This is a genomic window from Streptomyces sp. NBC_00210 (assembly GCF_045160975.1).
Classification (GTDB): domain Bacteria; phylum Actinomycetota; class Actinomycetes; order Streptomycetales; family Streptomycetaceae; genus Streptomyces.
This window is the reverse complement of record NZ_CP108120.1, coordinates 8447371-8562713: the sequence shown is the minus strand read 5'-3', so window position 1 is coordinate 8562713 and position 115343 is coordinate 8447371. Positions and strand designations below refer to the sequence as shown.

General features: G+C 68.8%; 87 protein-coding genes and 9 pseudogenes (2 of these 96 only partly in view). 52 read left to right on the top strand and 44 right to left on the bottom strand.

Annotated features, from left to right (window positions below):
- A protein-coding gene (locus OG729_RS38405; RefSeq protein ID WP_405810746.1) for a serine/threonine-protein kinase crosses the window boundary here: on the top strand, positions 1-337 show its 3' end. Its footprint begins 1217 nt before the window's first position; only the last 337 of its 1554 coding nucleotides appear in the window; its start codon lies beyond the left edge, outside the window; its stop codon occupies positions 335-337.
- Between the two features lie 519 nt (positions 338-856).
- Here the strand turns inward: OG729_RS38405 and OG729_RS38400 are convergent.
- Positions 857-1105, bottom strand: a pseudogene (locus OG729_RS38400) (transposase domain-containing protein); the annotation flags it as partial.
- A gap of 149 nt (positions 1106-1254) precedes the next feature.
- Here OG729_RS38400 and OG729_RS38395 point away from each other — a divergent pair.
- Positions 1255-1464 (top strand): annotated as a pseudogene (locus OG729_RS38395) (ATP-binding protein); the annotation flags it as partial.
- A 412-nt stretch (positions 1465-1876) separates the two neighbouring features.
- On the opposite strand, the gene OG729_RS38390 reads toward OG729_RS38395, so the two are convergent.
- Both OG729_RS38390 and OG729_RS38385 read right to left on the bottom strand, forming a co-directional pair.
- Positions 1877-2341 (bottom strand): IS3 family transposase, encoded by a 465-nt coding sequence (locus tag OG729_RS38390; RefSeq protein ID WP_405810744.1) that lies wholly within the window; start codon positions 2339-2341, stop codon positions 1877-1879.
- Between the two features lie 401 nt (positions 2342-2742).
- Positions 2743-3996, bottom strand: a complete 1254-nt coding sequence (locus tag OG729_RS38385) for an RICIN domain-containing protein (RefSeq protein WP_405810743.1) — start codon at positions 3994-3996, stop codon at positions 2743-2745.
- Between the two features lie 335 nt (positions 3997-4331).
- Between OG729_RS38385 and OG729_RS38380 the strand changes: the two genes are divergently transcribed.
- On the top strand, positions 4332-4520 hold the full coding sequence (locus OG729_RS38380; RefSeq protein ID WP_405811474.1) for a hypothetical protein: 189 nt from the start codon (positions 4332-4334) through the stop codon (positions 4518-4520).
- 102 nt (positions 4521-4622) lie between these two features.
- Here OG729_RS38380 and OG729_RS38375 read toward each other — a convergent pair.
- The 3 genes and pseudogenes from OG729_RS38375 to OG729_RS38365 form a co-directional block, all read right to left on the bottom strand.
- Positions 4623-4754: pseudogene (locus OG729_RS38375) on the bottom strand (carbohydrate-binding protein); the annotation flags it as partial.
- 147 nt (positions 4755-4901) lie between these two features.
- Positions 4902-5588: a hypothetical protein gene (locus OG729_RS38370; RefSeq protein ID WP_405810741.1), complete on the bottom strand. Its 687-nt coding sequence runs from the start codon at positions 5586-5588 to the stop codon at positions 4902-4904.
- Positions 5589-5653: 65 nt separating this feature from the next.
- Complete coding sequence (locus OG729_RS38365; protein WP_405810739.1) at positions 5654-6247, bottom strand: hypothetical protein; 594 nt, start codon at positions 6245-6247, stop codon at positions 5654-5656.
- Positions 6248-6528: 281 nt separating this feature from the next.
- Here OG729_RS38365 and OG729_RS38360 point away from each other — a divergent pair.
- Positions 6529-7294: pseudogene (locus tag OG729_RS38360) on the top strand (IS5 family transposase).
- An 11-nt stretch (positions 7295-7305) separates the two neighbouring features.
- On the opposite strand, the gene pip reads toward OG729_RS38360, so the two are convergent.
- Both pip and OG729_RS38350 read right to left on the bottom strand, forming a co-directional pair.
- On the bottom strand, positions 7306-8265 hold the full coding sequence (gene pip, locus OG729_RS38355) for a prolyl aminopeptidase (RefSeq protein WP_405810737.1): 960 nt from the start codon (positions 8263-8265) through the stop codon (positions 7306-7308).
- Positions 8266-8347: 82 nt separating this feature from the next.
- Complete coding sequence (locus tag OG729_RS38350; RefSeq protein WP_360874998.1) at positions 8348-8491, bottom strand: transposase; 144 nt, start codon at positions 8489-8491, stop codon at positions 8348-8350.
- A gap of 649 nt (positions 8492-9140) precedes the next feature.
- On the opposite strand from OG729_RS38350, the gene OG729_RS38345 reads away from it, so the two are divergent.
- The gene (locus OG729_RS38345; RefSeq protein WP_405810735.1) at positions 9141-10739 is read left to right on the top strand and encodes a helix-turn-helix domain-containing protein; all 1599 of its coding nucleotides are present in this window, start codon (positions 9141-9143) and stop codon (positions 10737-10739) included.
- On the opposite strand, the gene OG729_RS38340 is transcribed toward OG729_RS38345, so the two are convergent.
- Both OG729_RS38340 and OG729_RS38335 read right to left on the bottom strand, forming a co-directional pair.
- Positions 10715-12205, bottom strand: coding sequence for a serine/threonine protein kinase (locus OG729_RS38340; RefSeq protein ID WP_405810733.1), 1491 nt, complete (start codon positions 12203-12205; stop codon positions 10715-10717). The two genes, OG729_RS38345 and OG729_RS38340, sit on opposite strands and share 25 nt — an antisense overlap.
- Complete coding sequence (locus tag OG729_RS38335) at positions 12198-13067, bottom strand: FHA domain-containing protein (RefSeq protein WP_405810732.1); 870 nt, start codon at positions 13065-13067, stop codon at positions 12198-12200. The genes OG729_RS38340 and OG729_RS38335 overlap by 8 nt, the downstream gene beginning before the upstream one ends.
- Positions 13068-13512: 445 nt before the next feature.
- Here OG729_RS38335 and OG729_RS38330 point away from each other — a divergent pair.
- Positions 13513-13611 (top strand): annotated as a pseudogene (locus OG729_RS38330) (AAA family ATPase); the annotation flags it as partial.
- Between the two features lie 330 nt (positions 13612-13941).
- Here OG729_RS38330 and OG729_RS38325 read toward each other — a convergent pair.
- The 3 genes from OG729_RS38325 to OG729_RS38315 form a co-directional block, all read right to left on the bottom strand.
- The gene (locus OG729_RS38325) at positions 13942-14433 is read right to left on the bottom strand and encodes a metallophosphoesterase family protein (RefSeq protein WP_405810731.1); all 492 of its coding nucleotides are present in this window, start codon (positions 14431-14433) and stop codon (positions 13942-13944) included.
- Positions 14434-14560: 127 nt separating this feature from the next.
- A complete protein-coding gene (locus OG729_RS38320; protein WP_405810729.1) occupies positions 14561-15454 on the bottom strand; it encodes an alpha/beta fold hydrolase in 894 nt (297 codons plus the stop codon).
- A gap of 8 nt (positions 15455-15462) precedes the next feature.
- Positions 15463-16338, bottom strand: a complete 876-nt coding sequence (locus OG729_RS38315; RefSeq protein WP_360875016.1) for an alpha/beta hydrolase — start codon at positions 16336-16338, stop codon at positions 15463-15465.
- Between the two features lie 87 nt (positions 16339-16425).
- Between OG729_RS38315 and OG729_RS38310 the strand changes: the two genes are divergently transcribed.
- From OG729_RS38310 to helR, 4 genes are all read left to right on the top strand, one after another.
- Complete coding sequence (locus OG729_RS38310; RefSeq protein WP_405810727.1) at positions 16426-16992, top strand: TetR/AcrR family transcriptional regulator; 567 nt, start codon at positions 16426-16428, stop codon at positions 16990-16992.
- A gap of 66 nt (positions 16993-17058) precedes the next feature.
- Complete coding sequence (locus OG729_RS38305; protein ID WP_360875022.1) at positions 17059-17769, top strand: hypothetical protein; 711 nt, start codon at positions 17059-17061, stop codon at positions 17767-17769.
- Between the two features lie 424 nt (positions 17770-18193).
- A complete protein-coding gene (locus OG729_RS38300) occupies positions 18194-19429 on the top strand; it encodes a glycosyltransferase (RefSeq protein WP_405810725.1) in 1236 nt (411 codons plus the stop codon).
- Between the two features lie 191 nt (positions 19430-19620).
- Entirely contained in the window at positions 19621-21768 is a 2148-nt protein-coding gene (helR, locus tag OG729_RS38295) for an RNA polymerase recycling motor ATPase HelR (protein WP_405810724.1), read from the top strand.
- A 141-nt stretch (positions 21769-21909) separates the two neighbouring features.
- On the opposite strand, the gene OG729_RS38290 is transcribed toward helR, so the two are convergent.
- Both OG729_RS38290 and OG729_RS38285 read right to left on the bottom strand, forming a co-directional pair.
- Positions 21910-23706: a VanW family protein gene (locus OG729_RS38290; protein ID WP_405810723.1), complete on the bottom strand. Its 1797-nt coding sequence runs from the start codon at positions 23704-23706 to the stop codon at positions 21910-21912.
- A gap of 183 nt (positions 23707-23889) precedes the next feature.
- Positions 23890-24534, bottom strand: a complete 645-nt coding sequence (locus OG729_RS38285) for a TetR/AcrR family transcriptional regulator (protein WP_405810722.1) — start codon at positions 24532-24534, stop codon at positions 23890-23892.
- A gap of 183 nt (positions 24535-24717) precedes the next feature.
- Between OG729_RS38285 and OG729_RS38280 the strand changes: the two genes are divergently transcribed.
- Positions 24718-25107 carry a VOC family protein gene (locus OG729_RS38280; protein ID WP_360875205.1) on the top strand — a complete coding sequence of 130 codons (390 nt, stop codon included), beginning with the start codon at positions 24718-24720 and terminating at the stop codon, positions 25105-25107.
- 96 nt (positions 25108-25203) lie between these two features.
- On the top strand, positions 25204-25404 hold the full coding sequence (locus OG729_RS38275) for a hypothetical protein (protein WP_405810721.1): 201 nt from the start codon (positions 25204-25206) through the stop codon (positions 25402-25404).
- Positions 25405-25714: 310 nt separating this feature from the next.
- Here OG729_RS38275 and OG729_RS38270 read toward each other — a convergent pair whose 3' ends face one another.
- The 3 genes from OG729_RS38270 to OG729_RS38260 form a co-directional block, all read right to left on the bottom strand.
- Positions 25715-25945: a hypothetical protein gene (locus OG729_RS38270; protein WP_360875040.1), complete on the bottom strand. Its 231-nt coding sequence runs from the start codon at positions 25943-25945 to the stop codon at positions 25715-25717.
- Complete coding sequence (locus OG729_RS38265; RefSeq protein WP_405810719.1) at positions 25929-26180, bottom strand: DUF6400 family protein; 252 nt, start codon at positions 26178-26180, stop codon at positions 25929-25931. Before OG729_RS38265 ends, OG729_RS38270 begins: the two co-directional genes overlap by 17 nt.
- A gap of 429 nt (positions 26181-26609) precedes the next feature.
- Entirely contained in the window at positions 26610-27518 is a 909-nt protein-coding gene (locus OG729_RS38260; protein ID WP_405811436.1) for an aldo/keto reductase, read from the bottom strand.
- A 113-nt stretch (positions 27519-27631) separates the two neighbouring features.
- Here OG729_RS38260 and OG729_RS38255 point away from each other — a divergent pair, with 113 nt between their 5' ends.
- From OG729_RS38255 to OG729_RS38245, 3 genes are all read left to right on the top strand, one after another.
- Positions 27632-28576: an ArsR/SmtB family transcription factor gene (locus tag OG729_RS38255; protein ID WP_405811435.1), complete on the top strand. Its 945-nt coding sequence runs from the start codon at positions 27632-27634 to the stop codon at positions 28574-28576.
- 295 nt (positions 28577-28871) lie between these two features.
- The gene (locus OG729_RS38250; protein ID WP_405810718.1) at positions 28872-29975 is read left to right on the top strand and encodes a mechanosensitive ion channel family protein; all 1104 of its coding nucleotides are present in this window, start codon (positions 28872-28874) and stop codon (positions 29973-29975) included.
- A gap of 272 nt (positions 29976-30247) precedes the next feature.
- On the top strand, positions 30248-32137 hold the full coding sequence (locus tag OG729_RS38245; protein ID WP_405810717.1) for a hypothetical protein: 1890 nt from the start codon (positions 30248-30250) through the stop codon (positions 32135-32137).
- A 115-nt stretch (positions 32138-32252) separates the two neighbouring features.
- Here the strand turns inward: OG729_RS38245 and OG729_RS38240 are convergent.
- A pseudogene (locus tag OG729_RS38240) lies at positions 32253-32357 on the bottom strand (alpha/beta hydrolase); the annotation flags it as partial.
- A gap of 337 nt (positions 32358-32694) precedes the next feature.
- On the opposite strand from OG729_RS38240, the gene OG729_RS38235 reads away from it, so the two are divergent.
- The 7 genes from OG729_RS38235 to OG729_RS38205 all read left to right on the top strand — a co-directional run bounded on the left by OG729_RS38235 (position 32695) and on the right by OG729_RS38205 (position 43407).
- A complete protein-coding gene (locus OG729_RS38235) occupies positions 32695-33723 on the top strand; it encodes an aminoglycoside phosphotransferase family protein (protein WP_405810715.1) in 1029 nt (342 codons plus the stop codon).
- Positions 33724-34000: 277 nt separating this feature from the next.
- Positions 34001-34492, top strand: a complete 492-nt coding sequence (locus OG729_RS38230; protein ID WP_405810714.1) for an allene oxide cyclase barrel-like domain-containing protein — start codon at positions 34001-34003, stop codon at positions 34490-34492.
- Between the two features lie 613 nt (positions 34493-35105).
- Positions 35106-35705 (top strand): hypothetical protein, encoded by a 600-nt coding sequence (locus tag OG729_RS38225; RefSeq protein ID WP_360875054.1) that lies wholly within the window; start codon positions 35106-35108, stop codon positions 35703-35705.
- A gap of 507 nt (positions 35706-36212) precedes the next feature.
- Positions 36213-37781, top strand: a complete 1569-nt coding sequence (locus OG729_RS38220) for an alpha/beta hydrolase (RefSeq protein ID WP_405810712.1) — start codon at positions 36213-36215, stop codon at positions 37779-37781.
- Between the two features lie 360 nt (positions 37782-38141).
- Positions 38142-39371: a cytochrome P450 gene (locus tag OG729_RS38215; RefSeq protein WP_405810710.1), complete on the top strand. Its 1230-nt coding sequence runs from the start codon at positions 38142-38144 to the stop codon at positions 39369-39371.
- A gap of 445 nt (positions 39372-39816) precedes the next feature.
- Positions 39817-41265, top strand: a complete 1449-nt coding sequence (locus OG729_RS38210; protein ID WP_405810709.1) for a gamma-aminobutyraldehyde dehydrogenase — start codon at positions 39817-39819, stop codon at positions 41263-41265.
- A gap of 252 nt (positions 41266-41517) precedes the next feature.
- Entirely contained in the window at positions 41518-43407 is a 1890-nt protein-coding gene (locus OG729_RS38205) for an ABC transporter ATP-binding protein (protein ID WP_405810707.1), read from the top strand.
- 74 nt (positions 43408-43481) lie between these two features.
- Here OG729_RS38205 and OG729_RS38200 read toward each other — a convergent pair whose 3' ends face one another.
- From OG729_RS38200 to rpmG, 3 genes are all read right to left on the bottom strand, one after another.
- Positions 43482-45020 carry a S8 family peptidase gene (locus tag OG729_RS38200; RefSeq protein WP_405810706.1) on the bottom strand — a complete coding sequence of 513 codons (1539 nt, stop codon included), beginning with the start codon at positions 45018-45020 and terminating at the stop codon, positions 43482-43484.
- A 298-nt stretch (positions 45021-45318) separates the two neighbouring features.
- Positions 45319-46140, bottom strand: a complete 822-nt coding sequence (locus OG729_RS38195; protein ID WP_405810705.1) for a hypothetical protein — start codon at positions 46138-46140, stop codon at positions 45319-45321.
- A gap of 639 nt (positions 46141-46779) precedes the next feature.
- On the bottom strand, positions 46780-46944 hold the full coding sequence (gene rpmG / locus OG729_RS38190) for a 50S ribosomal protein L33 (protein WP_360875072.1): 165 nt from the start codon (positions 46942-46944) through the stop codon (positions 46780-46782).
- Positions 46945-47212: 268 nt separating this feature from the next.
- Between rpmG and OG729_RS38185 the strand changes: the two genes are divergently transcribed.
- Positions 47213-47758, top strand: a complete 546-nt coding sequence (locus OG729_RS38185) for a hypothetical protein (protein WP_405810704.1) — start codon at positions 47213-47215, stop codon at positions 47756-47758.
- Here OG729_RS38185 and OG729_RS38180 read toward each other — a convergent pair.
- The 3 genes from OG729_RS38180 to OG729_RS38170 form a co-directional block, all read right to left on the bottom strand.
- Complete coding sequence (locus OG729_RS38180) at positions 47753-49189, bottom strand: amidase (RefSeq protein WP_405810703.1); 1437 nt, start codon at positions 49187-49189, stop codon at positions 47753-47755. The two genes, OG729_RS38185 and OG729_RS38180, sit on opposite strands and share 6 nt — an antisense overlap.
- 243 nt (positions 49190-49432) lie before the next feature.
- The gene (locus OG729_RS38175; RefSeq protein ID WP_405811433.1) at positions 49433-50419 is read right to left on the bottom strand and encodes a chitinase; all 987 of its coding nucleotides are present in this window, start codon (positions 50417-50419) and stop codon (positions 49433-49435) included.
- A 330-nt stretch (positions 50420-50749) separates the two neighbouring features.
- Positions 50750-51514 (bottom strand): NAD(P)H-binding protein, encoded by a 765-nt coding sequence (locus OG729_RS38170; RefSeq protein ID WP_360875078.1) that lies wholly within the window; start codon positions 51512-51514, stop codon positions 50750-50752.
- A 104-nt stretch (positions 51515-51618) separates the two neighbouring features.
- Here OG729_RS38170 and OG729_RS38165 point away from each other — a divergent pair, with 104 nt between their 5' ends.
- The gene (locus tag OG729_RS38165) at positions 51619-52503 is read left to right on the top strand and encodes a sigma-70 family RNA polymerase sigma factor (protein ID WP_360875081.1); all 885 of its coding nucleotides are present in this window, start codon (positions 51619-51621) and stop codon (positions 52501-52503) included.
- Between the two features lie 137 nt (positions 52504-52640).
- On the opposite strand, the gene OG729_RS38160 is transcribed toward OG729_RS38165, so the two are convergent.
- Positions 52641-52910 carry a WhiB family transcriptional regulator gene (locus tag OG729_RS38160; RefSeq protein ID WP_405810700.1) on the bottom strand — a complete coding sequence of 90 codons (270 nt, stop codon included), beginning with the start codon at positions 52908-52910 and terminating at the stop codon, positions 52641-52643.
- A gap of 189 nt (positions 52911-53099) precedes the next feature.
- Entirely contained in the window at positions 53100-53309 is a 210-nt protein-coding gene (locus OG729_RS38155) for a hypothetical protein (protein WP_405810699.1), read from the bottom strand.
- Between the two features lie 896 nt (positions 53310-54205).
- Here OG729_RS38155 and OG729_RS38150 point away from each other — a divergent pair.
- The gene (locus OG729_RS38150) at positions 54206-54388 is read left to right on the top strand and encodes a hypothetical protein (RefSeq protein ID WP_360875092.1); all 183 of its coding nucleotides are present in this window, start codon (positions 54206-54208) and stop codon (positions 54386-54388) included.
- Between the two features lie 215 nt (positions 54389-54603).
- Here OG729_RS38150 and OG729_RS38145 read toward each other — a convergent pair whose 3' ends face one another.
- A complete protein-coding gene (locus OG729_RS38145) occupies positions 54604-55836 on the bottom strand; it encodes a glycosyltransferase (RefSeq protein WP_405810697.1) in 1233 nt (410 codons plus the stop codon).
- A 207-nt stretch (positions 55837-56043) separates the two neighbouring features.
- On the opposite strand from OG729_RS38145, the pseudogene OG729_RS38140 reads away from it, so the two are divergent.
- Positions 56044-56195 (top strand): annotated as a pseudogene (locus OG729_RS38140) (transposase); the annotation flags it as partial.
- A gap of 480 nt (positions 56196-56675) precedes the next feature.
- A complete protein-coding gene (locus OG729_RS38135; protein WP_360875098.1) occupies positions 56676-56978 on the top strand; it encodes a hypothetical protein in 303 nt (100 codons plus the stop codon).
- 73 nt (positions 56979-57051) lie between these two features.
- On the opposite strand, the gene OG729_RS38130 is transcribed toward OG729_RS38135, so the two are convergent.
- Positions 57052-57714: a response regulator gene (locus tag OG729_RS38130; protein WP_405810696.1), complete on the bottom strand. Its 663-nt coding sequence runs from the start codon at positions 57712-57714 to the stop codon at positions 57052-57054.
- On the bottom strand, positions 57711-58892 hold the full coding sequence (locus OG729_RS38125; RefSeq protein ID WP_405811431.1) for a sensor histidine kinase: 1182 nt from the start codon (positions 58890-58892) through the stop codon (positions 57711-57713). The genes OG729_RS38130 and OG729_RS38125 overlap by 4 nt, the downstream gene beginning before the upstream one ends.
- Before the next feature lie 363 nt (positions 58893-59255).
- On the opposite strand from OG729_RS38125, the gene OG729_RS38120 reads away from it, so the two are divergent.
- The 6 genes from OG729_RS38120 (at position 59256) to OG729_RS38095 (ending at position 64959) form a co-directional block, all read left to right on the top strand.
- Complete coding sequence (locus OG729_RS38120) at positions 59256-60056, top strand: class I SAM-dependent methyltransferase (protein WP_360875103.1); 801 nt, start codon at positions 59256-59258, stop codon at positions 60054-60056.
- A gap of 267 nt (positions 60057-60323) precedes the next feature.
- Positions 60324-61298 (top strand): NAD(P)-dependent alcohol dehydrogenase, encoded by a 975-nt coding sequence (locus OG729_RS38115; RefSeq protein ID WP_405810695.1) that lies wholly within the window; start codon positions 60324-60326, stop codon positions 61296-61298.
- A 247-nt stretch (positions 61299-61545) separates the two neighbouring features.
- Positions 61546-63621: a SpoIIE family protein phosphatase gene (locus OG729_RS38110; protein ID WP_405810693.1), complete on the top strand. Its 2076-nt coding sequence runs from the start codon at positions 61546-61548 to the stop codon at positions 63619-63621.
- A gap of 133 nt (positions 63622-63754) precedes the next feature.
- Complete coding sequence (locus OG729_RS38105; protein ID WP_405810692.1) at positions 63755-64126, top strand: hypothetical protein; 372 nt, start codon at positions 63755-63757, stop codon at positions 64124-64126.
- Between the two features lie 214 nt (positions 64127-64340).
- Positions 64341-64736 carry a carboxymuconolactone decarboxylase family protein gene (locus OG729_RS38100; RefSeq protein WP_405810690.1) on the top strand — a complete coding sequence of 132 codons (396 nt, stop codon included), beginning with the start codon at positions 64341-64343 and terminating at the stop codon, positions 64734-64736.
- Position 64737: 1 nt separating this feature from the next.
- Positions 64738-64959 (top strand): hypothetical protein, encoded by a 222-nt coding sequence (locus OG729_RS38095; protein WP_360875119.1) that lies wholly within the window; start codon positions 64738-64740, stop codon positions 64957-64959.
- A gap of 56 nt (positions 64960-65015) precedes the next feature.
- Here the strand turns inward: OG729_RS38095 and OG729_RS38090 are convergent, their stop codons facing one another.
- The 6 genes from OG729_RS38090 to OG729_RS38065 all read right to left on the bottom strand — a co-directional run bounded on the left by OG729_RS38090 (position 65016) and on the right by OG729_RS38065 (position 82395).
- The gene (locus OG729_RS38090; protein WP_405810689.1) at positions 65016-66833 is read right to left on the bottom strand and encodes a hypothetical protein; all 1818 of its coding nucleotides are present in this window, start codon (positions 66831-66833) and stop codon (positions 65016-65018) included.
- Between the two features lie 2 nt (positions 66834-66835).
- Positions 66836-72097, bottom strand: a complete 5262-nt coding sequence (locus OG729_RS38085; protein ID WP_405810687.1) for a hypothetical protein — start codon at positions 72095-72097, stop codon at positions 66836-66838.
- Positions 72090-75431, bottom strand: coding sequence for a hypothetical protein (locus OG729_RS38080; RefSeq protein ID WP_405810686.1), 3342 nt, complete (start codon positions 75429-75431; stop codon positions 72090-72092). Before OG729_RS38080 ends, OG729_RS38085 begins: the two co-directional genes overlap by 8 nt.
- A 127-nt stretch (positions 75432-75558) precedes the next feature.
- The gene (locus OG729_RS38075; RefSeq protein WP_405810685.1) at positions 75559-78975 is read right to left on the bottom strand and encodes a DUF6603 domain-containing protein; all 3417 of its coding nucleotides are present in this window, start codon (positions 78973-78975) and stop codon (positions 75559-75561) included.
- Positions 78968-80629, bottom strand: a complete 1662-nt coding sequence (locus OG729_RS38070) for a hypothetical protein (RefSeq protein WP_405810683.1) — start codon at positions 80627-80629, stop codon at positions 78968-78970. Before OG729_RS38070 ends, OG729_RS38075 begins: the two co-directional genes overlap by 8 nt.
- Before the next feature lie 185 nt (positions 80630-80814).
- Positions 80815-82395, bottom strand: a complete 1581-nt coding sequence (locus tag OG729_RS38065) for a hypothetical protein (RefSeq protein WP_405810682.1) — start codon at positions 82393-82395, stop codon at positions 80815-80817.
- A 444-nt stretch (positions 82396-82839) separates the two neighbouring features.
- On the opposite strand from OG729_RS38065, the gene OG729_RS38060 reads away from it, so the two are divergent.
- The 7 genes from OG729_RS38060 (at position 82840) to OG729_RS38030 (ending at position 93812) form a co-directional block, all read left to right on the top strand.
- Positions 82840-84255, top strand: a complete 1416-nt coding sequence (locus OG729_RS38060) for an amidohydrolase family protein (RefSeq protein ID WP_405810680.1) — start codon at positions 82840-82842, stop codon at positions 84253-84255.
- Between the two features lie 799 nt (positions 84256-85054).
- Positions 85055-85984, top strand: coding sequence for a 3-oxoacyl-ACP synthase III family protein (locus OG729_RS38055; protein WP_405810678.1), 930 nt, complete (start codon positions 85055-85057; stop codon positions 85982-85984).
- A 2-nt stretch (positions 85985-85986) separates the two neighbouring features.
- A complete protein-coding gene (locus OG729_RS38050; protein ID WP_405810677.1) occupies positions 85987-86934 on the top strand; it encodes a hypothetical protein in 948 nt (315 codons plus the stop codon).
- On the top strand, positions 86934-88901 hold the full coding sequence (locus OG729_RS38045) for a fatty acid CoA ligase family protein (protein WP_405810676.1): 1968 nt from the start codon (positions 86934-86936) through the stop codon (positions 88899-88901). Before OG729_RS38050 ends, OG729_RS38045 begins: the two co-directional genes overlap by 1 nt.
- Positions 88898-89932: an NAD-dependent epimerase/dehydratase family protein gene (locus OG729_RS38040; RefSeq protein WP_405810675.1), complete on the top strand. Its 1035-nt coding sequence runs from the start codon at positions 88898-88900 to the stop codon at positions 89930-89932. Before OG729_RS38045 ends, OG729_RS38040 begins: the two co-directional genes overlap by 4 nt.
- 2 nt (positions 89933-89934) lie before the next feature.
- Entirely contained in the window at positions 89935-93135 is a 3201-nt protein-coding gene (locus tag OG729_RS38035) for a non-ribosomal peptide synthetase (protein ID WP_405810674.1), read from the top strand.
- Entirely contained in the window at positions 93132-93812 is a 681-nt protein-coding gene (locus OG729_RS38030) for a formyltransferase family protein (protein WP_360875156.1), read from the top strand. The genes OG729_RS38035 and OG729_RS38030 overlap by 4 nt, the downstream gene beginning before the upstream one ends.
- Before the next feature lie 122 nt (positions 93813-93934).
- Here OG729_RS38030 and OG729_RS38025 read toward each other — a convergent pair whose 3' ends face one another.
- Positions 93935-94429 (bottom strand): peptidylprolyl isomerase, encoded by a 495-nt coding sequence (locus OG729_RS38025; RefSeq protein WP_405810672.1) that lies wholly within the window; start codon positions 94427-94429, stop codon positions 93935-93937.
- A 138-nt stretch (positions 94430-94567) separates the two neighbouring features.
- The gene (locus tag OG729_RS38020) at positions 94568-94975 is read right to left on the bottom strand and encodes a hypothetical protein (RefSeq protein ID WP_360875162.1); all 408 of its coding nucleotides are present in this window, start codon (positions 94973-94975) and stop codon (positions 94568-94570) included.
- Positions 94976-95577: 602 nt separating this feature from the next.
- On the opposite strand from OG729_RS38020, the gene OG729_RS38015 reads away from it, so the two are divergent.
- The 10 genes from OG729_RS38015 (at position 95578) to OG729_RS37970 (ending at position 110293) form a co-directional block, all read left to right on the top strand.
- On the top strand, positions 95578-97578 hold the full coding sequence (locus OG729_RS38015) for a serine/threonine-protein kinase (protein WP_360875165.1): 2001 nt from the start codon (positions 95578-95580) through the stop codon (positions 97576-97578).
- A 260-nt stretch (positions 97579-97838) separates the two neighbouring features.
- Entirely contained in the window at positions 97839-99425 is a 1587-nt protein-coding gene (locus tag OG729_RS38010) for a glycosyltransferase family 2 protein (protein ID WP_360875168.1), read from the top strand.
- Positions 99422-100543, top strand: coding sequence for a glycoside hydrolase family 26 protein (locus OG729_RS38005; protein ID WP_405810670.1), 1122 nt, complete (start codon positions 99422-99424; stop codon positions 100541-100543). The genes OG729_RS38010 and OG729_RS38005 overlap by 4 nt, the downstream gene beginning before the upstream one ends.
- Positions 100544-100912: 369 nt before the next feature.
- Positions 100913-101152, top strand: a complete 240-nt coding sequence (locus tag OG729_RS38000; RefSeq protein WP_405810669.1) for a YxD-tail cyclophane-containing RiPP peptide — start codon at positions 100913-100915, stop codon at positions 101150-101152.
- Positions 101124-102383, top strand: a complete 1260-nt coding sequence (locus OG729_RS37995; protein ID WP_405810667.1) for an FxsB family cyclophane-forming radical SAM/SPASM peptide maturase — start codon at positions 101124-101126, stop codon at positions 102381-102383. The genes OG729_RS38000 and OG729_RS37995 overlap by 29 nt, the downstream gene beginning before the upstream one ends.
- Positions 102384-102440: 57 nt before the next feature.
- Positions 102441-103751: a toll/interleukin-1 receptor domain-containing protein gene (locus OG729_RS37990; protein WP_405811429.1), complete on the top strand. Its 1311-nt coding sequence runs from the start codon at positions 102441-102443 to the stop codon at positions 103749-103751.
- Between the two features lie 8 nt (positions 103752-103759).
- Positions 103760-104764, top strand: a complete 1005-nt coding sequence (locus OG729_RS37985) for an AAA family ATPase (RefSeq protein WP_405810665.1) — start codon at positions 103760-103762, stop codon at positions 104762-104764.
- A gap of 4 nt (positions 104765-104768) precedes the next feature.
- Entirely contained in the window at positions 104769-105737 is a 969-nt protein-coding gene (locus OG729_RS37980; protein ID WP_405810663.1) for a hypothetical protein, read from the top strand.
- A gap of 56 nt (positions 105738-105793) precedes the next feature.
- On the top strand, positions 105794-109603 hold the full coding sequence (fxsT, locus tag OG729_RS37975; protein WP_405810662.1) for an FxSxx-COOH system tetratricopeptide repeat protein: 3810 nt from the start codon (positions 105794-105796) through the stop codon (positions 109601-109603).
- 240 nt (positions 109604-109843) lie between these two features.
- Positions 109844-110293, top strand: coding sequence for a DUF6224 family protein (locus OG729_RS37970; RefSeq protein WP_405810660.1), 450 nt, complete (start codon positions 109844-109846; stop codon positions 110291-110293).
- Between the two features lie 102 nt (positions 110294-110395).
- Here the strand turns inward: OG729_RS37970 and OG729_RS37965 are convergent.
- From OG729_RS37965 to OG729_RS37945, 5 genes and pseudogenes are all read right to left on the bottom strand, one after another.
- Positions 110396-110701: pseudogene (locus tag OG729_RS37965) on the bottom strand (MmcQ/YjbR family DNA-binding protein); the annotation flags it as partial.
- Positions 110702-110708: 7 nt separating this feature from the next.
- The gene (locus OG729_RS37960; RefSeq protein WP_405810659.1) at positions 110709-111134 is read right to left on the bottom strand and encodes a VOC family protein; all 426 of its coding nucleotides are present in this window, start codon (positions 111132-111134) and stop codon (positions 110709-110711) included.
- Between the two features lie 27 nt (positions 111135-111161).
- Positions 111162-112133: a helix-turn-helix domain-containing protein gene (locus OG729_RS37955; RefSeq protein WP_405810657.1), complete on the bottom strand. Its 972-nt coding sequence runs from the start codon at positions 112131-112133 to the stop codon at positions 111162-111164.
- Between the two features lie 48 nt (positions 112134-112181).
- Positions 112182-112694, bottom strand: coding sequence for a hypothetical protein (locus OG729_RS37950; protein ID WP_405810655.1), 513 nt, complete (start codon positions 112692-112694; stop codon positions 112182-112184).
- Between the two features lie 261 nt (positions 112695-112955).
- Complete coding sequence (locus OG729_RS37945; protein ID WP_405810653.1) at positions 112956-113363, bottom strand: ester cyclase; 408 nt, start codon at positions 113361-113363, stop codon at positions 112956-112958.
- Between the two features lie 142 nt (positions 113364-113505).
- On the opposite strand from OG729_RS37945, the gene OG729_RS37940 reads away from it, so the two are divergent.
- Together OG729_RS37940 and OG729_RS37935 are read left to right on the top strand one after the other, a co-directional pair.
- Positions 113506-114060: a TetR/AcrR family transcriptional regulator gene (locus tag OG729_RS37940; protein ID WP_405810651.1), complete on the top strand. Its 555-nt coding sequence runs from the start codon at positions 113506-113508 to the stop codon at positions 114058-114060.
- Positions 114061-114190: 130 nt separating this feature from the next.
- Positions 114191-114529: pseudogene (locus OG729_RS37935) on the top strand (GNAT family N-acetyltransferase); the annotation flags it as partial.
- Positions 114530-114887: 358 nt separating this feature from the next.
- Here OG729_RS37935 and OG729_RS37930 read toward each other — a convergent pair.
- Positions 114888-115343 carry the 3' portion of a RimK family alpha-L-glutamate ligase gene (locus tag OG729_RS37930; RefSeq protein WP_405810649.1) on the bottom strand. 342 nt of this gene lie beyond the right edge of the window, so 456 of the gene's 798 nt are visible here — the last part of the coding sequence; the start codon falls outside the window, past its right edge — the gene reads right to left on this strand; its stop codon occupies positions 114888-114890.

Below are 115343 nucleotides of genomic sequence, written 5' to 3'. Positions count from 1 at the left end.
CGACGGCATCACCCAGGCCCGGACCAACCAGTTCGCCGTCGCCCTGACCCTCCACCCGGCGCTGCGGGGTGAACTGGCGGGCAAGCAGGTCAGCAAGGTGAGAGAAGTGGGCACCGGCCGTGAGCTGGGCTGCACCGAGGCCTTGGAGCTGCGGGAGGTACGCAGTTCGTCCATGGTCTTCGAGGCGGTCACCAGCCACCCCACCGACCAGTCGGCCGCCGTCTCCTGCCCCAAGGGCAACATCTACGTCGTCACCATGACCAACCGCGACACCCTGGGCCTGGGCGACGAGGGTGCCCAGTCCGCCGGCGCGCCGTCCACTCTCACCCGGCGCTGACGGACGCGGCCGCAGGCCGGCTGTCGGGGGGACAGGCTCACCGGTCAGCAGGCAGCGCAACAGTTCGCTGCGGGCGCGGCGTTCCAGGTCCGTGGCACGGCGGACCCTGAGCAGATGGAGCGCGGCACTTGCGGCGGCGTCGGGAAGGGCTCGTTCCGCCTCGGCACCGAACGTCTCACCGGAGGACCCCACCGCCCAGATCGAGCCGAGCAGGTCTGCTCCGGCTCGCACTGCCGCCGCGATGCGCGGCAGGGGCGCGCAGCCGAACCGGACGACGCCCTGGACGCGGTACCGGTGTCGGTATGCGTGCAGATAGCGGTCGGGCACCTGCCGCCCGAGGATGACTTCGCGGCGCACGTCGTCGATCGGCTGGCCGGGCAGGTTGGAGTAGGCGAGGATCCGCTGCTGCGGATCCTCGATCGTGATCGCACCGCCCACCATTGCCGCCACGGGCGTTGGCCAGAGCGAAAAGGTCGCCGACCGCGTCCGCCGAGGAGAAGCCCGGCGCGCCGCCAGCCGCTTGCGGGCCTGGGTGATTCCAACCGAGGTCGGGTCCCGCCAGGCACTGTCCCAGCAGCGCAAGGCGGCCTGCTTCTCCGTGAGCTGGGCCATGACCTGCTCATAGTCATCATCGGCGTACAGCGCCAGAGCCATCGCGAGGTAGAACATGACATGCGGCGGACACTTCCCGTCCGACCGCTTCGCCTGCCGCCCATGAGCAGCCTCCGCGTCATCGTTCGCATCACGCGGCATCGACGCCGTCAGCACCCCCAACGAGACCAACTCCGGCAGCCGAAGCCCACCAGACGCACCCTCAACACCCTTATCCACCAGGGCAATCTACCGATCAAGACGTCCAACTCGAGCGACGAACGAACCACCCAGCACCACCGTGATCAACTTGCACTAAGTGGCATCGGGTCCTGACGGAACGCGAGATGAACAGCGTCGCCATCGCCTCGAACCAATCATCCAGTGGCTGGACCAGGACCTTCACCGACCCGCGGCTTTGCGCCGCCATCGTCGACCGCCTCACCTTCGGCGGCAACATCATCGAAACCGGTACCGACTCCTGCCGCCTCGCCACCACTCGCGCCCGCACCGAACAACACCAAGCGGCTGGCTGACTTGGCCTCGTGCTCAAGCGCGATCGGCCGGTACTTCAGGGCCTCATCAACGATCTCCTCCGCAGACGCATCCTGGAGGTCTTCCGGGGGATGAAAGATCAGACCACTGACCCCAGGGTGCGGCACGTTCGCTTCGAGGAGCCGCAGGTAGTAGTCGCTCTCCGGGGAGGCAACGAGGACTCTGCGGACAACCTCGACGAGTTCGTCCCGCGTGATGCCTGCAACCGGGAGGCAAGCCGGCCGGGCCGCCTCCCTGGCAAACTCCCCAACGTTGCTGCTTCCGTAGTACTCGATGAAGTCGAAGGCTTCGTAATCGTGGCCGGTCATAGCATTGAACGCCCGGATCGCGTCGTCGGCGTCCTCAGAACGGTCGGCCACCAGGGCAACGATCCGATCGATCTCGCAACTCAACTCATCCAGCCGTTGCCTGCTCACGGGCGGGGGCAGCAGCTCCGGTCTCAGGTCCACAGCCCGCACTATGTCCACCGGCTCCGACATACCGGACCAACCAGCCCTCTGGGTGCTGCCAGTTCTCATCAACATTTCTCCCGGGATAGTGGTGGCGGTGCCTTGTCCGCAGCCGCAGGCCGGCGAGCCCGATGGAGCGCATGAGGCGGGCGACACGCTTGTGGTTCACGCGTTCGCCGTCCTCGCGGAGCTCGGCCGTGGCCCCGGGGACTCCGGACGTCCTGTCGGATTCCTGGTGCACCTTGCGTATCTTCGCGGTGAGCTTGGCGTCGGCGGCCTGCCGGGTCGCCCGGGCCGGAGCGGTCTTGCCCCAGTAGCAAAAGGTGGAGCAGGCGATGCCCAGGACCTGGCACAACCGCTTGACGCCGAAGCGGCGCTGGTGGCCAGCGACGAACTGGAAGCGGTTCACCAGCGCGTCTCACCCGGCGGAATACTCGGTGGCGGAGAAGGGGAACGCCGGCGCGTCCGGCCAATCGGCAGCCTCCGTGGCGGCGGAGGTTGGACCGCCACTGCCCTACTGGCCGGTTCAGCACGATCACCGAACGCGGTGTCACTCCGGACAGGCTCAACCCCGACACCGGGCGTTGGGAACGCCAACCGGCCTGCGTCAGTGTCGGACCGACCCGGACCATGAGCTCATAGAGCTCGCCGACCTCACCGACGGACGAGGGGACTGCCTATTGCACACGCATGAGCAGCCCCGTCGTCCGACGCTGGTCCTGGGGTGGCGGTGGCCCGGCCGGACAGCACCGCGAGGGCGGCCGTGCGGCGCATCGAGTGAGGCCGCCTCACACCGTTTCAGCCAAGGTGTCAGTCATCATGGTTCATGGTGAAGACGAAGCTTTCCGAGTTGTAGTAATCGGGCAGGTGCGCGAGGTAAGAGCCTTTGCGGGGCGGACTCTCGTTCGGCCAGTCCTCCGGGCCCAGCAGGTGCAAGGAGTAGTCACTCGATGCCACGGGAGGTACGAACTGCAGGCGGAACGCGCCTGAGTCTGCCACGGGGCTGATCGTCCACAGCTGTACGGTGTAGTGGGGTGAAGAGTGATCACCGCAATCGCTCAGGACGGCCCGCACAACGTTGCCGCCGCCGTCCGTACCGTCGAGGCACTTGCTGCTGCCCGAGTTGCGGAGCTGGTACGCGCCGGATGCGTCCTTGACCGTCTCCCAACGCTGCAGCTCCGTTGTCCGGCACTCCTCGAGGCGCAGCCAGGCCCCTGCGGCGCGGCTCTGCGCGCCGACGCACAGTCCGGTCCTTCTGTTGACGAGTTGGGCGCCGACGGGAGGGTCGTCCGGTGAGCGTGACGAGGCCGGGGAACGTTTCGCCGGGGCGGAGGTTATGACAACGGGAGCAGGGGGCTCCGTGGTGCCAGCGGGTGCGGATATGGGGGGCGTGAGGGTGACGCGGTCCTGGGGCGGACGGGTGGTGCTGGACGGGCCGTCCGTCACTGTGCTGGCGGCGACGACGGCCGCCAGCACGATGACGGACGCCGCGACGACGACCGCGGCACGGGACTGCAGGACCCTCACGCCCCGGCTGCGGGGGTGCAGCCCAGGAGATGGGGAGCCTGGGCCGGCAGCGGCGGCCATATCGGGCGCCGCCGGCCTCGGTCCCTCCGGGCCGGCGTCGGCGGTGCCGGTACGGGGAGTGACTTGGTTCTCTCCCGCGTCCAGGAGAAGGCCGGTGAGGGCTGCGTGGCTTCCGCTGCGAAGGATGGCGAGGTCAGCCCGGATGCCTGAGCAGCTCCGGCAGGCTGCGGTGTGGCGGTCGAGGACGCTCGACTGGTCGGAGACACTGCCCTGGACCGTGTCATCCATGACGGCCGTCAGATGCCGGCAGGTCCGGCTCGGAGCCTGTGCGGTATAGGCACGCAGGTAGGCCTCGCACAGCTGGGTTCGGGCCGACGGGACGAAGGCGGCGTCCCGGCCAGGTTGCTCCGCGTGGAGGGGCCCGGATGGCCCGTAGACTTCGGCCAGTTCGGGGCACAGGGCCTGTTGCGATGCCGGGGACAATGTACGGAAGGCACTCAGGACCAGGGGGTCGTCGTCGGCAGGGGTCAGGATCACGATACTCCTTGTCCAAGTACGCACGAAGGCCGCGATGTTCGGAGAGGGAGCCAATGAACCGGCTTGCCGAGGGCGGGGGCCCGGACGAAGCCATCCCCACGAGGGGACCGCAACGACCAGCACTCTCAGTCCGGGAACACGGACAGTATCTCTCCTGGGCCTCTTTCGGGCGGTTGATGTCGGGGTGCGTTGCGGGGGTGGGTTGGCGCCAGTGTTGATGTCGCGGGGCTCCTGGCTGGTTCAGGCTCCGGTGGCAGCCCCCGAGCATCTTCAGCACGTGCGTCCACCGCTCACAGTCTCGCGTCAGGCGCATCCGTCACGCAGGGCGCGTCTGTTTGAACTTTTCCGTGTGCCAGCGCTGTTCGTTGTTCGCGGCGGTCACCGCGGAGTGCGTCGAGACGGCGGGCCAGGCGGAACGTCTGCGCCGCATCGGCTGCGACACGGGCCAGGGCTGGCTGTACTCACGGGCGGTGACGCCGGAAGGGATCGACGGAATGATCGGCATCAGCCCGCTGGCGGTGTGACGCCGACCGTCAGCCGCTCCGGTTCACCCACGGACATGGGACTGTCCCCGGCCGGGCCGTGACGTCCCGGACGGGGACAGTGCTCAAGGGTGGGGCCAGGCTCTAGCAGGCGCCGAGGTCCTGCCAGACGCCCCATTCGCCGGTGGTGCCGGGCTTCTCGCCCTTGGTCCACCACTTGGCCATCCAGGTGTGGCCGTTGTGGGAGACCTGCTTGTCGGCGGTGTACGTGGCGGCCCGGTCCCACGCGGCGGCCGAGCTAGGCCGGCGGGGTCGTCGGAGGCGGAGTCGTCGGAGCAGCACCGACCCTGACGAGCGCCTGCACGCCAGCCTCGCGCACGTCCTCCAACGCCCGGCCAAGGCGAGATCGCGCGCATCGTCCCCTCAGGCCGGCCGCGCATCGTCCCCTCCGGCCGGCGGGGACGTCGGAGGCGGAGTCGTCGGAGGCGCGGTGGACAGCGTGCCTTCGCAGTGGGCTTTGGCCTCGTCAGGGGTCATCGACCGGGTGCGCTGGGTCACACTGCCGGCGTCCCCCTTGGGCGAGGTTGTCGTGAAGGGCAGGTACCAGTAGTAGTGGTCGTAGTACCGCTTCCCGAAATGGAGTTCGTACCGGCCCGAGACCTCCAGCAGGGTCGGCTCGCGGTTGATCCAGCCGACCCTGCCCGCAGGCACGTTGATGGCGGTGGTCTGCGACTCCGTGTGTGCCTTTGCCCAGCTGTGCGAGAACGATGTCTGGAGAGAAACCTTGAAGACGTCGGCGAAGCCGCCTTCGACGCTCATGGAGACACCGACCGTGTTGGTCTCGGTGTCGGTGTCCGACCAGCTGACGTTCATCGTCTGCGGAATGTCCGTGCAGTTGAAGACACTCGTTCCGACCTGGTGACTCTCGCCCTTGACTTCCTTCGGCGGGCCGTCGGGGTGGAAGCCGCAGTAGTCGGTGCCGTTGTCGCACTCCTCCAGCAGCTCACGCGGGGACGGGACGTCTTCTGCCTGTGCGGAGGGCACGAGCAGGATCCCGCACACGGGGACGAGAGCCGCCGCGAGGATCGCGGTGCGGATTGATGTACGCATGAAGCCTGTTCTCCTCTTGGGTCGATCAGGTCCGATCCGGGCGCTGAGGTGTGATGCGGACCGGATCACCGGTAGGCGATGGAGCTGGTGCGGTCGTTCATGTACGCGCCGATGTCGGGCGTATTGGTCCTGAACGCGCCATCGCGGTCACCGCCGAAGTTGTCGTCGGAGTAGAGCTCGATCCAGCAGTTCGCCCATGGCTGCAGCGAAGTGATGATGTCGTTCCAGCCCGGCGGCATGGTGGGCGTCCAGTGATCCTGGGCATTGTTGTTCCTGCACGGCCTGTCGGCTTCGATGGTCAGGGTGGCGCCGCCGTAGTCCTTGTGCTCGAAGAACGTGCCTATGATGACGTTGCCGTTCGCGCCGCCGGCGGCGGCGTCTTCCATGAGCCGTGAGGTCTCCGCACGGAGCTCCTGCAGCGAGCCTCCGGAGGCTCCCTCCAGGTTGTCCGGCGCGTCGGTGATCCGGCCGCCCGATGCCGCGGAGAACGCGGCCGTGAACCCGTCGTAGCAGGTCTGGCGGCCCGTATCGAGGTCCAGTACGCAGTGATCGAGGGCTGGTTGATCCGCCGGGGCGGGCGGCGCGGCGGCTAGGCAGCCCAGCAATGCGGCCGCGGCTGCCGTGGCGGCCAGGGCACGCCGCGGGAGTTTTCTGATCATGAGCAGACTCTCCTCTGTGGGGGGTGCGCTTGCTGTTGCATCAAGCGCTTCCTGAGCAGCCCACCGCGGTGGTGAGCGACCGGGAGAAGCCTGCAACGATCAGGGGGCTCCGGTCTTTGTCGTCCGCCATCAGATGACCGCGCCAGATTCGTCGCCGATCCCTAAGAGCTCGTAACAGGATCTTGCTAACGGTCCTGGTGGGGCGTGACTTGTGTGACGATCGGGCCGTTCGTGGTGCGTGACGTCTCGGCCGTGGATCGTTGGATGACAACTAGTGGGCGCTGATCGAGCCGCTGCTGCCACCCTGGCCGGAACGATCTCCGGGACCGAAGCCGGTGGACGACCGGCGGTGCCTGCAAGGCATCCTGTACGTCCTGCACCAGGACATCGCCTGGCAACACCTGCCGCTGGAGATGGGGTTCGGCTCCGGGCAGACTTGCTGGCGACGGCTGGAGCGGTGGCAGCAGGCCGACGTCTTCGACCGGCTGCACCGTCTACTGCTCGCCGAATTGAACGCGGCCGGCGAGCTCGATTGGTCGCGTGCGTGTGTGGACGGCTCGTATGTCCGCGCGAAAAAGGGGGAGCCGCGACCGGTCCGTCGCCGGTCGACCGGCTGAAGACGGGCAGCAAGCACCACCTGATCTGCGATGGCCGCGGCACCCCGCTGCATGTCATCACCACCGCGGCGAACGTCAACGACGTCACCCAGACCCTCGCCCTGGTCGACGGTGTCCCGCCGTTCGCCGGACGGGTGGGGCATCCGCGCCGCCGCCCCGACTGTCTGCTGGGCGACAAGGCGTACGACGCGAAAGCCGTGCGTCAGGAGCTGCAGCGCCGCAGGATCCTGCCGGTGATCTCTCGAAAGGGCGCCCGGAATATCAAGGGCCTGTGCAAGCTCCGCTACGCCGTGAAGCAGACCTTCGCCCTGCTCCACCAGTTCAAGCGCCTGGCCGTGCGCTGGGAACGGCGCCCGAACTCCACGACGCCTTCGTCTCGTTGGCCTGCAGCCTGATCTGCTGGCGACGACTCAAGAAAGCCCATTCGTAAGCTCGTGAGCGTCACTGGTTCTTGAACTCTTCGATAGCTGCCCGGGTCACCTGGTGCATTGAGTCACTTCCGGCATGCCCGGAGTCCTCGATGATGTGAAGGCGAGCGCCGGGCCACGCCTTCGCCAGCTCCCACGCGGTCTGTACCGGGCTGCCCATGTCGTGGCGGCCGTGCACCAGTACAGCCGGGATTCCGGCCAGCTTGTGCGCCTGATTCAGGAGCTGATCCTGCTCCAGCCAGGCGCCATTGCTGAAGAAGTGGGCGCAGATACGTACGAAGGCGATCTGCGCATCGGTGTCGCGGTCGCTGTACATGCCGGGAATGCCATTGGGCTCGCCTGAGATGACGGCATCCTCCCAGGTGAGCCAGTTGGCAGCGGTTTTCTGCCGGACCGCCCGGTCGGGGTTCTCCATGAGCCGGGCGTAGGCCGACAACAGGTCCCCGTCCCGGTCATGTTCGGGCACGCCGTCGCGGAACCGGTCCCAGGCTTCGGGGTAGAACCGTCCCGCGCCTCGGTAGAGCCAGTCGATCTCGCTGCGCCGGGTCGTCGTCACCGCCGGGATGACCATCTCGCTGACCCGCTGCGGGTGTTGTTGCGCATAGGCCAGGACAAGAGTGGAGCCCCAGGAGCCGCCGTTGAGCAACCACTTCTCGACACGGAGGTGCTCACGCAGCCGTTCCATGTCGTCGATCAGATGCTGAGTGGTGTTTAGGCGCATGTCGGCCGCCGGGTCGCTGGCATGCGGGGTGCTGCGGCCGCAGTTGCGTTGGTCGAAGCGGATCACCCGGTAGCGGTCGGGATCCCAGGCTCGAGTCGGCCGCTGCGGTGCACCCGACCCTGGGCCACCATGGACGTTGAGCGCGGGCTTGCCCACAGGGTTGCCGAGCTGCTCGTAGTAGATGCGGTTACCGTCACCAGTGTCGAGATGGCCGCAGTCGTAGGGGGCGGTCGGAGGGTAGAGATCAACCATGACCGTTGATCCTACGGTTTCCCAACCTGGCCCGTTCAGCCAGCAGAATGCGGTGCGACTCCTCGAAGACGCTGGCCTGTTGTCATCGCTCCATCCGTCTCCAGCATGTCTGCCCGGGGCCGAACCCCAAATCCGGCGGCAGAAGCAGCCAGGCGATGTCGTTGCGGAGCACGTACAAGATGCCCTGCAGGCACAGCCGGTCCGGCACGGGACACGAGCAACTCATAACCACCGAGGCCTTCTCTGAGCTTGTTCCGCTTTGACGGACAATCGGTGTGGTGGTCAGGTCGCGAGAGCGGTCTCGTAGTCGGAGGGCCGCAGGTGGCCCAGCAGCTCCGTTGGAGCAGGAGCAGTAGGAGCCGCGTCGTACCAGGCCGACAACCCACCAACGCCAGCCACCACACCCCCAACTCACAATGTCCGCGGCGGCGGCCAGGACAGCCCTGCCGTGGCTCGATGACGGAAACCGCTCAATGATGGCGATTGAGGGGATGGCGACCGAAGGAATCCTTCAGACCTGGGACGGTTTCCATGACGATCGATTCGAAATACGCCTGGGAGCAGCACAGCCCGTTCGAGGAACCCCGGACGAGAACAGCGCCGAAGGCCGGCGGTCACAGTGCCTGGGCCGCTGAAGGGACAGTGCAGCGGTGGGACGCATTCTCGGCGCCTGAGCCTGGGGCGCGTTCGTCTTCACGGTTGCGGCCGGATCCGCCGTCTTCATCATTCTGGCAGCCACCTGCCACATGTGAACTCCCGCCCCTGCCGGACGCAGCCGAATCCTCTTCGATCCGGAATCCCGGCAGGGGCGGGACTCCGCTCACCTGCGGTGCGTCGGAAGAGAAGAGGGGTCAGATGACAGAGGAGTACGTCAGTTGTCCCTGAAGGGCATTCTCGCTCTGTTCGAACCCTACGAAGCCAGACTCCTCACCCCTGAGCCGCAGGCCGACGTCCAAGTGACCGCACACGCGGTCCTGGATCTAACGGAGCAAGCCGGGCCCCTGCACCGGGGCGCTCTTCTGATCGCGGTCGGAATCTCTCCCGCCGACACCGCACTGCTCGACACACTGCCCGCTCTCGCCGACGCGGGTGTTGCGGCGATCGCGCTGAAAACACGTGGTTCACGGGCCGAGCCGCTGGTCGAGACCGCCACCGCGGCGGGAGTCGCCGTGGTGGACATCGCCAAGGAGATCCCCTGGCGGCATGTCGACGCGCTGCTGGGCGCCGCCATGGGCGAGGTCCGGCATGGCACACCCAGCTCCTCCCCGGCTGACGCGGTCGGTGACCTCGCGGCGCTGGCCGATGCCGTGGCGGCGAGGGTGGGCGGTGCCGTCACGATCGAGGACCCGCAGAGGCGGGTGCTCGCCTACTCCAATCTCCCCGGCCAGCCGATCGACGACCTGCGCCGCGAAGCCATCCTCAGGCGGCAGGCTTCCGATGACTTTCTGCAGGCGTGGCGACGAGTCCAGGTCACCCAGGGCGTGATCCGGATCGACGGCCTCTCCCCTTTGCCCCGCCTCGCGGTGGCCGTGCGGGCGGGAACGGATCTGCTCGGTTCCATCTGGGCGCTCCAGTCCCCGGGTACGCGGTTCAGTCCCGAGACGGAGCGAGTTCTGTGCGGGGCCGCCCAGAGTGCGGCACTGCAACTGCTCAGGCTCCGCCGTGCCACGCACCGGGAACGCCAGGCACGCGGTGAACTGCTGCGCGCCCTGATGGCCGGTGAGCTCGACTCCTCCCCGCCGGCCAGGCTCGGCATCGAGCGCGGCCGCATGACCGTACTCGCCTTCTGGCTGCCGTCCTCGCCGGAGACCCCAGCCGATGTCGTCGGCCTTCAGGCGGCCGACCTGGTTGCCGCCTGTGCCGAGACGATGGCACCCCGCTCCTCCTGTGTGGTGGAGGGCGACGTCGTCTACGCCCTGCTTCCGCTGCCGGACGAGCTGCCCGAAGCGCACGGGGCGGTTGCGCTGGCCAGGACCGTCCTGGGCCGGGCAGAGGCGTCCTTGCGCATCCGGTTGCGCGCGGGCATCGGCTCGGCCGTGGCCCACCTCACGGAGGTACCGCGCTCACGTCAGGATGCCGACCGGGTGCTGTCCGTGCTCGCAACAGGGCATCACGGCTGCCGGATCGCGTCCATCGAGGACGTACGCTGCCAGGCGATCCTGCTGGAGCTCGGCGACACCGCCGTCCGCGACCCGCGGTTGCGGCTGGGCTCGGTGGCCGCGATTCTGCGCCACGACACGGAGAAGCAGGCAGAGTACGCCAAGTCCCTGCTGACGTACCTCGAGGCGTTCGGTGACATCGCCGTCGCCGCGGACCGGCTCCATGTGCACCAGAACACCCTCCGGTATCGGCTGCGCCGGATCACCGAACTGTTCGGCGTGAATCTCTCTGACGCCGACGAACGCCTCGTGCTCTGGCTGCAACTGCGGCACCTGTGCCGGGCCCGGCATCAGAAGAAGCGCCATGCCTGCTGAGGAACTCCGCTGCACGTCCGCATTTCGATCGGTGTTCCGTTCGCGGTCTCAGGACCTCTCACGTCCAGGCACATGCCCTCGTACCCGACGAGTCTGCTGTCGGACGTGAGACTCCATTGCTGGGCCGGAGTGTCCGCGCAGGACCAGAGCTGCACCGGGGTACCAGCTTCCGTTCGCGGGCCGCGTCGCACCTCGAGACACTTGCCGGCTAATCCCTTGATGTGCCCGTCGCCGGTCAACACCCATCGTTCTTCGGGGACGTTGATGCAATCCCACAGCTGGACCCCCGTCCCGTTGTCGAACGACGGACCGTGGACGGTCATGCACTTGCTCGCATAGAGACTTTGTAGTTGAGATGTGACCGTGGCGGTCGCGGACGAAGCCGGTGTGGTGGCCGTTCGTGTCGTCGACGGAACGGGGGAGCTGGAGTTCGCGGGCGAACTCGCCCGAATCGTCGGGGACTTCGTGCCGACTCCCGTGCTGGCGTTCTGGTTGTCCAGCCTGGATTCCAGAAAGGCCATGGATCCGGCCGCGGCCGCGATCACCGCGAGCATCATGAGCGCGCGACGGACCGAACGCAGGGGAGAGCTGTCGCCTGAGCGGTGCTCCCACGGCCTGGTGAGTGGCTCGGTGGCGGATGTGTCGACCTCGGTCGGTTTCGCCCCGCGGTCGCCGTGCTCTCCGGGCCGAGGGGCGGTGTCCTCCGCGGCGGGGGCGGCGTACTTGGCGCGCGCCGCCTGGAGGCGATCCAGGAAGACACCGGCGTCCGGGGGCCGGTCCGCGGGTTCGCTGGAGGTGGCACGCGTCAGCAGACGTTCGACGCCATCTGGTGGGTTCTCGCCGAAGATTCCGTAGAGGGTGACCGCCGCCGAGTAGACGTCACTTCGGGGGTCGGGTTGCCGACCCCGGCCCAATTCCGGGGCGAGGTAGCCCGGTGACCCCGCCGGCGCGTTGAGCGTGTGCCGGTCGACAGGTTTGGCAATTCCCATGTCGCACAGGACGGCCCTTCCTTGCCGCAGGAGAATGTTGCCGGGCTTGATGTCGCGGTGAATGTGACCCTGCCGGTGGATCTCGGCCAGGCCCGACAGCACGTCCTCCGCGAGTTCGAATGCGTCCTCGCCCGACAGGGGAGGGCTGCGGTGCAGTCGATCGTCGAGCGACTCGTCGCACAATTCTGTTGCGATCCACGCCGAACCATCGGCCGGTGCATCAGCCCACAGAAGGCGAACGATGTTCGGATGGCCTGACAGCCTATGGTGCAGGGAGCATTCTTGCCGAAATCTGATGCGCTCGTCCTCGGTGAGCGACCGCTGCCAGACCTTAAGCGCGACGACATCGTCGAATGTTGTGCTTTTTGCCCGGTGGACGACCGAAGAAGAGCCCCTGCCCAAAACGCCCAGACTCACGAAATTGGCGGGCCACAGAGGCACATGACGATCCTGCCCTGGTATGGCACGCTCAGTCATCCCTGAACTCCTCCGCGGGGAGCCGTTCCACATCGGCGGCCGTGACCCGGAAGTGCGAGACGAGTATCTGCGCGACCTCGTAGTAGTCAGGCAGAGCAAGTGCCCGCCGCCGGTTGCCCTCCTCCGCGCCCCGGTCTTCGGTGGTTCCCGCCCGGGCCTGTCCGAACGTCCACAGCCCGCGGCGCAACTGCGGATCCGAGGGTATGCCGAGTTGTTCCTGCTCCCGGACCAGTCGCACCAGCAAACGGTCCTTCAGCTCGGGAGAGGCATCGGTGTAGTGCGTGCACAGCTCGCCGACCAGCATGCGGACCTTCTTGAGGCTCGGTTCACCGATGCGTGACATCACTTCGCGGTACGAAGCCGGCAAATACCCGCCGGCAAGGAGCGGCTCGCACAGAGCTGCGGCTATGTGCCGCAGATGGCCGGGGACTTCGGGGACCCTGGAGAGGGTGGGGTTGTCCAGGCCGTAGGTGAACATCTCGGGTGCGGGCTGGTTCACCTGGCGTACCTGAAGTTCGCAACCGTCCGGACCCAGCACGGTGCACACGGGCCTGGGAATGCTGCGGGCGTCTCCGCGTGCCAGCTCGTCACGGCGGCGTCGCAGTGGCTGTTCCGGCGGCATATGAGGTATCCGCAGGTGGAGCTCGTGAGTCGTGGACAGGTTCCGCAACCACAACTCGCCCTCCATCCGCCAGATTCTTCCGGCGACCCGGGAGAGCTCGCGGCCGTTGAGCGCTGACCAGATCACTATGTCGCACGAGATGTCGTCCCTGCCGAACAAACGGGAATCGCCCTCCTTGGCGAACTCGAATACAATGTCGGGTTCACCTGTGTAAGTCACTGTTAAGAACGGCTCAGTCATGGACCTGTTCCCCTCGTGCAACAGTGCGCCAAGCCTAGCCCAAAGGTTGCCTTGGTCTGTCGTTGTCGGAGAGCAGGACGCCGCTCACCTGAGAGGCTCTGAACGGGCAGTTGAGACCATTTCGCCCTTCCGGTACGTGGGGGTGTATCCGGCGCTGCTTCGAGCGATCGGACGCGAGTGGCAGGCGAATGCCGGCGAAAGGAGCTCAGGCTGACCGGATCCGGCGGAGGCAAGGCTCCCCCGGGCGTTCGCCGGCCGGCCGCGCTGGCGGGATGCGTATCGCGAGGAACCCACGCGGCTCTCCTGGCGACGGCGTTGCGACGGTGGACCGACGTGTCGGAGGAAGCGGTCACTCGTCGGGCGCTCACGTTGTGGGACCTGGAGCGGGAGTTCGCAGCGTGGGTTGCAGCGCACGCACAATGTGACGTGGCGGACGGTACGGCGGCTCTCCAGCGACGATACGGGCTACATGGAACTCGACCGCCGCGGCGCAGAACTGCTCTTCCAGGTCCTGATCGAACGGGAGGAGAAGAACAGCGTGGCTCCTGGCCACGGCTGTACACCCGCCCGCGACTTCCACTCCGCCCGCTCCTGCCCTACGAAACGTGATGTCTCATGAGGCCGGTGCCATAGCCGCGGTCATGGATCGGGCCCGCCTTCTCGCTGGCCTCTGTCCTTAAGGATACCGAAGTCGCAGCTGCGGACGGCCAGTTGGCCTCGCCAGCAGGGCAAATATGTGCGCGTTTACCAAGGTTCCGGCAACACGCCGTCGGTGACTCCCGCCAGAATGGCGACATGGACACGTCGGCCGTCGGATCGGCGATCGATCGATCGCGGTGTCCGCAGCTCCTTTACGGCAATCTTGCTTCTGAAGTCATAGGCAGTGCAGGTGGACCTCAGTCAGCCGCCCATCGACCACTTCTGCGGTCATGTACGTACAGTTGGGCTGCCGCCGACGGTCGGTCGGGGAACCGGGATTGAGCAGCCGCAGACCACCAGGAGCCGTTGTGTCCCACGGGATGTGACTGTGCCCGAACACCAGTACATCCAGGTCGGGGAAGCGTTCGGCGCACCTGCGCTCACGGCCCTGGGCAGGGCCGGTCTCATGGACGACTCCGAAACGGACGCCTTCCAGTTCGACCCGGGCCACCTCGGGCAGCCGGGAACGAAGTTCGGGTCCGTCGTTGTTGCCATACACCGCGACGAGCCTGGACACACGGCCCTCCAGGAGCTCGAGCGTCGGCAAGTCGACCCAGTCGCCGGCATGGAACACCACATCGGCGCCTTCGATCCCGTCCAGCAGGGGTGCCGGCAGCTCACGTGCGCGCTTGGGCACGTGCGTGTCCGAGGTCAGCAAGAGGTGCATGGTCTCCACCCTGCATGATTCGGCTCACCCCCGCAGCGGCGACACAAGGACGTCGCTCCGGGCAACCGCGGGAATGCCAGGCCGCTGCGTCCGGTCGGGGCGGGAGAGGTCGGGCCTGCGATGGCGCTCAGCCGAGGAAGTCGAGCAGCGCCCGCGTCATGGCCTCCGGGGCTTCCTCCGGCAGGAAGTGACCGGCGCCGGGGATGACGAGCCCGGTGACATCGTCGGCGACCTGCCGCATGACGTCTTCGACGCCGGGACCGCTGCTCAACGCCCCGCCAACGGCCAGCACCGGGATTGTCAGCGGTCCTTCCTGGCGCCAGTGCAGGACCTGTTCCGCGGATTGCTGCGCGCGGTAGAACTCGAAGCTGGCGTGCAGCGCGGCCGGGTCGCGCAGCGCGTCGACGTAGACGTCGACGGCGTACGGCGGGATGGCGTCGGGCGCGGCAGCCTTGGAGGCGAACTGGTGGCCGAAATAGACCTCTTCGCGGTCGGCGACCATGCGTTCGTTGATCTCCTGGAGGCGGTTGAAGGCGAAGTGCCAGAGGAACTCGTTGGTGGCCGGATCCATGAACAGCGGCGGCGAGGGCGACAGGCCGGGCAGGATCGCCTCGGCCACGGCGAGGCGGGTGACACGGTGGCGGTGGCCGGCGGCGAGCGCGTATCCGACGATCATGCCGAGGTCGTAGCCGGCGACGGCGAAGCGGTCGTGTCCGAGGCCGGTCATGAGCGCGGCCATGTCGTCGGCCAGGGTGGCGGCGTCGTAGCCGGTGGCGGGCTTGTCGCTGGCGCCGACACCGCGTATGTCGGCGGCGACGACGGTGAAGCGTTCGGCCAGAGCCGGCATGACGAGTCGCCAGCCGTACCAGAACTGGGGCCAGGCGGGGAGCAGCAGCAGCGGCGGGCCGTCGCCGCCGACGACGGCGTGCAGGGCAAGGCCGTTTGCCTTGACGGTGTGACTGGTGAAGGTGTCGGTGAATCCGGCGGGCAGGTGCGGTACGTCGGAGACGGTGAAGGGCATGGTGATCCTCAGGACAGGAGTGCGGCGAGCTGGGACATGACGGTCTTGGCTTCCGGCATCGGCATGATCATCCAGTCGTGGATCATTCCGGCTGCCTCGTGCAGGGTGACTTCGGTGTCCGGAGCCGTCGCTGCCAGGTCGTGGAAGCGGTGGGCATCGGGGTTGAGCAGGTCGCGCGTACTGGTGAAGACGGTGACGGCACCGAGGTGGTCGAGCGGGCCGTTGAGCGGGCTGACCTCGGGGTGCTCGGGACCGTCGGCGCCGGCGTACAGGCGGCCGAGTGCCCGCAGGTGGTCGGCGCGCAGGAGCGGGTCGCGCGGCGCGATGGCCGCGATGCGCGGGTGAGTGAACGTCAGATCGAGCGCCGGGGAGAGCAGCACCAGGTCGTCAGGGCGGCACACTGCTGGGGGCAGGTTGGCGACCAGAGACAGGGCAAGGCCGGCTCCGGCAGAGTCCCCCATGACCGCGGTGCGCGCGTTCGCCGGCAGATCGGCGAACAGGCGGCGAAGTACGGGCTGCACGTCGCGGTGGGTCGCGGCGGGGACGAGCGGGTAGATCGGCACCGTGACCACCCGGTCGGTGCGTGCGGCCAATGCGGACACGAAAGACCAGTGAGCCGACTGGATCTCCACCGCGTGTGCCCCGCCGTGCAGGTAGAGCACGTGACCGCGGTGGCCTCCCCCGGGCGGGGTCAGCGTGTAGACCGGCCAACCCTCGAACCTGTGCTCATCGACCCGGACCCGGCGCCGTATCCGCGTCGGCGGCCCGTATTGCTTGGGGTCCGGGGTACGCGGACTGCGGAAGCGGACGGGATCGAACCAGCGGTCCCGCACGCGGGCGAGGGTCGCGGCCGTGGCAATGAGGCGGCTTTGCAGACTGGGCATGGGGATGCCTCCCAAAGAAGAAGCGGATAGCTCATCCGGTTAGCACCGTAGTGCAATCCGGATGAACTATCCAGTTAGACTGCTCCCATGACGACCGCACCCCTGCGCAAGGACGCCGCCCGCAACTGGGAACGGATCGTCGCCGTGGCCCGCGATCTCGTGGAGGAAGGCACACCGCTGCAGCTCAACGACGTCGCCCACCGCGCCGGAGTGGGCGTCGGCACCGTCTACCGCCACTTCCCCACCACCGAGGCGCTCCTGGAGACCCTCGCCACCCGCAGCCTGGAGACCCTCACCGCACACGGCGAGCAGGCACTGGCTGACGACGATCCCTGGCGCGCACTCTCCGGCTTCCTGGCTCGCACCATCGAAGCGCAGGTCACTGACGCTTCCCTGTCCACGGTGACCGCCGCGCCCACGGACGCGCTACCGCGCACCACCGATCTGAAACGGACTCTCTGGTCGGTCGGCGGAAGGCTGTTCGAGCGGGCCCGCGATGCCGGGGTCGTGCGCGCCGACCTGACCTCCGGCGACCTGGTCCCGCTGATGTGCGGAATCGCCTACGCCGCGAACGTCCACAGCAGCGTCCCCGCCGCCCGCACCGACGCCGCCCACCGTTATCTGACCGCGCTACTGGAAGGCCTGCACACCTAAGCCCTGTCCGGCCGATCACGCCGTTTCGTTTGGATCATCGGCAGACCAGAGGAGGATGCCCGCGATGTGGAGTCCGGCCAGGCAGATGGTGGGGTCGTTTCAGTTCACGCCTTCGACGACCAACTCGTCGCCGCCATAGGCACCTTCCGCGTTGCCACACTGTGCAAGGATCCTGAAATGAGTTCCCCGCGCACGATGCGTCCGCTGCTCTCGGCCGTACTGTTGAGCCTCGCAGCCGGGTGTTCTTCCAACGCGCCGGAGGCTCCACCGCCCTACAAACTCGACGGTGACGCGTGCGGAGTGGTCCCCACGGACACCCCAGCAGCCTTCACTGCTTCGTCCCCGGTGAAAAGATCGAGCGATCTGACCCAGGGCCTGCAGGGCGGGAACTGCGAAATGGACTTCGATGGCACAGGCGGGTCGCTCAAGCTGGCGACGTTCATCGCGATCCATCCGACCGGCGAGGCCGCGGCCAAGGAGATGTTCGACAAGTTCAAGACAAGCGACACCGCCGCTGTCGATAGCGATACGACCGTTTCGGACCTGAAGGATCTGGGCAGCGTGGCGTACGTGCGGCGACAGTACTACGGCAGCCAGCCTTGGAAACCGACTGATGTCTCGCTGTACAAAATCGTTGTCCAGCACGGCTCACTGGTCCTGTCGTGCACCTCTAGCGGGTTCGCGAAAACGCCGGCCTCCTGGCCTGCCACGGACCAGGAGCTTCAGGCCAAGCTCAAAGAGAATGCCAAGCAGATCATGACGAAACTAGCCGGGTAACGGGTGTGGCGCGGCTGCTCGCGTCCTTGACCCGGCTCGGTCTCGCGCTGCCGGCGGCCGCGGATCCCGTAGGCGATGCCAGGAGTTGGCCGCAGACCGTTCATAGACCGCAGCCACGTGCGTACAACTTCAGGCTGGGCACACCGATGCATCGCCCTTCTTGGGCACTGATCGCCACAGGCGACATCCGCGACTGCATCCGTAGGCCCATGGGAGATCCTCCTGGGCCGACGGTACCGCCGTACGCGGCGCCGCTTCCCGCGGAGGTTGTCCGTCCACAGCGGACGGCCAAAAGGCAAAGGCAAGGAGATCCCACTCCTTGCCACTCTCAACTTATAGCGCACCGGGGGGCTTGCGGCAAGGCCCGGGTCGTGCCGCAGAATTGCCGGCCGAGGCCAGGACCTGCGGAAATGGGAGTCGCGGAATGCGTGCGTTGTTGTTGTCGTATGGGTCGCGCGGGGACGTCGAACCGATGGTGGGACTCGCGGTGGCGTTGCGGGAACTCGGCGCGGAGGCACGGGTGTGCGCGCCGCCGGACGAGGAGTTCGCGCAGCTGCTGGCCGGTGTCGGCGTGGAGCTGGTGCCGTTCGGCCAGTCGGTGCGCGCGCTGGTGACCGCGGCGACGCCGCCGTCGGCTGCGGACGCGCCCCGGCTCGCGGCCGATCTGGTCGCCGCGCACTTCGACACGGTCGCCGCGGCGGCCGAGGGATGCGATGTGCTGGTGGCGGGCGGCTTGATGCCGGCCGGCGTCCGGTCGGTGGCCGAGAAACTGGGCATCCGCTACGTATACGCGTGCTTCCATACGTTCGAACTGCCGTCGCCGCACTACCCGCCGTCGCAGCGGCCGGGCCGGCCGTTCCCACCGGAGGTGACCGACAACCGGGTGCTGTGGGACCTGGACGCCCAGCGCGTGAACGCACTGTACGGCGAGGCGCTCAACACCCACCGGGCGTCGATCGGCCTGCCACCGGTGGACAACGTCCGCGACCACGTCTTCACCGACCAGCCGTGGCTGGCGGCTGACCCGATCCTGGGCCCGTGGCAGGAGCTGACGGACCTCGACGTCGTGCAGACCGGCGCGTGGATCCTGCCGGACGAACGCCCGCTCCCGGCCGACTTGGTGGCGTTCCTGGACGTCGGCACACCACCGGTGTACGTGGGCTTCGGCAGCATGCCCATGCGCGCCTCGAAGGACGCCGCCCAGGTAGCCGTCGAGGCGATCCGCGCGCAGGGCCACCGCGTACTCGTCTCCCGCGGCTGGGCCGAACTGGGCCTGATCGACGACCAGGGCGACTGCTTCGCCGTCGGCGAGGTCAACCAGCAGGCGCTGTTCGCCCGGGTGGCCGCCGTCGTGCACCACGGCGGCGCGGGCACCACGACGACGGCCGCCCGGGCCGGCGCGCCCCAGGTGGTGGTGCCCCAGATCGTGGACCAGCCGTACTGGGCAGGCCGGGTGGCCGAGTTGGGCATCGGCGCGGCACACGACGGTCCGACTCCGGCCTTCGAGTCCCTGTCGGCCGCACTCAAAACGGCGCTGACCCCCGAGACCCGCGCACGAGCGAGGGCCGTGGCCGGCACGATCCGCACCGACGGGGCGACGGTGGCCGCGAAGCTGCTGCTCGACGCGGTCAGCCGGGAAAGGCCGCCCGTGTCCGCGTGAACCACGCGGGATCGTCGAGCCAGGACCCAGAACACGAGAACGTGCAAACCCTTGGCGACCTGAACCGACATCGGCCACGGGGGCCACGTCAGACGGAGCGTTGCTCGTCATGGCCACCAGGTTCGTCACGCCGGTCCCCACGCCTTGCTGCACGCAATGTTCGCAAGTGAACTCAGATCGGAGCCAATAACGTGAACCCCCTGACCACCAGGGCGTTTGACCTTCCCGACCGCCTCTCCCTCAAGGCCGACGCGACGCTGATCGCCGGCGATGAGCAGCACTTCGCGGCCATCGCGGAGTGCCTCGAGCAGTCGATCGCCGATCTGTCCGACCGCCTCGATGCCGAGCTCAAGGCGCCTGGCGGCGTAGGCCAGCAGGCGATGGACCGGGACATGGAGATCCACCGGCTGACCGCTCGCCTGCGCGCGCTGCGTCGCTTCGGTCTGGACCTGTGCCTCGGACACATGGTCGGCACAGACAACCCCGAGCCCGTGTACGTCGGACGACTTGGCCTTAAGGACAGCGCGGGTCGTCGGCTGCTGCTCGACTGGCGCTCCCCCGCGGCTGAGCCGTTCTTCGGAGCCACCCACGCCAACCCGATGGGTCTGGCAAGCCGCCGCAGGTATCGCTGGACCCGCGGCAGGATCAGCGACTACTGGGACGAGGTGTTCACGTCGGACGGGTTTGTCGGGCACGCCGCGCTCGACGACCAGTCCGCCTTCATCGCCAGCCTGGGCAGCAACCGGTCGGCACGGATGCGAGACGTGCTCGGCACCATCCAGGCCGACCAGGACGCCATCATCCGCGCGGGATCCCGGGGCGCTCTCGTCGTCGACGGCGGTCCGGGTACGGGGAAGACCGTCGTCGCTCTGCACCGCTCCGCCTACCTGCTCTACTCCGACCCTCGCCTCGGTCACCGCCGTGGCGGCGTGCTGTTCGTCGGTCCGCACCAGCCCTACCTGGGCTACGTCGCCGACGTCCTCCCCAGCCTCGGAGAGGAGGGCGTGCAGACCTGCACCCTGCGGGACCTCGTCGCCGAGGGAGCCGCAGCAGCGATCGAGGCCGACCCGAAGGTGGCTCTCCTGAAGTCGTCCGCGAACCTGGTGAAGGCGATCGAGAAGGCCGTCAGGTTCTACGAGGAGCCGCCCACCAAGGGGATGACGGTCACGACCCACTGGTCCGACATCTGGCTGAGCGCCGACGATTGGGCCGTGGCGTTCGAAGCAGCAGGACCCGGTACTCCGCACAACGAGGCGCGCGACCAGATCTGGGAGGAACTGCTCACGATCCTGGTGGACAAGCACGACGGCGACGTCTCGCCCGACCTGCTCCGTAAGTCGCTGCTGCAGGACAGGGAGCTGCTCACGACCTTCAACCGCGCGTGGCCGCTGCTCGAAGCGGCTGACCTCGTCGGAGATCTGTGGTCGGTACCCGCCTACCTGCGGATGTGCGCTCCCTGGCTCAGCCCCGATGACGTGTCGCAGCTGCAGCGCGGGGACGCCCAGGCCTGGACGGTGTCCGACCTGCCGCTCCTGGACGCAGCACGGCAGCGGCTCGGCGACCCGGAGGCGTCGCGGCGTAAGCGTCGGCACAACGCCTTTCTCGCCGCCGAACGCGAGCGCATGGCCGGCGTCATCGACGCCGTGCTCGAGGCCGATGCCGACGGTGAAGGTGCGGTGACGATGCTGCGCGGACAGGACCTGCAGGACAGCCTGATCGACGAGACCGCACTGCCCAGCACCGAACCGGACCTGCTCGCCGGCCCGTTCGCGCACATCGTCGTGGACGAGGCTCAGGAACTGACCGACGCAGAGTGGCAGATGCTGCTGCTCCGGTGCCCGTCCCGGAGCTTCACCATCGTCGGGGATCGTGCCCAGGCCAGGCACGGGTTCACGGAGTCGTGGCAGGAACGGCTCGAGCGGATCGGGCTCGACCGGATCAACCTGGCTTCCCTGAGCATCAACTACCGGACGCCGGAAGAAATCATGGCGGAAGCCGAGCCGGTCATCCGGGCCGTGCTCCCGGACGCCAACGTGCCGACGTCCATCCGCAGCGGCAACGTCCCCGTCCTACACGGATCTGCTGCGGATCTGAACTCGATCCTCGACACCTGGCTCGCCGCACATGCCGACGGGATCGCCTGCGTCATCGGCGATCCCACATTCCGGACGACGTCCCGCGTCCGGTCGCTGACCCCGGAGCTGTCGAAGGGGCTCGAGTTCGACCTGGTCGTCCTCATCGACCCGGAGGCGTTCGGCAAGGGCGTCGAAGGAGCCGTCGACCGCTATGTCGCGATGACCCGAGCGACCCAGCAACTCATCATCCTCACGAGCTCCTGACGTCGGCCCGGGCACGACGACGACGGCCGCCCGGTCGGCTCCTGTGACCTGCCCGAAGGCGCCTGCCGCCGCGCGGCTGCCTGGCCACCACACCCGGGCAACTCCGCAGCACCGGTCGGCAGCACAAGGAGCTCACCGAATTCAGCCGAGGGGCGCGCCGTCACTCGTTGCCGTCGCGCCCGGTGCGTCCGAACGGCCCGCCGCCGCTGCGGAAGCCGGTTCCTCCGGGGTGCACGTGACCTTGTCGCGAGGCGTGTAGTGGGTCTTGAAGTCTTCGCGCTTGACTTCCTGGCCGTCCTGCATGGAGACCCGGCCGACGGAGACGTCGAACCCTTCGAGTGGGGTCTGGACTTCACACTTCGGGCCGCTGCCCGTGCGCGTGCCCGGCGGCTTGATGTTGGTGCGCGGCCCCTTGGTCGCACGTATCTCGTCGTACTTCTTCGTGCCGAGGAAGGTGATGGTCACCGAGGTGTCGGTGGATTCGGCCTTGATGTAGAGGGCGTGACCGGAATCGTTGATCCAGCGCAGGTCGAGGGTGCCCCACGCGACCGTGGCTTCGCGGCCTTCGGGGTAGCGCTCGATGTAGAAGGAGTGGGCGCCGTGCTCCACGGGCTTGACGCCCGCGAAGAACATGGCGTTGAACATGGTGGTGGCGACTGCAGAGACGCCGCCGCCGGGCGACTTCACGTACTGACCATTGTTGATCATGATGCCGTCGACAAAGCCGTTGTCCTTCGTGCGCTCGCCGACCGTTCGGTTGAAGCTCCACTCCTGTCCGGGGAGGACAACCGAGCCGTTGATGAGCTGCACCGCACGCCCGATGTTGGTGCTGCGGTAGGGGGCGGGCGGGAAAGCAACGGTGAATGAGGAGACCTTCTCCTTGATGCCGAGCCGCTGTGCCGAGGCACTCGTGAACTGCGGCTGGACCTCTACCGCGGCGATCTCGCCGGTGCGGGCCGGGCCGGAGCCGGTCAGCAGGGGTACCACGGCCTCGCCGAGTGCCTTCGGGGTGACCTGCCGCCCCACGCCGCTTTCCTGGGCCACCACCACTCGGCCGTCGCCGTCGAGCCGGAGCACGGCGTCCCGAGGGCCCGGGGAGGCGTCCTGCACCGAGCGGGAGACAGCGGAGTCGGCGAGCAGACCCTTGGAGTCGAGGGCCGGTACGAGACGGTTCCGGCTGTCGGGCTTCATCGTCAGATGCCTGCCGAGCGCGGAGGGAGCTATGGATATGCGCTTCTCGGCGAGGGTGAGCGTGACGGGTCCGGACATCGCGGGCTGGGCGAACTCCTTCATGGCCCGCTCGGTCTCGTGCGGGCCGATCCGGGGCTGCGTCTGCCTCACCGGCATCACGACGGGGGCCTTCGTTGTGCGGAGATAGCCGTCGCGGATGGTGTCCGGGGCCTTGTCCGTGATCAGAGCGACGCCTGTGACCGGAGCGACGGCCTTCGCTCTGCCCTGCTCGAACGCTATCGCCCCATCCCGGACCTGCCGTTTGGTGGCCACGGCGATACGGTCGGATTCCGCCCGGCTCTTCCGCTCGTCCATGCGTATCACCGGCTCGACATCCCCGCCGTCGGAGGCGAAGAGCCTGCCGATTGCCGTTACCGGGTCGGATCCTGCGCTCGCGGCATGATCGGCGGTCGCTGCAGTGTCGAAAGACAGCCCGAGCGCGCCGGGATCGGCCTTCTCGATGCGGTCACCGATCTTCAACGCGACCGGCGCCGCGAAGGCCGGCCCAAGCCTGCGGTCCAGGACCCGCTGGGCCTCCCCCCGGCTCATTCCGCCAATATCGACCCCGCGCACCCTCGTGCCCTCGGCGATGTCGTCACCGGCCACCAGTCCGGTGACGTAGAGGCCGCCCAACCCGAGCACGACAGCCCCGCCTGCGACGGACACGACGATCCGCCAGTTGCCCATCGTGCTGAGTGCGCGTCCCATGTGTCTCCCTGTAGCGCCGACGGCCGGAAAGGTGCGTTCGGCCAGCGAGAGCAGACCTGCACAAGTGAATTCGCCCAGAATAATCCACAAAATAGGAGAAATCGGAGGAATGTAATTTCCGTCACGATGGAGAAGCTCGCCGGGGTGCCTGGAGCGCCTCGGGAAGGGCCGGCCGCAGTGGGGTCAGCGGGTGGCGTAGCCGGCGAGTGCGGGTTCGAGCTGCTCGAAGACGTGGGCGGCTTCGGCGGTGAGGGTGGCGGCGATGTGGTCGTTGTCGTGGCCGGCGAGGGTGAGTTCCTGGATGCGGGTGAACAAGAGGCGGTGGGCGGCGGCGAGTTGGGCGGCGGCGGCGCGGGGGGTGATGTCGCCGGGGGCGGCGTCCGTGGCGGTGGCGAGAGCGTGGGCGAGGGCGTGTTCACGCTGGTCGTGGAGGTCGCGCAGGCGGGCGGTGAGAGTTGGACTGTCGGCGATCATGCGGGAGAAGGCCGGTCCGGCGAACCCCGCGACAGGGTCGCGGGTGTCGAGCGCGGCACCGAAGGCGCGGCGCAGGGCGGTGAGGGCAGATTCACCCTCGGCGCGCTCCGCGACGGTGGCGGCGAGGCTGTTGCTGAATGCCTCGTGGTGGTCGAGTGCGAGGTCTTCCTTGCGGGCGAAGTAGTTGGTGACCGTCTTCTTGGCGACGCGGGCGGCGGTGGCGATCTCGGCGATGGTCGTCGCCTCGAAGCCCTGTTGCATGAACAGGCGGGTGGCGTGGTCGGAGATCAGCTGCCGGGTCTCCAACTTTTTGGCCTCGCGGAGGCCCGTGGGTTCAACACGTTCAGCACTCATGGAGCAACTTTACCACCGGTGTAAGTTTTTGCTTGACAGAGATGAAGGCTCTACGTAAGTTTACTGCCGTCGTAAGTTTTTGCCAGGGAGGGACCCGCATGCGCCGCACCCCCTGAGCCCCGCCACCTGATCCGTTCCACCTGCGCGACCACCCGCACACCGCCACTACAGATGGAGCTCCGCATCAACATCACCGCCTCCACCGTCTCCCTGACCGTCGACGACGTCGCCGCCTCGAGCGACTTCTTCACCGCCCACTTCGGCTACCGCCAGGTCATGGCCGCGGACGGCTTCGCCTCCCTCGCCCGCGAGGACGCCGCCGTCGACCTCGTGCTGCTCCAGCGCGGCACCGAGGTCCTGCCCCCGGAACAGCGCGACCAGCGCGCCGCCGGCCTGATCGTGGCGTTCACCGTCACCGCCATCGCCGAACACGAGGAGCGCCTGCGCAGGGCCGGGGCGCCCATCACGATGCCGCTGCGCGAGGAGCCGTGGGGCGAGCGGCTCTTCCAGGTCACCGACCCCAACGGCGTCGTCGTCCAGCTCGTCGAGTGGACGGCACCCATAGGCGCTTGACCCGGCGACCTCGCACAGGCAGGCCTACGACCGGGTCCGACCCAGACCCGAAGCAAGCGAGGCGGAGCGTCTCGTACCGATGAATGGGAGAACCGCATGACCCGAAGCACTGCTGCCGCCGACCGCGTCTGGTTCATCACCGGCGCATCCAGCGGCTTAGGCCTCGCCTTCACCCGGGCAGCCCTGGACGCCGGCGATCGCGTCGGCGGCGCGATGTACGACGTCGCCCAGGAGAGCGCCGACCGGCGCAAGGAGGTATGGGCGAGCTGGGAAAGCGTCAGCCGCGCCGCCGGGTGAGCCCGGCCGCGGCAGCCCGCATACGAGGCCCGGATGTCCTACTGAGGCGGGAGCGGCCAGCACGCCCGGGACGGACGAGTCCGGGGCATCACCAAGGAGGCCACTTCAGTCCCACCAGAACCGCCATTCGCGACGGTTCATCAGCTCTTCGCCCCCCACGCGACCGGGACAAGTGCCAGCCACCGGGCACTGCCCTCGCGAACGAGTGCGGTCGCCGCTCCCCCGCGCAGTCGTCAGCGTCAGTCACCGCTGCGGCAGGCGTCGCGAGGCCGGGCCACTCCTTTTGTGCAGTACTACTGCCGACCCGGCGTCACTGGGCCGGAAGGCCCCTGTCGCGGCGGGTTTCGAGGGTCCACATGTGGGTGCAGCTCGGGCACTGGAGGTGGACCCGGGTGCCCTTGTTGGAGATCAGATAGCGCCAGTGCTCACGGCAGTTGCGCCGGTCGGCACAGGTGGCGCAGTCGCGTGCGTCGTCGCAGCCGGGGCAGGGCACCCAGGCACGGCGGGCCCCGTCGGCCTGCGGATCAATGGGAAGTCGCATTGCCCGGCCCCCCTCCCGGCAGCACTCCGGCAGCCACGAGCATGTCGTACGTGCGCTGCTGCTCGGCGTCCAGGCCGGAGTAGAGCAGCGCGTAGGCCTCGTCCTCGGAGCGGAGGGCGGCAACCGGGTCCCAGTCAGTTCCGAGCGCGGTCACGACCTCGGCCCGCCGTCGGGCTTCCTCGAAGGTGAGGTCGATCGTGAAGGCTATGTGGTCGGGTGGGGGGTCCTGGTCCATGGCGATACTTCCGGCTGGTGCGTGCTGGGCTCAGCCACGTCTACCAGAGCCCCACGGCTACCGTGAAGAATCCCGGAATCACTCATTCCGTTCGCTAGACACTTCGGATTTACCTCAGAAAACGGCATGAAGCGCACTAATTACCGCCAGGAATGGTGACCTTGTGTACCTTTTAGGACGCTTTGCCACTGTGAGGGCTGCATGGGCACGTGACGTACTTCATGCCCCTCCACCGAGGAGCTGAGTGGCGCGGCTCGCCGCCCGCTGCGTCACCTTCCCCATCCCGGCGCAAGAGGCCGGAGAACGTCCGGAAGGACTTCAAGCCGTCCTTGAGGCGATCGCCGAGGTCACCAGTCTGCTCGCGCCGGCTGACAGCAGGCGCCGGGCTCAGCGTCCGGGGCCTTGGCAGCAGTGGCCGGATTCCTTCGCTCACGCCCCGCCCCGGTGGAGGGAGTCCAGGACGGCCAGTTCGTCCTCGGAAAGGCGCAAAGCGCCGGCGGTCACGTTCGCGACCAGGTGATCCGGGTTGCCGGTACCGGGGATGGCCAGCACATGCGGCCCCCGGTGCAGCGTCCATGCCAGCCGTACCTGCGCCGCGCTCACCCCATGCGCCCGCGCGACGGCAAGCACCTCGTCGCTGTCGGTGCCACTCGCACCCGCCTCGCGCCCAGCCCCGGCGATCGCATAGAACGGTACGAACGCGACACCCTGCGCACCGCAGGCACGCAGGAACTCGTCGTGCTCGGGCCGCACGCCGATGCCGTACTGGTTCTGGACGCAGACCACCGGCGCGATGGCCTGGGCCTCGGCGAGATGTTGGGGGGTGATGTTGGAAAGGCCCAGGTGGCGGATGAGCCCGGCGTCGCGGAGTTGGGCCAGTGCGCCGAAGCGCTCGGCGATCGAATCCGTTCCGACGATGCGCAGGTTCACCACATCGAGGTGATCCCGGCCGAGCTGGCGCAGGTTCTCCTCGACCTGGCCGCGTAGCTGCTGTGGGGTGGCGTGGGGCAGCCACTGGCCTGACGGGTCTCGGCCGGGCCCGACCTTGGTGGTGATCACGAGATCGGCTGGGTAGGGGGCGAGTGCCCGGTTGATCAGCTCGTTGGCGGAACGCAGCGAGGAGAAGTAGAACGCGGCGGTGTCGATGTGGTTCACCTCGAGCTCAACCGCGCGGCGCAGCACGCTGATTGCCAGGCCGCGGTCGCGTGGAGCGGCGTTTGCCGCGAACGCCTCGCCGTTCTGCGTCAGGCGCATCGCGCCGAAACCGATCCGGTTGACCGCCAAGTCGCCGAGCTTCCAGGTACCCGATGCGGCTGCGGTGATTGTCTGTGAGGTCATGTCCGGGATGATCTCCACGATGTACGCTGCCAAGCCATTGATTAAGGCATTTGTGAATCCTTGAGGTGGCTGCTCTGGTGGAACTGGCCTTCTCCGTGAGTGATCTGGCGCAGATGCGCTTCACCGTCTCGCCGATGTGGGAGGTCGGGCCCAGTTTCCGGCTGCTGCGCTCCGGCTCCGCGCATCCCGTGCACCGGCCCTGGGCCGAGCAAGTACGGCCACGGTTGACAGCCGCCGGGCTTGACCGGGGCTGGCTCGCCGAGCTGATCCCGCCCGCGGGATATGTTCCCGACTTTCTCAATCCGGCACCCGCCGGGCCGGCTCCCCCGCTGGCGGAGGAGTTGGCCAGGATCCTGGCCGCTCCCGCCGCCCAGGTACGCCAGGACCTCGACTGCCTGAGGCACGAGCAGGGACGTCTCGGCCCCCGGGCGCGGACCCTGTACGCCGAGCCGCAGGCCCGCCTGGTCCGGGTCGCGGAAGAGATCAAGACCTATTGGGAACTGGCGCTGGCGCCCTACTGGGCCCGGATCCGGGCGGTGCTCGACGCCGACATCTTCTACCGGACCCGGCAAGTCGCCGAGCACGGCGCAGGCCATCTCTTCAACGATCTGCACCCCTCGGTGAGCTGGGACGACAACGCGCTCCGGCTGGCTCGCCGGCAGCGGCCCCTGTCCCGGAAGACGGCGGGAGCGGGGCTGCTGCTGGTTCCCTCGGCCTTCACCGGACCAGGCCCGTTCACGCGCGTGACGCCGCCGGAGCCGCCTCAACTGGCCTATCCGGCGCGTGGCACGGGCTCACTGTGGGAACCCCGGCCCCTCACAAGGACCGACGCGCTGGCCGCCGTACTCGGCCGCTCCCGGACCCTGCTGCTGACCGAACTGGAGACGCCGGCCTCCACCACGGAACTGGCCCACCGCACAGGGCTCTCGGCTGCCGGAGTGTCCCAGTACCTCACCGCGCTGCGCGACGCGGGCCTGGTCAGCGCCCACCGAGCGGGCCGCACCGTGCTCTACGCCCGCACTTCTGTTGCCGAGTCCGTCCTCGCCGCTTCCTCATAGATTGTTGATGACTGCCGGGAGCTCAGGACCGAAACCGACCTCAACAAGCCCCACCACCTGAGTGATCCTTGAAGACGAACCCTGGGCCGCGATGCCGAGGCGGGCCCGCCCGCAGCACTGCCTGTGGCGTGCGGCAGGATGACTGGTCGCGCCGAGTCGACTCGATACGTCCCGACGCGACCGCACAACCGCACTCCCAGAACTGCATAGGTGGCAAGGTGACGACACATCACATCCGGATCCCGGCGGCAACAACCGCCGCCCGCACTCTTCCCCGTCCAACTGGAGGGACGCTGTGAACCGGGACCTCACCATGCACGACGTGATCGTCGCCGGAATCGCGGTGGCCTCAGGAATCGCGGCGGCCCTGCTGCTGCACGTGGTCCTGAAATGGCTTGCCGTCCGGGCCGACAGAACCCGGTGGAGCGGCGACGACGTCATCGTCCACGCCCTGCGGGCGCTGGCTCCCTGGGCCGCGATCACCGGCGGCGCGGCGGTCGCCGCGTCGGTGCTGCCGCTGAACGCCAGGGTCGGACGCAACGTCACCATGACGCTCACCGCAGTGCTCATCATGGCCGCGACCCTCACCGCCGCGAGGATCGTCGCCGGGCTGGTGCAGGCCCTGGCGCAGTCCAAGTCCGGTGTCGCCGGGTCGGCCACCATATTCGTGAACATCACGCGCGTCGTGGTACTTGCCATGGGTTTCCTTGTCGTACTGGAAACCCTGGGCGTCTCGATCGCCCCGTTGCTCACCGCGCTGGGCGTGGGAGGTCTGGCAGTCGCCCTGGCCTTGCAGGACACTCTGGCCAACCTCTTCGCGGGAGTGCACATCCTTGCTTCCAGAACCGTGCAGCCCGGTGACTACATCCGCCTCAGCAGTGGCGAGGAGGGCTATGTCGTCGACATCAACTGGCGCAACACCGTGGTGCGCCAGCTCTCCAACAACCTGGTGATCATCCCCAACACGAAGCTGTCCGGCACCAACATGACCAACTTCCACCGGCCGGACCAGCAGATGACGCTGAACGTCCAGGTGGGAGTCGGCTACGACAGTGACTTGGACCATGTCGAGCGGGTCACCACGGAGGTCGTCGAGAGCGTGATGGCGGACATCGACGGTGGACTGCCTGACCATGAACCGGCCGTCCGTTTCCACACGTTCGGTGACTCAAGGATCAGCTTCACGGTGATCCTGGGAGTCGGCGAGTTCAGCGACCAGTACCGGATCAAGCACGAGTTCATCAAGCGTCTGCACCGGCGCTACCGTGCCGAGGGCATCAGCGTTCCAGCTCCGACACGGACCATTGCCGTGAAGCAGGGAGAGCTGCCTATTCCCCATCAACGCTCCGCCACGGAACCGCCGACGACCGCACCGACGCATGGCAGCCCCCCAGTGTGACGACGAGGTAGGACGCGCGCCGTGCGCCAGAGTGCGCAATGACTCCGGACGGCAATGCTCCTCGCCTTGCGTACCGCTCACCTCCGTCGGTTCGCACCCACCGGAACGGAACCCGCAACTCGCCAGGCGCAAGCCGCGAATCCAGGTCCCTTCTGGACCGTCCAACGGCCGGCTGCCACGATCAACACCCCGCGAGGCATGACCGCCGCAGCCGGGGTACCGAAGAGCTGCTCCGGCCAACCGGTCACGGAGCAAGGGATGGGAAGGCAACCGTGACGCAGCACGACCCGCCGGACGGCTGGAGTCCGCAGGAGCGGCGGATGTGGGAGGCGTACCGGCGCGGCGAGTGGTGCGACGACGCGCCCGAGGTCGGCGGCGACACCCTCCGCCGGCTGCTGATCTCCGCGCCTCCGCCCCACCCCGGCTGCCAGGCCCGCCTGCGGCTGCGCGACACGCACGTGACGGGAGACGTCGACCTCGCCGAGGTCACTGTGCTTGGGTCGGTCCGTCTGCACGGCTGCCGTTTCGACGAAATGCCTTGCCTCGACGGCGCTCAGCTCGAAGCCCTGGAACTCACCGACTGCGAGATGCCGGGGCTGAGCGCGCTCGGGACCCGCATCAGTCAGGAGTGCGAGATCGTCGCCTGCACGGTCACGGACACGCTGGACCTGCGCTCCCTCACCGTCGGCAACTGGCTGTCCCTCAAGGACACGTCGGTACGCCCGCCGGAAGGCCGAGCCGCGATCGACGCCCAGTCCGTCGCCGTGGGTGAGGACCTTTATGCCCCCGGCCTGCAGTGCACGGGGCCGGTCCACCTGAACAGTGCGCGAATACAGGATGTCCTGGTGCTCGGCGGCGCGCGCATCAGCGGCGCGAGCGCCTGCCTTCAGGCACCCGAACTCGCCGTGGGCGGCGGACTGCACCTGGGCCGAGGGTTCGCCTGCACCGGCATTGTCAATCTCTACGGGGCCTCAGTGGGCGGCTCGGTCGCGCTGGGCGACAGCACGATCGCCCCCCACGTGCCCGGACGGCAGGCATTGCACCTGGCGTGCGCCGAGATCGGAGGCGACATCGAGTCGGTCGGGGGCGGCCTGACTGTGCACGGTCCCGTCGACCTCCGGGACACCTCGGTACGGGGTAGCGTCGTCCTCAGGCGCGCCCAGTTCCGCAGCCCCTCCGACTCGGGTCTCGCGCTCAACGCGGCCCGTCTGCGCGTCGGCGGCGACCTCGACCTCCGGGGCGGCCTCGTCGCGCACGGCACGATCGACCTCTGCGACGCCCGCGTCGGAGGTGCCGTCCTGCTTGAGGGCGCCGACCTGACGGCCCACGACACTCAACCCGCCTTGCGCGGCAACGGAATCGAGACGGGGGGCGTGCTCAATCTGTGCGACGGATTCACGGCGCACGGCAGGATCTCCCTCAACAGTGTCACGGTCCGCAGCCGCCTCTGCTTCGACGACGCCGCCCTCGACGTTCCCGCCGGCGAGACGGCGCTGTCCTGCCGCGGATCGTCCGCGGCCACACTGTCGCTGCACACCCGCGAGGCATCGGCGGGCATCATCGATCTGCGGCAGAGCAAATTCGGGATGCTGCGCGACGATCCCGCCACCTGGCCCGCCGGACTCGTCCTCGACGGAGCCGTCTACGACAGCGTCCAGCCCGCCCTTCCGGCCCGCACCCGTCTGCCCTGGCTCGGCCGCGACCCTGCCGGCTTCGTCCCCCAGCCCTACGAGCAGCTCGCCGCCACCTGCCAACGCCAGGGCCAGGACGCCGACGCCCGCACCGTACTCGTCGCAAAGCACCGCAGCATGCGCTCCACGCTGACGCCCCCGGCCCGGCTGTGGAGTCTCATCCAGGACGCGACAGTCGGCTACGGCTACCGCCCCATGCGTGCAGTGGCCCTCCTGCTGGGCTTCCTGACCCTGGGAACGGCGCTGTTCACTGCATGGCCCCCGACGGTGGTGGGGGACGGCAAGGCACCGCACTTCCAGGCGGCCATCTACACACTCGACCTGCTGCTGCCCCTCGTGGACCTGGGCCAGGAACGCTCCTACGCCCCGGGCGGGGCCCTGCAGTGGGCTGCCGTCGTATTGGTCGGCACGGGGTGGCTCCTCGCGACCACGGTCGCAGCCGGCGCGGGACGGGTGCTGCGCCGCACCTGACGAACTCGCGCATGGCCGGTCGCCGGATGATCGCGCCAACGACCGCCCCGATCCGGCGACAACGGCTTGCGTTCGGCTCGGTGAAGGGCGGGGTGTCCTGTTCGCATGTGGCGCTGCGAGGCGGGAGAACGCCGCTGAGGAAGTAGCGGACCGCATGCCGACCGACGCAGCTGCTCGGATTGTCCAGCGCTGCGTGACCGTACCCGTTTAGGGTGAGCAGGCGGGCATGGGCGACTGACGACGGACCATGTGCGTTGCCCCTTGAGCTGGCGGTGATCCAGACGCAGGAACGTGCTCAGCTGTGCGCGTGTACTGCGCAGGGCGACGACGAGGTCGAGCGAAGGGTCAGCAGCTCTTTCTGCCGGACCTGATGTTCGCCATGACTGCGATCCCGCAGGACCGTCTGCGTGGTCGGGCGGGCGTTGGACGATGTTGCGCCCGCCTGGACCGAATCCTGGACGGCCTGGAAGCACTGATCACCCGCCGCGCGGCAGGGGACGGCTGACGCCTGTCCGCCGCAGCCGCAGAGTTGTTCGCCCGCGTGGAAGGATGAGCCAATGTGGTCGCGACTGCCGTTCGGGGACGAGTTACTGACCGAACTGGGCTCGCCCAGGCGCTCTCGACGACTGGCCAGCAGCCCGCGCTCACGTGTGTGGCGCGTTGAGCTGGCCGGGATACCCGCGGTGGTGAAGCAGATCGTCGACGGTCCCGACGCCGAGGAGCGATACGCCCGCGAGGTGGCAGCGCTGCGGCTCGCCGCGCGAGCCGCCACGCCCGTGGTGCCCGCACTGCTCGGCACCGATCCCGGCGGGCGGGTACTGGTCCTGGAGCATCTGGACCACCACCGCCCGTCCAGCGACTGGATCGTCGATTACGCCGTGGCCCTGGCCCGGCTGCACGCGACCGCAGGCGCGGAGGACATCGGAATTCTTCCCCGCTGGCGGGGCCCGGACCAGGCCGACGTCGGCTCATTCCTCAGGCTGGCCGAGGCACTTGAGGCTCCCGTCGCGCCGGGCGTGTCCGGCGAACTCGAGGACCTTACGCACCGGCTCAGCCAGGCACCGGGGCATGCCCTTCTCCACGGGGATCCGTGTCCCGGCAATGACCTGTACACCACCAGCGGGATCAGGTTCATCGATTTCGAACAGGCCTCACTGGGCAGCGGCCTGGTGGAGCTCGCCTACCTGCGCGTCGGATTCCCGACGTGCTGGTGTGTCACCGCGGCAGCCGCGCCGCTGCTGAACCGAGCGGAAACCGCCTACCGCACGGCATGGAGCACCGTGACCGGTACCGAACTCCACGGCGATCTCGCCGACGCGTGCGCCGGCTGGCTGCTGCGGGGCGACGCGCTGGTCGCGCGGGCTCACCGCGGAACCACCGACCACCTGGCCCGGATCCCGGACCGGGACTGGAAGTGGGGCACTGTGACCGCCCGTCAACGGCTTGTCCACCGGCTGGGTGTCGTCAGCCGGATGACTGCCGACCACGCCGACCTGAGCGGCCTGAGCAGCCTCAGTACGGACATGCGCCGACGAATGCTCGCTCGCTGGCCGACGCTCCCGCCAGTGCCATCACAGCGCCCATAGGAGCCGGGGGCCAAATCAACCGCTGGCTGAGGCGGGATTGTCCAGCGTGAGGTGCACGCGGGCGAGAGATGTCGAGCGGGATCCCACGCTCCCTCAGAAGCTCTACGGGTCTCTGGAGTTGAACCGGAGGCCGTAGCGCTCGGCCGATGGATCCGATCGGACCGGATTCAGTGCAGGCCCGGCGCGCCGCGCCATACAGGAATTCCGATGAGGTAAGTAAAAGGCACATAAGTGACATATCGCCACTTATGCATCCATCAATCCTCGTAGGAGACGCATGATGCGCCATTTCAAGGCACTGGGGCCGGTCGCGGTCACCGCTCTGGCCGCCGTCCTCACCTGCGCACCGCTTGCGCAGGCTGACGCCCCCGACCTCGACGCGAGCCTCAGTGGCGGTGGTAACAAGGTCATCGAGCTGGTCGCCGTTCCGACGCAGTCGGCCTTCCTCGACCTGAACCCCGATGGGCCCCTCGGCGACGAGTACATCTTCGCCGACGAGCTTTTCCATGACGGAGTGTCGGTCGGCAGCGACGGCGTCGTCTGCACGGTGTTCAGCGCTGCTCCGGACCTGGGACAGTGCGAGGCCACCCTCCGCCTGCCCAAGGGTGACATCACCCTCCAGGGGATCGCCCCCGTGGTCGTCGGCTTCCCCGCCGAGTTCACGTTCGCGATCACCGGTGGCACCGGGTCCTACCGCAACGCCCGCGGATACGTGGACGGCGTCAATGTCAGTGACACGGAGACCGACCTCACGCTCCACCTCTCCTAGTGATGTCGGCGGAGATGCCGAGTGACGCACACCACCCGGCATCTCCGTGGACGGCAACGAGCAGCGCATGGACCACTGTGGCAGTCCCCGGGTAGGGGGCTGCAGTGTTCTTCTGCCTGCGCTTGCCGGAGACGAACGTCAGCCGTCCCAGCTCGCCTGCGCGCGAGGTCTTCGATCAGCCCGCCGAGACGGTGATGCGAGATGCCGCACAAGGCACGAGGGGACACCACGACGGTGGCGACGAACTCCTCCCGTCATTGAGCCACGGACAGTGGCCCCGCTCCCCGCTGAACGACGAGCCTCGCAGAACGTGCCTCGCCGAGAGTCGCGGCGAACACGGTCCAAAACCGCCCGCCCCGGGCAATCGGCGGCGCGGAGTCGATCGATGGAAAGCGGATGGAAAGAGGCTCGTATTGCACTCGAATCCCTGATTCCGGTGGCTTGTTCTGACATAGACCGAAAACCTCCTCTTACTCTCCGGGCCGCATCGCTAACTTGCTGAGGCCGGATCCCCCGGCGGCTGCCCCGCCTTACCCCAACGCGGCGACAGTCACCGCCTGTCCATGCCGCCATTGAAACGGGCGGCGCGGGCCTTTCCAGAAAGAGGTGGTACATGCGGTACGTGCGTATATCCACGCGCTCATTCCCTGACTCGTCCAGATCGCTGCTGGCGGCACTCGCCCTGCTCGCGGCCGTCCTGCTCATGGCCGTCAATGCGCCCGCCGCCCGGGCTCAGGCAGCCGGACTGGACAACACGTGGGCCTGTACCGTGCCCGCCGGCTACACCTACGACCGGGTGTCCAGCCAGCTCAATGTGTGCGGATCGGGATTCCACACCTCGTACCACCTGCGCGCGCCGCAGGACAACATCTGGGTGTGCAGTGTCTACTCCGGCTACACCTACGACCAGGCCTCCAGCCAGCTCAACGTGTGCAGCACCAGCGGTTTCGCCACCAGCTACCGGATGCGTGCGCCCCAGGACAACCTGTGGGCCTGCACCCTCCCCAACTGGAACCTCACCTACGATCGGGTCTCGAGCCAGCTGAACGTGTGCAGCACCTCCGGGTTCGCCACCAGCTATCGCCTGCGCAGCCCGGCCAACGGACTGTGGGCGTGTACGGTGCCGTCCGGGTGGACCTACGACCAGACCAGCAATCAGCTGAACGTGTGCAGCACTTCCGGATTCGCCACCAGCTATCGCCTGCGCGGCTGACCCGACCCGCTCCCGTGGCTGCCCGTCAAATGGCGTGCGCTCGCTTGACGCAGAAGCGGCGATCGTTCACCTGAAGAAGCAGGATTCGCGGGAAGCGCAGTCCGCCCGTTCGCCCAGAATGCCGTTGCCGACGGGCAACCACGCCACGAAGTGACCGCTGCCCGCGCCAGGTCGTACAGGCGCGGGCAGCATTCTCGCGGGCATGCCGGTCGACTCCGGCCTCGCGCTGTCCACCGATCTGCATTTCGGAGGTGTCATGCCGTCACTCGGTCCCCCAACACGCTTCGTCGGCAACGGAGTTCCCGGCGCCGAGTTCTGTCCGCTCCGTTCTGCCCGGACTTCTTAGCCGAGTTGGCCACCTCGTCGCGTACGACCCTGGGACCATCTGTCACGCGGCCCGTACATCCACAGTCGGACGAACCCCGCCCTGGCGGCGGATTCGCCCCAACTGCCTTACGCGAGAGGGTTGCTGCGTCCAAACGCACCCAATCAGAAGGACCGCCCTACGTGCGAATTCGACGAATAGCACCCATTCTGGCGGTGAGCGCCGCCGCAACCCTGGTTCCTGCGTTCACCCCTGCCACGGCCTCGGCCGCTGCAGACCCCCTGAAGCAGTACCTTCAGCAGAAGCCCAAGTGGCACCGCTGCGAGAGCGGAAACCCCGCCGGCTACCAGTGCGCGAAGATCAAGGTGCCGCTCGACTACAGCCGCCCCGGCGGCAAGAAAATCGAGCTTGCGATATCGCGGATCAAGACAAGTACCGCGAGCGAGCGTCGCGGTGTTCTGCTGCTCAACCCCGGAGGCCCGGGCGGTGAGGGCCTCAGCATGCCGCTCATGATGGAGCCCGAACTGCCCAAGTCGGTGAAGAGACGATACGACCTCATCGGATTCGATCCGCGGGGTGTCGGGCAGAGCTCCCCGGTGAGCTGCGGCCTCACCGACAAGGAACGGGAATGGCAGCGCCCCTACAAGCCCGCAACGTTCGCGAAGGACGTGAAATGGGCCCGCACCGTGGCCGAGAAGTGCCGCGCCAAGGGAGGTGACAAGCTGCGCCACCTCACCACCCGCAATACGGCCCGCGACATGGACGTGATCCGGAGCGTGCTGGGCGAGAAGAAAATCTCCTACCTGGGGTACTCCTACGGTACCTATCTCGGCGCCGTCTACACGCAGATGTTCCCCAAGCGCGCCGACCGGTTCGTGCTGGACAGCGCTGTCGACCCTCAGCGGATCTGGCGCGGCATGATCCAGGTCTGGGCGGAGGGGGCAGAGCCCGCATTCACGAGGTGGAGCGAGTGGACCGCTCGTCGTGCCGCCACGTACAAGCTGGGTGACACCCCGGAAAAGGTCCGTAAGACCTTCTGGGATCTCGTCGCTCAAGCCGACCGCAAGCCCATCGAATTCCAAGGGCAGCCGGTCACCGGCGACGACATTCGCGCCGGCCGCGCCGTGTTCTTCAGCGTCCGGCAGGCCGCCGAGACGGTCGCCGAGCTGAAGAAGGCCGCTGCCGGCAAGCCGGCCGCCACCTCTGAGCCCAGGATGACCCCGCGCCCCGCTCCGCCGTCGTTCGGTCGTGCCGTTCCCTCGGACAACGGCGATGCCAGCTTCTGGTCCGTCGTGTGCGCCGACACACGGGCGTGGCCGCGCGACCCCGAGCAGTACCGCACCGACGCGATCCGGGACAAGGCCAAGTACCCGCTGTACGGCGACTTCGCGTCCAATATCAAGCCGTGCGCGTTCTGGAAGAACGGCAGTGAGCCCGCAACCAAGGTGAACAACAGGGTCGGCACGCTCATCCTGCAGAACGAGTGGGATTCGCAGACGCCTCTGTCCAGTGGCCGCGGTATGCACCGGGCACTGAAAGGCTCGCGGATGGTCACGGTCGCCGGGGGTGAGGGACACGGCATCTACGGTTCCAAGTCGTGCGCCGACAAGACGGCCACCGCCTACCTGACCACCGGCAGGCTCCCGGCGAAGGACGTGACCTGCAAGGCCGCCAGTGGGCGAGAGCAGGATGCTCGCACGCTTCCGGTCCCCACGCCTCCGGGGATTCCGGGGATGCACGAACGCTTCTGACACTGCCCAGGATGTGACGTGGGGCTTCCGGCGACGGAATGCCCCACGTCGCAACCACATCAGGCATCAGCCCCGTGATCTCCTGGCTCCGGGCAATCGCCGCACGTGCCCGGCCCCTGGTGACCACTTATGAGACAAGCCACACCGCAGCTCTGGCTGACTCATGCGTCGGCGTCGGGTTGTTGGGGAAGGACCCGATGGGGTGGGGGCTGGACGCCGGAGTAGTTGAAGTCGGGAGGTGTGGGCAAACTGGGTGCCTCGCAGGTCGACCCTACGGTCCCGAACTGGGATGGCGACCCGGCTCGTTCCACCGCGCCCTTACCGCCCGACCGTCCCCAGTCCAGAAACGGAGACCCCTCCATGCCGCAGCCTCTCGTTCTTGACCCCACCGGCGCCGATCCGGACACCGAACACCGCACGCTGCGCGCCAAGGGACCCGCCGCCCGAGTCGACATCCTCGGCGTAACCGCGTGGTCCGTCACGGATCCCGATCTGCTGAAGAAGCTGCTGACCAGCCCGGACGTTTCCAAGGACGCCCGCCGGCATTGGCCGCAGTTCAACGGCGCCATACAGACGTGGCCGCTCGCCTTATGGGTCGCGGTCGAGAACATGTTCACCGCCTACGGCCAGGACCACCGCAGGCTGCGCCGGATGGTCGCCCCCGCCTTCAGCGCCCGGCGCGTCGAAGCGCTCAAGGATCGCGTTGAGAGCATCGTCGCCGGCCTGCTCGACGACCTGGAGAAAACCGAACCCGGAGAGCAGGCCGACCTGCGTGAGCGCTTCGCCTACCCGCTGCCGATCCAGGTCATCAGCCACCTCATGGGTCTGCCCGCGGGCCGGCGGGAGGGCTTCCGCGCGCTCGTCGACGGCGTCTTTGCAACCACGCTCACCCCGGAGCAGGCCGCCGCAAACACTGCCGACCTCTACGCGGTACTCGACGACCTCATCGCCACCAGGCGGGCCGAGCCCGGCGACGACATGACCTCTCTGCTCATCGCCGCGCGGGACGAGGACGGGGACGGGTCGGCGCTGTCCGAGAACGAGCTGCGCGACACGCTGCTGCTGATGATCAGTGCAGGCTACGAGACCACCGTCAATCTGATCGACCAGGGCATCACCGCGCTCCTGACCCACCCCGAACAGCTCAACAACGTCCGCTCAGGCCGCGCGACATGGGGGGACGTTGTGGAGGAAACCCTGCGCCTGGAGCCGGCCGTCAAGCACCTGCCGATGCGCTTCGCCGTCCGTGACATTCCACTGCCCGACGGCCAAGTGATCGCCGAAGGGGAGGCGATCCTCGCCTCCTACGCCGCGGCCAACCGGCATCCCGACTGGCACGGAGACAGCGCCGAGAGCTTCGACATCACCCGCACCTCCCCAGGCCCGGAGCACCTCGCCTTCGGTTACGGCGCCCACTTCTGCCTCGGCGCTCCGCTGGCCCGCCTTGAAGGGGCCGTCGCCTTGCGGGCCTTTTTCGATCGCTTCCCCCACGCCGCGCTCGCCCGCCCCTCCGACGAACTCCAGCGCGTGCCCTCGCTGATCACCAATGGGCACCAGCACCTGCCCGTCTGTCTACGGCCCGCCGCCTGACTGACTCAGGGCCTCACTGGATCTGCCGGCCCTGGCCCGGGGGACGCTCATGTGCATCCGCCGGGCCGGGGCACGCAGCCGGCGGGGGCAATCAGCACACAACGAAACGCGCGCGCTGCGTTCGCCGGTCCGACAGCCTCACCTGCCGCGGCGCGACGGTCACCTCCACGCGCCGACGCGACGTGACTGGCGCCAGGTGCCGAGCAAGGGGCCAGAGTGTGCAGATCATCCACTAGCACATCAGAGCAATGGATGATTCCGATACTTCATCGGGGGTCGAACCCCGGATAACGTCCCAATCACCACCCGGGGCCCACCACGCCCCGGCGCAAACCGGACCCCGACCGCGCCCCGCGTCCGCCGCGCGCCTGTATGGCGGATGCGCCATCGCCGTGTCCGCTCTGCACGGAAGCCGTTCCCCGCACCCAGCCACTAGGAGAGACGCGTGAGTGATCTTCATTCGCTGCGCAACTACATCGACGGCAAGTTCGTCGACGCACAGGACGGCCGTACCCTCCCCGTCGTCGACCCGACGACCGGCGAGCCGTACGCCACCTCGCCGCTCTCCGGTCCGGCCGACGTGGACGCGGCCATGGCGGCCGCTGCGGCCGCCTTCGCCGTCTGGCGCGACTCCACGCCCAGCACCCGCCAGCGGCTGCTTCTGAAGATCGCTGACGCCGTCGAGACACGCGCCGACGAACTGGTCCAGGCGGAATGCCGGAACACCGGCAAACCGCGCGCCGTGACCAGGGCCGAGGAGATCGGCCCGATGGTCGACCAGATCCGCTTCTTCGCCGGCGCGGCCCGGATGCTCGAAGGCCGCTCGGCCGGCGAGTACGCCGAGGGACTCACCTCGATCATCCGGCGCGAGCCGGTCGGCGTCTGCGCACAGGTCGCACCCTGGAACTACCCCATGATGACGGCGGTGTGGAAGTTCGCCCCGGCCATCGCCGCGGGCAACACAGTCGTCCTCAAGCCGTCGGACACCACCCCGGCCTCCACGGTGCTGCTCGCCGAAATCGTCGGGGAAGTGCTCGAGGAACTGAACCTCCCGGCCGGCATTCTCAACGTCATCTGCGGCGACCGGGAGACCGGCCGCCTCATGGTCGAACACCCGACCCCCGCCTTCGCCGCCATCACAGGCTCCGTCCGCGCCGGCATCGAGGTCGCCAAGAGCGCGGCCAAGGACGTCAAGCGGGTCCACCTGGAGCTGGGCGGCAAGGCGCCCGTCATCGTCTTCGACGACGCGGACATCGACCTTGCCGTCGAAAGCATCACGGCGGCGGGTTTCTTCAACGCGGGCCAGGACTGCACAGCCGCCACGCGCGTCCTGGTGCACGAACCCGTCCGCGACGAGTTCGTGGCCGCCCTCGCAAAGGCCGCAGCCGACACGAAGACCGGTGGCATCGACGACGAGGACGTGCTCTACGGCCCACTGAACAACCCCAACCAGCTCGCGCAGGTGTCCGGCTTCATCGACCGGCTGCCGGTGCACGCGAAGGTCGAGGCGGGCGGCCACCAGGTGGGCGCGAAGGGCTACTTCTACGCGCCGACCGTCGTCTCCGGTCTCAAGCAGGACGACGAGATCGTCCAGAACGAGGTCTTCGGCCCGGTCATCACCGTCCAGTCGTTCACGGACGAGGCGCAGGCCCTTGAGTGGGCGAACGGCGTCGAATACGCGTTGGCGTCGTCGGTGTGGACGAAGGACCACGCGCGCGCGATGCGGATGTCGAGGTCACTGGACTTCGGATGTGTGTGGGTCAACACCCACATGATCCTCGTCGCGGAGATGCCGCACGGCGGCTTCAAGAAGTCGGGTTACGGCAAGGACCTGTCGGCGTACGGCTTCGACGACTACACGCGGATCAAGCACGTCATGACCTCCCTGGGCTGATCCGACTGCCGCGACGTCCCTCACGTCGTACGAGAAAAAACCGTGCCGTCCGTATCGCGGGCAGCGGCTCTGTGCGTCACCGCTCTTGTCCGGCGGTGACCGCACAGAGCACGGCTGCTGTGGTGCCGCTTGGTGAGGACCTGAAGGAATCGGTTGACCTCAAGTTTGGTTCAGGTCATAGCGTTCTGGGTGCGCCCCGGGCCACGCCGGCCGACGGGAACCGCGTCGGCCCACCAGATTCCGGAGGCACTCATGGACATGGAAGTCACCGCGTGGACATCGCTGCACAGTGCGATGAACGCCCAGCAGGATCGCAGACCCTTCTCCCGGGCCACCCTGCGACGCATCGCCTCCTTCGCCCGGCCGCGCCGCCGGCAGCTGTACCGTTTCCTGCTGCTCAGTGTGGTCACCGCCCTGCTCGCCGTGGCCACACCTGTGCTCGCCGGCCGCGTCGTCGACGCCATAGTCAAAGGCCAGCAGAACGGCACGGTCACCCGGCTCGCACTGATGATCGCTCTCATCGCCCTCGCCGAGGCCGGGCTCGCTCTCCTCACCCGTTGGCTGTCGGCCACCCTCGGCGAGGGGCTGATCCTCGATCTGCGCACCGCGGTCTTCGACCACGTCCAGCGGATGCCAGTCGCCTTCTTCACCCGAACCCGCACCGGCGCACTCGTCAGCCGGCTCAACAATGACGTCATCGGGGCCCAACGGGCCTTCAGCAACACCCTCTCCGGCGTCGTCTCCAACCTCGTCACGCTGCTGATGACGCTCGCCGTGATGCTCAGCATCTCCTGGCAGATCACCCTGCTGGCCCTCGTCCTGCTACCGGTGTTCGTCGTCCCGGCCCGCCGGATGGGCTCCCGCATGGCCAAGCTGCAGCGCGAGGCCGCCAACCACAACGCCGCCATGAGCACCCAGATGACCGAACGGTTCTCCGCCCCCGGCGCGACCCTCGTCAAACTCTTCGGACGCCCCGCCGACGAATCCGCCGAATTCGCCGCCCGCGCCCGCCGGGTGCGCGACATCGGCATCCGTACAGCCATGTCCCAGTCCGTCTTCATCACCGCGCTCACCCTGGTGTCCGCCCTGGCCCTCGCCCTGGTCTACGGACTCGGCGGCTATTACGCACTGCGGGGCAGCCTGGACCCGGGAGCCGTCGTCGCCCTCGCCCTGCTCCTCACCCGCCTCTACGCCCCGCTGACCGCCCTGGCCGGCGCCCGTGTCGAGGTGATGAGCGCCCTGGTCAGCTTCGAGCGGGTCTTCGAGATCCTCGACCTGAAGCCGCTGATCGCCGAGAAGCCGGACGCCCGCCGGGTACCGGACGGGCAGGTGTCCGTCGAGTTCGACGGCGTCCGCTTCGGCTACCCCTCCGCCGACAAGGTCTCCCTCGCCTCCCTCGAAGAGGTGGCCACACTCGACTCCCGCGGCGGCACGCAGGTTCTGCACGACATCACCTTCCGCGCCGAACCCGGCCAGATGGTGGCCCTGGTCGGTTCCTCCGGCGCGGGCAAGTCCACGATCGCGCAGCTCATGCCGCGGCTGTACGACGCCGACGCCGGCTCCGTACGGCTGAACGGCATCGACGTGCGCGACCTGACCTCTGACTCGATCCGCGAGACGATCGGCATGGTCACCCAGGACGGCCACCTCTTCCACGAATCCGTCCGCGCCAACCTGCTCCTTGCCCGGCCCGACGCCACCGACGACCACATCTGGGATGCCCTGCGCCGCTCCCGCCTCGCCGAGCTGGTGGCCTCGCTGCCCGACGGCCTGGACACCGTCGTCGGCGAACGCGGTTACCGGCTCTCCGGCGGCGAGCGGCAGCGGCTGACCATCGCCCGGCTGCTGCTGGCCCGCCAGCGGGTCGTCATCCTCGACGAGGCGACCGCCCACCTCGACTCCACCTCCGAGGCGGCCGTGCAGGAGGCGCTGGCGGAGGCACTGCAGGGCCGTACCGCCGTGGTGATCGCCCACCGGCTCTCGACCGTACGGGCCGCCGACCTGATCCTGGTCGTCGAGGATGGCCAGATCGTCCAACGCGGCACCCACACCGAACTCCTGGCCTCCGGCGGCCGCTACCAGGAGCTCTACCGCACTCAGTTCGAACACCCCGGAGCGGCGGAGGCGCACCCCGTCCACTGACCCCGGTCGGCATCGAGCCGAAGCCCTGAGGCCTGCAGACGCTGCGGACGCTGCAGGCCTCAGGGCGCGGTGTGTCAGTGCCTTGTGACGGCGTCGAGCGCGTTGACGATGCCGTAGCCGTAGAAGCCGTTCACCCGCCCGGTGCCTTTGCAGGTCGAGTCTTCGACACCGTTGCCGTCGGGGTCGTACAGCCCGGTCGGGCAACCCGGGTTGTCCGCCTGGGCCTTGAGCAGCGCCTGGAGAGCCTGCGGGCCGGCCCACGGGTGGGTGCTCTTGAGGAGGGCCGCGACGCCGGCCACGTGCGGGCCGGCCATCGAGGTGCCCTGCAGGAAGGCGTATCCGTTGTTGGGCATGGTGGCGAGGATCCGGCCGTTCTTCGACGGGGTGTCCGGGATCTGGTACTTGTCGCCGCCCGGGGCCGCGACGTCGACGACGCCGAGTCCGTAGCTGGAGTAGTACGACTTGAGGTTCTGCACGCCGGTCGCGGAGACCGTGACGACACCCGGCAGCTGGGTCGGGATGTCGAAGCACTTGTGCGGGTCGACGGTCCGCGGGGCCGGGGTGGTGTCGTCGGGGCTGGAGTCGTCGACGATCGCGTCCGAGTCGAGGTCGTCGTTCGAGTTGCCCGCCGACGCGACGTGCAGCGTGCCCTTGCTCTGCGCGTACAACGAGGCTCGGTTGACCGCGTCGACGATGGCCTTCTGGTCCGGGTCGTCGAGGCAGTTGTAGAGCCACGGGTCGATGTAGTAGCTGTTGTTGGTTATCTCGACACCGTGGTCGGCGGCGAAGACGAACGCGCAGACGACGCTCTCCGGGAAGAACAGGCTGGTCTTCGGGTCGCTCACCTTGATCGAGGCGACCTTGACGCCCGGAGCAACACCGGCCACGCCGATGCCGTTGCGGGCGGCGGCTATCTCACCGGCGACGTGCGTGCCGTGGTAGTCGCTCGCGGGGTCGTAAGGACGCCAGGCACCTTCGCTGGTGTCCGCGACGCCGCCCACGCAGTTGGCGGACTGGCTCTTGGAGAAGTTCGCGGCGAGGTCGGGGTGGGTGTCGTCGACACCGGTGTCGATCACGGCGACGGTGACGTTCCTGCTGCCCGGGTTGATCTTCGCGGCCTTGTCCGCGCCGATGGCGCGCAGGTCCCACTGGTCGTCCTCGAGCGGCTCGGTGCCATCGGCGGCGGCCGTAACAGCCTGGGCCTTGGCACTGTCCACGTACTCCGGGGCGCCGCTCTCGGTGGTGCTCGCAGGGGCGAGTGCGGCGGTACGCGTTGCACCCGCACTCTGAACGCCCTTGACCGTGCGCATCTGCTTGGCGAAGTCGGGGTTCGCCGAGTGGACGACGATGACGCCGATCTTCGCGTGAGTGATGACAACGGTGCCGCCGGCCTTGGCTATCGCCGTCTCAACAGCCTTGATGGTGCCGTGGTTCGCCTTGGTGTTGACCACGTACGAGAGCACGGGGCCGTCCGCGGTCGCCGTGGCAGGGGTGTCCTGCCCGGCGGCCTGGGCGGAGGCGGCGCCCGGCAGAAAGCCGAGCGACGCGGTCAGCGCCAGTCCGGCCGGTACCGCGAGGGCGGCACGCAGGCGTCTGGAGCGCAGATGAGCCATGGGGGTACTCCGCATCATCAGTAGGACCGCCCGAATTGAGTACGCACGGGCGGGGTACGTGACGACGAAAGCTAGCGTCGATCACGTGTGTGTATCAATGGCCAAAGACCCATGGACTTCCTCGTCTGCTTCCTACTCCCCCGTAGATGATGGGCCCACCGCGAGTTGTTGAAGAGCGCTTCAGACGGTGGTGGCGGCGGTGCGTCCGGGGCAACGGCCGGGGCGTGAAGGTTCGCCGCCCTCTGCCGCACCGGAATCCGAACCCACCAACTGCGGGAGGAATATGACCAATTCCGGCTCAATCAGCCCCGCAGCAGCCGGCCCCCGGCTCACCCGATTCGCATCGGCAAGCCCGCTGGATCGGGGCTGAGCCGGCCCCCAGGGCAGCCGCAGGCGGCGGGCCGCTACCCGCTCGGCGGGGAAGCGGCACATTGAGCCGGCGCTCATCGATCACGCCTCCCAACGGCCGTTCATGGTCGCGCTTTCGCCGGTTCGTGGCACCGACGGGAGGTGATCCATAACCCGGGTTCAGCGTCGCCGGGAGCACGTCCTCAGGCCTCGGTCGACGAGCCGGGAAGCGTCCGTGAAGCAGCCCCAGGACGATTGCGGCGCCGATCGCGATCAGGTGCTCACGAGCTGCCAGATTGGGCTTGACGACAGACTCCAGCAGCATCGAGCCACCAGTGAAAGCGAACAGAACAGGCGCCCGCCGGATCACCGCAATGTAGGTGAACAGCCCTACCACAGCAGCGGATGGTCCCGTATCGAGCACCTGCCCGATCTCGGGCGGCAGTCCCAGCCCCCACCACCCCGGGCCGATCGCGATCATCACCCGGACGCTGAGTGTGCCCGCCAGAGTCGTGGCATAGGCGACCACAAGCGTCCGGGCACGACCCAGCGAAAGTTCGGCAATCGCGAACGCCAGAAACAACTGTGTGATGCCCGCCCACACCGGCAGGTCGAGGGCAGGGACGAACAGGGACACGGGAGTCCGCAACAGGGCCAGCGGGAGGGGCAAATCGGCACGCACTTCGCCTAACAGGCGCACCACCACCGCACCCTTCGGCGTTTGGTGAATCGCGTGGAAGAAGATCACCGAGCTTGTGGCCAGCAACGCCAACGAGACTCCGCCCACCCCCCGGCGCAGAAGTTCCCGCACAGGCGCCACGACAATGCCACGCCACTCCCCCAGCAGCGTGCTCCCGACGAAGCGCACCAACCAGCCCAGCGCGGGACGCAATTGCCCTCGAAGGACACCACGCACCGCGCCCGGCCCACCGTCGCCGGCGGCTGCCTCGCTTGTGCCGGTCCGACCCTTCTCGGGAACGTCATCGCGAACACCCGCCATACGGGACATCTACCGACCAACCCCCCTCATCACGGCTCCGAGCAATCGTGTCCATCAGCGCATCGGTGTGCCCACGCACCTCTAGATCGTCTACCAGGTCGAACAAGACGTGCACCTGGGGGTCCTGAACGAGCCCAGAAGAGCAAGGGCCCCTGCAGCACGAATGGAGGGCCTCCACAGGTTCTTACCTGTGAAGACCCTCAGCACCGCCGGGACGACAGGATGCGAACCTGTGACCCCTTGACCCCACAGGACCGTGATGGATGTCCGACCGAGCGCCCACCACGGGCCGCGGGCGGTCAGCCCCTGGAGGCCGCGGACGCGTAGCGGCGCTCAAATCGCTCGATACGGCCGGCGGGGCCTCCTTCGTGGAGACGAGGCGATTGGTCGCCCGCGGTGTGCGGGAGCGGATCAGCGTTCCTCGCGGAACACAACGTGCTGGCCGAGCGTGGGGTCGTACTTGCGCAGCAGGAGACGGTCGGGGTCGTTGCGCCGACTCTTGCGGGTGACGTAGGTGTGACCGGTCCCAGCAGTCGACCGGAGCGTGATGACCGGTCGGGTGTCGCTTCGTGCCATGTGATGCCTCCACACGATTCCAACGACTCCACCCCGTAAATTGGGGTGATTTTCGTTTTCACTGGCTTGCTGACTGCGACAACACACCAGGACCACGTCGCATTCCCGGCCGAGACCCGCCTCGACCCCACCTCGTCCCCGGTCCTGTGCCCCAGGCGATTGACGGCGCACACTGAAGGTGGTGCACAGCGTGCAGGCGATACCGCTCACCGCAAACTGCGGATCTTCCGCTGACGGGTGCCCGGTCGGGCTGTGACCAGGAGGAACCATGCCCGTACACGACATTCAGCAGCCGCGGTCACGCCTAGCCCTTGCGACACACGACCTGCTGCACCGCACAGCCCGTGCCCTCCGGCACTGGTGGCCCGCCGTGCAGACGACTCCGATGCCGCCCGCACGATCCGAGCAGCTCCGGACCCTGGCCGACGTGCTCGACGTGGCAGTCGCCGCGCAACGGCAGGCGGACCAGGTGGTAGCCGCATGCGGAGAGCCGGAGCAGGTATCAGGCGCAGTCGCCAAAGCATGCGGGGAGCAGGTGGTCGTCTACCACCGCCTGCGAGGGATGCTGGGCGCCCTGCCCGCGGACGGCGACGTCGCCGAAGCCCGCGAACGCGCCGCACGGCTGTTGTCCTACCACCAGTGGATGCTGCACCAGTCGCTCGTCTTCGCCTGCACCACAAACCCAGATTCCCGGGTGGAGGCCGCGCGCCTCACGCTGAATGGGCTGGGTGCCCCTGCCGACGCGCTGCGCGAGCTGCGCGACCAAGTCCGGACCGCCGCGGACGCCGCGCCGGACGAGGGAAACAGGTCATGACGTCGACGGCCGGCTGTCCTGGATGCGGCGCCAGGGCCGGTCGGCCTCCAAAGCGAACGCGATTTCCAGCAGCGTGCGTTCGTCGCCGTTCCGGGCGGAGAACATCACCCCGATCGGCAGGCCGTCCTCGGTGGCGATGCGCGCGGGCAAGGAGATCGCGGGGCTGCCCACCACATTGTTCAGTGGGGTGAAGGCAACGTAGGAGGTAAGCCGCTCGATCAGCGTCTCGTACGGCACATCGGGGCTGAGGTGGCCCAGTCGCGGCGTGGTGTGCGCGAGCACCGGCGAGAGCATGAGGTCCAGGTCACGGAAGGCCGCCGCGTACGCCTCGCGTGAGCGGCTCAGCCGACGCAGCACCGCCGGGGTGCTGCCAATCCGGCGCCGGTAGTGGGCGCGCAAGCCCTGGCTGAGACCGTCCATGCGGCGCCGGTCGAAATGGCGGTCCAACCGCTTGCCCGTAGCGCCCACGAGGAAGGACAGCATGCCCCAGTAGGTGATGAAGTCCTCGGCGAAGCGTCCGTCCAACGCGATCCGTACCGGCACCACGGTGTGGCCGAGCGTCTCCAGCGCGGCCGCGGTGTCCGTCACGGCAGCTCGGGTGACGGCGTCCGTGGTGACGCCGGTCGGGGAATCGAGCAACAGCCCGATACGCAGACGACGTTGTGACGGGCCCTCGACCAGGCCGAGCGGTGGCAGCTTCGGGTTGCGCCAGTGTTTCTCCGCGGCTGCGAAAAACACGGCGGTGTCCCGTACGGATCGGCTCAGTACGCCGTCGCTGACCAGGTTGATGGGCAGAGTGCGGCCTTCTTCGTTGGCGACCAGCCTGCCGCGAGTGGCCTTGAGGCCGACCAGTCCGCAGCAGGCGGCCGGGATGCGGATCGAGCCACCGCCGTCGTTGGCGTGCGCGATCGGCACGGCGCCGGCGGCCACCAGCGCAGCGCTGCCACCCGACGAGCCGCCCGCAGAGTGCCCCGTGTGCCAGGGGTTGCACACCGGTGCCGCGTTCTCGAACTCGGTCGTGGCGTTGAAACCGAACTCGGGCAGCCGGGTCTTGCCGAGCACGCTCACGCCGGTGCTCAGGAACTGCCGGGCGAACGGCGCATGCCGCCTCGCGGGCCGCGCAAGGTACGCGGCGCTGCCGAAGCCCGTGGGGAGGCCCCGGTAGTCGACATTGTCCTTGATGAAGCTCGGCACCCCCGCGAAAACTCCCGACCCGCCCGTGGCGGAGGCCACGGCCCGGTCGTACGCGGGAGTTTGCACGGCGTGCAGATCCCCACTGACTTTCCGCACCCGCTCCACGGCGGCCAGCACCACCTCGACCGGGTCGGCTTCTCCGGCACGTATCAGCTTGGCCATGCCCACCGCGTCGTGCTCGCCGAGCACGTCGTCACCAAAGGCATGGACAGCGGTCGCGCTCAGGGGATCGCTCACATGGGCCTCCGCCACGATTTGTCGAGAGGCAATCAACGCTATGCCGTGCAGGCGTCGGCCACAACGAATCCCGCCTTCCAAGATCGCTGCCGGCCGACTCCAGTCGCGGCAACGTCGGCGGGCCGAGCCCCCAGACGGACAGGTACAGTCGGCCGCCTCCAGGTGAGCGACCCCCTTGGCACGGTCGTGCAGCTGCGCAGCCGGGCGGCGGCGCAGCTGCTGGTACGGACGATTCCCACCGCGCTACGACAGGCTGTGGACGTGCGGTCCGACGGCGTCCGACCAGGCGTTGCCCGCAGCTGCATCCCAGTTCGTGGACCAGGTCATCGCGCCGCGCAGGCCCGGGTAGGTCTTCGACGGCTTGAACGAGCCGCAGTTGGTGCCCTGTGTCAGGCAGTCGAGGGCGTTGTTCACAACCGAGGGCTCGACGTAGCCGCTGCCCGCGCCGCGGGTGGAGGCGGGCACGCCGATGCCGACCTGGGACGGGTCGAGGCCGCCTTCGAGCTGGATGCAGGCGAGGGCGGTGAGGAAGTCGACCGATCCCTGGGAGTAGACCTTTCCGTCGCAGCCCAGCATCGAACCGCTGTTGTAGTACTGCATGTTGACGACGGTGAGGATGTCCTTCACGTTCAGCGCCGTCTTGAAGTACTCGTTCGACGTCGACTGCATGTCGATGGTCTGCGGAGCCATCGTCAGGACGAGACCCGAACCGGCCTTCGCCGCCAGTGACTTCAGGGCCTGTGTCATGTATGTCGAGTTGAGGCCGTTCTCCAGGTCGATGTCCACGCCGTCGAACCCGTACTCCTCCATCAGCCCGTACACCGAGTCGGCGAAGGCCTTCGCGGAGGCGTCGTCGTTGACGGCAACCGCGCCCTTCTCGCCGCCGATGGAGATGATCACGGACTTTCCGGCTGCCTTCTTGGCGGCGAGGTCCACCTTGAACTGCTCGACGGTGTAGCCGCCGAGGCCCTCCGAGTCGAGGTTGAACGTGACGGCGCCGGGCGTGCCCGTCGCATCAGCGAACGAGACCGCGATGATGTCGTACTGGTCCTGGACCTGCGCCAGGGTCTGGACACTCGCCCCGTTGTTGAAGTTCTGCCAGTAACCGGTCAGGGCGTGCGCGGGTACGGCGGTGGGGGCCGCCGAGGTGGCGCTTGGCGTCGGCTCCTCCGTCGCATTGGCGGCAGGTATGGCGATACCGGCGGCCGCGAGAACGCCGACGGCGAGCATGGCTTTCAGCGTGCGGGGGCGTACTTTCCTGTGCACTGCATGGCCTCCGTGGGGGGAGAAGATCGCACCGCAGTACACAGATGGTGCTCAGTGTGAACGCGCGGCGCGTGTGGGGGGATGTGCGATTCGAAACGGTGGCCACCGCTGGACGTACAAGCTGGTCCAGACCATTGCTCTTGTCAAGAGCCCGCACACGATCCCCACGGCGCTTCCCCGTGTCCGCGCATCACCCCCGCTGTCCGGGGTGCCCGCAGCTCGTGAGCCGGTCGGTCCGCCGAGCAGCTTCCCGACTCCCGCCCCGGCGAGGGTCGTTGGCGAGTGGACGGTACGTCAGCTCGCCCGCTCGGCCAGGAATTCTTCCCAGGTCAGCTTGCCCACCGCAGCCCCTTCGAGAGACAGGTTCTCGCCGGCCCGGTACGCGCGGCCGGCCTTCCCCGGCATCCGGACCGGCATCATCAGCCGGCGCTTTCCGCGGGCCTGCAGGTATCCGCGGCTCAGGTCGGCCATCCCGTACACCTTCGGCCCGGCCAGGTCGGGCACCAGGCCGGCCGGCTTGTCGAGCGTCAGTTCCACGAGCCGGGCTGCCACCTCGCGCGAATCGACCGGCTGGAACCGCAGTCCGCCCGGGACAGGTATCACCGGCATCCTTGCCATCTTCTGCACCACGGTCAGGACCAGGTCGTGGAACTGGGCGGCACGCAGCGTCGTCCACGGCAGGCCGGAGTCGGCCACCGCCCGTTCCGCGCCCAGCTTGGACCTGAACCAGCCCAGCGGAACCCTGTCCGCCCCGATGACCGAGATGTACACCAGGTGTTGCACCTCGGCTCGAGATGCCGCCTGCAGCAGGTTCCTGGTCGCCGTGTCGTCGCCCTTGGGGCCGCCGGCGAGGTGCAGGACGGTCTCGGCGCCCTCCAGCGCGGCCTCGATTCCCTCGTTCTTGAGCAGGTCACCGCTCACGTACTCAACGCCGTCGTCTCCGGACTCGCGGCTGTGCCGGCTGAGGATCCGCACGGTGCAGCCGGCATCCCGCAGGAGCGGCACGACGTGGCCTCCCAGCGTGCCCGTACCGCCGGTGACCAGGATCGATGACGTCATGGCTTCTCCAGAACTCGTATGGGCCGGGCGTTCAACTCCCAGCCGGATCAGTAGGTTCTCGGTGATCTACTTCTCTGACACCCGGCGAACGAGGAATGTGACCGATGGACGAGAACACATTGCTGATCGAGCGTTTCGAGGAAGACCGGACTCACCTGCGAGCGGTGGCCTACCGGATGCTCGGCTCGCTCAGCGAGGCCGATGACGCGGTGCAGGAGGCTTGGCTGCGCCTCAGCCGCGCCGACACCAGCGAAGTCGAGAACCTCACCGGGTGGCTGACCACGGTGGTCTCACGCGTGTGTCTGAACATGCTGCGCTCGCGCGAGCATCGCCGCGAGGATCCCCTTGACATGCAGGTGCCCGACCCGGCGCTCGGACATGAGGACGGGCGCGATCCCGAGCAGGAGGCGTTGCTGGCCGACTCGGTCGGGGTGGCCATGCTGGTGGTGCTCGACACGCTGACGCCGGCCGAGCGGCTCGCCTTCGTACTGCACGACATGTTCGCCGTGCCCTTCGACGAGATCGGCATCATGCTCGAGCGTTCCCCGACGGCGGCGAGGCAGCTCGCGAGCCGCGCCCGCCGCCGGGTCAAAGGAGGCGCCCCGGTCCCCAGTGCCGATCTGACCCGTCGGCGTCGAGTCGTCGACGCCTTCCTGGCGGCCACGCGCGGCGGGGACTTCGAAGCCCTGGTCGCACTGCTCCATCCCGACGTGGTGCTCCGGGCCGACAAGACGGTCGTCCCCACCACCGAACCCATCGTCGTCCTGGGCGCCCAGACCGTGGCCAAGGGTGCGATGGCCGCCACCGGACGAGCCCGGTTCACCGGGCCGGCGCTGGTCGACGGAGCGGTCGGACTTGCGATGGCGCGCCGCGGACGGCTTTTCCTGGTACTTGCCTTCACCATCACGGACGACAAGATCACCGAAATCGATGTGATCGCGGACCCGGATCGCCTCCGCCAGCTCGGCCTCGCCGTTCTCGACGACTGACACGTGCGGCTCAGGTCGGCCCAGCCGTACTCCCGGGCACGGGCCGATGGGACGGCGGCGCGATCCAGGTGCGGATGGAGGTGGGGCCGGGTACCGCTTCGGGTGCCGGCCCCACGGCCCTCCCGACGGCTCCGCCGCTAGCCGGCGCTGCGCGCCCGGGAGTGCCGCCTCGCCGTCCGGCGCTTGAGCGCCCGCCGTTCGTTCTCGTCGAGTCCGCCCCACACCCCGAAGTCCTGGCCAAGCTCTATGGCCCACTCCAGGCACTGCTCTCTGACCGGGCACCGGCCGCAGACGGACTTGGCCTCGGTGACCTGAAGCAGGGCGGGGCCCGTGCTGCCGACGGGGAAGAACAGGTCGGGATCTTCCTCGACGCATGCCGCGTCTTGACGCCAGTTCTCGTTCTCCACGGGGAGTCTTCCTCCATTCACAGACATTTACCGGTTCCCTTCGGGTCACCGACGGTCGGTCGCTGAAACGACCAAGGGGTCGGCGAATGCTGGATCTGCCCGAAAACCGGCGACGCATGCCGACGCGCGCATTGACGACGCCGTTTCTCTCGCGATGGCAACGCGGGCATAGGGCCGACGTAGCCAAGGTCATCGCAGTGTGATCTCCTCGCCGACTTGGCGCTCGCGGGCTGCGCGGATGACCTGCGCCGCGGCGGCAGCGTCCTGCACCGCCACGCCCGCCGACTTGTAGAGCGTGATCTGATCGGCCGCGGTACGCCCCGGCCTGGTCCCCGCGACGAGCTCACCCAGCTCGGCATGCACGTGCTCGGCGGTGACAACGCCGTCGCGGATCGGCATCAGCAAGTCGTTGCTGCCTGCCGGGAAGGGAGCCAGTGCGGCTGAAGCCGACCGACGTGACATGCACGCCCGGGGTCAGCCATGAGCGCCGGACAACGGGTTCGACCGCGTGGGTCTACGCGGCGGCGATGTCGGCGCCGTCGAGCGCCTCCGCGTAATCGACCGCGGTGATGACCGTGCCGTCCAGCAGTCCCAACGGCTCGCCTGTGTCCCCGATCGAACACGAGGATCAGGGCCTGGTGGGTGGGCAGGGACGTGCCGGAATTGTGAGGGAACGGGGACACCAGCTTGGTCATGAGCATCCCTGCCGAAGGGACATGGCCGGGCATGGCAGCCAGGAACCCTTCTCGCTCGGCACGAGCGCGGCGATCCTGTCGGGCGCCGAAGCCCGCCCGGCGCTGAGGTCCGCCATGGCCGACGCCAGCGCCTCGGTCAACGCGTCCGTGTGAGCAGCGCCTGCACTTGGGAGGGACCATGAACCAGCACACGCCTCAACCTCCTTCACACCGCTCTGGCCTACCAGAGGCAGAGCGCTCGGGTACGAGCATGGTCCGCGACCATCTTGCCTGCGCGACAACGCGCCACCGATCCGGGCAGGTCCGTCTGCACCCGCCCTGGTAAGCGCCGCCGCCGCGGGGCCGGGCAGTCCGCGCCTGCTCGCGGGCCGGCGCCTCCAGGCCACCCGCATCGGGCAGAATTGGCATCGCCTCGACCCCTCAAGCCACCACAGACGGCGGCCAACGCGTGGCAGAGCACTCCCACCCGCCAAACGGTCATATGATCAGCCAGTCTTCGCTGCTCGTGTCACCCCATCAAGGGGGCGAGCAGGCGGGACAGTCACCCAGACGTCGGTGGCACGACCACGCCGCGTCGCACCTCACCCTCGGAAGGCCTGCATGAGTACTGCTGCAACCCGGCGCGATCCCGGCAACGAGCCGACCCACGCCACCACACCTACCGCGGCCTATGTGGGGCTGTTTCGCGAACCGCAGTACACCATCGACCTTCCGCCACTGGACGACGATGACGACGTCGCCCCAACCCCGGCCACGGCCCGACGACCCAGCGCTCGCGGCTGACATCGACTGCCTGGTGGCGGCGAGCGGGACGATCCGGTTCACGGATCAGCTCCCGCTCGTCGAGCGCGACCGGGCAGATCACAAGTCGAGCGCCTCGATCAGCCGTTACAGCAGTCCAGAACGCTCACCGCGCCGGTCGGCGGCATCCTCCACGAGACCAGCATTCCGCATGACCAGCACGGACGGATTCTCCATGGCGATCGTCCCGAACTCGTTCAGAATGAGCTTTGAGAGTCCGCAGCCATCAATCGCTGTGCGGCGGTGTTTGTGCCGTCAGTGCGCACTGCGTCGGCGATGAATTGGGCACGAGTTGCTACGTCCGGCTGGAGAGCGTGGCTGAGAGCTGCTGCCAGCGAGTCGACGGTCGGTGGGACGGGCGGGTGGCCGGTTCCGATCTTGAGGTGGTCGATTCGTTGTGCCCAGTAGTGCTGGTCGTAGACCTGAGGAATGACGACCTGGGGCGCTCCGGCTCGCGCGGCTGCGGTTGTGGTGCCCGCGCCGCCGTGGTGCACGACAGCGGCAACCCGCTTGAAAAGCGCCTGCTGGTTGACGTCTCCGATGGACAAACAGTCGGGTTCACCGTCCACCAGGGACAGGCTGGCCCACCCGCGGGACACGATGGCACGGTGTCCCAGCGCACGGGCCGCCTGGATCATCACCTGGCTGAGGTCCTGTGGGGCGCGGATGCTGCCGAAGCCGAAGTAGACCGGTGGCTCCCCGGCATCAAGGAATGTCTCCAGCTCTGGAGACAGTGGGCGCTGGTCCGGCAGGATCCAGGCGCCCGTCTGAAGTACATCTCGGTCCGCGGGATCAGGCCAGGGCCCCAACGTAGGGTCGGCGGCCAACCACGGCTTGTCGGTGAAGATGTGGCTCCGCACGTCAGTGACCGAGGCCAAGCCAGCTGATGCCCGATGCGCGTTGAGAACGGCGCCGAAGGTGTCGTTCCAGCGTCGTGCATCCTGAGCCCAGAGCATGCGATTGTCGGCCGTACCGTCCGACGGTGTCCCTCCCCGCAGTGACAATGGGGGAGGCGCGTGGTGTGGGGAGGGCAGGGCTATCGGGCAGTAACCGGCCCAGACGTAGGGGATTCCCATCTGCTCGGCCACCGAGCGAGTGGCAATTTGCAAATATCCTCCTGCCACAAGAATGTCGCAGCCTTGGGCTGCCGCCGTGACCGTCACGAACTGGGTGGCGACTGTGGATTCCGCCAGCTGACGCAACTGCTCGGGCGAGGGTTGGGCCCGCGCGACTGGTGCGCTGGATGTCGCGGTCTGACGCACCTCCGGGCCGCTGGGCGTGAAGGGGATCCCGAGGGTGTCGATCCAGTCACGAAAATCAGGGGGTGCGCACACGCGGACTTCCTGCCCAAGCGCCCTCAACCGCAATGCCAGCGCCACCAAAGGCTGGACATCACCACGCGACCCGATTGTCGAAAGCAGCACGCGCATCGGAATCCCCTCGTTCAGCGGCCTCGACCACGGTCGGTCGGCGCCTCTTGAATGTGAGCCCGCGTGCGCGTCCGTCTCAGTTCGCCATGCGCGGTTCAGCTCACGGCCCAGAATTCTGGCCCAGCACCGGGGCCTTGCCGCAAGTCCCCCTGTTGGCTATATGTTGAAGTGGGGGCGAAGGTGGCACCGAGCTGCGGGCAGCAGGCCCGTTCCCGTTGGGTGGTAGAGCGCCCTTCGCCTGGCTCCATCAATTCAAGCGGTTACGCCATCGCTACGAGATACGAGCCGACGTGCATCAGGGCGTCCTCGAAGTCGCTTGCAGCAATATCTGCTTGAGACGTCTCCGCACCTCATTCTGAAACGACCAGTCAGAGGCCTTGAATCCGAGGTATCACAACGCGGGTTGCTCGCCGTCAGGGTGGGCTGGCGTCAGAGAGCCATTCGTCAACGTGGGCGTACGAGCCCGGCGCTGGCCGGCTCCTCAAGCCTGTCTGCTGCTCTATAGGAGTCGGCTTGTTGGACGTCATGGAATATGGCTGCGAGGGCGGCAGTTCGGGCACCTTCAGGGTCACGATCGGGCGACGATCAGGCGGCGCCGAATCGAGCACGTCCTGCACAACCCGGACGAGTGCATGGCAGTCACGGCCGTCCTGGAGGCACCGGGCCGCGGCGACCCGGTGTTAAGCCCATGTTGAGTCGAGGATCAGTGCGATCCGGACCCTTGTGGCGCGGGTCGCCGTGGTCGTCAGGGTGCGGTGACCGACCAAACCCTCCAACTCCTGTGGTCGGTTGCCCGCGGCCCGCCCCCGAGCAACAGCGCCAGAAGGGAGTTGGACGTCATGCCGAAGCCCTATTACGAGGTCGACGTCCCCATACAGCGAACCGACAACCCCACCACCCGAGGCCGGCACGTCTTTGTCGGCGAGGCGTGGTCCAGGCACGAGGCGATACGGATCGCGCACGAGGTGTACGAGACAGCGCTCACCGCCAGCCGGACCGGGCGTGAGATCCCCGGCAGGCGCCGGGACGGCTGGGCGTCTCGCGGGCTGCGCCCCGGTTGGGAGCTCGACTGGAAAGCGGCGACGGCCCGCCTATGGGTCGACTCGCACAGCTGGGCCACCAGCGGCGGAGATGCTGCATGACCTCGGCGACCGGCCCATGCGCTGCTCGTACGGACTCCTGGTCCTCAGGCGCCCTGCGCGGGCGGGAGCGGCGTCACGGCAGCAATCGCTGCTCTTTGGCGAGCGCCACCGCCCCCGCTCGGGTCTCCACCCCCAGCTTGCCGTAGATCCGTCGCAGGTGGGTTTTGACCGTGGCCTCGCTGATGAACAGGGCTCGGGCGATCTCGCGGTTGCCCAGGCCCAGTGCCAGCTGCTGGAGGATGTCGCGCTCGCGCTCCGACAGAGCGGGGCGCGGGCTGCGCATCTGGGCCAGCACCCGGTCGGCGATCGGAGCCGAGAGTGCGGTGCGGCCGGATGCCGCGTTCCGGATCGCCGCGAACAGCTCTTCCGGCCGTTCGGCCTTGAGCAGGTAGCCGGTGGCGCCCGCTTCGATGGCGCGGGTGATGTCGGCGTCGGTGTCGAACATGGTGAGCACCAGCACGCGTGGGGTCGGCGTGTCGGGACCCTCTCCGTCACCGAACGACAGATGACGGGTGGCTGTCACGCCGTCCATGCCGCCGCCGAGCTGGAGGTCCATCAACACGACGTCGGGTCGCACGCGGGCTGCCACGGCGAGAGCCTCCTCGCCGCTGCCCGCCTCACCGACCACCTCGATGCCGTCGGTGCTGGACAGCAGCGCGCGCAGCCCGGCACGTACCACGGCATGGTCGTCGCACAGCAGCAGCCGGATCGGCGAGGCGGACTCCTGGGGGCTCACGAGGCGTTCTCCCTCGAGGTGTTGGGGACGAGGGGGGCGAGGGATAGGGCCGCCGACACGACGGTGCCCTCGCCCGGCGTGGATTCCACGGTGAGGGTGCCGCCCGACTGCCGTGCCCTGATACGCATGGCCGGCAGCCCGTGCCCGCGGGCCAGGCCCGCTCCGGGGGCCGGCGGGCCGTCCGGGTCGAAGCCGCGGCCGTTGTCGGCGATGTCCAACGAGATCTCATCGTCCAGGCAGGTGAGGGTCAGCGCAGCCCGCGTCGCCGCGGCGTGCTCACGCACATTGGCCAGCGCGCCCTGCGCGATGCGCAGCAGTGCCGCCTCGACCCGCTCCGGCAGCAGGCCCGGGGTGCCGTCGAGCCGGAAGTCCACCGTCAGTCCCTGACCGCTCTCGCGGTCGGCGAGCGCGCTCAGTGCCTCGGCCAGGGTGCGCTCGGCGAGGTCTGCCGGGGCCAGGTCATGGACGAACCGGCGGGCCTCGGCCAGGCTGCGGGACGTGATCTCGGCCGCGTCCCGGATGTGCCCGCGGGCCGTGTCCGGGTCCGCCTGCCAGACGCGCTCGGCGGCCTGCAACAGCATCTGCTGGCTGGACAAGCCCTGCGCGAGGGTGTCGTGGATTTCCGTGGACAGCCGCTGTCGTTCTGTCAGGATGCCTGCCCGCCGCTCGGTGGCGGCCAGGTCACGGCGGGTGCGGACCAGGTCGTCGATCAGGACGCGCTGTCTGGCAGCCTGGCGCTGCAGATGGAGCAGGACGGCGGTGGCGACTGCCGCGATGGCCGGCGGGGCGACGACCATATTGGGATTGAGCGCGCCGTCTGACACCCGCACCTGGGAGGCGACGACCAGCGCAGTGAGCCCGGCCACCACCGGCACCGCGATCCGCGCGGGCAGCGCGTGCAAGCCGGCGAACAGCAGCGGCATGGCGCACCACGTGGCGCTCGGCGCGAGGGCGAGCAGGACGATCCAGACGGCCGACACCGCGCCCAGCCAGGCCAGGTGCCGGGCGGAGGGCCGGGCGCCGGGGCGCGGTGCGGGTGCCAGCAGCCGTCCGAGGACGTAGAGCAGCCCGAAGACGGCGAACAGCGCGACCACCCATGCGGTACGCGTGTCGCCCAGGTCGCGGGTCAGGAAGCGGGCGAGCGAGGAGCCCAGCAGCAGGACGAACGCTGCGTGCATGACCGCCGTCAGCCATCGCCCGTCCGGATCGGCCCGCTCGCCCTCCCCCTGGGAAAGGCTCCCGGTCGCCGCCGTCACAGGCCGCACGACCGACGTGGCTGTTCACTGTGCCGCACCGACGGCCTCCTCATCGCCTCACCCGGCCTCTCCTCGCAGGCAGTCCTAACGTGCGTGGCGCGCTCAACGTGCCCAAGCGGTGCCGCAACCTCCAATCGGCTGATAGCGGCGTCCCCCGAACCGTCCCCGTATCAGAGCCGGTCAGCCCCATCCGGCTCCCGTTCGCGCACCGAGGCTGGTATCGAGACCCGCGAGGCGAGGCGGCACGGCCGCCGCGTCCGCACCGAGCGAGGAGGAAGAATCCGCGTGCCTGCCAAGAACGTCACCGTCAACCGCGCCGCCCTCGGGCACCGCATCGCCTATGCGCTGCGCCACCCCGAGCGGGTGCCGCGCCACATCGCCCGCGCCACCCGGGACGCGTGGCTGCGCCACCGCTGGCCGGACCACATCGCCTACTACCGCGCGGTGATGCGCTCCGACACCCGCGCCGACCCGGACGCGGCGGTCGGCAGCCGCAGCCACGAGCGTTGGCTGGCACTGGGGGCAATGCAGTTCGACTACCTGCTCGGCCACGGCCTGCGCCCCGAGCACCGGATGCTGGAGATCGGGTGCGGCAACCTGCGGGCCGGCTGGCGGTTCATCCGGCACCTGGAGCCGGGGCACTACTACGGCATCGACATCTCACCGGACATCCTCGTCGCCGCGCAGGACACGATCGTGCGCGTGGGGTTGCAGAAGCGGCTCGCCACGCTGACCCCGGTCCGCGACCTGACCCTGCGCTTCCTGCCCGAGGCCCATTTCGACGTGGTGCACGCGCACAGTGTCTTCTCGCACTCCCCGCTCCCGGTCATCGAGGAGTGCCTGGCCAATGTCGGCCGGGTGCTGGCACCGGGCGGCTGGTTCGACTTCACCTTCGACCGTACCGAGGGCAAGGAGCACCAGGTGCTGCGGGAGGACTTCTACTACCGCACCGAGACGCTGATCGCCCTGGCCGAGAAACACGGCCTGGCGGCCCGCTTCATGGCCGACTGGGAGGAACTGCCGCACGGCCAGTCCAAAATCCGCGTCACCCACGGCCCGGACAACGACAGCGAGCGGCACGAATGATCACGCGACGCGTCGCGCACCTTACTTGGCATGGAGTGCCAAGAAGGCTTCGCAGGCGCCGACTTGTGCGTGCTCCAGACATATGGGGACGTCGACCGCTCGACACGCATCCGCAGACCGCGATCCAGCTCGACCCCTCTGCCAAGGGAGTCACCTAGGGTTTGTCCCTGATGCCCGCATCACGGTCGCTCGCCTACCGTCATGAGTAGTGCTGATCTTCCCTTCAGCCGATCCATCTGCACCGAACTCGGGCGTAACGGAGACTCAATGAAGGCGATCGTCCAGGACCGGTACGGCTCACCAGACGTTCTGGAGCTCAGGGAGGTCGACAAGCCGGCGGTCGCCGACCACGAGGTGCTGGTACGGGTCCACGCGGCCGCGGTCAACGCGCGCGACTGGCACCTCATGCGAGGTGACCCGTACCTGGCGCGCCTGGTGCTCGGAGTCCGCAGGCCGAAGACGAAGATCCGGGGCACGGACTTCGCGGGTCGGGTCGAAGCGGTGGGCAAGGACGTGACACGGTTCCGCCCCGGTGACGAGGTGTTCGGCGAAGCCGACGGAGCATTTGCCGAGTACGTGAGTGCCTCGGACGACGTGCTGGAGCCGAAACCGGCCAACCTGACGTTCGAGCAGGCGGCCGTGGTGCCGCTGGCGGGGAACACCGCCCTCATGGGCCTTCGTGATCTGGCGCGAGTACAGCCGGGACAGAAGGTCCTGGTCAATGGCGCGTCAGGTGGTGTGGGGACATTCGCCGTGCAGATCGCCAAGTCGTTCGGCGCGGAGGTGACCGGCGTGTGCAGTACGAGAAACATGGACCTGGTCCGGTCGATCGGCGCGGACCACGTCATCGACTACACCCGGGAAGACTTCACCCGGAGCGGACGGCAGTACGACGTCGTTCTCGACCTGGTGGGGAACCGTTCGTTGACCGAGTGCCGACGCGCGCTGACACCCGCGGGGACGCTCGTTCTGTCCGGTGGGGGCACGTCCGAAGGCGGCAGTCTTGTCGGGCCGATGGGGCTCATCCTCAGGGGGCAGGCGCTGTCGCGCTTCGTCCGCCATCGGCTGCTCGTCCTCACGGCGACGCCGAACAAGGAGAATCTGGCGGCGCTGAGGGAACTCGCCGAGTCCGGGGAGGTTACGCCGGTCATTGACCGTACCTTCCCGCTGAGCGAGGTTGCCGCGGCCATCGCGTACCTCGAAGTGGAGCACGCGCGCGCGAAGGTCGTCATCACCCTATGACGGACCGCTTTGATCGCCGATATCGATGCCACCTGCGCGCCAGCTCCCCAGCCACGGCGGAGCTGCGCGCGGGAACCGCTACCGGGTGAGAGACCGTGGCCGGCCCGCCACGTGAGGGAAGGCAGGACCTCTGGCCATACGGAGTCGCCTGGATATCTGCACAATGGATGACAAAGACGCCTGAGCCTCGACCGGCACCCCATGGGTGGGGCGAGGCGATGCGTGCCGCGGGTGGAAGGCGACAGTCGTGCCGTCAGAACCGTCGGGGGGCGAGAAGGCTCCTGGTCCACTCTGGTCCGAGCCCGGGACACTGCTGGAACACGTGCCCGTTGCCGTCCTCGGCATCGACGAGGACGACCGGATCTGCTACTGGGGTCCCGGTGCCCAGGACCTCTTCGGGCACGGCCCCACGGCGGTGCTGTCCAAACCCGCCGGCGTCCTCTTCCCGGATCCGCCCCAGGGCGCCCCTGACGCTTCGGTCCGGCTGGCGGAGCGGGGCCGCACCCTGGGGTATTGGCGCGGCCGACTGCCCGCACGGCACCTGGACGGCGCGGTCTTCGACTGCGGTTTCCGGGTCTTCCCCGTGACCGGCGCCGGGGGCCGTTCGGTGGTCATGGCCCTGGCGAGCCGCAGCGACGAACTCGATCGGGTCAAGACCAATCTGGCCTTCCTCGACGCCCTCTTCGAGACCTGCCCCATTGGCCTGGTCATGCTCGACGAGGAGCTGCGTTACGTCCACCTCAACCAGGCCCTCGCCGACATGGACAGCCTCCCCATCGGGGAGCACCTCGGACGGCGGATGGAAGAGATCATGATCACCTCCGACGGCGGTGAGTACCAGCGGATACTGCGCACAGTCGCCGACGGCGGTCAGCCCGTCGTGGGCGCCCTGGTGGGTGTGCGCACGCCGGGTGACCCGGATCGGGATCAGGTGAGGTCGGTGAGTTTCTTCCCCCTCACCGGCGCGGTCGGCTCCCGGCCCGGAGTGGGCGGGCTGCTGGTGGACGTGACCGACCGGGAGCAGGCCATCATGGAGGCCACCGCCGGTCGGCAACGGCTGGCCCTCCTGGACCGGGCCGCGGCCCGGATCGGCACCACCCTGGATGTGGACGTCACCGCCCGGGAGCTGGTCGCGGCCGCGGTTCCCGACTTCTCGGACGCCTCCGTCGTGGAAGTCGTGGAGTGGATGGACGAGCCTGAGGTGTTCGACCCGGAACTGCCGCTGGTCACCCGCCGGATCGCCGCCGGCACCATCCTGCCCCCGCCCGCCACCGACCTCGTGAGCGGGCTCGAGAACGTGACGTACCCGCCGGGTTCCGCCATCCACCGGATGCTGCTGACGGGCCGCCCCGTCTCCGTCCTCGTGAACGACGAGTTCATGACCCGGACCGTCATCCACCAGGCCCGCGCCCAGCTCCTCAGAGACAGCGGCCTGGCCTGCATCCTCATCGCCCCGCTCATCGCCCGAGGCACGGTCCAGGGCCTCACCATGTTCGGACGCTCCGCAGGCAGGCCCGCCTTCACTGAAGAGGACCTCAGCCTGGCCGGCGAGCTCGCCTCGCGCGCCGCGCTCTGCCTGGACAACGCGCGCCTCTACAGCCGAGTGCAGGACATCGCGCTCACCCTCCAGCGCGCGCTACTCCCCAGCGCCCTGGCGACCAGCCCTTACGTGGAGGTCGCCCACCGTTATCTGCCCGGCAGCCACATCACGGAGGTCGGCGGCGACTGGTACGACGTGATCAACCTGTCCGGCGACAGGGTCGCCCTGGTCGTCGGTGACGTGATGGGACACGGGGTGCCGGCCGCCGCGGCCATGGGAAGGCTGCGCATCACCGCCAAGGCGCTTGCCAGGCACAACCAGGAACCGGACGACCTGCTCTCCGAGCTCGACGCCTGTGCCCAGGAGGCAGGAATCGAGCTGGCGACCTGCCTCTACATCCTGTACGACCCCACGACCGGGCGCGCCCGCATCGCCAGCGCCGGCCACCCCCCGCCCCTCGTACGCCACCCGGACGGCACGGTCGAGACCATCAGCGATGTCCTTGGAGTCCCCCTCGGGGTGGGCGGCCAGCCCTTCAAAACGATCGAGATCACCCTGCCTGAGGACGCCATTCTCGCCCTGTACACCGATGGCCTCATCGAAGCACGGGGCCAGGACATCGAAGAGGGCCTGGAGGCGGTACGGGCCGAACTACGCAGGGCGCCGGTCCAGTTGGAAGAAACAGCGGACCGCATGCTGTCGAGTCTGCTGCCCGACCCGCCGGACGACGACACGGTGCTCGTCCTCGCCCGAGTCCGCCGCAGTCGTCCAGGTCGGGCGTAGTCATCCAGGTCGGGCGTAGTCGATGTCGCGGGCGGCCCGGACAACCTCCAGGTGCCGGCGATGGCGTTAAAAAGGGTGAAACCTGGGCAGACGCCATACGCCAGGAGTGGACAATCTTGAAGGGATTCGCACCATGATCCTTCTCGGGCTTCTGCTACTCGCAGCGACCGGAGCCTTCACTGGGCTGCTGATCGCCTACAACCTCTCCGGTGGCCCGGAGTACACCGTGACGATGTTCGACAACGACGTGGCCACCATGAACAGCTTGTCCATTTTCCTGTCCGGAGTCGCCCTGGCCCTGCTCTTCTGCATCGGGTGCGCCCTGGTCATGGGCGGCGGCGCACGGCGGCGGCACCGGTCCGTCGTCCTGCGGGAGACGCGAGCCCCTGCGGAAACGGGCGAGCGCGACGCCGTGCGCGATCGGTCAGTGGAAGGCCCTGCAGCCGACGACCAGGCACGGACAGGATCCCCTCGCCACAAATACCGGCACCAATCCGGACATTAGGTTGGTCCGCTCGACGAGGGGCTGCACGAGGTGATCGGCCACATCAAGACGCAGTTGGGCGGACACCGGCTCGGGTGACAGCACGTCCGTACCGTGATTGAGTTGGTTGAGGCCCGCGAAGTGCCGTCGTGAGACTTGGCGCCTTCCCAGCTCGTGACCAGCATGAACGGGGCCCGGGTCTGGCACGCGGCGCCTCTTTGAGGAGGGACCGGTCATGGCTGCCACCGTGAATCGCGGCGAGATCGAGGCCGACATCAAGCAGACGCTGGGTCTCGTCCCGCACTTCTTCCAGAGCATCCCGACCGAACTGCTCGCACCCGAGTGGGAGATCTTCAAGAAGATCGAACTCGGCGAGACGCTGATCCCGAACAAGTACAAGGAGCTCATCGGCGTCGGACTGCACGCGGAGACGAAGTGCCGCTACTGCAGCCTGTTCCACGCCGAGGCGGCCAAGCTCTTCGGTGCGACGGACGAGGAAATACAGGAAGCCGTCCACTACGCCAAGGCCAGCCTGGGTTGGAGCGCCTACATCAATGGCATGCAGGAGGACTACGACCAGTTCGCCGCCGAACTGGCGCAGGTCGTCGACTACGTACGGTCCCAAGCCTGAGATGGAACTTCAAAGAGTGCGCCCGACGGTGCTCCGGGCCACCTTCCACGTGTACGAACTGGCGGCCTTGGTCGCAGCAGCCCGCTACGTCACGAAGTCCCCGCCCCCGGAGATTCCCGCCGAATCGCTCGAGCAGCTGCGTCAGGTGCTGGACGACTACGACCAGCAGGTCCGCAACCTGTCGGGCCCCCAGGCACCCGCACAACCACAGGACGGGCACTGACGTTTACCCCGGGTCGAGGGACAGGGAGCGGGCCGGCAGTGATGCCCGATTGCGGATTACTCCTGCTCCGCCTGGGGCTGGTCCACCAGGCGGTCCCAGTCCAGCGAGCTCGAACCCTCACCCCGACCGGTCGAGCGCCGGACGCCGTACCAGACGACGACGCGTCCGTTCGGCATGCGGCTCCGGTTGTAGGCGGCGGAGAGCCGGGTCCCCGCGCGTGGCACCTCCTCCTCGTGTACGAAGTAAGGCTGCCCGGCGCTCAGGCCCTCGCCCAGCAGCGTGGTCCGCGGCCGCACCGGCACCGGCGGCGCCGTGGTGCCGTCGAGCACGCGGGGCATGGCACCGCGCTGCAGCTGGATCTCCCGGTTGTCGCCGGGCACATGCACCGGGATGAACGGGATCCAGTTCTCCGGCACCGTGTTCATCGCCTCGTACGCGATCGGCGCCGACGGGGTCGGTGGCGTGTGGGGAGGGGCGAGCAGCCGGCGGTGTGCCAGGGTCTCGCGCGCCGCCTCTTCGCCCCGCAGTGAGTCGCCGGTGGCGAGCAGTACCGAGCGTTCGACGCCCCACACCATGTTGGCGGCTTCGTCGCGGATCAGCACGACCTCCTCGACTGTCGGCCCGTCGGCCACTGAGGGCACGCTCGGCGGCAGGAAGAACCCGGTGTCGGCGGCGACCGGCGCCTCGCCCTGGATGTCCAGGTTGAACATCGACCATCGCTGCCAGTCGTCGTCGGGCCCCGCACCCACGGGCTCGACCCAGAACCGCCGTCCGAAGACGTCGGTCACGACCATTCCGTCGACGCGGGCCAGCGTCCCCGTGTCGAGGTCGCACGGCAGCACGAACCAGTCGTTGCTGTAGGTCAGCGCGAACTCCATGAACAGCAGCCGGATGAGGTCGGTGGTGTCGGCGGTGATCGCGCCGAAGTCGGTGCGCCCGTCCTCCATCGCCCACAGCCGCGGCAACGGCATGCCGGAGAACCGTACGGTGCCCGGTACCGCGGTACGAACCACCTCTCCCGGCGTGCCGGTGGCGCCCAGTGTCAGCCCGGACGTGTCATAGGAGAAGGCGTGCCAGTCGAGGTGCCCGCCCGGATACTCCTCCGCGGCGAGCACGGTTTCGCCGGAGGCCTCGGGCGCGGCAAGGTCGAAGCGGTGCTCCAGCCGGGACGGGTCGTACGCCTCGGCGGCGGGCGGCTGCGCGATGAGGTCGTCGAACCACCCGACGAACCTCGGGATCAGCGCGTCGAGCTGCTGCTTCTGGAACTGGGAGACCACTCCCTCAATGCCGTCCCAGGCGTGCCCGCCGTTCTTCAGGTGCACATAGAGCTCGTAGCCGTCCATCGCCCGCCCGGCCACCGCCTGCATCGTCGCCCACACCTCGGGGTGCGCCACCAGCGGGGTGTCCGCCTCGGCCGCCGGGTCGGGCAGCCGGATCGGCCAGCGCTGGACGTAGGAACCGCGGTGGGGCAACGGCGCCAGCTTCAGCCACCTGCGTCCCATGGCCAGCCTCAGATCGAAGGAGACCCGGTCGGCGCCGATCCGGAACGGCAGCGGGCGGCGCTCCACCACGGTTTCCAGCGGCAGCCCGCTCGGCAGGTCGCCTGGCGAGGTCTCCCGGGGGCGGTAGCGGCCGGGCTTGGTGGTGCGCATGTGGTACTTCGCGGTGACCGGGGTGCCGGCGTCCTCGCCCTGGAACTCGCCGAACTGCCACTGCCGGGTGAGCATCCACAACGGGTCGCGGACCTCGGCCCGCAGAGCGCGCCCGAACTCGGTGCTCCGCGGCCTGCCTTCCAGCCGGTTCCACACCGTCACCGTGGGGAATTCGCGGGCGGCGAGCGCGGCCCGCATGTCCTGGATGGGGGTACGAACCATGGTCAGCCCCTCGCGGGTCGCAATGGGCCGCTCGCCGGCGGCTGATCGTTGTTGATGGAGAGATCGGTGGAGATCGTGATCGGCGACGCCGTCGCCGTCATGACCGTGGCGGGCAGCAGCTGCGCGTAGGCCGTCCCGTCGATCTGGGTGGGTTCGACGGCGCGCGACCGGGCCAGGTCGAGCGTCTCGTGCAGCGCGGCGACCAGGTCGTCCCAGTTCCAGGCGCCCGTGCGCTTGGGCGGCGCGACGAGCAGCATGGTCTGCGGCGGCTCCGAGCCGGGTCGGTCGTAGTGCAGGGCGATGCCGGTGGTCTCCGCCTTCGCGGGGAGCGTCTCGGTCCATTCGTCGATCAGCAGTGCGCAGAAGGTGTCGTGCGGATTCGGCTGGTCGCTGTAGTGCGCGGTGTAGAGCAGCCGGTCGCTCCTGAGCTGATAGCTCGCGGGCAGCTCCATGGCCAGCCACGGGGCGTTCTCCTCGAACGGGAACTGTACGGGGAGCAGTTCGGGCTCGTGCCCGTCGAGCGCGTCGGTCAGCAGCGTGACCCGCTCCCACACGCCCAGCCTGGGCCGGACCCGGGCCACGCCGTGCAGCCAGTCGTCCACCGGGAAGTCACGGTCCAGATGGTCCGTGAGGTCGCCCCGCCTGGATGCGAGGTACCCGTCGCGCCAGCCGTCGCCGAGGTCGTCGGGCACGGTGAACTCGTGGACCGCGAGCGCGTCCGGGCCGATCAGCGCCCGGATCGCGGCGACCGCGGCGGTGACCCGGTCCTTGCCGGCGGCCACCGCGTCGTAGCGGGCGAGCTCCGCGTCGGCGGCGGTCAGCCGTTGGCCGACGTCCGCCCGCAGGTCCGCGGCGCGCGCCGCGAGCCCGGTCAGGAAAGCGATCACCGCGTCCTCGGTCGGGGTGAGATCCAGGCCCTCCGGGTCGAACGCAGTGATCGGCTGCAGGGCGCTCACGTCGTGCAGCAGCCCGGACAGGGTCGAGCGGTTTGTATTCGCGATCGACTTCAGCCCGGAAAGGCGGACGTCGAACGTGGCGCGGCGGCCGGCCACGATCCCCCGCAGCTGCTGTGGCGTTTGCGGCCGTGGGCTCGTCGGCGTGGTGGTGAGCAGCCGTTCGGCCTGCTGCAGCAGGCCGAACCTGACCTCGGCCGCAGTGCCCGCGGGCAGCGCGTCGTTGGCCGCGATCTTGGCGTCCGCCGCGGCAAGCGTGACCGTCATGCGGTCGGCCACCACGTCCACCGCCGCGAGCACCTCGCGGAACCGGTCGCGCCGCCACTGGGCCAGCTCACCCCAGCCACTGCGCACCATGGCGAAGCCCGCTGCGGTGATCGCGAGTTCCGCCATCCGGACGAGATAGTCGTCGACGTCGGAGAGCAGCTCGGCGCGGTTCTCGACGGGATCGGCCAGCGGCTCGCCGAGATCCTCGATGAACTCGTCCAGCTCTTCGGCGAAGTCGTGCATGGCCTCGCGTACGGCGGCGGGCCGGGCCCGGGGCAGGTCCACGTTCTCGTCGAGCGCGGAGCCGGTCGTCTCGGTGCCCGACTGCGGCACGAGGTCGCTCGGCCGGAGCGGGCGGGCCGTGAGCAGTAGCTGCCGCAGGGCGGAGATGAGCGGGGACAGCTCGAAGAACGTGATCTTGCCCTGCACGCGCTCGGTGTACCGGATGAGCGGCTCGGCGTCGGGGCGGATGTTGCCCATCTGCAGCACCTGGCCGAGGATCCGGTCGTCCAGGTCGGTCATCGCCGCGGCGTCGTTCGGCCGCAGCGCCCACAGCAGATCGATCGGCTGCATCCCGAGCTCGGCCAGGTTGACCACCCGGTCGCGGTCGTCTCCGGTCCGCGGGTCCGTCCAGGTCACCCGGCAGGCCACCTGACCATGCCCCGGCAGCAGCCGGGCCAGCCAGTCGTTGACGCCGGGCTCACCCCGGCCACGCGGGGTCATGTGCCCGCCGGCCACCGGCGAAATCTTCGGCGGGCGCCCGGCACGCACATGCAGACCGACCCGGTGGTTCAGGCTGACGCCGCTGCGCGGTGTCGCGGTCACGACCGGTTCGGGCGGGAAGCCCGACTTGGTGTAGGCCTCGAACACGGCGCCGGCGCGGTCGGGATTGCCGAGTACGGCCTGGTGCACGCCTTCCGCGACGGCCAGGTCGGCCAGCGCGTCGTGGATCTCCACGAGCCGCTGGACCTCCTCCTCGATGGCCTGGGCCTGTACCGGCTCGGCCGGCGGCAGCTCAGGGTGCCCGAACGGGTAGGTGGCCGGACCGGTGCGCGTGACGTGCCGTACGAGCTCAAGTCCGTCGATCACATTGCGCGCCTCCACCTGCTCGATCGCGGTGCCCGCGAGCGGCTCGGTGTCCGGCAGCTTCGTGGCGACCAGCGGGAACGCCGTGCGCAACGCGGCGATGAAGAAGTCGACTTCGGCCACATCGTGCTTGTCGTGCAGCCCGCGCTCGAAGCGGTAGCCGAGCAGCGCACCGAGTGACTGACCGGAACGGATGCCCTCGATGAACGACAACGCGATGCGTACGCGCTCGGAGCTGAGGTTGACCGCCATGGTGCCCGGGTTGTCGGGGCCTCCGTTGGCCAGGTAGCCGGTGCGCAGCAGCGCTGCGGTCGTGGCGTGGTTCAACGAGGGCGTGTGGATGTGCCCGCCGCTCGCCGGGTCACGCAGCAGCGGGCCGCTCCCCGGCGGGGTGAAGACCTGAGCGAGCCGACCGGAGAGCTGTACCTGCTCGAACGCGCCGCGGGGGCGGAGGTTCTCCAGCCAGCCGAAGGCGCCGAGGTGCAGCCCGGTCGTGGCCGGGCCGCTGCCGGCCGCACCGTACCGCATGGTGAACAGCCGCTCGGTGGCGAGTCCCAGCCGCCAGGCGTCCAGCCGGTAGGTGGAGCAGTCGATGTGTTCGGCGAGTGCGCGCTCCAGCCGCGCGGTCGGCACCTGCGCGAGCAGGTCGACGGCATCTAGCTGCTCGGCGAGGTCGACCGTGGCCGGGCGCTGCCCGATGACCTGCGGAATGTAGTCGGCGATCAGTGTGTCGGGCGCGCCCGTCACGGCGGGGTCGGGCGCGTACAGCCGGCCGTACCGGCTCTCGCTGACCTGGGTGCGGGTGCTGATGTGCACGAACGGCTGCTCGCGGCGCGCCGCGAGCAGTTGGGTCTCGTTGCCGCCGTGCGCGGCTGCCGACAGCCGCAGCGCCGCCTCGTCGTACGCCGTGAGTACGGCGTGCCGCAGCAGCAGGTAGAGCAGCGCGGTGGGTTTCCCGCCGCTGAACCCGTCCTCGCGGCGTACGGCGTTGAAGTCGGCACGCGCGAAGTGCGCGAGCCAGGCGAGGTAGTTGCGGCCGTCGTCGGAGGAGACGTGTACCGGTCGGCTCTCCGACATGGGAAGGTCGTCCACGATCGGGCCGCGCAGCGCGTGCTGACGGCCGGTGAACAACCGCGTGGACGCGTCGGGATCGGGCCGCTGCGGATCGTAGCCGAGGTGGGTGAGCAACGTGCGGACCCGCCCCCGGACATTGAGCGTGTTCAGCGCGGTGATGACGTCCGTGCCGAAGCCCTCCAGGTTCAGCCGGTTGAAGTAGTCCTCGGCGCTCTGCCCGTAGCGCTGGTGGAACTCCACCGAGGCCGGGTGCGCGGCGAGCAGGTCGAGCAGCAGCTGGTGCGGGTCTGCGTCCTGGCCCAGGTGCGGCACACCGGCCGCGAGCTGCTGCCAGTCGCCGGCCATGGTCTGCAGCACGGTGTGCATGCGCCTGCGGTGCGCTGCGGCGGTGTCGTTGTCGGCCCAGGCCATACGGGAGAAGGCGGTCGTGACCAGCAGCCCGTACGGCTGCCTTCCCACCTGCACCGTGGCCAGTGGACCGCGCCCGCTGACGTACCGGGTGAAGAAGGACCGGGTGGCGTCCACGGCGGCGGTCCCGAAGACCGGGTTGAGCATGGTGTGCAGGTGGTAGCCCCAAGTTGCGGGCCACAGTGCGGTGTTCATCGCCCGCGCCTCGCGCGTGTCGGTGCCGTCGGCGCCGATCAGCTGCCGGGTCACCTCGGGATTGATGCCGAGCAGCTCGGCCAGCCACTGGCCGTCGGTCTTGCCCCGCCAGTCCCCCGGTGGCGCGGGAGAGGCCGGGCCCTCGAACACGGCGGTGTAGCTCTCCTCGGCCTCGTCGCCGGTGCCGTGACCGGACTGCGCGTCACCTGTGTTGTTGGTGGGCGTTCCCTGGCGCAGCAGCCGGTAGCCCGCACGGCTCTGCGACTGCCGGGCGATCAGTCCCTCCAGCTCGGCCTTGGCCTGTGTGGGGCCGGACTTGACGCGTACGCCGATCGCGATGAGCCGGTCCAGGCCTCCTCTGATCGCGTCGGTCAGCGGGATGCGGAATCCCATTCCGGCCTGGACCGCGCTGTTGAAGTCGGTCAGCCAGGCGAGCGCCGATGGCACCTTCAGGTCACCGTTCTGTGCTCGCAGCTGGTCGGCCGACGGCGTCGAGGGATCCGGGCTGACGGCGAGTTCGTCCGGCACCGCGTTGCCCGTGACGTTCACGACCAGTTGGCCACCCGCGTATCCGAGCAGGGTGAACCGGTCGGGCAGCAGCCTGGCCTTGGCTGCCACCGTCCACGACGAGCCCTTGGTCTGCCCTGCCTGAGCCTGCGGCATGTCCAGGAAGGCCACCGTGACCTGGGCGGTCGCCACACCGCCCGGAGGCACCTGGCTCATACCTGCCGGCCGGCGTGCGCGGATCCGGGTGGCGCGGGTGGAGCCGACCGCCGACTGCAGGGCCGAGTCGGCGGCCTGCACGGCGGCTTTGGCGCCGGCGGCGCGGTAGATCGCCGTCCAGTAGGTGCGGGCGGGCGGCCGGTCGGCCGCCGGCAGCGGATCGTCGTCCGCGATCACCAGGATGACGTGGTCGGGCCCGATACGGTGCGGCTCGTCCTGTGGGTTGAGCGGTTTGCGGTTGTCCGCGATCCACTTGGCCCGCCCGGCGCCCGCGCTGTTCACCAGGTCGCGCCAGGCGGACAGGCGCAGCGCGCGGTCGCCGCCGGCCTGCCACACCTTGCGCCAGTATCCGAAGGCGAGCTCGTGTTCGTGGTCCGTGCGCTTGGGCTCGAACGCGTCGACGGCCCACTCGTCGGGGAACACCCGCACCAGCAGCTCGGTGGGGGTGAACACCGTCTCCAGGCGCACCGGTCCGAGCAGCATCGGGTAGGCGTCGCTGAGGTTGCCCGGGATGGGTGCCACGGCCTGCTCGACTCGCCGAGTGTGTGGTTCAGCCATCGCGGAGCATCTCCCTCGCGTGCACGGCGACCAACACGGGCGCCTGGTAGAGGATGTAGGCCAGGTCGCCGGCGCCGATCTGCGCGCTCCAGAGGATGTCCTTGTCCTCCGTGTACTGCTCCGCCTTGACATTCCCCGGAGTGGTGGGCGCTTCCAGAGCGAGCGCCGGGGTACTCGCGTCGAGTTTCAGGTAGCGCGGCGCACCGCTGGGCGGCCCGGTGAGCACATCGGGCCAGGCCAGGTCGTTCCAGACCTGCAGCTTGCCCTCGCGGTTGATGTCCAGGCCGAACCTCGGGTCGCCGGGGCGTTCCTTGAGTACGAAGAACCAGCCGGCGTCGTCGTTCGGATGCTCGCCGGAATCGCCCCTGGCCTCGTCCTCGTCGAGGTCGAAGCCGAAGAAGTAGATGTCGGGCGCGGCCTTGGCCTCGTACAAGGGCAGTTTGACGATGTCCTCCGACGGCTCGGTGGCGGCGGGGTCGAGATCCATGAGCTTGCGCCCCAGGGAAGGGTCAGGGGTCCCGCCGGGGCCGGGGAGCCACTCGGCTCGGTGCGCGTAGACCACCGTTGTCGGGTACTTCTTCAGCAGCTCACCTCGGATCACCAGCACGAGCTCGTCGTCCTTCTCGCCGTTGATCTCGCGGTTGTCGTGATCCCCCAGCTCCGACTCCGCGGTCCACGTGTCGATCGACGGGATGTCGAGCAGCCGCTCGCGCCGCTCCTGCGCCGACTCGCCCGGCTTGGAGCGGACCCCGCGTACGTCCCAGAACTGCGCGAAGGGTGTACCGCGCTGGTCGGTCGGGTACTCGCGCCACAGCAGTTCGCGGGCCATCTCGTGGTTCAGGCCGACCATGTAGGACTCGATGAACCGCTGGTTGGTCTCCAGCAGCGTGATGCTGTCGCGCGGCACCAGGTTGAGGTTCGGCAGGAAGAACTCGTTGGACAGGTCGATCAGCGGCTGGAACATCGGCAGGTCGATCACCGGGTAGGCCATCGCCTCGACCATCGTGGCCGGGGTCGGCAGCAGTGCCCGCGGCCGGGGCGCAGGCGACGCCCGGTCCGACTCCGGCGACAGGTCCATCTCGTTGGAGTGCGGGTAGTGGATGCCGGCCAGGACCCGGCGCGGGATCGTGCGGTCGGGGTGCAGCCCGTCGAGCGTCCCGGTCCCGATCGCGGTCAGGTTCACGGCCTTGCGCTCCGGCGTCTGCCCGGCGATCGCGGAGCCGTTGAACACCCCGTACGCCGCGTTCAGCGCCTGCTTGAAGCGGGTTGCCTCGGGACTGTCCGTGCCACCCGCGTGCGGAGTGACGCCCTCGCCGGGCAGCGAGATGACGAAGTCCGAGCTGTTCGGCAGTCCCGGCACCGGGTTGGGGACGAGGACGGTGCCGCCGGTGGCGGTCATGCCACCGGGACCCCTCGCGCCGGATACGCCCTCGCCGGCGTCGCTGACGCCGATGATGGGGCCCTCGAGCTCCGACTCCAGGTTGTCGACGGTGGTCACGGCGGGCGGCGCCACCTTGCGCGGCGCGGCCCGTACCTGGTCCCGGTTGATCCGGTCGAGCAGGCTGGGCGGCGGGGCACCGTCCTGGACGAGGTCCCCTCCGCCGCCGTCTCCGAGGGGAGGCAACCGCCGCATGAGCCGCGAACCCGGCCTGGTCTGCCTGCGCATCGCCGGTGACACGGGCGCGGCGGCGATCCGGCTGCGGGCGAACTGCGCGGCCACACTGACCAGTTCGGCGGTATCCAGGGGCGCCGCGTCATTGGCAGCCACGCCGGAACCGGCGATGGCGGCGTCGGTGACCACCCGGGAGTGCACTGGCGCCGTCATCGCCAGGACCTGTGCGGGAGCGACCTGGTTCAGCGTCTTCAGATGCCCGCTGTGCAGCGCGTGCGACACCTCGCGGGCCACTTGGGCGCCGCGGATTCGCTTGTTGGCCTCCAGCACGTCGCCGATCTGCGCCCACGCGGCCTGCATGTACTCCTCTTGGTGCTCGCGTACGACGCGTGCGCCGATGCCCGCGGCGGCCCGGAACCGGGGGTCGAGGTTGAGCTCGTGCACCCAGTTGCGCGGGTGCGGCAGCGGATTGCCGCTCTCGTCGGTGAGCAGCCGTGAGGTGAGCGCGTGCCAGCGTCCGTACAGCGGCGGGGTCACCAACGGGTCGGGGCCGGCGTCCACGACGCTCGCCAGGTCCACCGGGCCCGCGGCGATCTGCTGGTGCGCGGTGAGGGGCTGTTCTTGGGTGTACGTCTGGCTCAGGTTGATCAGCGTCGCGAGCGCGGTCTGGAACGGATGTGGGTACGGCTCGTCCCAGTTCTCGTACTTGTTCTGCTCGTCGAGCTCCGCCGGGGACAGTGACGACTCGGGGACCTTGAGCGCACCGCCCAGCCGCAGCACACGATCCAGCCCGGGGTCCGTGGGAGTGGCCGGCGGCAGCCCGGCGCCCGGCTCCTGGGTGTCCATGTCGCGGTTGCCCACACGGGCGTCCGAGGGCCGCGGCTTCAGCAGCCTGACCAGATATTCGAAGTCGCCGGTCGGCGCCGTACGGAACGAGAACCGGTGGTAGACGGGGATGTTGCCCGGTTCCGGCCGCCCGGAGTACGGGGACCAGCTCGAGTGCAGCGCACCGGGCGCACCCGCAGGGTCGCGCCCGAGCCCGGCCAGCCGACCGGTCTCGAACGCCGGGACCAGGAACGCGTGGTAGGCGACCACCGGGTCCAGCCTGCGCGGGCACATCAGGCGTGAACAGGCCAGGTCGGGGTTCTCTCCGAGGGTGGCGGCGAGCTGCGGCAGCACCGCGGCCATGTCGTTCGTGGCGGTGTGCCCGGACGTGATCTCGCGGTTGACGTGGACGTGGGCGAACGCGCCCACTTGGTCGGGGGGCGGCAGCGTGGCGAGGTCGTCGACCGTGATGAACGGCAGCGGGCGGCCGGGCGGCATGCCCGCGTCCTCGAACTCCTCCTCGGTGAGCACGATCAGCGCCAGCCAGGGCGCCAGCCGTCCGGTCGTGGCGTTGGGCACCGCCGGGCTGTAGCGCCAGCAGTAGTCCTCCTCGTAGAACTCGATGAACGCGAGGTAGTTGGGGTCGAAGTTGGTCACCCAGTCACGCGGCTCGGTACGGACGACGGCCCGCGGGTCGATCCCGATCACGTCGCCCGGCCCGTAGAGCTGGACGTTGTGCCCCACCTCCTGGGTGAGGATGGCGCCGGCCGTCCGCGGGGTGCCGTCGATGCGCAGCTTGACCTCGATGCCGGCGCGGGCGGCCGAGCCCGGGTCCGCGCTGATCTGGGTGGCGATGCCACGGCGCAGCCAGGGCAGGAACGAATATGCGCTGCTCATCGGTTGCTCGCCTTCCTCACTTCGGTCGTGGCGGAGGTGCGCGGACACGCACCGAGCGGGCAGAGCAGGAGGCGCTGCGCGAAGCGGTATCCCCCACTCGGCTCGCTGCGTTCGGGTCGCTCCGCGCTCATGACAGGGCCTCCGAGGCGGGGATGACGTGCAGGGTGCCGTCCAGTGAGGGGGCGTCGGCCACGCGGTCGGCCAGATCCTGGGCGGCCAGGGCCTGGCTGGTGAACGGGCCGCTGAGGCGGCGGTTGTTCAGCGTTCGCGCGACCACGTACGAGTCTCCGGTGACGGTGAGCCGCTGGCCCGCGGGTTCGCGCAGCGTCCGCTGGGCGGCGGCCAGGGGCGAGCGTGCCACGCTCGATCCGGCCATGAAGTGGTTGAACAGGGTGCCGTTGTAGTTCACGAACGACTCGGACGGCTTGTCCGGCGGGGTGATCGTGTCGATGACGCTCTGCTCGTACCGGGCGCTGCGGCGCACCGCGCGCTGCGACGCCATCGCCACACCGTCCGGGCTCAACTCCAGCCCGGCGTGCTGCCGCTCGAAGGCCCGGCGCGCCAGCTTGGCCGCGTCGTCCATGTTCTGGAACTGCGCGAGCGCGAACATCTCCTCCGCGTCGGACAGCTTGGTCAGCCCCGTGCCCGCCGGGCTCACCGCCAGCTTCGAGACGTCGGCCGCGGCCTCCGAGCCGACCTTGTCGACCTGGATGTCCAGCGGCACGGCGCGTTGACGTACGAACAACGTGCCGAGCGGGTGAAGCACGAGCTCCGACTCGGCCTCGGGCAGCGCGCGCAGCGTGACCAGCGGCGCACCCCCGGCGGGCGGCCTGGCCTGCCAGCCTTCCGGCTTGAGCAACTCGGCTGCGAGCAGCGGCATGACGTTCACCGGCGGCAGCACGGTGTCGCGCTCCTCGCCCCAGGTGATGTCGAAGTCGGCGGAGATCTCGAAGAAGAAGAACGAGATCGAGCCGGTGCCCCTGGCCCGCCATGGAGTGGGGCCGGACAGGGCGAACCGCAGCGAGATCGAGAACACCCCGACGCCGAACGCCTTGAGCGACACCGAGGCGTGCACCTCGATGATGAACATGAACGGCGAGAACTGGAACAGGGCATCGAACCCGATGTGGCCCTCGATGCCGAACCCGCCGAACCCGAAGAACAGGTCGGCCTGCGCGCCGAACTGCGCCGTGTTGCTCGTGACGGCGAAGTAGCCGGAGATCGTGATGCGCCCGATGCCGCTGTTGAGTACGTCCACCGACACTCGGCGCGGGCTGGGGAAGGGCAGCGGCGGCGGCGCGAACGACGGATGGAAGCCGCCGACGCTGAGCACGAAGTTGGGATCCGCGCCGTAGGCGACGAGCAGGCCCATCTCGCCGTTGATGGACATGGTCAGCACCCGGGAGCCGAACAGCGAGGCGAAGAAGAAGATCCGCTTCCTGTCGAATTCGATGGCGCCGGCGAAGTTGACCTGCAGGATCAGCAGCGGCAGTTCCTCGGTGGGCAGCGCCACCTTGAGCACGCCGACGATCGCGATATTGCCGGGGATCTCGATGATCACCCCGAGGGAGACGCTGACCAATGTCGGCGTGCCCCAGCCGAGCTTGGCCATCGGGCCGATCAGGAAGGTGCCCTCCTGCGGCGGGAAGAACGCCCTCAGGTCGCTCAGGATGCGCGGAGCGTTCGCCACGATGTCGCGCGGGAACATCACCGACTCGATGGCGCCGGTCCGTACGCCCTCCATCAGCGCGTCGAGCCGCATCGTGCGGTTGAGGCCGATGATGCCGCCGACCCCGATCAGCTTGAACCCGTAGCCGAGCTGCAGCCCGCCGCCGCCGAACTCGGCGGTGAGCACGAGCAGTAGCGAGAAGCCCGACGAGCCGTCCGGCATGCGGGTGGTGATCAGGCCGATCGCCTTCACCGCGAGGAACTTCGCGAACTCCAGTTGCAGCACGCCCGCGTACTCGCCGCGGTCGGGGTCGGCGAACAGGTACCCGCCGCCGGTGACGACACCGGCGTCGAGCGACAGACCGACGCCGGTCGGCGGCTTGAAGGCGAAGACCAGGTCGGCGGGGCCGAGGTTGCCACCGTTCCCCGGGAAGCTCAGGTCGGCGCGGACCCCGATCCGGTCCACCGCTGCGGAGATCGGGCCGAGCTTCGCGGTGAGGCCCGCGGACAGCTCGATCGGCAGCTTCCCTGCCTCGATCGTGGCGAGCAGATAGATCGCCTGGAGCTGCACCGGGCCGAGCTCGACGTGCACCGGAACCTGGATCTCAAGTCCGCCGCTGCCGTGGAAGCGCAGCCCCTGCTCCGGCGTGAAGGAGAACCCGACGTCGAACCGGCTCTCCAGGTGCAGTTGGCCGAGCAGCGTGGAGATGAAGCCGTCTCCGCCGGCGGTGTCGATGATCAGCTTGCCGCCGGTGACCTCGCCCTCGGCGATGGGCCCGCCACCGGCCTTGCCGGTACCGGGGTCGAACGTCAGCTTCATCCCGCCGGTGGCGCTCAGCCCGGCGAACTCCAGCCGACTGCCGCCCGCGGTACCGAGCAGCAGGAACGGGGTGGGCGGCGTGGCCTTCAGCCCTGCGGTGATGGACGCCTCGAACGGGCCGGCGGGCGGAGTCAGTTCGATGTCCAGCGGGGGTCGCAGCTCGCCGGACGCGCCGGCGGGCAGCGTGCCGGAGAGGCCGATCTCCGCGTTCCAGGTGGGCGGCGAGACGGGGAAGGTGAAGGTGGTGGTCAGTGCGCCGCGCAGCATGACGGCGACCTTGAGCCCGGAGCCGTCGGCGGTGGGCTCCAGGTCGAAGGCGAAGATCTGCAGCCGGGGAGGCTCGGTGGCGGTACCGGGGGTGAACAGGACGGGCAGTCCCAGGCCCGCGACCATCGCCTCGATCACCAGGAGCAGCCGGCCCGCGTCGAAGTGGTCAGTGCCCCAGCCGTACAGGGTGCCGAGGTGCCCTACCGGGTTGGTGAGCGCGGGCAGAATCCGGTCCAGATGAACCGAGACCCGCTCGTACGGGGGCTTCGACGGGTTCGTGGCGTCGCCGGGTACGAAGGTGCGCTCGAGGATCCCGAAGACCAGTAACAGCGCCGACGCCGGAGCGGAGAGCTGAAGGATGTCGGCCACCAGCAGGTCGACGATCTTGCGCGGCAGATTCTCGTTCAGCTCGGCGATCTGCGCCGCGGTGATGCCGGGCAGCGTCGGGCCCGCCGTGGCCAGTGCGTTCGCCAGCTCGGGCAGCGCCTCAACCACCCGCCCGAACTGGGTGATCAGAGCGAACGAGGCACCGGCGACCGCAGCCTGGTCGCCGGAGGAGATCGCGGCGGCCAACTGCTGGGTGAGCGGCCGGAGCTCGGCCCCGCACCCGTACACGGTGAGCCGGGCGGCGCTGATCGTCGGCTCGGTCAGAAACTCGTCGGGGAAGTGCACCCCGAGCTGCTCGAACGTGTCGATCGCGGAATCGTCGCCGAGTTTGTTCGTGATCCGGGTGAACACCCCGGCGAGCTCGGTGGCGACGCGCTCGATGCTTCCCGCGGCCTCAGCCATCGCCACCGACCTCCTGTCGTACTGCGCCGAGCGCGAAGATGATCTCTTCCAGGGTGCGCCCGCCGATGTCAGGAAGGACTCGGCGTACGCGTTCCAGGTCGGTGCGGAGCGCGGGAGTCCCACGAGCAGAGAGGACAGCGGCGAGCTCGTCGGCGCACTCGAGCAGTGGGCGGCCGTCGATGGTCTCGGGCAGCGCCAACTCGGCGCGGCTCACCATGTGCATGAGCAGCTGAAGCAGCGCGGCGCCGCCACGGCGGTGCCAGACGAGGGCTACCCGGCGATCCCGGCGGATCAGCCCGTTCACCTCCTGCTGATGGTCTCGCCAGAAGGCGATCAGGACCCGCCCCGCGTCGGAAGCCTCCAGCCCCGCCCGCAGCGTTGCGAGGCCCTCCTCGGGCGGGCGGCCCTCGGCGAACCATGCGCTGGCGACCGGAGCCCTCAGGCCGCCCTCGCCGTCGCCGTCACCTGTGAACGCGGCGCGGGCGGCGGGCTCCGCGGTGATCCGCTGGGCGACCTCGGCCGGTACGGCGACGGTGCTGCCGCCGGGCACCGTGTGCACCTGGTCGGGCGCGGAAGCCGTGGAGATCACCGTCTGAATGTTCTCGATGTCCTTCAGCCGCTTCAGCGCCTTTGTGACAGGCATCGCGTACGCGGGCACCAGTTCAACCCCGTCCGGCGTCAGGTCCCGCGGCGGCTTCCCCTCGGCCACCCGCTCGGCGTTGGTCTTGTCTCGGCTGCGGACGATCCCCGTCACCTGGCAGGACCCCACTGCCGTGTCGTCCACCAGCGCCGACCCCGAGTCGCCCTCGGCGGCGAAGAACACGACGCTTCCCGACGTCGCCGCCGGGTTTGTGTTCGGGCGGATGACCAGCAGGTTCTCGACATCGGGACCAGTGGCCCCCAACCCGATGACGACCCCGCCGGTGAGTCGCGTGCGCCCGCCCCGCTTCCGTACAGGGAACGACTGCGTTTTGGCCTCGGCAAGTGTGATGTCGTGGATGCCGGTGACGAAGCCGATGTCGGCGATTTCGCAGAGAAACTTCATGCCGGGCGAGAGCGCGATCAGGGCTTCGTCGCGGTCCGGCTTGTGCTCGAGCCCACCCACGTACTTCCCGATGGTGTCCTCGCAGCAACCGCTCGAGCCTCCGGCCGACGGCTGGCCCACCTTCGTGAAGCCCGACGTGGGCGGCGAGATATCCGGGGAGAAGATCACGTGACCACACGTGAGCCCGTACGCAATGTTGATGTCGGCGGGGTCGGAGACGAAGCAGCCGAGCGTCCCGACGTACTTACTCCCCGGCATCAAGATGAGCGACCCGCCGATCACCGGCCGGTTGCGGGACTCGTCGAACTTCACGTCCTCGGGGAGGAGCGCACCGTCCGCGACGAGGGGCACCATGTCCCCGCCGACGTAGACATCGGTCTTGACGCCGTCGATCTCCTCGGGGATCCGCTGCTCCGGTGGGATTTCCGAAAGTGGGAGCTTGGCATCGACATAGACCTGGACGGCCAGTTCGCCGGTCGGTCGGCCGTCGGTCTCCTTGCCGCCGATGGCGACCAGATTCACGCCCGGCAGCGAGAGCAGCCACGCGGTGGACTCCTCCTTGACCCTCGCCACTTGGGCGATGGCCTCGCGATCGGATGCGTCACTCATGAGCGGGTACCCCCTTGTCCGGACCGAGCGCGAACGCCGGTGACGTGCGCCGACCGAGATCGGGCAGAGCCCGGCGTGCGCGTTCCAGATCCGTGCGGAGCGACGGCCCTTTGCGCCCCGACACCACGCTGATCAATTCGTCGGCGTATTTCGATTCCGATTCGCTCGGTGCCATCGCCGACCCCCTACTCGAGCCGAAACGCGGTCAGAACCTGCGGATACGTCATTCCGCCCAGGTCGGGCAGTGCTGCCCGGGCCTCCGCCAGGTCCTGCCGCAGACCGGGGCTCGCGTACGGCGCGAAGGCGTCGGCGATCCGGTAGAGGGCCTCAGACAGCGGCCTGCCGTTTATCGTCTGCGGCATCGCCAGCGTGTGATCGGCGGTCATCCGGAAGAACATCTGCATCAGCGCGGGCCCACCGCAGCGGTGCCAGACCAGGGCCACCCTGCGGTGGCTCTCCAGCAGCGCGATCAGCTCGCTGCCATGCCTCAGCCACAGGGTGATGAGCCGGCGCCCTGCCCGCGTGGAGTCGAGCTGCTGCTCAAGCCCCGCGAGCAGATGCGTCGTTGGCAGTGGTACTCCGGGCAGCCATGCTGCCTCCACCGGCACCCGTACGCTCTCGCCTGCGGGTAACCCGGCCAGCGCCGGGACGAGTTCCTGGGGCAGGGCGACGGTGGTGGCGCCGGGGACCGTGAAAACCACCCCGGTTGTGGTGCCGGTGGCCATCCTGATCGCGAACCCCTCCGCCAGGAACGTCGCGATGATCTGCTCGATGGGCAGCTCGAGGCCCTTGTTCATCTTCTGCGCGGCCACGAAGTTGCCCGCGAAGTGCAGCGTCACGGCCTGGCCCTGGTCGTTGACCAGCACGCTGCCGGAGTCGCCCGCGTCGGAGAAATACAGCGACTGGCCCGCGGGCACGGCGATGTTGGGGTTGGGCTTGACCACGGTGATGTTGGTCCTGGTGAACCCGTCGGAGGTGGTGTGCGTCGTGTTGATGGCCTCGACCACACCACCGGTCAGCCGGGTCCGGGCGCCTCGCTTGCGTACGGCGTACCGCTGGGTCTGCGCCTCCTGCTGGGTGATCGTGTGCGTACCGGTGATCACTCCGATGCCGATGAGCTCCGTGCGGTACTCCATCCCCGCGTCGAGCTGGATCAGCGCCGCGTCCCTCACGCTGTCGCGGCCACCGCCCACGAACGTGCCGATCATGTGGGAGCAGCACTTGGTGGGACTGGAGGCCGCCTTGGACTGCCCCACCCGGGTGCTCCCCGCGACGGCGGGCGGGCGGTTCTGCCCCCCGCCCACGATCACGTGGTAGTTGGTGATCGCGTACACCTTGTTCGGGTCGGTCCCGTGCAGCAGGAAGCAGCCCAGGGTGCCGAAGCCGACGCCGGACATGTCGCTCTGCACCCGGCTTCCGCCGATGAGCGACCGGTAGCGCTCGTCGTCGGTGTCGTGGTCGGAGGTCAGCGGCGACCCGGGGACCGTGCCCGGCGTGGCCTCCTCGATCGGGGGTGCGGTCTCCAGCCGGCCGATGCCGAGTTCGCTGACGTCGATGCCGATGCCCTCGAACCGGGCGGGCAGGGTCTCGCCGGAGGTGAGCTCGGCGAGCGGACGTTTGTGCTGGACGAAGACCTTGAGGACAAGCTCGCCGGTGGGGCTGCCATTGCGTTCCCGCCCGCCGATGCCGACGCCGGTGACACCGGGGATCTGCATGAGCACGTCGGCGGCGCGTTCCTTCACCGCAAGAAGTGCCTCGTCTGGCATGGCGTGCCCTCCTCGCTCCCGACATGCGGGTACACGGGTGGCCCGCACCCGCGGGCCCTGTGATTGCGAAGCAGACCTCCGCCGAAGGCGTACGCCACCCGGCCGAAGGACCTGATTAGCCTAATTGGGTACTTTAGGATCCCGGTCTGACGGGTAGCCAGCACGTTCACTCAAGTGGGGTACCTGCCGGTCGGCTTTTCGGTGGATCTCAGTTCGTGTGCGAGGGCCTGACACGGGGGCTTGGGCTCTTACTTCAGCCCCAACTCCTTTGCATCGTGGACGAGTTGCCCGGCATTGGCAATCAATTCCCCAGGCTGATCCCGGCGGGGGTGCCGCACACCCGGGTGAACGGCGGCCTGGTTGCCGCTCCCGCGCCGCCGGAGGCTGATCTCACCGGACGCCCCGACCAAAGGCGCCGTCCCGACCCGTGAACGGACGAAGACCATGAACCTCGACCACACCCCGCGCCAGGCTGTCCTCGATCAACTGCGCCGGGCCGCCGCCGACCCGGACCGCCGCATCCTGTTCACCGGCGCAACCGTCGTCACCATGGACCCCGCGCTCGGCACCCTTCCGGTCGGCGACGTACTCGTCCAGGGCACCACCATCGCCGCCGTCGGCACCGACCTGCGTGCTCAGGGGGCTGCCGACGGCGCCGTCCTCATCGATGCCGCCGGCACCATCCTCACCCCCGGCTTCGTGGACACCCACCGCCACGCATGGGAGGCCCAGCTGCGCCGGATCATGCCGGACGTCGACGACCTCGGCGCCTACGTCTCCACCACCCTCCTCGGCTGTGCCCCGGTCTACCGGCCCCAGGACATGTACACCGGGACGAAGCTGGCGGCGCTCACCGCCATCGACTCCGGCATCACCACCATGCTGGACTTCTCCCACAACTCCCGTACCACCGCCCACTCCGACGCCGCGGTCCGGGCCCTGCTGGACACCGGCATCCGCGGCGTCCATGCCGCCATGGGCCCGCACTTCGGCGCCTGGGACCACCAGTGGCCGGCCGATATCGGCCGTCTCCAGAAGGAGTACGGCAACGAGCTGCTGACCTTCCGCCTGGCGACCCTCGCCACCGACGAGATCGCCGGACCCGACCTCGCGTACGGCCCCGAACTCGCCCGCTTCGCCGAGGAGTCGGGCATCGGCGTCAGCGTGGACGCGGTCTTCGGCGCCTCCTCCTCGCAAGCCATCCTGGACTGGGAGCGGCAGGGCATGCTGGGCCCGGACCTCACCCTGATCCACTCCACCGGGCTGACCACCGAGGCCTGGCGCGCCATCGGCGCCAGCGGCACCACCATCGCCCTGGCCCCCACCTCCGACGCCCAGATCGGCCTGGAGAGCGCGATCCCCGCCGTGGACGAGGCTTTGTCCGCCGGCGTCCGCCCGGGCCTGAGTATCGACGTCGAAGTCGCCCTGGCCAGCGACATGTTCACCCAGATGCGGGCCCTGCACGCCATCCAGCGCATGCGCGCCGTCAACAGCGTCTACGGCACCGACCGTGAGCCGGTACGCATCGGCACCGCCGACGTACTGGACTTCGCCACGCTTCAGGGCGCCCGCACCAACGGCCTGGGCGGCGTGACCGGCTCGCTGACCCCGGGCAAGCAGGCCGACCTGCTGGTGGTCACCGCCGAGGAGATCAACAACATGCCGCTCAACGACCCGATCGGCACCATCGTCCTGGGCTCCGACGCCCGCAACATCGACACTGTCCTGATCGCCGGCCAGGTCCGCAAGTTCAACGGCCGCGTGCTGGAGGTCGACCTCGCCGAGCTGCGCGCCGAGGTGGCCGACTCCCGCGACCACATCCTCTCCGCCGCCCAGAGCGCCACCGAGGCAACCGCCTGAGCACCGGGAAGGTGGGTGTGCAGCACCCGGGAGCCCTTCACCTGGGCGGACGGCGGCCTGGTTGGTCCCCGCAAAGCGGCCCACAGTAGAGGCATGACCAGCAACGGTGCGCGCCGCGTTGTAGGCCGCTTGCCTCTGCGGCCGGTTCCGGGGGGCGGCTCTCGCAATCTCCGGCTACCCGAGCGGATGGACGGTCAGCCATGCGTTGAGCTCACGGGCGGAAATGGGCAGAGCGCTACATTCGTACGCTCGAGATCCGGCCAGACACATCGCACGGAATGTGCACAAGCAACGGTCCCGAAACACGAGTTCCGGCCCCCCGTCCGGCAGCCTCGGCGAGGCGAGCATCGCCGCTCCGGCGCGATTTCGCCGAGGCAGGGTCCCATCTCTCCTACCCTCCCGACATTTCGCGCCGCGCACCACGACACCCTCTCGCAATATTGACCGCTGATTTTTGGCCATCACACTCGGCAACCCTCCATAACCGACGAGTGGCGATCATCACAGGCTCACGATGTCAGACCCCGCTGACCAGTGCGCTAACGTCGTCGGGCGGCGCGCCGACGTCAGGGCATTTCACGAACCATGACCAGGTCGGCCCTGCGGTGAAACCGGAAATTCATCGAGGTTGTCACCCCGTCAGTGCGCCACGTGAATGATGAATCACCGGGAGAGGTTTGTGAACAACAGTCGTTTAGAGTCCATCGGGGCATACCTTCCCTCGGCCGTTATGAGTACTCCGGAACTCCTCACTCGCATGGAGAAAGTTCCGGAATTCGACCTCTTCAAGATTACGGGAATGGCCGAGCGCCGCGTCGCGGACGACACTGCCGACATTCCCGAGGACTGCCTCACGATGGCTGTCTCGGCAGCCCGCGACTGTCTGGATCGCTCGCGCTACTCCCCCGATGAGATCGACGTCGTGATTTCCTGCTCCATCAGCCGCACGACGGACGGCCGACGGCACCAGTTCGAGCCGTCGTTCGCCCATCGCATCGCCAAGGAGATCGGCGCGACCTCCGCCATTCACTTCGATGTCTCCAACGCCTGCGCGGGCATGATGACCGGCGTCTATCTGCTCGACCGGATGATCCGGTCCGGCGAGGTGCGCAACGGCCTGGTGCTCAGTGGGGAGCACATCACCCCGATCGCCTTCACTGCCGCGCGCGAGATGGAGGACAGCCGGGACCCCCAGTTCGCGTCTCTCTCCGTGGGCGACTCGGCCGTAGCCGTGCTGGTCGATCGCGCCACCGACGAAGCGGACGTGATCCACGACATCGAGTTGATGACCTGCTCGGAGTACTCGCACCTGTGCCTGGGCATGCCCAGCGACGACACCGGCGATCTGGCCATGTACACGAACAACAAAGAGATGCACGCCGAGGACAGGCTCTCGCTGTGGCCGACCTTCCACCGCGACAAGCTGACCGAAGGCGGTCGCCAATTCGCCGACGAGGAATACGACTTCGTCGTCCAGCACCAGGTCGGCAGCCGGTTCATCGACTTCATGAACCACGTGGGCGCGAGCATCTTCGAGACACCGATGCCGCAGACGCTCTCGGTCGTCGAGAAGTTCGCCAACACCGCGACAACCTCCCACTACTTGGTACTGCACCAGGCTCTCGCGGAAAGCCGAATACCCAAGGGATCGAAGGTCCTTCTGGTGCCCGCAGCCTCGGGTGTGGTGACCGGTTTCCTGTCCGCGACCGTCTCCTCCCTGGAGGTATGACCATGGCCACCGTCATCACTTCCACCGCGCTCAGCCCGGCCGACGACACCGGCAGCGCGATCGGCTACGCGGCATCGGCCGGCAACGCCTGTCTGCAACAAGCCGGGCTCACCGCCGCGGACGTCGACGTCCTGATCAACGTCGGCGTCTACCGCGACCACAACATCTCCGAACCGTCCGTCGCCGCGCTCATCCAAAAGCGCATCGGCATCAACCTGGACTACCTGCACGACCCCGACCGGCGGGCCGCGTTCTCGTTCGACCTCATGAACGGCGCCTGCGGCGTGCTCAACGCGGTCCAGGCGGCCAGTGCCCTGCTGGCAACCGGCAGCGCCCGCCGGGTGTTGGTGGTCTCCGCCGACACGCATCCCTCGATGGACCCCTCCAGGGCGGGCACTGCCGAGTTCCCGTACGCGAGCACCGGCGCGGCATTCCTGCTGGAACGCACCGACGACGCCCGTGGCTTCGGCCGGGTGCACCACCGGTCAGCGCCGGGGGCACATGGCGTCAACGGGTATGTGCCGCTGTACGAGGCCGGCTCCGAGGGCCGCAACACCATCGTCGTCGACCGCGACGGCGGCGTCCTGGAGCAGTTGCTCGACCTGGCCGTCGACTCCGTACTCGGCTGCCTCGCGGCCGAGGAGGGCACCGACGCCGAAGCAGCGGCAGCGTTCCTCGACCGCACGCTGCTGATCACCTCGCAGCCGTCGCCCGACTTCCCCGCCGAGCTCGCCAAGCGCCTGGGGGTGGCATCCGATGCCGCCGTCACCGTCGAAGGGGTGCAGGGCGACCCGCACACCTCGGCACTCACCTACGGCTTCCGGCAGGCACAAGAGGCGGGCAGGCTCGAGGGCTTCGACCGGATCCTCTTCCTCGCCGTCGGCGCCGGGCTGAGTTCGGCAGCCTCCCTGTACCACCTGGCCGACGACAGCGACGGAGCCGCGCGCTGATGCCCAGCAGCACAACCGCACTGCCCATGGACGCGTTCCTGACCGAACTGCTCGCGTGGCATGCCGTCCGTACGCCCGACAAGGCGGCCGTCATCCACCCGGACGGCGACCGGATGGAGTCGGCCGGCCGACCGGCCTACGCCTCGGTCGGCTACGCCGAATTCGCGGCCCGGGTCACCGCCTGCGCCGCCGCACTGGAAGAGCACGGCATCCGCCGCGGTACCCGTACCGCCCTGCTGGTGACTCCGGGCGTCGACCTGCTCACGCTGGTCTTCGCGTTGATGCACGTCGGCGCGGTTCCCGTGGTGGTCGATCCCGGCATGGGCCTGAGCCGCATGGTGGACTGCCTTCATCGGGTGGGTGTCCAGGCATTCATCGGCGTACCGGCCGCACACATCCTGCGGCGGCTGCGCCCCCGTGCCTTCGCCGGAGTGCAGAGCCTGATCAAGGTGGGACGCGGGAGCGGCACCGCGCTTGAGGAGCTGACCTCGCTCGGTGCGGGCCTGCCGCAGCTGCCTCCTGAGGAGTCCGGGCCCGACGACCTCGCGCTGATCGGTTACACCACCGGCAGTACCGGCCCGGCCAAGCCGGTCGAGCTCACCGTCGGCATGCTGCGGGGCATGGCGTACGGCGTCGAGCGGGGCCACTTCACCGCCGACATGAAAAGCACCCTGGTCACCCTGCCTCTGATGGGCGTGTTCGACCTCGCGGCGGGCCGCACGGCCGTGGTGCCGAAGATGAACATGGGCCGGGTCGGCGCCGCCGACCCGGCGCTGCTGACCGACGCGATCCAACGCTTCTCCGTGAACGCCATGTTCGCCTCCCCCGCGCTGCTGGGTCCGCTCTCGGCTCATCTGGCGGCGACCGGCGCCCGGGTGCCGTCGCTGCACATGATCGTCTCTGGTGGGGCGCCGGTGAGCCCCGAGCTGATGGTCGCGCTGCGCGCCGTACTGCCCGACGAGGCACGTGTGTTCAGCACCTACGGGTCGACCGAGGCGCTGCCGATAGCACTGGTGGAGAGCAGGGAAGCGCTGGCCGGGCCGGCCGTCGGCCCGGCTGAGGGCCTGGGTGTCTGTGTCGGCCGGCCCGCACCCGGCACGACGGTGCGCACCATCGAGGTCAGCGACGGGCCGGTGCCCCGATGGACCCCCAAACTGCTGGTGGCAGCCGGTGAGATGGGCGAGATCGTGGTCAGCGGAGAGGCGGTCAGCCCGCGCTACTTCCAAACGCCCCAGGCCGACTCCGAGCACAAGATCCAGGACGGCGAACGTCGTTGGCACCGCACCGGTGATGTCGGATGGATCGACGGGGAGGGACGGATCTGGTTCTGCGGTCGCAAGAGCCACCGGGTCCGCGCAGCCGACGGCGACCTGCACACGGTGCGCTGCGAGGGCGTCTTCAACACCCACCCGCGGGTGAAGCGCACGGCGCTGGTGGGCCTTGGCCCGCATGGCGAGCAGCGGCCGGTGCTGTGCGTGGAGCTGGCGCCGGGCACCGACCGCCGGCAGTGGCCCCAAATCGAGGGCGAGTTGCGCGAACTGGGCGCGAACAACCCCATGACCAAGACGATCGCGGACTTCCTGCCGCACCCCGCGTTCCCCGTCGACATCCGCCACAACGCCAAGATCCGCCGGGAGTTGCTGGCCGGCTGGGCCGAGGACCAGCTCACCGGAAGCCGCCGCCCGACGGCGGTCGACCGGGCGCTGCGCACCGTCCCGCTGCTCGGGTGGGCGTACCTGGCGGCCTGGCCGCTGCTCCCTTGGGACCATGTGGCGCTGACGGCTCTGTGGTGGCTCGACGCCTTCCTGAGCGTCGTCGTCCACGCGGTCCAGATACCGTCCGCGCTGCGCGCGGAGCAGGAACTCGCCACCGGGCGCAAGCCGTGGGCGACAGCCGGGCTCACGATGCTCTTCGGGGCTACGTGGTGGCGTCCCCGCAACCGCAAGACGAAGGGTGTTGCCGCGTGAAGGTCCTGGTGACAGGCGGCTCCGGGTTCCTCGGCAGCCATATCGTCGACGCCTGTGCACGCGCCGGCGACGAAGTGCGGGTGCTGGTGCGCAAAGAGAGCGACCTGAGCTATCTGCGCACCGTTGCAGGCGTCGAGTTCGCGTACGGCGACCTGCGCGACGCCGCCTCCGTACGGCGGGCGATGGACGGGATCGATGCGGTGCACCACAGCGCGGCCCGGGTCACCGACAGGGGTACCCGCGCCCAGTTCTGGGACGAGAACGTCTCGGGCACGCAGCGCCTCATGTCGGCGGCCCAGGAAGCCGGGGCACGACGCTTCGTCTTCATCAGCAGCCCGAGCGCGCTGATGAGCATCCACGGCGGCGACCGCCTCGACATCGACGAGAGCGAGCCCTTCCCCGCGCGCCACCTCAATCTCTACTCGGAGACCAAGGCCGCCGCGGAGCGCCTGGTGCTGGCCGCGGACCGCGCGGACTTCACCACCGTCGCGCTGCGCCCACGCGCCGTGTGGGGCCCGCGTGACCACTCCGGTTTCATGCCGCGGCTGCTCGCGAAGATGATGACGGGCAGCCTGCCCGACCTGTCCGGGGGCAGGCCGGTGTACGCCTCGCTGTGCTACTGCGAGAACGCCGCCGACGCCTGTGTGCGGGCGGCGCGTGCCGAGGGTGTCGGCGGCAGGGCGTACTTCATAGCCGACCGACAGCCGGTGGAGATCTGGAGCACGCTCGCCGGCCTCGCCGAACGGTTCGGCGGCAAGCCTCCGACCAAGCGTGTCTCCCACAGCCTGCTGCGCGCAGTCGCTTTCACGGCGGACATGGTCTGGAAACTGCCGCCGCTGGCCAAGAACTCCTCGCCGCCGCTCTCCCGGTACTCGCTGGCTCTGCTGACCCGTTCGGCGACGTACGACATATCGGCGGCCCGTCGGGATCTGACGGCGCCGCGGGTGGACCACGAGGCCGGGATGGCCCAGCTGGAGGCCTGGATCGACAGCATCGGCGGCGTCAACGAGTTCATCCGGAAGGTGAAGTAGCCATGACCGCGCAGCATGCCGCCACGGACATCGGTCCAGGAGGCGGTCCTGAGGCCCGGCCCGTGGGCCGTACCGACTTCCGCCGGCCCGTCTCCCCGACCGAGTGGTCGTATCTGGCCGCCACCCGCCTTGGTGAGCTGCTGGTGCTCCAGTTGGTGGTCGAGGGCACCGGCGCGATCGACGCCCTGGCCCTGAGCCGCGCCGTCGCACAGGCCTCGGCGTCCTGCCCGGGCTCGCGCCTGGTACGCCGCGGCAGGATGTGGGTCGACAGCGGACTGCCGGCCAGGGTCGTGGTCGCCGATGGAAGGGCTTTCGACCGCAGTACGCTCACCGGCCTGGCGGAGCTCACCGGCCCGCTGGCCGAAGCCGAAGGGCGCTCCGGCTGCGAGGTCCTGCTCCTCACCGGCGAACCCAGCACCGTGGTCTTCCGCGCGTCCCACGCCGTGATGGACCTGAAAGGCACAGCGATCTGGGCCGCCGAGGTCTTCCGCGCTCTGCGGGGTGAACCGCTGCACGGCGCCGCCGGTTCCCTGGCCGACTACGAGTTGCTGGACGCGCTCGGCCGAACGGGGCAGCGGCCCCGCCTCGGGCTCGACCAGCGCTCGCCGTTGGCCGGCCGTGCGGGCAGCGGTTCGGTGTGGCGGCGGCGTACGGTGCCGGGCCGGCACGCGGCGCTGGCCGCGAAGGTGGCCGCTGAGGTGGCCGCTGAGGTGGCCGGGGCCGTCGGTGGTTCCGCGCGCATCATGGTCCCGGTGGATCTGCGCCGTCACGCTCCCACCGTTTCGTCGACGGCCAACCTGGCGCTGCCGGTGTTCCTCGACGTCCCGGCCGGCCAGGGCACGGATGCGGTGCACCGGCGGTTGCTCAACGCCCTGGCCGGGCACCAGGAACTGGCGGCGGGGGCGGAGACCGCGCTGGCCCGGCTGCCGCTGCCCGCGGCCGCAGCGCTGCTCGGGGCTTCGCGAGCCGCCTCGCACGCCCGGCACCGCTATCTGGCGTCGGCAATCGTGTCCAACGCCGGCCGGCTGGCGCTCGAGGAGTTCAGTGCCGGGGAGTTCACGGCGGCGACCGTGTACGCCCTGCCGGTGCATGCCCCCCTGGTTCCGGTCAGCATCGCACTGCTCGAACTGCCCGAGCACACCGAACTGGTGGTCTCCGCCCGCGGGGCCGCGGACGTCGGCGAGCGCTGCGAACTGCTGCTGGACCGGATCGAGACCGCACTGGGCACGGCCGTACCGGTCTCGTACGCGCCATCGGTGGCACCGCCCCGGGAGCCCGGCGCAGTCGACCGGCTGCTCACACCCGGACCTGACGGGCTTCCGTCGCTGGACACCACAGTGGTGCAGCTGTTCCGGGCGCAGGCCGCCCGGCGGCCGGACGCACCCGCCGTCATCGGTGACAACCTCCCCTGGTCCTACGGGGATCTGGACCGCCGCTCCGACTCCGTCGCGGCCGCACTGCTGGCGCGGGGGGTCGGGCGCGGCGAGGTGGTCGGTGTGCTGGCCGACCGCTCGGCGCTCGGCCTGGCCGGGGTCTGGGGTGTCCTCAAGGCGGGCGCCGCCTTCCTGCCGATGGACATCCGCAATCCGGCGCAGCGGGTCAAAGAGCTGCTGCACGACGCGCAGGTCCGCTTCTGTCTGACGGACGCGGCCTCGGCCGACCGTACGGAGGGGGCCGACTGCACGACGGTGCTCCTCGAGGACGTCGCAAGCGACGACGCGACAGTCGACGAGTACGCCCTGGCGGCAATCGCCGCTGCCGCTCCCGGACCGGACGATCTGGCGTACGTCATCTACACCTCGGGTTCCACCGGCAAGCCCAAGGGCGTCCAGATCGAGCACCGGAGCCTCGTCAACGTGGTCGGCTGGATTGCCCCCTTCCTGCGGTGCGACGAGCAGACCCGGGCCGCGTACTCCTTCTCGCCAGGCTTCGACCTGTCGATGATGCAGATCTTCCCGCCGCTGCTGCACGGTGGCGCCCTCGTGCCCGTGCCTGGCGAACTCGACCACGTCAAACTGCGTGAGATGTTCTCGGGGCTGCGAGCCAACACCCTGGCGCTGACCCCGACCCACCTCGAGCTGGCCGCCCGGCTCGGCCTCCGACCGGCCGGCATCCGCGCGCTCCATCTCGGCGGCGAGAACCTCACCACGGCCAGCGGCCAGTGGGCACGCGCGTCGTTCGGGCCCGACTGTCTGATCGTCAATATCTACGGCCCCACCGAGGCGACGGTGGCCTGTACCGTCGCCGTCGTCGGTGACGACGCCTCACGCGCGTCCACGCCGATCGGAGTGCCGGTGCACCGCACCTCCGTCGCCGTGCTCGACGAGCAGCGGCACGAAGTCCGGGACGGCGAGTTGGGCGAGCTGTATGTGACGGGTGTTCAACTGGCCCGTGGCTACCTCGGCCGCCCCGACCTGACGGCCGACCGCTTCGTCTACCTCTCGGACGGCCGGCGCGCCTACCGGACCGGCGACCTGACGCAGCGGCTGCCGGACGGGCAGCTCGAGTACGCGGGCCGGATCGACGCTCAGGTCAAGATCCGCGGTCACCGGGTCGAGCCGGCCGAGGTCGAGGCGGCGCTCACCGCGCTGCCGGACATCGCACAGGCCGCCGTGGTCGCCCGCCGCAGGCACCACACCGGCCCGCAGGCGTTGTGTGCCTATGTGGTCCCCGCCGAGGGTGCGGCGGGGATCGACGAGGCAACCGTACGGGCGGAGTTGGAGCGTTCGCTGCCGTCCCACCTGGTGCCTTCTGTGGTGTGTGCGGTGGCTGGGCTGCCGGAGACGGCGAGCGGCAAGACCGACCGCAACGCGCTGCCGAATCCTTTCGACGAAGCACACGAAGCAGAGAAGGCAGCCGTAGAGCCCGGGCGACCAGCCGTCCCCCAAGGGCATGCCGCACACCTTGCGGACACGAGGCCAGCCGGGACCGGACGTGATCCGGAACGCGGCACTGCTGCGGTGATCGCCGGGATCTGGTCCCGCATCCTGCACTGCGATGCCACTCGCCTCGATGCCTCCTGCGACTTCCATGCACTGGGCGGCGACTCTCTCGCCGTCCTGGAGATGCTGGCCGCGCTCGGCGACGAACTGCTGGGCAAGTCCATGGAGCAGCAGTTCCTGGCCCGGCTCGGGTCCCTGAGCGAGAATCTGACACTCGGCCGGGTCGTGGAGACCGTCGACGCCCTGCGGAGCACGTCGTGATCTTCGTCGGTGAGGGCGCGCTGCTGTGGCGCGCCGTACAGCACACGCTGGAGCGCGGTCTGGCCGTGGACCTGGTCTGCGGCCCTGCCGAAGCGCGGACGGCTCGGCCCGACGTGCCCTTCCTGGCCACCGCGGACATCAACACGGTCGCCGCCGAACTGGCCGCCGCCGGCACGGACGGCCTCGTCTGGTCGATCAACAACCGGATGATCTTCCGCGCTCCCGTCCTCTCCACCGGGCTGCGCATTCTCAACGTCCACCATGGCCCGCTGCCTGCCTATCGGGGGCGGCCCGAGGTGGCCCTGGTGTACGCGATACTGCGCGGCGAGCCGGAGTTCGCCGCAACACTCCACCGGGTGGACGAGGGCATCGACACGGGCCGACCCCTGGCCGCCGAGTACTATCCGATCGGCCCGGACGACCCGTACCACGTGGTGCTGCGCCGCGGTTTGGAAGCCTGCCACCACCTGTTCAAGCGCTGCCTGCCCCTCGCTGCAGCCGACCCTGCCTGGACCGGCGAGCCCACCCGGCTGATGGAGACAGACGGCGGCGGCTACTTCGGCCACAAGGCACTGCTCCGTCTGCCGGAGCACCGCAGTCACCCGAACTTCGAGCGTGCCACGAACCTGGGTTTCCTGGCCGGCTACTTCCCGGAGCTCGCCGCAACCCTGTCGTGAAACCGGGCGGCCATCGGATCGTGACGCCCAGGACCGGCCGGACGGGCCGGAGGCCGGGCGACCGTCGTGTAGACGATTCGCCCGGCCCCGGACCTCGCACGGAGGACGCCGCGCGGACGGGCTCAGCCCTCGACGACGCCCGACTTGGCGATCGTGACCTTCGCCTTGGGGGCGCCGCTGCGCGAGCCCAGGCCCTCGATCTTCTTCACGAGGTCCATGCCCTCGACGACCTCGCCGAAGACGACGTGCTTGTTGTCCAGCCAGTCGGTGACGATGGTGGTGATGAAGAACTGCGAACCGTTGGTGTTCGGGCCCGCGTTGGCCATGGAAAGCTGGCCCGGCTTGGTGTGCTTGAGCTGGAAGTTCTCGTCGGCGAACTTCTGGCCGTAGATGCTCTTGCCGCCCGTGCCGTTACCGGCGGTGAAGTCGCCGCCCTGGAGCATGAAATCCGGGATGACACGGTGGAAGGAAGAGCCCTCGTAGCCGTAGCCGTGCTCGCCTGTGGCGAGCTCGCGGAAGTTCCTTGCGGTCTTGGGGACCACGTCGTCGAACAGCTGGAAGACGATCCGGCCGGCGGGCTCGTCGTTGATGGTGATGTCGAAAAACACGTTACTCATGGCTTCATTTTGACACCCGTAGTCACCGGAACGCACACCAGACCCGCCTTGAGGCCGAGAGAACACCCGCTCGCAGCGCTGCCGGGCGGCTCCTGTATCGTGCGTCAGCTGCTTCTGGCCGGCCCGGGCCGGGGCCCGTCAGCTCTGCCCGGTGGCGCGGAGCGCGACCGCGATGTGGCTGTATCCGGGGATGGGCGTTTCGCCCGCCCTTTCGTACCGGACGGCGTGCGCGAGTCCGAGCTTCTCACCGGTCGACAGGGTCCGGTTCGCAGTCCACAGGAGCGTCCGCAGTTGCTCGTCCTGGACCGAAAGGAGAGGTTCGCTGGACTCCAGGGACAGTCCGGTGCGCACGCACCAGGTGGCCACTGCGGTCCAGAAGTCCGCCAAGCTGCTCCAGCAGACAGCACTTCGAGGTCCCAACAGCGCCGTGACCTCCTCCTCAGACCAGAACGCTTTCTGACCGTGCGATACAAGGCTCTGGACGTTCTCCATGAGTGAGACGACGAACTCGTAGTTCGCCTCGTCGACCAGCAGTTCCTCGGCCACTGCGAGAACCGCAGCGATGGTGCCGGAGTCACGTTGAGTCGCCCGAAAGGCGACGTCTCGGCAGAGCGCAAAGTCCGAACTGTCACTCAGCGCCCTGGGGTTGAGCCCCGCCGCGTCGAGGAGTCGCTGTGACCGTGGTGCCGGCCGACGGCGCCATGAAATCCGCATCCTGCCCTCATCTGCTTCCCCAGCCCGGGCTGAAAGGCCCCCGCGGTCGATCATCATGCCATGACCACTGGGACGAATCGTTCGACGAAGGTGCTGGAGCGTGCCCGGGCGGCGGCCGGCCCGCCATCGGGGTCATCAGCACCGGGACACTGTGATCAATGGTTTCGTCCGAGACGATGCCGAATGCTCGGAGGCGAGGCGGGCCTACCGAGAAGCCCGCTACAACCTCCCCGATGCCATGCGCGCCACCTTGCAGCGTCCATGAGCAGAGGCGCTCGTGCCCAACTCAGACCGAAGACAACATACGTTCATCTCATCCCACTTATTGAGACAATCGACTTCGATGTCTGATTTACATGAGTATCCGATACACTCCGCGGCAAGTGAAACGGTCGTTTGTCCAGGATGTGACCGGGGGGGGCACCTTGGAGCCATTGGGGCCTGACGACCCCGCAGTCGTGGGGCCGTACCGGCTGGCCGCCCAGTTGGGCAGCGGCGGCATGGGCCGCGTCTACCTCGGGTACTCGCCGAGCGGCCGGCAGGTCGCCATCAAGGTCATCCGTCCGGAGTACGTGCAGGAGCCCGCCTTCCGGCAGCGCTTCGCCCGCGAGGTGATCGCCTCCCGCGCCGTGAGCGGGTTCTTCACGGCCGTGGTGGTCGACGCGGACCCCGAGGGACGCCGACCCTGGCTGGCGACCGCGTACATTCCAGGACCCTCACTGCAGCAAGCGGTGCAGAAGAGCGGCCCCTTCCCGGAGCGGTCCGTGCGGGCGCTCGGCGCGGCACTGGTGGAAGCACTGACGGCAATTCATGGTGCGGCTCTGATCCACCGGGATCTCAAGCCCGCCAATGTGCTGCTGGCCCAGGACGGGCCGCGTGTCATCGACTTCGGGATCTCCCGGCTCGCCGAGCACAGCGGACTGACGCTCACCGGCACCACGATCGGGTCTCCGGGCTATATGTCGCCCGAGCAGATCCGAGGACTCCCGATCGAGCCCTCGTCGGACGTGTTCTCGCTCGGCTCGGTTCTGGCTTTCGCCGCGACGGGCGCCGGCCCCTTCGGCGAAGCGTCGGTGCCGGCACTGTTGTTCCGCGTGGTGCACGAGGAGCCCGATCTCGAGGCGGTACCGGCCGGGTTGCGTGAGCTGATCAGTTCGTGCCTGGCGAAGACGCCAACCGACCGCCCGGCGCTGCCGGACCTGATGCCGGCTCTGACCGGCGGCCGGTCACCGGTGGAGATGCTCGGCGCGGGCTGGCTGCCGGAGACCTGGCAGGGCGAAGAGGCGACGGGAACACTCGCCTTCCCGGACGTGCCGAGCTCGACTGTGGAGCTGCGCGCCCCGGTCCCCGAGCAGCCGCAGAATCCGCCGGAGCCTCTGCGGGAGCGGCCGGTCAGCCGTCGCCGACTGCTGTACGCCGCGGCCGGCGCCCTGGGGGCCGGCGGGGTGGCAGCTGCCACCTGGGCGATGACGCGGGACGGCAAGCCGACCGCCCCGGGATCGCTGCGCTGGCGATTCACCACCACCGGCACGGTCCTGTCCTACCCCAGGGTGGCCGGGGATCTGGTCTACGCGGCGAGCAACGACGGCACGCTGTACGCGATCGCCACCGCCGACGGGCAGCGACAGTGGAAGTACACCACCGCCGCAGCCATCGGCTCCGCACCCACCGTGCTGGGCGGCAGCGTGTACCTCGGCAGCGACGACCGCACCCTGTACGCCTTCGACGCACGTTCGGGGAAAGTCCGTTGGCGGTTCGCAACGGGAGGCATCGTCCATTCCCCGGTCGTGACAGGGGGCGTCGCGTACGTCGGCAGCGCGGACCGTCGGCTGTATGCCGTGGACACGGCGAGCGGAAAGCGCCGGTGGGCCTTCGCCGCAGGCAACGACACCCACTCCCCCGCCGTGTCCGGCGAAACGGTGTACGTCGGCAGCAGCGACACCAGTCTCTACGCGGTGAACGCGAACACCGGCGAGAAGCGATGGGCCTTTACCACACGCGGGGCGGTCTCCGGCATCCCGGCCGTAGCCGGCGGCCTCGTCCACTTCGGCAGCACCGATGGAAACCTCTACGCGGTCGATGCAGACACGGGTAAGCAAGTCTGGCGATTCGAGGGCGCTTCCGTCGGATCCAACCCGGTGATCGCCAAGGGAGTTGTGTACGTGGGAGGCGGCAAGACGCTGCACGCGCTGGACGCCGGCACCGGCAAGCCGAGATGGGAGTTCAGGGCCGCGGGCGACGTGCACGCGCCGGCCGCGGCTGGAGCGGTGGTGTACGTGGGCAGCGACGACAGCAGGCTCTATGCGGTGAACGCGGCTACAGGAAAGCAGCTTTGGGCCTACTCCGCCCCCGCTGCGGTGCACTCGCCGGCGGTCGCACAGGACACCGTGTATTTCGGCAGCGACGACAGCACCCTGTACGCCGTTCATATCTGATCCGACCGGGAACCGGGCGACAGACGCAAGCAGTCCTACCCACCGTAGGTACTGGCTTTTTCATGTCTGAGTGACGCTGTTTGTTACCAAGGGGGGACATGTCTACATATTCATCGCGGCTGGATCGGCGCGCCGAGAGGAGGAATCGCCGCAACGCGTCAGCCGTCGCTGCCTACGCCGGTGCCGCCCGGGCCTGCGGCCCGCTGGCCAACCCGGGCCGGAAAGTAGAGTTCCGCTCCGTTCTGCGACCCGGCCACCGCGTGTCGCTCACAGCTCTGACCGCCGCCACCGCCCTGGCCGACATCGCGTTCATCGGCTGGCTGCTGCTGCCCGAGCATGTACCGGGCCCCGGGGTGAGCGGTATCGGCAACGGCTGGCTGCTCCTGGCGCGGCTCGGGTTCTGCCTGGTCATAGCCGTCGAGACGATCAAACTCGTGCAGGCCGTGGCGATCTGGGTGTTCGCCTTCCGGGCGAGGGACCCCATCCCCATGGTCCCGCCGAGCAGGCTGCGGGTCGCCATGCTGACCACCATCGTGCCGTCCAAGGAGCCGATTGCCGTCGTACAGCGGACTCTGCGGGCCATGCTGGAGGTGGCGCGTTGGGACTGCACCGTGGACGTCTGGATCCTGGACGAGGGAAATGACCCGACCGTACGGCAGATGGCCGCGCGCCTGGGGGTCCACCACTTCAGCCGAAAGGACAGGCCGGAGTACAACCAGCCGTCCGGCCCGTTCCGCGCCCGTACCAAGTCCGGCAACCACAACGCCTGGCGCGCCGAGCACGAGAACGAGTACGACGTGGTCGCCCAGATGGACCCGGACCACGTGCCGCTGCCGTGCTTCCTGGAGCGGACCCTGGGCTACTTCCACGACCCGGACACCGCGTTTGTGGTAGCCCCTCAGGTGTACGGCAACGCCTATGACAACTGGGTCGCCCACGGCGCCTCGGTGCAGCAGTACCTGTTCAGCAGCATCGTCGAGCGGGGCGGCAACGGTCTGGACGCCCCCTTGCTGATCGGCACCAATCACCTCTACCGGGTTGCCGCATGGCAGCAGATCGGCGGGTACCAGGACTCGATCATCGAGGACCATCTCACCAGCATGAGGGTCCACGGCACGCTCAATCCCGCCACCGGCAACGGCTGGAAGGGGGTCTACACCCCCGATGTCGTGGCCGTGGGCGAGGGCCCGACCACCTGGACCGACTACTTCAACCAGCAGCGGCGCTGGGCCTATGGCATCTGGGAGATCAAACTCAACCCGCGGCTGAGGCAGGGCATCCGGCTCCGGCGCCGCCAGCGGCTGTTGTACGACCTGGTTCAGTTCTACTACCCGAGTGTCGCCATGAGCCTGGTGCTCGGCACCCTCGCCACCGCCCTGTACATGCTGCTGGGCGTCTCGTCCATCCAACTGCCCGGGCTCCCCTGGTTCCTGCTGTGGTCGGCGGGCATGGGCGGCTCATTCGCGCTCTGGCTCTGGCTGCGCCGATTCAATCTGGCCGAGCACGAGAGGCGGGAGATCGGCATGGCCGGGATCCTGCTGTCGCTCTTCGCCGGGCCTGTCTACATCGCCGCCGCGGTGAACGCCCTGCTGCGCCGGCCGCTGGCGTACGTGGTCACCGCCAAAGGTGAGCTGCGCAGCTCGGAATCGCTGCGCACCTTCCGGCTGCATCTGATGTGGGCACTGCTGGCCGGGAGTCTGCTGACCGTCAGCTTCTTCAACAACCATGACTACACCGGCATGCGGATCTGGACCCTGCTGGGCCTCGCGGCCGGCTCGGCACCGCCGCTGCTCGCCCTGGCCCAAGGTGTCTCCACGCGCATGCGCACCGCGAGGGCCGACCGGTGAGGATCACAACGCCACGGGTGCTCGCGCTGCTGTGTGCCGCGCTGCTGTCCTGGTACACCTTCCAGGTGGCGCCGGATCTGGCGGACCGCGAACGCCGCGAGGCGGCCGCGCGCGCCGACGCCGTGCTGCCACCGACGACCGTGCTGCCGGACGACGATCGCACACCGCACCACCCCGCGCAGAGGCCCACGGTCTCGTTCCCCGCCGCGGGAAAGGCGTTCGTCGGCGTCTTCACAGCCGCGGGCACCCACGACTTCACGGAAGCGGCCGATTTCACCCGGCAGACCCGGCACCGCCCGCAGGTGTACGAGTTCTCGGCCGACTGGGAGACCGATCACTTCGACGCCGAGGCGATCAACAGTGTGGCCAGGCGGGGCATGCTGCCCATGGTCGCCTGGGAGCCGTGGGACCACAGAGCCGAGGCCGAGGAACCCACGCTGCGTGGAGAGCAACCCGAGTACCGGCTGTCGAAGATCATCGACGGCTCCTTCGATCCGTACATACGCTCCTGGGCGCGGGGCATCAAGTCGCTCAGCTATCCGGTGGCCATCCGCTTCGCTCACGAGATGAACGGCTACTGGTACCCCTGGTGCGAACAGTCCAACAGCAACCGCCGTGGGGAGTACGTCCGGGCATGGCGTCACATACACAAGATCTTTGACGCGGTGGGAGCACGTAATGCCGTGTGGGTGTGGAGCCCCAACATCAGCTACGAGAACTCCACACCGCTCAGTCGGCTCTACCCGGGAGACGCATACGTGGACTGGGTGGGCCTGTCCGGCTACTACGGCACCGTGGGCAAGGAGAACTACCAGTCGTTCGACCGCCTCTTCACTCCGACAAGGACGGAACTGCGCCGCTTCACCCGCAAGCCGCTCGTCATCACGGAACTGGGCGCGACCGACGCCGCGGGGCGGAAGGCAGAGTGGATCACCGACATGTTCCGTGCGCTGCCGCGCCACCGCGACATCATCGGCATCATCTGGTACCAGGCGGTGAAGGAGATCGACTGGCGGGTGGGCACGTCCCCCGCATCCTCGGCCGCCTTCAGCGCCGGGGCCTCGGCGAACCGGTACCAGCAGCGGTGGGGGCCGGGTATGACACCACGCCTTCGGTGAACCCGTGATGGGACGTCGCCGACTCCGCCGTCGGGCGTCAGCGCGAATAGAGTCTCGACGGGCCCCCTCCAGCTGGTGTAGGGCGAGCGGGCTGCCCGGAGTGACGTGGCGGGGCACGCAGTCCGTTGAGGAAGACATTCAGTGGACGTAGTCCTCCTCGAACGCTTCCCCCGTCTCGCACTTGACGACTCATCCGCCGCTCCCGAACGGCGGCCCAGCATGCTGCGAGGACTACTCCAGCTGCCTGTGATCTGGTGAAGAACGAGACATCCCCCGCCGCCTGCCGTCACCGGCGTCCTCCCACGCGCGTCGTGTCTCGAACTTGCCCTGCAACCTACGATAAGGTCCGTCTTCACAGCAGCGAGCGACGTGCGCGCATTTCTTCCTGGAGTTGGGTTGTCTCTTCCCCCGGGCACTGCTCTGTCCCCGAGGGGCGGACATCAGGCCATTGAGCCGCTGCCGGACTTCACCGGCCTCGATCTTTCGTCGTTGGCCCGTGACGCGAGCAACCCTGTGCTTGCCGCCGTGATGACCGGCCTGCTGGCCCGGGCTGGCTCTCGCAACAATCCAGTGGCTTTCTATGACGACAGCCCCTTCGTCACCTACTGACGCCGGCCACCGACACAGCACGTCGGCTCTGTGGCCCCTGCAGGGGCTCGATGTTGCCGCCGCTCGGGCGGCCGGTCATCAGGCAGTGCCATTCCAGCAGTTCGTGCTGAAGATGCATAGTCGCTGCAATTTCGCCTGTACGTATTGCTACGTCTATTCGGGGCCGGACCAGAGCTGGCGTGCGCGACCTCTCACAGCGTCCGCGGCAGTAGTGGCGGCTACCGCCGCCCGGATCGCCGAGCATGTGGAAACGCACATGCTGTCGGAAGTCCATCTCAATGTGCACGGGGGTGAGCCGCTGCTGGCCGGAGCCGGGGCACCCATCGGCTACGTCACCACAGTCCGGGAGGCCATCGATGCGGCCGTGGGTCCCGGATTCTGCCGGGTGCAGGCCACCGTGCAGACCAATGGGAGCCGGCTCACAGAAGGCGTCGTCACCGAACTGGCCGATGCCGGGCTGAAGATCGGTGTGAGCCTCGACGGCGGTCTGGCCCGGCACAACCGGCAGAGGGTGGACCATGGCGGGCGACCTGGCTGGCCGGCCGCTTCGCGGGGACTGCGGGTGCTGGCCCGTCACCCGGACGCCTACGGCGGCATCCTGTGCACCATCGACCCGTCATCGGATCCCATCGAAGTCTACGAATCGCTCCTCGCATTCACTCCCCCGAGCATGGACCTGCTCCTGCCGCACGCCAACTGGTCCTCCTCCCCGGACCATAAGCCCGGCACTGCCACCCCGTACGGCGACTGGCTCGCCGACGTCTTCGACCACTGGTTCCACGCGGAGTCGCCCCAAACCACCATCCGGCTGTTCACAGAAATCCTCGGCCTGCTGACCGGTCAGGAAAGCGGTACCGAATCAGTCGGGTCCTCCCCCGTCGTCGCCGTCGTCGTGGACACCGACGGCGCCATCGAACAGGTGGACTCGCTCAAGACCGCGTACTCTGGCGCCCCCGAGACCGGGCTCGACGTATTCCGCCACAGCTTCGACGAGGCTCTCGACCATCCAGGGATCGCCGCCCGCCAGATCGGCACCGCCGCCCTCTCCGATCAGTGCCTGTCCTGCCCGGTCGTCAGGATCTGCGGCGGCGGGAACTACGCCCACCGGTTCGACGCCCGGAACGGCTTCAGAAATCCGTCCGTCCACTGCGCGGACCTCGACCGGCTGATCAGGCACATCGCGCGCCGTCTGCGGCCGTTGCTGGCCGAGGCCCGATTGCTCCGTGGCTGAGTGGCCGTCAAACTCTCAATAGGGGCAGCCACTTGGGAGGGCGGGGGCTTGAACAAGGTGTTCATCAGTCACAGCACGCGCGAGGACCCGTACGGCGGCGAGGTGCGTGGCCATGTCATCGAAGGGCTGCGGGAACGCGGGTACGACGTCCTCGTCGATGCCGAAGGACTCTTACCCGGTGAAAAGTGGCACCCCCGGCTGTACGAGTGGCTCCTGGAGTGCCGAGCCGCGGTGGTGCTCGTCAACCATGACGCGCTCACTTCGATGTGGGTCCACAGGGAGGTCGACATCCTCATGTGGCGCCACCACTTCAACCACTCGTTCCTCGTGCTCCCCGCCCCGGTCGGCGACGTGACCCCCGAGGAAATGACCGCCGCCGGCTTCGAGGACCTGATGTCGTTGCAGCTGGTGCGCCGTATCGCTGCCGCCCGCAAGGGAGACGTCCCGGACGCGGCCGAGGCGGCGGAGGCGATTGTACGTGCGTTTCCGCCGCTTCCGGCACCGACGGACGACGATGATCCGGTGCAGCGCTGGGCCGAGGACATCACTGCACAGCTCAGCCAGGTCCGCACCATGAGTCGGCTCGCCCGCATGGGACGCGCCCTCGGGCTCCCCGACCGGCATCTCGCGGGCTCTCCCGTCACCGACGTCAGCTGTGGTTTCCTGGCCGCCCAGATGCTCCACACCCACGACGCGCCGCGGCTGCGCAGCGCCGTCGGGGAGGTCGCCCGGCACATGGACAGCACCGCGTTGGACCAGCTCGTCCGCCTGGTCCTGCCAGTGTGGATCGACGCGGCCTCCGCTCGGCGCGTACTGCCCGAAGAGGGCCTGGAGCGCCAGACAGTGGTCCTGAACGTCCGCCGCCCTGAAACGGGGCAGTACTACCTGGGCCGCGCCTTCTGCATGGACGTCAGCCGGTACTGCTGCATATCCGTCAGTGCACCGCCGCCCGGGGAGGAGGATCCGGAGGACGAGCTCCGGCTCGCCTGCGAGCAGCACATCAGGTCCCGGTTCGGGATGAGCTCCCGCGAGCCCCTGGCAGGCGCTCCTCGGATCGGGGACTACGACACGTATGTCGTCATCCATGCCGAGCACTGCACCCTCCCCCAGGCCGAACGGGTCGTCGACTGGCTGCACGAGCACATCCCCTGGGTGCACATCCTGCTGATCCCCAACGAGCAACTCCCCGAAAACTCCGCTCTGACCGGCCGACTCTCCCAAGCCGCCCTCCTCACGCCGCCGTTCGGTGCCGACGACGAGCGAGTGGCGATCAGAGTCGCGTACGGGATGCTCAGCGACTGGGGCATCCCCCACATCGGCGACGACGCCTGGATGGGCAGGATCAACCGCACCAACGCGAGGGGGTGAACCACCCGATGGCGATCACCGAGAGTGGAAACACCACGCCCAACGAGTGGTTCCGCAATCCGGATCGCGGCGACGGCGAGATCTACGTCATGTCGCGGAATATCGACGAAGCAGTGAACGTGGCCCTGGCAACCGGAAGACCTCTGCTGCTGCGCGGCAGCCCCGGGTCCGGCAAGTCCTCGCTCGCCCCCTACGTCGCACGGGACAGAGGCTGGCGCTACTACGAACACGTCATCACCTATGGCACCCGGTCGCGAGACCTGCTGTGGCGCTTCGACAGCGTCCGCCGCCTCGCCGACGCCCAGGTGTACCGCCAGGAGTCGCCCCCGCTGGACGACTTCTCCTACCTGCAGCCCGGGGTGCTGTGGTGGGCCCTCGCACCGCGCTCGGCCCGGCGCAGAGGCCGAGCCGCCCCTGATGGCGAACCCCCCGACGAGGGAATCGAGGATCCGTTCGCCGGCGTCAACGGCGACCGCAGCATCGATCACGCCGTGGTCCTCATCGACGAGATCGACAAGGCCGACCCGGACGTACCCAACAGCCTGCTCGTACCGCTCGGATCACAGCGATTCACCGTCGTCGAGACCGACACAGAGGTGTGGACCGAGCCGCCGACGGGCCCCACGGACCCGCTCTTCTCCCGCCATCTCGTGGTCATCACCACCAACGACGAGCGAGAACTGCCCCAGGCCTTCCTGCGCCGCTGCGTCGTCGTCACCCTCCCCGATCACGACGTGCGCAGCCTGGTCCGCATCGCCGAGGAACACATGCGCAGCTGGCACGGCGCGGGCGGGGCCGGGCATCTTCGACTCGCCGAGGCAATGGCCGTCGAACTGGGCCGGGTGACCGAACAGGCCGCCGCACAGGGCGTGCGAGGGCCCAGCACCGCGGAGTATCTCGACGCGCTGCGTGCCTGCATCACCCTTGGGATCGGCCTGGGCTCGGAACGCTGGGAGTGGCTGAAGAGCTGCGTGCTGGTCAAACGCCAACAGATCTACGGAGACGGGTGGTGACCAGATGCGGCACCGCGAGATCTGGCTGGGAGATGTGGCGCGCGCCGCCACTGCCCTAGGCGCCTCGGAGCCCTCGGCGTGGCAACGGGTCGCGGCGCTTCTCGGCCTCGGCCCGGGAAACATGCCGACGCCTGCCTTCGAACCCTCCCTCGATGCCGTCGCTGTCCGCAGTCCCGCCCCGCTGCCCGGACCGGCAGAGCCGCAAGGCCCCGGCAAGCCCGTACGGGAGCCTTCGCCCAACGGCACGCCGCGTCAACCGCCGTCCGCGACCGCGAACACTCCGCTGACCCCGACCGAGCATCGAACGCCGCGCAGGACCGGCTGGACCGTCGAATCCCTTCCCTCCCCCAGGAGCACCGCAAGCCGCGGAAGACTGCACGTACCGCTGCTCGCGCCCCGCTCCACCGCCGCGGTCCTGCACGCGGCTCTGGCCCGGGTCGCCCACGAAGGTGACCTGGACGTGGAGCGGGCTGCCGACCACCTCGCCCGTGGGCTGCCCCTGCACGAGATACCGCGGCGACCGCTGCCGACCCTGCGCTACGGGGTACAGATCCTCGCCGACATCTCCGCCGCCATGGAGCCCTTCGCGCAGGACGTGGAAGGCGTCATCGACCAGGTACGCAGCTTGGTCGGCGTGGCGAGGACCACCGTGCTGCGTTTCGCCGACTGCCCGATGCGTGGAGTGGGAACCGGCCCTCGCGGCACCTGGGGGCCGTACCGGCCTCCTCAGCCAGGCACCCGCATATTGCTGCTTTCGGCGCTCGGCACCATCGGACCGCCGTTCGACCCGCACCGCGCCACAGAACGCGAGTGGCGGGAGACACTGCTGCGCATCCGGCAGCACGGCTGCGAAGCCGTCGCCCTCGTACCGCTGCCGGAGCGCCTGTGGCCCACCTGGTGGCGTTCCCAGTTGCACGCGGTCGTCTGGGACCGAGGCACCACCGTGGGCCGGGTCGTCGGGGAACTGCGATGACCTCCACCGTCGAGCCTCGCCCTCGGCAGGGCCACGAACTCGCCATCCTCCTCAGCGTGGCAGCTCGCATCGAACCCGAACTGATGCGCGCCGTACGGGTCACGGTGGCGCCGCTGCTGGACGTCTCGGCCGAGACGGACCTGTGGTTCGGCGACCTCGTCGAACAGCGGGGCTTCGGCTACGTCGTCCTGCGCAGCGATCTGCTGCCGCAGCTGCGCGCCGAACTCACCGAACGACTCAAGAACTGTCCAACCGGAGCGCCCCTGCACCGCCTGTGGTCAGTCATCGAGCGCATGCACCGGAATGGTTCTCCCGCGCTGTTCGCCGAGGAGCGCGCCACCTGGCATGCCGTCAGTGGCGGCACCGAAGCCGAAGCGGACATCGAGCACGCACTGCGCCCGGCGCTGCGGGCGCTGGTCGAGGAGGCCCGGGACGGGGTCGCGCGCTGGTTCTCGGGCGCCTGGCAAAGGCTCCCCGAGCCCGTCCGCCGGACCACCACCGCCTGGCAACTCGCCACGGTCGCCAGGGCCCGGCTCGCCGACGCAGTACTGCAGTCCGAACCGCCAGAGCGGCTCAGCGTCACCGACGTCGGACTCATCGCCGCGCTGCTCCCGCACGCCGAACTGCACGGCCGGCGCGTGGGGCCGCTGTTAGTCCTCGGCGAAGGGGCCGACGACCCGGGCAGCTTCGTCCTGCAAGTACCCGACACCGATCCGCAGGTCCTGGACCTGCTGGACCAGCCCGTGCCACGGACGATTCAAGTACGAAGAGCCGAGACGGTTGCGGAGACCGTCGGCTGGGGGCCGGTGCGGCTGCTCGCCGCCGACGGCGCGGTCTACGAACTCCCTCCCCCTGCTCTCGACCTCAGCCGCGGAGGGACCGCTCCGCGACACGGCACAGCACCGTGCTGGCATATCGTGCTCAGTCATGCCGGCTTCGACCGGTCATGGGCGGCGTGGATCACCGACCAGTTTCAGCTGGCCGGACACCGTGTTACATCCCGGCTGTGGAACCCGGACCCGTCACAACCATTGACCGAACTGCTGGACGATCTGCTCGACACCGCGGACCGGGCGCTGCTCCTGATCGGCGCAACGTACTGCGCGCTCGGCGGGCGCACCGCGCAGGAGTGGGACTCGGCGCTCACCGCGTGCGCCGCGGACCACGCCGGCCGCCTGGCCATCGTGATCGTCGACGCCGGGGAACCGCCTGCGGCGGCAACGGCACTGCCTATTGCAGATCTTCGGGGCACCGGCGAACAGGAAGCCAGGCATCGCCTGTTCGACCTGCTCGGCGTGTCCCTGTCCCGACTCGCAGGCGAGGCGTCCAGACTGACCACGAGGTTCCCGGACACCCCGCCCGCCGTGTCGAACGCCCCTCGCCGCGACCCCCGGTTCAGCGGCCGCGAGGAGATACTGGCCCACATTCGCCAGATTCTCCTCGCTGCCTCTGAACCGGGAACCGGCCCCGCGGGACAACATCGCTGTGTGCTCCTCGGTGCCTCCGGAATCGGCAAGAGTCAGCTGGTCACCGAGTACGCCCACCGGTTCGGCAACGAATACGACATCGTCTGGTGGATCAGCGCCGCGTCCCAGGCAACAGCCCGGGAACAGCTCGCCGAGCTCGCACCCCGACTCAACCTCGCGGCAGGACAGGGCATCGGCAACCGCATCCGCGCCGTGCAGGACGCCCTGCGCGTGGGCCTGCCCTTTCACCGCTGGTTACTCGTACTCGACAGTGCCGACGACGTGCGGGAGATCGAGGACCTGCTGCCCGAGGGCGCGGGACACGTCCTCATCACTTCTCGTAACCCCGCATGGGCGGACGACGAACGTGTCCTGTGCATCGACGTGCCGCCCTTCCCTAGGAACGAGTCGATCGCTTACATCCGCGCCAGGGCCCCCCGGCTCTCGGCCTCTGAGGCCGACGGGCTCGCCGAGGCGGTGCAGGACTTCCCGCTCCTGCTCTCCCATACCGCGGCCTGGCTCGACACCAATCCGATGCCCGTCCCCCAGTACATCGAGCTCGTCCGCTCCCACCCTCCCGAGCGGCCGCCGAACGGTCATACGACGCAGTACCCCCGCGCCTTGGAGGGCAGTTGGACGATCACTCTGGCGTCGCTGCGGGAACGCAATCCCGTGGTCGTCGAACTCCTTGACCTTTTGACCCACTTCTCGCCCGAGGCCATCCCCGTTCGACTGCTGCCATCCGCCGACGCCGGCGTCCTCCCGCCGCGCATCGCCTCGGTCGCCACCGACCCTGCGGCCTGGGACGCGACGATGCGGCAGCTGTCGGAAACCTCCGCTGTTCGGCTCGAGTCGGGCGCCAACGGGGTGGAGCGGGCCACGATGCCCCGTCTGTATCACACGCTGCTGCGCGAGCAGCTCTCCGACGAACGGCGCGAGCTACTGTCCCGCACCGCTTGCCAAATCCTCGCGGGAGCGGATCCCCAACGGCCCCAGGACGCCGCCCTGTGGCCCCGTTACGCCGAACTGATCCCGCACCTGGAGATCTCCGGCTCGCTGGAACGGGGCGGCATCGGCGCCCGCCTCGTTCTGAACTGCATCGAGTACCTTCGCACCCGCGGCGAGGCCAACGCCGGGCTACGGCTGTGCGAGCAGGCGAAGATACGCTGGCGCAGGCACCGGCCCTTCGACGACCCCGACATGCTCATCGTCACTTACCAACACGCCAACATGCTGCGCAGAGCCGGGCGTTACCAGGAAGCCGAGGCCGTCGGACGGGACGTCGTCGACCGACTCTCTGCAGCCAGACCGGCCGACCACCCCGATCTGCAGCGCGCCAGAAACACCCTCGGCGGAACTCTGGTCGCCCTCGGCGCCTATCAGGAAGCCTTCGAACTCTACGACCGGACCGCGCACATCACCGCGACCACACTCGGCGAGGAAGCGGCGGCCACTCAACAGGCGCGCACCAATCTGTCCATTGTGCTGGCACTGCTCGGCCGCTACCAGGAAGCCCTGGATCTGTCCGCGGCAGTCCTCGCCGTCCGCTCGCGGCAACTCGGCCCGCACCACGCCTTTACGCTCTACACCGCACAACGGCAGGCATGGACGCTGCGTCTGCTCGGCCGTTACGCCTACGCGCTCGGGCGTCAGGAGGCCAATGTCCGCGACTACCGCCGCCTCATGGGCCGGTACACGGTGGAGACCATGGTCGCCGAGCACAACCTCGCCTCGTGTCTGCGCCGCGTCGGCGACCTCACGCCGGCCCGCAACCTGATGCGTGAGCTCGTGGAACGCGCCCATCAGATCCAGGGCCCACACCACCCCGAAGCGCTCTTGGTCGCCGCCGACTATGCGTCCCTGCTCCGCGAAGACCGCAGTCTGGACCAGTCGTGGGACCTGGCCACCACCGCCGCGCGCGGATACGCCGACCTCCTCGGCGACACCCATCCCTACTCGATCGGCACGGCCGGCAACCTCGGCCTCATCCTGCGGGACTCAGGCGACCGCGACCGCGACGAGGCACGACGCGTCGCCGAACGTGCCCTGCAGGGTATGACGGCTTCGATGGGCGCAGATCACCCGTGGACGATTGGGTGCGCCCTCAACGCAGCCTCCGCGCGCAGCCACAGCGGTGATGCGGAAGGGGCAGCCGACCTCAGCGGGCTAGCCCTAGAACGGGCCACGAACGTCGTCGGCCGGAGCCACCCCCTCGCCTTGGCCTGCGAGGCAGCACTCTCGCAGGACCTCCGCGCGCTGCGCCGGGCGGCCGAAGCCGACCAGCTTCAGCAGGACGCTCTGACCCGCCTGACCGGAACGCTGGGCGAACACAGCCCACAGACGGCAGCCGTACGGCGGGGAGAGCGGCCGTTCTGGGACTTCGAGCCGCAGCCGACGTGAAACCGACACATTCCCCTGGTCAGGGGCTACGTTGGCAGCGCGTTGGCCCAGCTCGACCGCTGGCCGGAGGCCCGGGCTGCGCCCGTACACCTGGCGACACAAAGACGCCACAATGACGAAGCTCTCGGTTCGCCCCCAGCCCGAGCGAGCGCACGAATCCCCGTTCAGCCCCCGCACAGTCCATTGCCTGCCACACTGAGCACGCTGCGACACCGCCACGGTGGAAGGGAATCGGCGCGTATGGACGGCGAGTACACCCGGCCGTACACCAAGGATGAAGTGCTTCACGGCATCGCGCTCATACAGGCCCATCTCGCGCAGGACACCGACGCCATCGCCGCGTTGCACGGTGATGACGAGGATCCAGAAGCGGCCTACGAGATAGCGCGTGCGCTGTTCGCCTTGACCCACATCATCGTCTACGGCGCTGTCATCCCGCAGATGTGGGTCATCAAGAAGGAGCTCTCGTACGGCCACACCAACCATGTCCCCGAGCTCAGCCTGGCCCTCCTCATGGTCGAGCGGGTCGAGCAGCGACTGGAGGTCGCAGATGCCCACCCCGTGGTCAACGCGTTGTCCATGGGCGATGTGATAGGTCTGATCGTGCGCTGCGCCGGAACCGACATGGATGACGTGCCCGCCTTCCTCGACACGGTCCGCCAGCGCACGCTGCGCGCATTGGCCACCTGACGGGAGCCTCGGCGTCACGAATCGGCGCCATGTATCGCAACCGGGCCGCGCGCGGTCCGCTGGCGCCGCGGTCAGGCGCTCGGGGGCGATCAGGCAGTAGGCGTCCAGAACGAGGTCCTTCACCCTGCTCCAGTCCACGGCGACGTCGAGGTAGACGCCGATCCAGCCCCGGTTGCCGACGTAGGGCGGGCGGAAGAAGTGCACCGGGTCGGAGGTGACCAGGTGCTCCTGGACTCCGGCCGGTGCAGCGCACCAGAAAGCGAGCCGGTCGTCGTGGTGGTGGTCGGAGAGGGTGACGAACATCTTCTTCCCGGCGAACCAGCTGGGTTCCCCGTGACTGAGCCGCTCGTCCGCCTCCGGGAGTGCCAGGCAGATCGACCGGAGCCTGGCCGACGCTGAAAGTGCCATGGCCGGATCAGCTCGGATCCGCAGCCTTGCGGGACTCCCCGCGATAGGTACCGAACGACCACCGGTTGCCTTCGGGATCGCGGGCGGCGAAATCTCTGGAGCCGTAATCAGTTTCGCGCAGCTCGGAGGTGATCTCAGCGCCGGCGGCCTTCGCGCGGGCGTACAACCTGTCCGGGTCGGCAGTGACCACATAGGCGCCGAAGCTTCCGGGTCGCAGCGGCCAGGAGTCGTCCTCGGCGTCCGGCTTCGCCGAGCCGAGCATGATCCCGCCGCCTTCCGGCCAGGACAGCTGGGCATGGTCGACACGGTCACCCTCCCCGTGGACCACGGTCTCCTCGAATCCGAACGCGTCGATCAGAAACCGGATCAGCGCGCGGGCGTCGTAGGCCCGCAGGGTGGGCCACACCTGCGGTGCCGGTGTCGTGTCGTCCATGTCCACCAAGCCTCCTCGGCCAGTCCTTCAGTACTCGTGGGGCTCTTGCCGCACCCAGCCTTGCGCTGCTTCGCCGCTGGGGGCTTGGACGTTTCGGAACTCCTCGGCCAGCCACGTGCTGGGGGCGCAGCCGGCCAGGGAGCGGAACTCGCGCGCGAGGTGTGCCTGATCGAAGTAGCCGCACTCCGCAGCCACGTCGGCGAGCCGGGGAAGCTCCGACCGACCGGCGTCGGCGGCCAGCAGTCTGCGGGCGCGGTCGAATCGGACCACCCTCGCGGCGGCCTTGGGCGTGAGCCCGGTCTCCCGCCGGAAGCGGTCCGCCAGATGGCGTCCGCTCCAGCCGACCTCGTCCGCCAGCGCCGCCACCGGCACGGCACCGCCGGTGCGGATCAGCAGTTGCCAGGCGCGGGCGACCTCGGGCGGAACGCCTCCGTAGGGGGAGGTCGCCCGGAGCAGCAGCTTGTCCAGCACGGCGAAGCGCTCCGGCCAGCTACCGGCCGCCTGCAGCTGTGCCTGGAGCTCACCGCACATTCGGCCCAGGACGGCGTCTGCGGGAAGATCGGCGTTGGCCAGCTCACCGGCCGGCAGGCCGAGCAGCGCCCGCGCACCGAGCGGGTGGAGCGCGATCTGGATACCCGACTGGCGGCCTTGGTGGGTGATCAGCGCCGGCGATGTGTGCAGGCCGCCGAGCAGGGTGTCGTAATTTCCCGGCGCCTGTCGGGGATCAGGGTGACCGGCCACGGTGAGCACATCGTCGAGCGTGAAGATCAGCGTCAGGTACGGCGAGGGCATCCCCCGGTGCTGTGCGGCCGGGAAACCGTCTTGGCGATAGCCGGTGTACCAGGCCACAAACGGCCGCAGCGCGGCGGCGGCGCGAACGCGGACGGACTCGTTGATCACTTCGGGGCGCGGGACGACCGTAGGGGCCGCGGCGACCCGCGCGCGCGGCGCTGAGCCGGCGAACGGCCCCGGGATGTCCACTCGCGGCGCGTTGTCCACGCCACCAGTATCGGCCCGCCAGGGCCAGGTGGTCCTTCTGAGGTGCTCTTACCGTCGGCGGTCTCGTGACACCACGCCCGGCCCGTAGAGGCAGACGAAGTCGAACACGTACGGCGGCGCTGTGCGCGGCTTCTTCCTCGCGGAAGCCGTCGTTCGGTGTCCGAGAGCGGGAGAGAGGTGCAGGTTGCCGATCCACACGTTGCCGGAGTGATGCTCCTGTACCGTCTCGCTCTGCTCGTGAAGCGCCTCGATGATTTCGGCGGCCGGCCACCCGAAAACGTCGACGCCCTGGAACGCAACCGGGCATGCCCCGCGCTCGTCGACCGGCCGCCGCGACAGCGAAATGATCGACAGGCCGCCTCCATCGGAGGCCGACAAGGTGATCGAACATCCGGGCAAGTCGAAACCAACCGCCCAATCGGTCCCGCAGACGAAGGCCTCCGACAGTGCCGCGTGCGGCGCCAGAACGCGACGGGCGTACTGCTCGGACATGCCGAAGACCAGTTCGGGCAGCGGGCCGGGCAGCCGTACGCCTGTCGCGGGAAGCAAGTCGATGGTCATGCCGCCATGGTGGCAGCCACGGTCACCGCCTGGGCACTGCCGTCTCAGTTGCCCGGCTCAGCGAGATCCTTCGGCATCTGTTTGGCCACCGAGGCGGACACTTCAACAAACAGGCTCAACGTCTCGGTTGCGGCGGGTCACTGCATGCATGAGCCGACTCGTGTGGGTGAGGAAGATCGGCCCCGACAGGTTCGACGCGGGCTTGCGGCACGGAAGTCCGGCAGCCCCAGGCGTGATTGCGCATGGTCGCCCGGACCCAACCTAGTCGGCCTGCAGTTGTTGGAGCAGGCCAAGCCGGTCGATGACGGCGTGCCGTTCGCTGATGCGGACGCCCACGAAGCGGAACAGGGCGAAGGCCTCCATACTCACCTGGCGGCCGGTCGCGGGCACGCCCATCAGCTCGCCGCCGTGGGTCGCCCGCATGCGCCAGCGCACCATCACCCGGTCGTCCTCGGCCACCATGTCCAGGATCTCGAAGCTCGGATCGGTGTGGGTGGCATGCACCTCACGGATGGCGTCCTTGAAGCCCTGCGGTCCGATGACGTTCTGGTGCCGGCCCTCGCTGGTGACGAAGTCCGGAGTGAACAGCTCATCAGCCACATCGAGGTCGCCGCCTTCGAGTGCCTTGTAGAGCCGTCGGATGGCGTCCTTGCGGGACTGGGCGGTCATGAGGTCGTCTTCCCTTCCGATCCAGATTACTGAGTGAACCATCAGTAAATTACCATCTTCCTGAGCGATGACTCAATAAGACGGGAGACATACCGTGGCGGATACACGGCGCGGTCGGCCCTCCACCGGGGTACGGGAAGCAGTGCTGAAGGCCACCGAGGAGGTGCTGGGTGAGGCGGGCTTGGCCCTGTCCACCAAGGAGATCGCGCGCCGAGCCGGCGTCGCGGAGTCCAGCATCTTCTACCATTTCGGCGACCGGCTGGGCCTGCTGCAGGCCGTCATCAACCTGCATCTGCCTGTGTTTTCCGACGCCACCGTGGTATTGGGCCGCCGTACCCCCAGCGGGAACCTGCCGGCCGACCTGACTGCGGTGGTGACCGGTCTGGAGCGGTTCTACCTGCGGATCATGCCTATCCTCGGCGCCCTGCAGTCCGACAGCCAGCTGCGTGAACTGCTCGCAGAACGCGACGGCGAAGTAGGTCCACACCTGGCACTCAAACCGGTCGCCGACCTTCTGCGGGCCGAACGCACGGCCGGGCGAGTGCGGGACACCCTGGACCCGACCGCCGGTGCGCTCCTGCTGATCGGGGCCGCTCACCAGCGGGCCATGCACCGATATCTGCTCGGCACCACCGCCAAGCGATTCCTGCCCTCGGTCGACACGGTGGTCCGGGCGTTGCTGCCGGCCTTCGAGTAAGGGGTCTGACCATCAGTCCTTGAGATGATCGAAAGGGCAGCACCAAGCCGCCTGAGAAGCGACGCGGCTTGGCAGAGTGGAGGGGAACGATGTGAGCGGGACAGTGGAATTGCGTCACGTCGACGAGGAGATGCTCGAAGGACTCCTCGCGGTGGCTGTCAACGATGCAGCACCTGACGAGGTCATGCCACCCGTGACCGGTCCGCCAGGCTGGACGACAACGCGACAGGACGCCTTCCGGGCCTGGCACCGGGCTCGCCGACCAGGACTGGCAGGCCCGCTCCACGAATGCACATTCGCGATCCTCGCCGACGGGAAAATCGTGGGATCAGCACGGCTGGCCTGCCGCGACAGCCAAGAGGTCCTCGAAACCGGCATGTGGCTGGCACGTTCCGCACGAGGGCGCGGAATCGGCACCGCCGCGCTGGACGCGATACTGAACGAAGCGGCCAGAGCCGACGCACGCTTCGTGGTCGCCGAGACCACCGCCACCAACCTCGCGGCCATCGCCGCCCTGCGCCGCAACGACGCGAGGCTCACCACGGACCAGCACACCGGTCACGTTCATGCGCATCTGCCCCTGGACCAGGCACAGCCCCCTCCACCGGCGTCACCTACCCGGGCAACCAGTAGTTGGCGGAGAACCTTATCCGAGGCATCGATTTTCGGTCACACCTCTGTTGACTGGCTGAATCTGGTGCCATGCTTTGTCCGGCTGGCCGCCCCCCGCACAATGCGGAGGGCGTCACGCTGGCGTCCCTCCCGGCCCTCCCCACGGGAGGGCCGACGCCTGCCGTCATCACCCCGCATGCGCAATCGCGCCCCAGTCACCCGTGTACTCGTGGAGGACGCAGAGCCAGTGCCGCCAGGGCCTCCGGAGCGCCGGACTGACCCCGGACTCCGGGGAAGGCGTTTATGTCCACGATCAGCGGGACGCCGTCGCCCGCGTCGATGATGTCCACGCCGTAGACGTCGAGTTCGAAGACCTTGCCGACCAGGCGAACCAGGGCGGGCCAGCCGGGCGGCAGGCTGTCGGCGGCGAGCGGAAGTGTGGGGCCCCGCCCCTCGCGAGCGAGTTCGGAACGGCGCAGGGCGGCAAAGAGCTGGTCTCCGACCGCCCACAGTTTGTGGTCCCAGCCGCTGTTCGGTGCGAACTCCTGGACCACGACCGGCTCCTGCGGGTGTGCCGCGGCGAGCTCCCGCAGTTGTACGTCGTCGTCGATGCGGGCCACCAGGTCGTGTCTTCGGCTGTGGCGGCTCTTGACCACCACGGGGCCGGGGAG

Excerpts from the sequence above, each read along its gene's own strand:
- OG729_RS38370 (WP_405810741.1), bottom strand. The coding sequence starts at position 5,588 with ATGCGTACATCAATCCGCACCGCGATCCTCGCGGCGGCTCTCGTCCCC.
- OG729_RS38365 (WP_405810739.1), bottom strand. The coding sequence starts at position 6,247 with ATGATCAGAAAACTCCCGCGGCGTGCCCTGGCCGCCACGGCAGCCGCG.
- pip (WP_405810737.1), bottom strand. The coding sequence starts at position 8,265 with ATGGTTGATCTCTACCCTCCGACCGCCCCCTACGACTGCGGCCATCTC.
- OG729_RS38350 (WP_360874998.1), bottom strand. The coding sequence starts at position 8,491 with ATGAGTTGCTCGTGTCCCGTGCCGGACCGGCTGTGCCTGCAGGGCATC.
- OG729_RS38340 (WP_405810733.1), bottom strand. The coding sequence starts at position 12,205 with ATGACTGAGCGTGCCATACCAGGGCAGGATCGTCATGTGCCTCTGTGG.
- OG729_RS38335 (WP_405810732.1), bottom strand. The coding sequence starts at position 13,067 with ATGACTGAGCCGTTCTTAACAGTGACTTACACAGGTGAACCCGACATT.
- OG729_RS38325 (WP_405810731.1), bottom strand. The coding sequence starts at position 14,433 with ATGCACCTCTTGCTGACCTCGGACACGCACGTGCCCAAGCGCGCACGT.
- OG729_RS38320 (WP_405810729.1), bottom strand. The coding sequence starts at position 15,454 with ATGCCCTTCACCGTCTCCGACGTACCGCACCTGCCCGCCGGATTCACC.
- OG729_RS38315 (WP_360875016.1), bottom strand. The coding sequence starts at position 16,338 with ATGCCCAGTCTGCAAAGCCGCCTCATTGCCACGGCCGCGACCCTCGCC.
- OG729_RS38310 (WP_405810727.1), top strand. The coding sequence starts at position 16,426 with ATGACGACCGCACCCCTGCGCAAGGACGCCGCCCGCAACTGGGAACGG.
- OG729_RS38300 (WP_405810725.1), top strand. The coding sequence starts at position 18,194 with ATGCGTGCGTTGTTGTTGTCGTATGGGTCGCGCGGGGACGTCGAACCG.
- OG729_RS38290 (WP_405810723.1), bottom strand. The coding sequence starts at position 23,706 with ATGGGACGCGCACTCAGCACGATGGGCAACTGGCGGATCGTCGTGTCC.
- OG729_RS38285 (WP_405810722.1), bottom strand. The coding sequence starts at position 24,534 with ATGAGTGCTGAACGTGTTGAACCCACGGGCCTCCGCGAGGCCAAAAAG.
- OG729_RS38275 (WP_405810721.1), top strand. The coding sequence starts at position 25,204 with ATGACCCGAAGCACTGCTGCCGCCGACCGCGTCTGGTTCATCACCGGC.
- OG729_RS38270 (WP_360875040.1), bottom strand. The coding sequence starts at position 25,945 with ATGCGACTTCCCATTGATCCGCAGGCCGACGGGGCCCGCCGTGCCTGG.
- OG729_RS38265 (WP_405810719.1), bottom strand. The coding sequence starts at position 26,180 with ATGGACCAGGACCCCCCACCCGACCACATAGCCTTCACGATCGACCTC.
- OG729_RS38260 (WP_405811436.1), bottom strand. The coding sequence starts at position 27,518 with ATGACCTCACAGACAATCACCGCAGCCGCATCGGGTACCTGGAAGCTC.
- OG729_RS38255 (WP_405811435.1), top strand. The coding sequence starts at position 27,632 with ATGCGCTTCACCGTCTCGCCGATGTGGGAGGTCGGGCCCAGTTTCCGG.
- OG729_RS38235 (WP_405810715.1), top strand. The coding sequence starts at position 32,695 with ATGTGGTCGCGACTGCCGTTCGGGGACGAGTTACTGACCGAACTGGGC.
- OG729_RS38230 (WP_405810714.1), top strand. The coding sequence starts at position 34,001 with ATGATGCGCCATTTCAAGGCACTGGGGCCGGTCGCGGTCACCGCTCTG.
- OG729_RS38225 (WP_360875054.1), top strand. The coding sequence starts at position 35,106 with ATGCGGTACGTGCGTATATCCACGCGCTCATTCCCTGACTCGTCCAGA.
- OG729_RS38215 (WP_405810710.1), top strand. The coding sequence starts at position 38,142 with ATGCCGCAGCCTCTCGTTCTTGACCCCACCGGCGCCGATCCGGACACC.
- OG729_RS38205 (WP_405810707.1), top strand. The coding sequence starts at position 41,518 with ATGGACATGGAAGTCACCGCGTGGACATCGCTGCACAGTGCGATGAAC.
- OG729_RS38200 (WP_405810706.1), bottom strand. The coding sequence starts at position 45,020 with ATGGCTCATCTGCGCTCCAGACGCCTGCGTGCCGCCCTCGCGGTACCG.
- rpmG (WP_360875072.1), bottom strand. The coding sequence starts at position 46,944 with ATGGCACGAAGCGACACCCGACCGGTCATCACGCTCCGGTCGACTGCT.
- OG729_RS38185 (WP_405810704.1), top strand. The coding sequence starts at position 47,213 with ATGCCCGTACACGACATTCAGCAGCCGCGGTCACGCCTAGCCCTTGCG.
- OG729_RS38175 (WP_405811433.1), bottom strand. The coding sequence starts at position 50,419 with ATGCTCGCCGTCGGCGTTCTCGCGGCCGCCGGTATCGCCATACCTGCC.
- OG729_RS38170 (WP_360875078.1), bottom strand. The coding sequence starts at position 51,514 with ATGACGTCATCGATCCTGGTCACCGGCGGTACGGGCACGCTGGGAGGC.
- OG729_RS38165 (WP_360875081.1), top strand. The coding sequence starts at position 51,619 with ATGGACGAGAACACATTGCTGATCGAGCGTTTCGAGGAAGACCGGACT.
- OG729_RS38155 (WP_405810699.1), bottom strand. The coding sequence starts at position 53,309 with ATGCCGATCCGCGACGGCGTTGTCACCGCCGAGCACGTGCATGCCGAG.
- OG729_RS38150 (WP_360875092.1), top strand. The coding sequence starts at position 54,206 with ATGAGTACTGCTGCAACCCGGCGCGATCCCGGCAACGAGCCGACCCAC.
- OG729_RS38145 (WP_405810697.1), bottom strand. The coding sequence starts at position 55,836 with ATGCGCGTGCTGCTTTCGACAATCGGGTCGCGTGGTGATGTCCAGCCT.
- OG729_RS38135 (WP_360875098.1), top strand. The coding sequence starts at position 56,676 with ATGCCGAAGCCCTATTACGAGGTCGACGTCCCCATACAGCGAACCGAC.
- OG729_RS38125 (WP_405811431.1), bottom strand. The coding sequence starts at position 58,892 with ATGCACGCAGCGTTCGTCCTGCTGCTGGGCTCCTCGCTCGCCCGCTTC.
- OG729_RS38115 (WP_405810695.1), top strand. The coding sequence starts at position 60,324 with ATGAAGGCGATCGTCCAGGACCGGTACGGCTCACCAGACGTTCTGGAG.
- OG729_RS38105 (WP_405810692.1), top strand. The coding sequence starts at position 63,755 with ATGATCCTTCTCGGGCTTCTGCTACTCGCAGCGACCGGAGCCTTCACT.
- OG729_RS38100 (WP_405810690.1), top strand. The coding sequence starts at position 64,341 with ATGGCTGCCACCGTGAATCGCGGCGAGATCGAGGCCGACATCAAGCAG.
- OG729_RS38095 (WP_360875119.1), top strand. The coding sequence starts at position 64,738 with ATGGAACTTCAAAGAGTGCGCCCGACGGTGCTCCGGGCCACCTTCCAC.
- OG729_RS38090 (WP_405810689.1), bottom strand. The coding sequence starts at position 66,833 with ATGGTTCGTACCCCCATCCAGGACATGCGGGCCGCGCTCGCCGCCCGC.
- OG729_RS38085 (WP_405810687.1), bottom strand. The coding sequence starts at position 72,097 with ATGGCTGAACCACACACTCGGCGAGTCGAGCAGGCCGTGGCACCCATC.
- OG729_RS38080 (WP_405810686.1), bottom strand. The coding sequence starts at position 75,431 with ATGAGCAGCGCATATTCGTTCCTGCCCTGGCTGCGCCGTGGCATCGCC.
- OG729_RS38075 (WP_405810685.1), bottom strand. The coding sequence starts at position 78,975 with ATGGCTGAGGCCGCGGGAAGCATCGAGCGCGTCGCCACCGAGCTCGCC.
- OG729_RS38070 (WP_405810683.1), bottom strand. The coding sequence starts at position 80,629 with ATGAGTGACGCATCCGATCGCGAGGCCATCGCCCAAGTGGCGAGGGTC.
- OG729_RS38065 (WP_405810682.1), bottom strand. The coding sequence starts at position 82,395 with ATGCCAGACGAGGCACTTCTTGCGGTGAAGGAACGCGCCGCCGACGTG.
- OG729_RS38060 (WP_405810680.1), top strand. The coding sequence starts at position 82,840 with ATGAACCTCGACCACACCCCGCGCCAGGCTGTCCTCGATCAACTGCGC.
- OG729_RS38055 (WP_405810678.1), top strand. The coding sequence starts at position 85,055 with ATGGCCGAGCGCCGCGTCGCGGACGACACTGCCGACATTCCCGAGGAC.
- OG729_RS38050 (WP_405810677.1), top strand. The coding sequence starts at position 85,987 with ATGGCCACCGTCATCACTTCCACCGCGCTCAGCCCGGCCGACGACACC.
- OG729_RS38045 (WP_405810676.1), top strand. The coding sequence starts at position 86,934 with ATGCCCAGCAGCACAACCGCACTGCCCATGGACGCGTTCCTGACCGAA.
- OG729_RS38035 (WP_405810674.1), top strand. The coding sequence starts at position 89,935 with ATGACCGCGCAGCATGCCGCCACGGACATCGGTCCAGGAGGCGGTCCT.
- OG729_RS38025 (WP_405810672.1), bottom strand. The coding sequence starts at position 94,429 with ATGAGTAACGTGTTTTTCGACATCACCATCAACGACGAGCCCGCCGGC.
- OG729_RS37995 (WP_405810667.1), top strand. The coding sequence starts at position 101,124 with ATGACGACAGCCCCTTCGTCACCTACTGACGCCGGCCACCGACACAGC.
- OG729_RS37985 (WP_405810665.1), top strand. The coding sequence starts at position 103,760 with ATGGCGATCACCGAGAGTGGAAACACCACGCCCAACGAGTGGTTCCGC.
- OG729_RS37980 (WP_405810663.1), top strand. The coding sequence starts at position 104,769 with ATGCGGCACCGCGAGATCTGGCTGGGAGATGTGGCGCGCGCCGCCACT.
- OG729_RS37970 (WP_405810660.1), top strand. The coding sequence starts at position 109,844 with ATGGACGGCGAGTACACCCGGCCGTACACCAAGGATGAAGTGCTTCAC.
- OG729_RS37960 (WP_405810659.1), bottom strand. The coding sequence starts at position 111,134 with ATGGACGACACGACACCGGCACCGCAGGTGTGGCCCACCCTGCGGGCC.
- OG729_RS37950 (WP_405810655.1), bottom strand. The coding sequence starts at position 112,694 with ATGACCATCGACTTGCTTCCCGCGACAGGCGTACGGCTGCCCGGCCCG.
- OG729_RS37945 (WP_405810653.1), bottom strand. The coding sequence starts at position 113,363 with ATGACCGCCCAGTCCCGCAAGGACGCCATCCGACGGCTCTACAAGGCA.